Source organism: Candidatus Arsenophonus phytopathogenicus (genome assembly GCF_056113345.1).
Genome location: NZ_JBUIOB010000017.1, coordinates 1,837,090 through 1,952,432 on the forward strand (window position 1 = coordinate 1,837,090; position 115,343 = coordinate 1,952,432).

General features: G+C 40.7%; 116 protein-coding genes, 1 tRNA gene and 20 pseudogenes (1 of these 137 running past the window's edge). 94 read left to right on the forward strand and 43 right to left on the reverse strand.

Going from position 1 to position 115,343, the window contains the following annotated elements:
• From AC01GB_RS13420 to AC01GB_RS13450, 7 genes and pseudogenes are all read right to left on the reverse strand, one after another.
• Window positions 1-34: the 5' end (the start) of a hypothetical protein gene (locus tag AC01GB_RS13420; protein ID WP_474450395.1), read on the reverse strand. It extends 161 nt beyond the left edge of the window; 34 of the gene's 195 nt are visible here — the first part of the coding sequence; its start codon is at window positions 32-34; its stop codon lies beyond the left edge, outside the window.
• Window positions 35-109: 75 nt separating this feature from the next.
• Window positions 110-664, reverse strand: coding sequence for a DUF2815 family protein (locus AC01GB_RS13425; RefSeq protein WP_474452191.1), 555 nt, complete (start codon window positions 662-664; stop codon window positions 110-112).
• 15 nt (window positions 665-679) lie between these two features.
• Window positions 680-2,003 (reverse strand): annotated as a pseudogene (locus AC01GB_RS13430) (DUF2800 domain-containing protein).
• A complete protein-coding gene (locus AC01GB_RS13435) occupies window positions 1,975-2,877 on the reverse strand; it encodes a hypothetical protein (protein ID WP_474452192.1) in 903 nt (300 codons plus the stop codon). Before AC01GB_RS13435 ends, AC01GB_RS13430 begins: the two are co-directional and overlap by 29 nt.
• A gap of 12 nt (window positions 2,878-2,889) precedes the next feature.
• Window positions 2,890-3,024 (reverse strand): hypothetical protein, encoded by a 135-nt coding sequence (locus AC01GB_RS13440; protein ID WP_474452193.1) that lies wholly within the window; start codon window positions 3,022-3,024, stop codon window positions 2,890-2,892.
• Window positions 3,025-3,090: 66 nt separating this feature from the next.
• On the reverse strand, window positions 3,091-3,855 hold the full coding sequence (locus AC01GB_RS13445) for a BRO-N domain-containing protein (protein ID WP_474452194.1): 765 nt from the start codon (window positions 3,853-3,855) through the stop codon (window positions 3,091-3,093).
• A gap of 325 nt (window positions 3,856-4,180) precedes the next feature.
• A complete protein-coding gene (locus AC01GB_RS13450) occupies window positions 4,181-4,399 on the reverse strand; it encodes a hypothetical protein (protein ID WP_474452195.1) in 219 nt (72 codons plus the stop codon).
• A gap of 100 nt (window positions 4,400-4,499) precedes the next feature.
• Between AC01GB_RS13450 and AC01GB_RS13455 the strand changes: the two genes are divergently transcribed.
• The gene (locus tag AC01GB_RS13455; RefSeq protein WP_474452196.1) at window positions 4,500-4,934 is read left to right on the forward strand and encodes an ECs1072 family phage-associated protein; all 435 of its coding nucleotides are present in this window, start codon (window positions 4,500-4,502) and stop codon (window positions 4,932-4,934) included.
• 5 nt (window positions 4,935-4,939) lie between these two features.
• On the opposite strand, the gene AC01GB_RS13460 is transcribed toward AC01GB_RS13455, so the two are convergent.
• Together AC01GB_RS13460 and AC01GB_RS13465 are read right to left on the reverse strand one after the other, a co-directional pair.
• Window positions 4,940-5,110, reverse strand: a complete 171-nt coding sequence (locus AC01GB_RS13460) for a hypothetical protein (RefSeq protein WP_474452197.1) — start codon at window positions 5,108-5,110, stop codon at window positions 4,940-4,942.
• Between the two features lie 417 nt (window positions 5,111-5,527).
• The gene (locus tag AC01GB_RS13465) at window positions 5,528-5,980 is read right to left on the reverse strand and encodes a helix-turn-helix domain-containing protein (RefSeq protein ID WP_474452198.1); all 453 of its coding nucleotides are present in this window, start codon (window positions 5,978-5,980) and stop codon (window positions 5,528-5,530) included.
• A 102-nt stretch (window positions 5,981-6,082) separates the two neighbouring features.
• Between AC01GB_RS13465 and AC01GB_RS13470 the strand changes: the two genes are divergently transcribed.
• From AC01GB_RS13470 to AC01GB_RS13485, 4 genes are all read left to right on the forward strand, one after another.
• The gene (locus AC01GB_RS13470) at window positions 6,083-6,313 is read left to right on the forward strand and encodes a helix-turn-helix domain-containing protein (protein ID WP_474452199.1); all 231 of its coding nucleotides are present in this window, start codon (window positions 6,083-6,085) and stop codon (window positions 6,311-6,313) included.
• Between the two features lie 22 nt (window positions 6,314-6,335).
• Window positions 6,336-8,615 carry a virulence-associated E family protein gene (locus tag AC01GB_RS13475; RefSeq protein WP_474452200.1) on the forward strand — a complete coding sequence of 760 codons (2,280 nt, stop codon included), beginning with the start codon at window positions 6,336-6,338 and terminating at the stop codon, window positions 8,613-8,615.
• A gap of 190 nt (window positions 8,616-8,805) precedes the next feature.
• Window positions 8,806-9,237: an antiterminator Q family protein gene (locus AC01GB_RS13480; RefSeq protein ID WP_474452201.1), complete on the forward strand. Its 432-nt coding sequence runs from the start codon at window positions 8,806-8,808 to the stop codon at window positions 9,235-9,237.
• Between the two features lie 115 nt (window positions 9,238-9,352).
• Window positions 9,353-9,922 (forward strand): hypothetical protein, encoded by a 570-nt coding sequence (locus AC01GB_RS13485; protein ID WP_474452202.1) that lies wholly within the window; start codon window positions 9,353-9,355, stop codon window positions 9,920-9,922.
• Here AC01GB_RS13485 and AC01GB_RS13490 read toward each other — a convergent pair.
• Window positions 9,903-10,052 carry a hypothetical protein gene (locus tag AC01GB_RS13490; protein WP_474452203.1) on the reverse strand — a complete coding sequence of 50 codons (150 nt, stop codon included), beginning with the start codon at window positions 10,050-10,052 and terminating at the stop codon, window positions 9,903-9,905. The genes AC01GB_RS13485 and AC01GB_RS13490 overlap by 20 nt on opposite strands.
• A 226-nt stretch (window positions 10,053-10,278) precedes the next feature.
• Here AC01GB_RS13490 and ypfJ point away from each other — a divergent pair, with 226 nt between their 5' ends.
• The 41 genes and pseudogenes from ypfJ to kdsB all read left to right on the forward strand — a co-directional run bounded on the left by ypfJ (window position 10,279) and on the right by kdsB (window position 39,781).
• Window positions 10,279-11,214 carry a KPN_02809 family neutral zinc metallopeptidase gene (gene ypfJ / locus AC01GB_RS13495; protein ID WP_474452204.1) on the forward strand — a complete coding sequence of 312 codons (936 nt, stop codon included), beginning with the start codon at window positions 10,279-10,281 and terminating at the stop codon, window positions 11,212-11,214.
• Window positions 11,211-11,963, forward strand: a complete 753-nt coding sequence (locus tag AC01GB_RS13500; protein WP_474450299.1) for an endonuclease — start codon at window positions 11,211-11,213, stop codon at window positions 11,961-11,963. Before ypfJ ends, AC01GB_RS13500 begins: the two co-directional genes overlap by 4 nt.
• Complete coding sequence (locus AC01GB_RS13505) at window positions 11,963-12,340, forward strand: phage holin, lambda family (RefSeq protein ID WP_474450330.1); 378 nt, start codon at window positions 11,963-11,965, stop codon at window positions 12,338-12,340. Before AC01GB_RS13500 ends, AC01GB_RS13505 begins: the two co-directional genes overlap by 1 nt.
• A complete protein-coding gene (locus AC01GB_RS13510; protein WP_474452205.1) occupies window positions 12,306-12,731 on the forward strand; it encodes a lysozyme in 426 nt (141 codons plus the stop codon). The genes AC01GB_RS13505 and AC01GB_RS13510 overlap by 35 nt, the downstream gene beginning before the upstream one ends.
• The gene (locus tag AC01GB_RS13515; protein ID WP_474452206.1) at window positions 12,728-13,171 is read left to right on the forward strand and encodes a lysis protein; all 444 of its coding nucleotides are present in this window, start codon (window positions 12,728-12,730) and stop codon (window positions 13,169-13,171) included. The genes AC01GB_RS13510 and AC01GB_RS13515 overlap by 4 nt, the downstream gene beginning before the upstream one ends.
• 69 nt (window positions 13,172-13,240) lie before the next feature.
• Window positions 13,241-13,714, forward strand: a complete 474-nt coding sequence (locus AC01GB_RS13520; protein WP_474452207.1) for a DUF2280 domain-containing protein — start codon at window positions 13,241-13,243, stop codon at window positions 13,712-13,714.
• A gap of 163 nt (window positions 13,715-13,877) precedes the next feature.
• Complete coding sequence (locus tag AC01GB_RS13525) at window positions 13,878-15,500, forward strand: terminase large subunit (protein WP_474452208.1); 1,623 nt, start codon at window positions 13,878-13,880, stop codon at window positions 15,498-15,500.
• Window positions 15,497-16,891, forward strand: a complete 1,395-nt coding sequence (locus AC01GB_RS13530; protein WP_474452210.1) for a DUF1073 domain-containing protein — start codon at window positions 15,497-15,499, stop codon at window positions 16,889-16,891. The genes AC01GB_RS13525 and AC01GB_RS13530 overlap by 4 nt, the downstream gene beginning before the upstream one ends.
• Entirely contained in the window at window positions 16,881-17,558 is a 678-nt protein-coding gene (locus tag AC01GB_RS13535) for a phage head morphogenesis protein (protein WP_474452211.1), read from the forward strand. Before AC01GB_RS13530 ends, AC01GB_RS13535 begins: the two co-directional genes overlap by 11 nt.
• A 4-nt stretch (window positions 17,559-17,562) precedes the next feature.
• On the forward strand, window positions 17,563-18,774 hold the full coding sequence (locus tag AC01GB_RS13540; RefSeq protein ID WP_474452212.1) for a DUF2213 domain-containing protein: 1,212 nt from the start codon (window positions 17,563-17,565) through the stop codon (window positions 18,772-18,774).
• Window positions 18,775-18,779: 5 nt separating this feature from the next.
• Window positions 18,780-19,298 (forward strand): structural cement protein Gp24, encoded by a 519-nt coding sequence (locus AC01GB_RS13545; protein WP_474452213.1) that lies wholly within the window; start codon window positions 18,780-18,782, stop codon window positions 19,296-19,298.
• Window positions 19,299-19,307: 9 nt separating this feature from the next.
• Complete coding sequence (locus AC01GB_RS13550; protein WP_474452214.1) at window positions 19,308-20,249, forward strand: DUF2184 domain-containing protein; 942 nt, start codon at window positions 19,308-19,310, stop codon at window positions 20,247-20,249.
• A 47-nt stretch (window positions 20,250-20,296) separates the two neighbouring features.
• Entirely contained in the window at window positions 20,297-20,560 is a 264-nt protein-coding gene (locus tag AC01GB_RS13555; protein WP_474452215.1) for an STY1053 family phage-associated protein, read from the forward strand.
• Window positions 20,514-20,924: a DUF4054 domain-containing protein gene (locus tag AC01GB_RS13560; RefSeq protein ID WP_474452216.1), complete on the forward strand. Its 411-nt coding sequence runs from the start codon at window positions 20,514-20,516 to the stop codon at window positions 20,922-20,924. Before AC01GB_RS13555 ends, AC01GB_RS13560 begins: the two co-directional genes overlap by 47 nt.
• Entirely contained in the window at window positions 20,921-21,469 is a 549-nt protein-coding gene (locus AC01GB_RS13565; protein ID WP_474452217.1) for a hypothetical protein, read from the forward strand. The genes AC01GB_RS13560 and AC01GB_RS13565 overlap by 4 nt, the downstream gene beginning before the upstream one ends.
• A pseudogene (locus tag AC01GB_RS13570) lies at window positions 21,456-21,846 on the forward strand (head-tail adaptor). The gene AC01GB_RS13565 and the pseudogene AC01GB_RS13570 overlap by 14 nt, the downstream one beginning before the upstream one ends.
• Complete coding sequence (locus AC01GB_RS13575) at window positions 21,836-22,387, forward strand: phage neck terminator protein (protein ID WP_474452218.1); 552 nt, start codon at window positions 21,836-21,838, stop codon at window positions 22,385-22,387. The pseudogene AC01GB_RS13570 and the gene AC01GB_RS13575 overlap by 11 nt, the downstream one beginning before the upstream one ends.
• Window positions 22,387-23,865: a DUF3383 domain-containing protein gene (locus AC01GB_RS13580; protein ID WP_474452219.1), complete on the forward strand. Its 1,479-nt coding sequence runs from the start codon at window positions 22,387-22,389 to the stop codon at window positions 23,863-23,865. The genes AC01GB_RS13575 and AC01GB_RS13580 overlap by 1 nt, the downstream gene beginning before the upstream one ends.
• 9 nt (window positions 23,866-23,874) lie before the next feature.
• The gene (locus AC01GB_RS13585; RefSeq protein WP_474452220.1) at window positions 23,875-24,315 is read left to right on the forward strand and encodes a phage structural protein; all 441 of its coding nucleotides are present in this window, start codon (window positions 23,875-23,877) and stop codon (window positions 24,313-24,315) included.
• Window positions 24,315-24,725, forward strand: a complete 411-nt coding sequence (locus tag AC01GB_RS13590) for a phage tail assembly chaperone (RefSeq protein ID WP_474452221.1) — start codon at window positions 24,315-24,317, stop codon at window positions 24,723-24,725. The genes AC01GB_RS13585 and AC01GB_RS13590 overlap by 1 nt, the downstream gene beginning before the upstream one ends.
• Before the next feature lie 11 nt (window positions 24,726-24,736).
• Complete coding sequence (locus AC01GB_RS13595; protein WP_474452222.1) at window positions 24,737-24,910, forward strand: DUF6889 family protein; 174 nt, start codon at window positions 24,737-24,739, stop codon at window positions 24,908-24,910.
• Window positions 24,903-26,873 (forward strand): annotated as a pseudogene (locus tag AC01GB_RS13600) (lytic transglycosylase catalytic). The gene AC01GB_RS13595 and the pseudogene AC01GB_RS13600 overlap by 8 nt, the downstream one beginning before the upstream one ends.
• Window positions 26,873-27,433: pseudogene (locus AC01GB_RS13605) on the forward strand (phage baseplate protein); the annotation flags it as partial. The pseudogenes AC01GB_RS13600 and AC01GB_RS13605, both read left to right, overlap by 1 nt.
• A gap of 14 nt (window positions 27,434-27,447) precedes the next feature.
• The gene (locus tag AC01GB_RS13610; protein ID WP_474452223.1) at window positions 27,448-27,747 is read left to right on the forward strand and encodes a phage baseplate plug family protein; all 300 of its coding nucleotides are present in this window, start codon (window positions 27,448-27,450) and stop codon (window positions 27,745-27,747) included.
• Between the two features lie 118 nt (window positions 27,748-27,865).
• Entirely contained in the window at window positions 27,866-28,309 is a 444-nt protein-coding gene (locus tag AC01GB_RS13615) for a hypothetical protein (protein WP_474452224.1), read from the forward strand.
• Complete coding sequence (locus tag AC01GB_RS13620) at window positions 28,299-28,838, forward strand: hypothetical protein (protein WP_474452225.1); 540 nt, start codon at window positions 28,299-28,301, stop codon at window positions 28,836-28,838. Before AC01GB_RS13615 ends, AC01GB_RS13620 begins: the two co-directional genes overlap by 11 nt.
• Window positions 28,838-29,590 (forward strand): Gp138 family membrane-puncturing spike protein, encoded by a 753-nt coding sequence (locus AC01GB_RS13625; protein WP_474452413.1) that lies wholly within the window; start codon window positions 28,838-28,840, stop codon window positions 29,588-29,590. Before AC01GB_RS13620 ends, AC01GB_RS13625 begins: the two co-directional genes overlap by 1 nt.
• Entirely contained in the window at window positions 29,590-29,943 is a 354-nt protein-coding gene (locus AC01GB_RS13630) for a contractile injection system sheath initiator (protein WP_474452226.1), read from the forward strand. The genes AC01GB_RS13625 and AC01GB_RS13630 overlap by 1 nt, the downstream gene beginning before the upstream one ends.
• Window positions 29,943-31,133 carry a baseplate J/gp47 family protein gene (locus AC01GB_RS13635; RefSeq protein WP_474452227.1) on the forward strand — a complete coding sequence of 397 codons (1,191 nt, stop codon included), beginning with the start codon at window positions 29,943-29,945 and terminating at the stop codon, window positions 31,131-31,133. The genes AC01GB_RS13630 and AC01GB_RS13635 overlap by 1 nt, the downstream gene beginning before the upstream one ends.
• The gene (locus AC01GB_RS13640) at window positions 31,130-31,783 is read left to right on the forward strand and encodes a DUF2612 domain-containing protein (protein WP_474452228.1); all 654 of its coding nucleotides are present in this window, start codon (window positions 31,130-31,132) and stop codon (window positions 31,781-31,783) included. Before AC01GB_RS13635 ends, AC01GB_RS13640 begins: the two co-directional genes overlap by 4 nt.
• A 163-nt stretch (window positions 31,784-31,946) precedes the next feature.
• Window positions 31,947-33,077 carry a phage tail protein gene (locus AC01GB_RS13645; RefSeq protein WP_474452229.1) on the forward strand — a complete coding sequence of 377 codons (1,131 nt, stop codon included), beginning with the start codon at window positions 31,947-31,949 and terminating at the stop codon, window positions 33,075-33,077.
• Complete coding sequence (locus AC01GB_RS13650; protein ID WP_474452231.1) at window positions 33,077-33,697, forward strand: tail fiber assembly protein; 621 nt, start codon at window positions 33,077-33,079, stop codon at window positions 33,695-33,697. Before AC01GB_RS13645 ends, AC01GB_RS13650 begins: the two co-directional genes overlap by 1 nt.
• A 259-nt stretch (window positions 33,698-33,956) precedes the next feature.
• On the forward strand, window positions 33,957-34,172 hold the full coding sequence (locus AC01GB_RS13655; RefSeq protein WP_474452232.1) for a hypothetical protein: 216 nt from the start codon (window positions 33,957-33,959) through the stop codon (window positions 34,170-34,172).
• A 101-nt stretch (window positions 34,173-34,273) separates the two neighbouring features.
• Window positions 34,274-34,495: a ComEC/Rec2 family competence protein gene (locus AC01GB_RS13660; RefSeq protein WP_474452233.1), complete on the forward strand. Its 222-nt coding sequence runs from the start codon at window positions 34,274-34,276 to the stop codon at window positions 34,493-34,495.
• 58 nt (window positions 34,496-34,553) lie between these two features.
• Window positions 34,554-34,892, forward strand: coding sequence for an MBL fold metallo-hydrolase (locus tag AC01GB_RS13665; protein ID WP_474452234.1), 339 nt, complete (start codon window positions 34,554-34,556; stop codon window positions 34,890-34,892).
• 128 nt (window positions 34,893-35,020) lie between these two features.
• Window positions 35,021-35,332: a hypothetical protein gene (locus AC01GB_RS13670; protein WP_474452235.1), complete on the forward strand. Its 312-nt coding sequence runs from the start codon at window positions 35,021-35,023 to the stop codon at window positions 35,330-35,332.
• A gap of 55 nt (window positions 35,333-35,387) precedes the next feature.
• Window positions 35,388-37,136, forward strand: a complete 1,749-nt coding sequence (gene msbA, locus AC01GB_RS13675) for a lipid A ABC transporter ATP-binding protein/permease MsbA (protein ID WP_474452414.1) — start codon at window positions 35,388-35,390, stop codon at window positions 37,134-37,136.
• Entirely contained in the window at window positions 37,133-38,125 is a 993-nt protein-coding gene (gene lpxK, locus AC01GB_RS13680; protein WP_474452236.1) for a tetraacyldisaccharide 4'-kinase, read from the forward strand. Before msbA ends, lpxK begins: the two co-directional genes overlap by 4 nt.
• 376 nt (window positions 38,126-38,501) lie before the next feature.
• Entirely contained in the window at window positions 38,502-38,723 is a 222-nt protein-coding gene (locus AC01GB_RS13685) for a cold-shock protein (RefSeq protein ID WP_474452237.1), read from the forward strand.
• A gap of 127 nt (window positions 38,724-38,850) precedes the next feature.
• Window positions 38,851-39,030, forward strand: coding sequence for a Trm112 family protein (locus AC01GB_RS13690; RefSeq protein ID WP_474452238.1), 180 nt, complete (start codon window positions 38,851-38,853; stop codon window positions 39,028-39,030).
• A gap of 1 nt (window position 39,031) precedes the next feature.
• Window positions 39,032-39,781, forward strand: coding sequence for a 3-deoxy-manno-octulosonate cytidylyltransferase (kdsB, locus tag AC01GB_RS13695; RefSeq protein WP_474452239.1), 750 nt, complete (start codon window positions 39,032-39,034; stop codon window positions 39,779-39,781).
• A gap of 34 nt (window positions 39,782-39,815) precedes the next feature.
• Here the strand turns inward: kdsB and elyC are convergent, their stop codons facing one another.
• Window positions 39,816-40,625 (reverse strand): envelope biogenesis factor ElyC, encoded by an 810-nt coding sequence (gene elyC, locus AC01GB_RS13700; protein ID WP_474452240.1) that lies wholly within the window; start codon window positions 40,623-40,625, stop codon window positions 39,816-39,818.
• A 194-nt stretch (window positions 40,626-40,819) separates the two neighbouring features.
• Here elyC and cmoM point away from each other — a divergent pair.
• From cmoM to AC01GB_RS13730, 6 genes and pseudogenes are all read left to right on the forward strand, one after another.
• Window positions 40,820-41,592: pseudogene (cmoM, locus tag AC01GB_RS13705) on the forward strand (tRNA uridine 5-oxyacetic acid(34) methyltransferase CmoM).
• 11 nt (window positions 41,593-41,603) lie between these two features.
• A complete protein-coding gene (mukF, locus tag AC01GB_RS13710; RefSeq protein WP_474452241.1) occupies window positions 41,604-42,926 on the forward strand; it encodes a chromosome partition protein MukF in 1,323 nt (440 codons plus the stop codon).
• The gene (gene mukE, locus AC01GB_RS13715) at window positions 42,907-43,614 is read left to right on the forward strand and encodes a chromosome partition protein MukE (protein ID WP_032116338.1); all 708 of its coding nucleotides are present in this window, start codon (window positions 42,907-42,909) and stop codon (window positions 43,612-43,614) included. The genes mukF and mukE overlap by 20 nt, the downstream gene beginning before the upstream one ends.
• Before the next feature lie 2 nt (window positions 43,615-43,616).
• On the forward strand, window positions 43,617-48,065 hold the full coding sequence (gene mukB, locus AC01GB_RS13720) for a chromosome partition protein MukB (protein WP_474452242.1): 4,449 nt from the start codon (window positions 43,617-43,619) through the stop codon (window positions 48,063-48,065).
• 380 nt (window positions 48,066-48,445) lie between these two features.
• On the forward strand, window positions 48,446-48,913 hold the full coding sequence (locus AC01GB_RS13725; RefSeq protein ID WP_474452243.1) for a L,D-transpeptidase scaffold domain-containing protein: 468 nt from the start codon (window positions 48,446-48,448) through the stop codon (window positions 48,911-48,913).
• On the forward strand, window positions 48,867-49,370 hold the full coding sequence (locus tag AC01GB_RS13730; RefSeq protein WP_474452244.1) for a peptidoglycan-binding protein: 504 nt from the start codon (window positions 48,867-48,869) through the stop codon (window positions 49,368-49,370). Before AC01GB_RS13725 ends, AC01GB_RS13730 begins: the two co-directional genes overlap by 47 nt.
• A 111-nt stretch (window positions 49,371-49,481) precedes the next feature.
• On the opposite strand, the gene AC01GB_RS13735 is transcribed toward AC01GB_RS13730, so the two are convergent.
• From AC01GB_RS13735 to AC01GB_RS13795, 13 genes and pseudogenes are all read right to left on the reverse strand, one after another.
• Window positions 49,482-49,763: a tyrosine-type recombinase/integrase gene (locus tag AC01GB_RS13735; protein ID WP_474452245.1), complete on the reverse strand. Its 282-nt coding sequence runs from the start codon at window positions 49,761-49,763 to the stop codon at window positions 49,482-49,484.
• 27 nt (window positions 49,764-49,790) lie between these two features.
• On the reverse strand, window positions 49,791-50,477 hold the full coding sequence (locus AC01GB_RS13740) for a phage integrase Arm DNA-binding domain-containing protein (RefSeq protein ID WP_474452246.1): 687 nt from the start codon (window positions 50,475-50,477) through the stop codon (window positions 49,791-49,793).
• A 76-nt stretch (window positions 50,478-50,553) separates the two neighbouring features.
• Window positions 50,554-50,676: an excisionase gene (locus AC01GB_RS13745; RefSeq protein WP_474452247.1), complete on the reverse strand. Its 123-nt coding sequence runs from the start codon at window positions 50,674-50,676 to the stop codon at window positions 50,554-50,556.
• A gap of 16 nt (window positions 50,677-50,692) precedes the next feature.
• Window positions 50,693-51,304, reverse strand: a complete 612-nt coding sequence (locus AC01GB_RS13750) for an MT-A70 family methyltransferase (protein ID WP_474452248.1) — start codon at window positions 51,302-51,304, stop codon at window positions 50,693-50,695.
• A gap of 8 nt (window positions 51,305-51,312) precedes the next feature.
• Window positions 51,313-51,555 carry a hypothetical protein gene (locus AC01GB_RS13755; protein ID WP_474451167.1) on the reverse strand — a complete coding sequence of 81 codons (243 nt, stop codon included), beginning with the start codon at window positions 51,553-51,555 and terminating at the stop codon, window positions 51,313-51,315.
• 605 nt (window positions 51,556-52,160) lie between these two features.
• A pseudogene (locus AC01GB_RS13760) lies at window positions 52,161-52,544 on the reverse strand (KilA-N domain-containing protein); the annotation flags it as partial.
• An 85-nt stretch (window positions 52,545-52,629) separates the two neighbouring features.
• The gene (locus tag AC01GB_RS13765) at window positions 52,630-52,875 is read right to left on the reverse strand and encodes a hypothetical protein (RefSeq protein WP_474451166.1); all 246 of its coding nucleotides are present in this window, start codon (window positions 52,873-52,875) and stop codon (window positions 52,630-52,632) included.
• 26 nt (window positions 52,876-52,901) lie between these two features.
• Entirely contained in the window at window positions 52,902-53,186 is a 285-nt protein-coding gene (locus tag AC01GB_RS13770; protein WP_474452415.1) for a single-stranded DNA-binding protein, read from the reverse strand.
• On the reverse strand, window positions 53,146-53,343 hold the full coding sequence (locus tag AC01GB_RS13775; protein ID WP_474451165.1) for a single-stranded DNA-binding protein: 198 nt from the start codon (window positions 53,341-53,343) through the stop codon (window positions 53,146-53,148). The genes AC01GB_RS13770 and AC01GB_RS13775 overlap by 41 nt, the downstream gene beginning before the upstream one ends.
• Window positions 53,295-53,915 (reverse strand): lambda exonuclease family protein, encoded by a 621-nt coding sequence (locus AC01GB_RS13780; RefSeq protein ID WP_474452416.1) that lies wholly within the window; start codon window positions 53,913-53,915, stop codon window positions 53,295-53,297. The genes AC01GB_RS13775 and AC01GB_RS13780 overlap by 49 nt, the downstream gene beginning before the upstream one ends.
• Window positions 53,824-54,573 (reverse strand): Sak single strand annealing protein, encoded by a 750-nt coding sequence (locus AC01GB_RS13785; RefSeq protein ID WP_474452249.1) that lies wholly within the window; start codon window positions 54,571-54,573, stop codon window positions 53,824-53,826. The genes AC01GB_RS13780 and AC01GB_RS13785 overlap by 92 nt, the downstream gene beginning before the upstream one ends.
• Window positions 54,570-54,818: a hypothetical protein gene (locus AC01GB_RS13790; protein ID WP_474449779.1), complete on the reverse strand. Its 249-nt coding sequence runs from the start codon at window positions 54,816-54,818 to the stop codon at window positions 54,570-54,572. Before AC01GB_RS13790 ends, AC01GB_RS13785 begins: the two co-directional genes overlap by 4 nt.
• A 165-nt stretch (window positions 54,819-54,983) precedes the next feature.
• Window positions 54,984-55,481, reverse strand: coding sequence for an antA/AntB antirepressor family protein (locus tag AC01GB_RS13795; RefSeq protein WP_474452250.1), 498 nt, complete (start codon window positions 55,479-55,481; stop codon window positions 54,984-54,986).
• Window positions 55,482-55,566: 85 nt separating this feature from the next.
• Between AC01GB_RS13795 and AC01GB_RS13800 the strand changes: the two genes are divergently transcribed.
• Window positions 55,567-55,839 carry a CCDC90 family protein gene (locus AC01GB_RS13800; protein WP_474452251.1) on the forward strand — a complete coding sequence of 91 codons (273 nt, stop codon included), beginning with the start codon at window positions 55,567-55,569 and terminating at the stop codon, window positions 55,837-55,839.
• A gap of 154 nt (window positions 55,840-55,993) precedes the next feature.
• Here AC01GB_RS13800 and AC01GB_RS13805 read toward each other — a convergent pair whose 3' ends face one another.
• A complete protein-coding gene (locus AC01GB_RS13805; RefSeq protein WP_474452252.1) occupies window positions 55,994-56,251 on the reverse strand; it encodes a hypothetical protein in 258 nt (85 codons plus the stop codon).
• A 124-nt stretch (window positions 56,252-56,375) separates the two neighbouring features.
• On the opposite strand from AC01GB_RS13805, the gene AC01GB_RS13810 reads away from it, so the two are divergent.
• The 3 genes from AC01GB_RS13810 (at window position 56,376) to AC01GB_RS13820 (ending at window position 57,884) form a co-directional block, all read left to right on the forward strand.
• The gene (locus AC01GB_RS13810; protein ID WP_474452253.1) at window positions 56,376-56,924 is read left to right on the forward strand and encodes an ATP-dependent Clp protease proteolytic subunit; all 549 of its coding nucleotides are present in this window, start codon (window positions 56,376-56,378) and stop codon (window positions 56,922-56,924) included.
• A 389-nt stretch (window positions 56,925-57,313) separates the two neighbouring features.
• Complete coding sequence (locus tag AC01GB_RS13815) at window positions 57,314-57,628, forward strand: hypothetical protein (protein ID WP_474452423.1); 315 nt, start codon at window positions 57,314-57,316, stop codon at window positions 57,626-57,628.
• Window positions 57,576-57,884, forward strand: a complete 309-nt coding sequence (locus tag AC01GB_RS13820; RefSeq protein WP_474452254.1) for a super-infection exclusion protein B — start codon at window positions 57,576-57,578, stop codon at window positions 57,882-57,884. Before AC01GB_RS13815 ends, AC01GB_RS13820 begins: the two co-directional genes overlap by 53 nt.
• Here the strand turns inward: AC01GB_RS13820 and AC01GB_RS13825 are convergent.
• Together AC01GB_RS13825 and AC01GB_RS13830 are read right to left on the reverse strand one after the other, a co-directional pair.
• Complete coding sequence (locus tag AC01GB_RS13825; RefSeq protein WP_474452255.1) at window positions 57,847-58,191, reverse strand: transcriptional antitermination N peptide; 345 nt, start codon at window positions 58,189-58,191, stop codon at window positions 57,847-57,849. The two genes, AC01GB_RS13820 and AC01GB_RS13825, sit on opposite strands and share 38 nt — an antisense overlap.
• 479 nt (window positions 58,192-58,670) lie before the next feature.
• Window positions 58,671-59,069 carry a helix-turn-helix domain-containing protein gene (locus AC01GB_RS13830; RefSeq protein ID WP_474452256.1) on the reverse strand — a complete coding sequence of 133 codons (399 nt, stop codon included), beginning with the start codon at window positions 59,067-59,069 and terminating at the stop codon, window positions 58,671-58,673.
• A 104-nt stretch (window positions 59,070-59,173) separates the two neighbouring features.
• Between AC01GB_RS13830 and AC01GB_RS13835 the strand changes: the two genes are divergently transcribed.
• The 12 genes and pseudogenes from AC01GB_RS13835 to AC01GB_RS13890 all read left to right on the forward strand — a co-directional run bounded on the left by AC01GB_RS13835 (window position 59,174) and on the right by AC01GB_RS13890 (window position 68,319).
• Entirely contained in the window at window positions 59,174-59,386 is a 213-nt protein-coding gene (locus tag AC01GB_RS13835) for a transcriptional regulator (RefSeq protein WP_474452257.1), read from the forward strand.
• 110 nt (window positions 59,387-59,496) lie between these two features.
• A complete protein-coding gene (locus tag AC01GB_RS13840; RefSeq protein WP_474452258.1) occupies window positions 59,497-59,835 on the forward strand; it encodes a CII family transcriptional regulator in 339 nt (112 codons plus the stop codon).
• A gap of 284 nt (window positions 59,836-60,119) precedes the next feature.
• The gene (locus AC01GB_RS13845; protein ID WP_474452259.1) at window positions 60,120-60,860 is read left to right on the forward strand and encodes a replication protein; all 741 of its coding nucleotides are present in this window, start codon (window positions 60,120-60,122) and stop codon (window positions 60,858-60,860) included.
• Window positions 60,857-61,828 (forward strand): DUF1187 family protein, encoded by a 972-nt coding sequence (locus AC01GB_RS13850; protein ID WP_474452260.1) that lies wholly within the window; start codon window positions 60,857-60,859, stop codon window positions 61,826-61,828. The genes AC01GB_RS13845 and AC01GB_RS13850 overlap by 4 nt, the downstream gene beginning before the upstream one ends.
• A 300-nt stretch (window positions 61,829-62,128) precedes the next feature.
• The gene (locus tag AC01GB_RS13855) at window positions 62,129-62,788 is read left to right on the forward strand and encodes a metallophosphoesterase (RefSeq protein WP_474449712.1); all 660 of its coding nucleotides are present in this window, start codon (window positions 62,129-62,131) and stop codon (window positions 62,786-62,788) included.
• Window positions 62,789-62,864: 76 nt separating this feature from the next.
• The gene (locus tag AC01GB_RS13860; RefSeq protein ID WP_474452262.1) at window positions 62,865-63,221 is read left to right on the forward strand and encodes a RusA family crossover junction endodeoxyribonuclease; all 357 of its coding nucleotides are present in this window, start codon (window positions 62,865-62,867) and stop codon (window positions 63,219-63,221) included.
• Window positions 63,222-63,289: 68 nt separating this feature from the next.
• Entirely contained in the window at window positions 63,290-63,748 is a 459-nt protein-coding gene (locus tag AC01GB_RS13865) for an antiterminator Q family protein (RefSeq protein ID WP_474450290.1), read from the forward strand.
• A gap of 679 nt (window positions 63,749-64,427) precedes the next feature.
• Window positions 64,428-65,663: pseudogene (locus AC01GB_RS13870) on the forward strand (glycoside hydrolase family 68 protein).
• A 120-nt stretch (window positions 65,664-65,783) separates the two neighbouring features.
• A complete protein-coding gene (locus AC01GB_RS13875) occupies window positions 65,784-66,209 on the forward strand; it encodes a hypothetical protein (protein WP_474452263.1) in 426 nt (141 codons plus the stop codon).
• 81 nt (window positions 66,210-66,290) lie between these two features.
• A pseudogene (locus AC01GB_RS13880) lies at window positions 66,291-66,647 on the forward strand (C1 family peptidase); the annotation flags it as partial.
• A gap of 68 nt (window positions 66,648-66,715) precedes the next feature.
• Window positions 66,716-67,540: a lysis system i-spanin subunit Rz gene (locus AC01GB_RS13885; RefSeq protein WP_474452264.1), complete on the forward strand. Its 825-nt coding sequence runs from the start codon at window positions 66,716-66,718 to the stop codon at window positions 67,538-67,540.
• Between the two features lie 527 nt (window positions 67,541-68,067).
• A complete protein-coding gene (locus AC01GB_RS13890) occupies window positions 68,068-68,319 on the forward strand; it encodes a phage integrase central domain-containing protein (protein ID WP_474452417.1) in 252 nt (83 codons plus the stop codon).
• Here the strand turns inward: AC01GB_RS13890 and AC01GB_RS13895 are convergent.
• From AC01GB_RS13895 to AC01GB_RS13905, 3 genes and pseudogenes are all read right to left on the reverse strand, one after another.
• Window positions 68,235-68,681 (reverse strand): MT-A70 family methyltransferase, encoded by a 447-nt coding sequence (locus tag AC01GB_RS13895; protein ID WP_474451168.1) that lies wholly within the window; start codon window positions 68,679-68,681, stop codon window positions 68,235-68,237. The two genes, AC01GB_RS13890 and AC01GB_RS13895, sit on opposite strands and share 85 nt — an antisense overlap.
• Before the next feature lie 672 nt (window positions 68,682-69,353).
• Window positions 69,354-69,737, reverse strand: a pseudogene (locus tag AC01GB_RS13900) (KilA-N domain-containing protein); the annotation flags it as partial.
• Window positions 69,738-69,822: 85 nt separating this feature from the next.
• Entirely contained in the window at window positions 69,823-69,999 is a 177-nt protein-coding gene (locus tag AC01GB_RS13905) for a hypothetical protein (RefSeq protein ID WP_474452265.1), read from the reverse strand.
• Window positions 70,000-70,071: 72 nt separating this feature from the next.
• Here AC01GB_RS13905 and AC01GB_RS13910 point away from each other — a divergent pair, with 72 nt between their 5' ends.
• From AC01GB_RS13910 to AC01GB_RS13965, 11 genes and pseudogenes are all read left to right on the forward strand, one after another.
• Window positions 70,072-70,932: a phage tail tape measure protein gene (locus AC01GB_RS13910; RefSeq protein WP_474452418.1), complete on the forward strand. Its 861-nt coding sequence runs from the start codon at window positions 70,072-70,074 to the stop codon at window positions 70,930-70,932.
• 180 nt (window positions 70,933-71,112) lie between these two features.
• Window positions 71,113-71,454, forward strand: a complete 342-nt coding sequence (locus AC01GB_RS13915) for a phage tail protein (protein WP_474452267.1) — start codon at window positions 71,113-71,115, stop codon at window positions 71,452-71,454.
• Window positions 71,451-72,194, forward strand: coding sequence for a phage minor tail protein L (locus tag AC01GB_RS13920; protein ID WP_474452268.1), 744 nt, complete (start codon window positions 71,451-71,453; stop codon window positions 72,192-72,194). The genes AC01GB_RS13915 and AC01GB_RS13920 overlap by 4 nt, the downstream gene beginning before the upstream one ends.
• Complete coding sequence (locus AC01GB_RS13925) at window positions 72,191-72,904, forward strand: C40 family peptidase (RefSeq protein WP_474451927.1); 714 nt, start codon at window positions 72,191-72,193, stop codon at window positions 72,902-72,904. The genes AC01GB_RS13920 and AC01GB_RS13925 overlap by 4 nt, the downstream gene beginning before the upstream one ends.
• Window positions 72,901-73,485, forward strand: a complete 585-nt coding sequence (locus AC01GB_RS13930; protein ID WP_474452269.1) for a tail assembly protein — start codon at window positions 72,901-72,903, stop codon at window positions 73,483-73,485. The genes AC01GB_RS13925 and AC01GB_RS13930 overlap by 4 nt, the downstream gene beginning before the upstream one ends.
• A gap of 51 nt (window positions 73,486-73,536) precedes the next feature.
• A pseudogene (locus AC01GB_RS13935) lies at window positions 73,537-76,739 on the forward strand (TipJ family phage tail tip protein).
• Window positions 76,739-77,767, forward strand: a pseudogene (locus AC01GB_RS13940) (DUF6453 family protein). The pseudogenes AC01GB_RS13935 and AC01GB_RS13940 overlap by 1 nt, the downstream one beginning before the upstream one ends.
• Before the next feature lie 333 nt (window positions 77,768-78,100).
• A pseudogene (locus AC01GB_RS13950) lies at window positions 78,101-79,045 on the forward strand (phage tail fiber protein).
• A 323-nt stretch (window positions 79,046-79,368) separates the two neighbouring features.
• Window positions 79,369-80,154 (forward strand): annotated as a pseudogene (locus AC01GB_RS13955) (L,D-transpeptidase family protein); the annotation flags it as partial.
• A 390-nt stretch (window positions 80,155-80,544) separates the two neighbouring features.
• The gene (mepK, locus tag AC01GB_RS13960; protein ID WP_474452272.1) at window positions 80,545-81,093 is read left to right on the forward strand and encodes a peptidoglycan L,D-endopeptidase MepK; all 549 of its coding nucleotides are present in this window, start codon (window positions 80,545-80,547) and stop codon (window positions 81,091-81,093) included.
• A gap of 51 nt (window positions 81,094-81,144) precedes the next feature.
• A pseudogene (locus AC01GB_RS13965) lies at window positions 81,145-81,777 on the forward strand (MBL fold metallo-hydrolase).
• Window positions 81,778-81,878: 101 nt separating this feature from the next.
• Here AC01GB_RS13965 and AC01GB_RS13970 read toward each other — a convergent pair.
• The 4 genes from AC01GB_RS13970 to pncB form a co-directional block, all read right to left on the reverse strand.
• Window positions 81,879-83,069 (reverse strand): amino acid aminotransferase, encoded by a 1,191-nt coding sequence (locus AC01GB_RS13970; RefSeq protein WP_474452273.1) that lies wholly within the window; start codon window positions 83,067-83,069, stop codon window positions 81,879-81,881.
• Window positions 83,070-83,285: 216 nt separating this feature from the next.
• Entirely contained in the window at window positions 83,286-84,407 is a 1,122-nt protein-coding gene (locus tag AC01GB_RS13975) for a porin (protein ID WP_474452274.1), read from the reverse strand.
• A gap of 306 nt (window positions 84,408-84,713) precedes the next feature.
• On the reverse strand, window positions 84,714-86,114 hold the full coding sequence (gene asnS / locus AC01GB_RS13980; protein ID WP_474452276.1) for an asparagine--tRNA ligase: 1,401 nt from the start codon (window positions 86,112-86,114) through the stop codon (window positions 84,714-84,716).
• Window positions 86,115-86,306: 192 nt separating this feature from the next.
• A complete protein-coding gene (pncB, locus tag AC01GB_RS13985; RefSeq protein ID WP_474452277.1) occupies window positions 86,307-87,536 on the reverse strand; it encodes a nicotinate phosphoribosyltransferase in 1,230 nt (409 codons plus the stop codon).
• Window positions 87,537-87,873: 337 nt separating this feature from the next.
• Between pncB and pepN the strand changes: the two genes are divergently transcribed.
• The 3 genes from pepN to AC01GB_RS14000 all read left to right on the forward strand — a co-directional run bounded on the left by pepN (window position 87,874) and on the right by AC01GB_RS14000 (window position 92,588).
• On the forward strand, window positions 87,874-90,495 hold the full coding sequence (gene pepN / locus AC01GB_RS13990) for an aminopeptidase N (RefSeq protein WP_474452278.1): 2,622 nt from the start codon (window positions 87,874-87,876) through the stop codon (window positions 90,493-90,495).
• A gap of 304 nt (window positions 90,496-90,799) precedes the next feature.
• Complete coding sequence (pyrD, locus tag AC01GB_RS13995; RefSeq protein ID WP_474452279.1) at window positions 90,800-91,816, forward strand: quinone-dependent dihydroorotate dehydrogenase; 1,017 nt, start codon at window positions 90,800-90,802, stop codon at window positions 91,814-91,816.
• 223 nt (window positions 91,817-92,039) lie between these two features.
• Window positions 92,040-92,588 (forward strand): cell division protein ZapC, encoded by a 549-nt coding sequence (locus AC01GB_RS14000; RefSeq protein ID WP_474452281.1) that lies wholly within the window; start codon window positions 92,040-92,042, stop codon window positions 92,586-92,588.
• A gap of 18 nt (window positions 92,589-92,606) precedes the next feature.
• Here the strand turns inward: AC01GB_RS14000 and AC01GB_RS14005 are convergent.
• Window positions 92,607-93,686: pseudogene (locus AC01GB_RS14005) on the reverse strand (YcbX family protein).
• 102 nt (window positions 93,687-93,788) lie between these two features.
• Between AC01GB_RS14005 and rlmKL the strand changes: the two are divergent.
• From rlmKL to pqiC, 5 genes and pseudogenes are all read left to right on the forward strand, one after another.
• Window positions 93,789-95,906: a bifunctional 23S rRNA (guanine(2069)-N(7))-methyltransferase RlmK/23S rRNA (guanine(2445)-N(2))-methyltransferase RlmL gene (gene rlmKL, locus AC01GB_RS14010; protein ID WP_474452283.1), complete on the forward strand. Its 2,118-nt coding sequence runs from the start codon at window positions 93,789-93,791 to the stop codon at window positions 95,904-95,906.
• A 3-nt stretch (window positions 95,907-95,909) separates the two neighbouring features.
• Window positions 95,910-97,820, forward strand: a complete 1,911-nt coding sequence (locus tag AC01GB_RS14015; RefSeq protein WP_474452285.1) for an ABC transporter ATP-binding protein — start codon at window positions 95,910-95,912, stop codon at window positions 97,818-97,820.
• 33 nt (window positions 97,821-97,853) lie between these two features.
• A pseudogene (pqiA, locus tag AC01GB_RS14020) lies at window positions 97,854-99,145 on the forward strand (membrane integrity-associated transporter subunit PqiA).
• A pseudogene (locus tag AC01GB_RS14025) lies at window positions 99,138-100,329 on the forward strand (MlaD family protein). Before pqiA ends, AC01GB_RS14025 begins: the two co-directional pseudogenes overlap by 8 nt.
• A pseudogene (pqiC, locus tag AC01GB_RS14030) lies at window positions 100,326-100,880 on the forward strand (membrane integrity-associated transporter subunit PqiC). The pseudogenes AC01GB_RS14025 and pqiC overlap by 4 nt, the downstream one beginning before the upstream one ends.
• Before the next feature lie 70 nt (window positions 100,881-100,950).
• On the opposite strand, the gene fabA reads toward pqiC, so the two are convergent.
• On the reverse strand, window positions 100,951-101,469 hold the full coding sequence (gene fabA, locus AC01GB_RS14035; protein ID WP_474452287.1) for a bifunctional 3-hydroxydecanoyl-ACP dehydratase/trans-2-decenoyl-ACP isomerase: 519 nt from the start codon (window positions 101,467-101,469) through the stop codon (window positions 100,951-100,953).
• An 88-nt stretch (window positions 101,470-101,557) separates the two neighbouring features.
• Window positions 101,558-103,297, reverse strand: a complete 1,740-nt coding sequence (locus AC01GB_RS14040) for an AAA family ATPase (protein ID WP_474452288.1) — start codon at window positions 103,295-103,297, stop codon at window positions 101,558-101,560.
• Between the two features lie 652 nt (window positions 103,298-103,949).
• On the opposite strand from AC01GB_RS14040, the gene matP reads away from it, so the two are divergent.
• The gene (gene matP, locus AC01GB_RS14045; protein WP_474452289.1) at window positions 103,950-104,399 is read left to right on the forward strand and encodes a macrodomain Ter protein MatP; all 450 of its coding nucleotides are present in this window, start codon (window positions 103,950-103,952) and stop codon (window positions 104,397-104,399) included.
• Window positions 104,400-104,520: 121 nt separating this feature from the next.
• On the opposite strand, the gene ompA is transcribed toward matP, so the two are convergent.
• On the reverse strand, window positions 104,521-105,576 hold the full coding sequence (gene ompA, locus AC01GB_RS14050; protein ID WP_474452290.1) for a porin OmpA: 1,056 nt from the start codon (window positions 105,574-105,576) through the stop codon (window positions 104,521-104,523).
• A gap of 527 nt (window positions 105,577-106,103) precedes the next feature.
• Window positions 106,104-106,469: a SulA-like leucine-rich domain-containing protein gene (locus AC01GB_RS14055; protein WP_474452291.1), complete on the reverse strand. Its 366-nt coding sequence runs from the start codon at window positions 106,467-106,469 to the stop codon at window positions 106,104-106,106.
• 482 nt (window positions 106,470-106,951) lie between these two features.
• Here AC01GB_RS14055 and AC01GB_RS14060 point away from each other — a divergent pair, with 482 nt between their 5' ends.
• A complete protein-coding gene (locus AC01GB_RS14060) occupies window positions 106,952-107,191 on the forward strand; it encodes a hypothetical protein (RefSeq protein ID WP_474452292.1) in 240 nt (79 codons plus the stop codon).
• A 61-nt stretch (window positions 107,192-107,252) separates the two neighbouring features.
• On the forward strand, window positions 107,253-107,537 hold the full coding sequence (locus tag AC01GB_RS14065) for a TfoX/Sxy family protein (RefSeq protein WP_474452293.1): 285 nt from the start codon (window positions 107,253-107,255) through the stop codon (window positions 107,535-107,537).
• A 69-nt stretch (window positions 107,538-107,606) separates the two neighbouring features.
• Here the strand turns inward: AC01GB_RS14065 and yccS are convergent.
• Window positions 107,607-109,742 (reverse strand): annotated as a pseudogene (gene yccS / locus AC01GB_RS14070) (YccS family putative transporter).
• 136 nt (window positions 109,743-109,878) lie between these two features.
• Between yccS and helD the strand changes: the two are divergent.
• A complete protein-coding gene (gene helD / locus AC01GB_RS14075; RefSeq protein WP_474452294.1) occupies window positions 109,879-111,933 on the forward strand; it encodes a DNA helicase IV in 2,055 nt (684 codons plus the stop codon).
• An 85-nt stretch (window positions 111,934-112,018) separates the two neighbouring features.
• Here the strand turns inward: helD and AC01GB_RS14080 are convergent, their stop codons facing one another.
• Entirely contained in the window at window positions 112,019-112,480 is a 462-nt protein-coding gene (locus AC01GB_RS14080; protein ID WP_474452295.1) for a methylglyoxal synthase, read from the reverse strand.
• 158 nt (window positions 112,481-112,638) lie between these two features.
• On the opposite strand from AC01GB_RS14080, the pseudogene AC01GB_RS14085 reads away from it, so the two are divergent.
• Window positions 112,639-113,052, forward strand: a pseudogene (locus tag AC01GB_RS14085) (CoA-binding protein).
• Window positions 113,053-113,103: 51 nt separating this feature from the next.
• Here the strand turns inward: AC01GB_RS14085 and hspQ are convergent.
• Window positions 113,104-113,424 (reverse strand): heat shock protein HspQ, encoded by a 321-nt coding sequence (gene hspQ / locus AC01GB_RS14090; protein ID WP_180560911.1) that lies wholly within the window; start codon window positions 113,422-113,424, stop codon window positions 113,104-113,106.
• Between the two features lie 201 nt (window positions 113,425-113,625).
• Between hspQ and AC01GB_RS14095 the strand changes: the two genes are divergently transcribed.
• On the forward strand, window positions 113,626-113,913 hold the full coding sequence (locus tag AC01GB_RS14095; RefSeq protein WP_474452296.1) for an acylphosphatase: 288 nt from the start codon (window positions 113,626-113,628) through the stop codon (window positions 113,911-113,913).
• Between the two features lie 4 nt (window positions 113,914-113,917).
• On the opposite strand, the gene tusE is transcribed toward AC01GB_RS14095, so the two are convergent.
• Window positions 113,918-114,247, reverse strand: coding sequence for a sulfurtransferase TusE (tusE, locus tag AC01GB_RS14100; protein ID WP_474452297.1), 330 nt, complete (start codon window positions 114,245-114,247; stop codon window positions 113,918-113,920).
• 182 nt (window positions 114,248-114,429) lie between these two features.
• Between tusE and AC01GB_RS14105 the strand changes: the two genes are divergently transcribed.
• Window positions 114,430-114,517, forward strand: a tRNA-Ser gene (locus AC01GB_RS14105).
• Window positions 114,518-115,343 lie beyond the last annotated feature (826 nt).

Here is a 115,343-nt window from a genome sequence, read left to right on the forward strand (position 1 = left end):
GCGTAAGGACTTCAGTCATATTATCTAATTTCATGTTTAACTCTCCTTAATGAATTTAACGTGGTGCCTGATTATTTCACTACCTCAGGCGGCGGTAGTTCCCTGGTGTTTAACTTGCCAATAACTCTTCTTCCTCAGCCATGCTCAGGTCGTCAAATTCGTCAACGGAGGCTACACTTCCACCGCTAAACGCATCGCCATCCCGGAAAAACTGAACCCCTCTTAAGGAGGCTGAAACCCCTTTACCATTGTTGTCATAGGCGTAAAACTCAATGGTGGCGTTAACGTAACAGCCCGAATAGGGGCGTCCGTCCTGTGCGGTGAGTGGTGTGCGATTTACGTCAATGACTAGCGGCCGATCTTTGTTACTGGCGGTAATGTACATATTTCCGGCATAGCCGTCGTATTCCTTATTGTCCCCGTCGCGAAAGCAAAAACGGTTGTTGGAGTGGCAGATGCTGTTATAAATTTTTTCTACCTCTTTGGCTCCCCATTTTTCCTTAATGACGGCCTTAATCCCTGTTTTGATTTCCTCAATCAGGTCGGTACGATTTTTGGCGATTAGGAAAGTGGCGCGGTATTTGAAGGCGCCCTGACCACTGACTTGTGTAGGTTCAAACAACTCAGGAAAAGCCAGACGTACGTTGTTTAATTTAATTTTCATCACGTTACCTTTTAATTAGATGGATTTATCAGCGAGTGCCGCTTCGGTCACATCGTCGAAGTCGTTTAGGGGGGTATTAATAACAAGGGCAGGGCGAGGGTCAGATTCCGGTGCGATAACGGGTTTACTCGTCTGCTCGCTCAATAAGCGCTTCCAGTTTTGCCCAGCGACTCGGTTTGTCTTGTTTAAGTAGTTTCTCAGCCTGTCGTGGACTGATAATTTTTTTGTGGTAGATTTGCTCCTGCTTAATTTTGGCGTTTTTCAACAGCGTTTCGGCTTCACGTTCATCACCCCATGTGCGATTTCCCTGTTTGCCAGTCACCAGTTTAAAGCCCGGTACCGATTGCCCGCTATGTAATGCCTCAGCGACCCGATTTCGCAGGGCTTTGCAAAAACTCTCTATCAAATCGACATGCGGGTAGAGCGCTGCCATTTGCTCAGGGGTAAGTAACGTAATGCGTTTTGGCACATCGCTTAATTGAGGGGCTAAAGGCTGGGTTAAATCGACAAAATCACCTTTGACTTCATTATGGACAAACTGCGCCTGGGCAAAACACAATCCGCCTTTTGCTTTGCAGAACTGGCATTGCTTGATACCTGGTGAAAACGCATTATCCGGTAGGGCATCAAGCCCGTTGCGCTCAGCGAGGGTTGCCATCTCCATGGCTTTTTGCGCCCGCAATCTAGCCAGGTCACCAAAGTCTTTTAATTCGTCAACTGATAGCGCCCATTCAGACAGATGGTTAAGGCGGGGTTGATGGATAAAAAGCCGAACCGTGTTAAAATCATAAACAAGGTCAAACTGATGTAACGCCCCGAGCGCATAAAGCATGAGCTGCTCATTGTTCGGGGCATCCACTTTAACGCCTTTACCGTATTTCAGGTCATGGATTTGTAGCTCATCCTCACTGACAATAATCGCATCCGCGGTACCAAACGAATTCTCTACGCCAATGACCGCTGAAAAATCCACCCGTTCTTCAACCTGTAAGATTTTCCCGTCCGCAAGCCTCCAGACAGTATCAACATAGGTCTGGACGTGCTCAATCATCTCCTCATCCACTGGTGGCGAGTTGGCTTTCAACAAGGGATACGTGCCGATATAATCCTTTGCATCAAAGCCAGATGTTCGTCTACGCCCGTCACTAAACGGGTTTTGACGCATTGTTAAGATACTTTCCGCTAACGCATGCGCTGCGGTGCCTTCTTCCGCAAACGACGATGTTTTATTGGGTACGGTGGCTTCCACTGCGAGACTGGCGCTACATCTTATCCACCTATGCGCTGAGGAGGGGGCAAGTTTTGCATGCTCAGCCATCGCTACCCTCGGCATTATCATCAGCTAAAACGCGTTGGGCTTTCTCGATAAACTGAACCAGATTGTCATCAGTAACGTCACCCATCTTTTTAGCGTTAAATGAGGCGAGGATATCCAGCGCTTCATTACGATATCCGCCTTTGACCAGTTGAGTAATGCAGGCCGACGCCTCACTGCGAAGTGCCTTAAAATCAATCGGTTTGGCTTCTGCGGGGGTAGGCAATTCACGCAATAATGACAAGGCAAATTCACGACGTTCGGTAATGCCATGGAGATTATCCCAATTGGCCAGTATTTTTAGGCATATCGTAAAAATTTTAGCTTTGGGAAGAAATGTCACTTTAGGTAACCCGTTTACGGCGCAATAAAGTGCATCAATTTGCCCAGTGACGCTATCCGCTTTTTCAGATGCAAGCATTGCGCTGGCTTTAGCAACTTGCGTACTGTCAGGTTTAAGCGCTTTATCCCCAAACAGGACAGACAGGGCGACTACGTGACGCAAATCAAGCGATTCAATATCAACCGGTTCAATTGGTTTAACGGCTTTAGCGGGTTTCGTTTCTACCTTGGGGGCTTGAACCTTTTTCTCGGCAATAACGGGGGCTGGTTTATCTTCAGCTTTAATGGGGACTTCAATAACCGGTTCAGGCTCAATCGCTTCTTGAGGCTCAACCATAGCGGATGTCGTAACGGGTTGTGGCTTAACATCCGGTGCAAAAGGTTTCGGTTTGCTTGACCCTGTCGGTTCGTTTGGGTCACTCGGGTCATTTTCAGTATGTCCGACCAACTGACTGATTAACATTTTATGGGCTTCGGCCAGTTGATTGTGAGCGATAACCATTTGCGTGTGGTTTTCTGCCAGTCTTGCCAGCAGGGGCGTATTTTCGGTAAACATGGTGTAGAGGCCTCAACGGTATACAGTGACAGGGAATTGCTGATTAACATTGCGCTTTAGCGCTTCCAATTTTTGTAAATAGCGTAAACGCCGGACGTGGTTGTTCATCGGAAATCGCTCCGATGACAGGATTTTTACTTTTTGCATGTAGGAATCTCTCAATAATGAAATTGATAAACAAATAGCCCCTGTTTAAAGGGGCGTTAAGATTAATTAGTTACGTTGGAGGAAATGTGTTAGTCCAGCTTTATGCCAGTGGGAAAGGGCGCCATTTAGCATTAGCTGGTTATCGTTTGCAGCCTGAAATAGCAGGCTATCGATCTCTGAAATAACTTTATCGGCATTTTCACGTTTGCGGATAATTCGTTTAATCGCTGTTTTTTCTGCATCGGCTATCACATCTTGTAGATGGTCTGTCGCATGCCAGATACGTTCACATTCTGTAGCGATAGAAGGAACTAGCCGTACTTCCATTGGATAGGGTGAGGGAATGCCGGTCACTTCTCTTAATGCATACCAGATAGCATTATTCCATGCCTGTTTGAAACGAAAGTTTTGCGTCATGAGTGCAATGATACGAGCGAGATTTTGGGTATCTTTGTTGCTGAACTTTTCGTGCGCTTCCTGTTGGGGTTGGTATTTAGGGTTAGCTGTTTGGTTATCGAGAATATTCAGCACCCATTTTCTAAATTCTTTCGCTACTGGCGTATTGGCGAACATGGCGATTAGGTGTGCACCACGTAAGGAGAATATACGGGTCTTTTTGTGCTGTAACCCATTGATTTTACCGCTGACGGTCAAATTGACCGTCTGTGTCATACATGATGTAAATTCGTCTTTATTACGGTTAAATATTTTGGTAACAGAGTCAATTTGTTGATACTGCAAAGCTCTAGCAAGTTCAGTAGAAGTAAACCAAATTTGGTTTTTATGAGAAATAGTTTCAAGAGCAGTATTGCGGAAAACTAAAGTAGTCATAGTAATGATTTCCTTTGAATTTTAGGACAATCACCACCCTTGAGGCTAATCTTAGGCGGTGAACTGAACAGGGTTAGCCTTACCGGCGTCAAAGGAGGTCTCCGGCGAGCCTTTCGGCTCCCCCATCCAGCCCACCATTGATTCTTGATATGGTAGACTGACGCATAAAAAAACACGCTTACGGCGTGCTATGCGCCTTTGACTATTACCAGGAGGCTAATCCCGACACCTGATTTATCAGATGCAAATAAACTATAGCGCATGATTTCTTCTTTCGTCAATGGGTATTTAAACGATGGAATGGGTGTTTTATTTTCTTTACTGGCTAAAAAATGAAAGTGAAACACATTCCAACTACTATCGCCTCGGCGGTAGTTTTTGCGGCGTTAATAACGTCTTCTTTTTCTGCACCGTTTTTTACTAAATGTGTCACAACGTCTAAAACGGCTTGTTCAACGGTATTCATACAGTGATGAACAATTTCTTTATCAATTTCGTGCCCGTTAACCATCACGGTTTTTTTAACTGACTGTTCGTTATCCATGTTTGACCTCTTGATTTAACGTAATTTGTTCATTGCCTGCTTTTAACCACATCAGGCGAGGTGGTATTCTTATGGTTCGTCTAACCTATAAGGATTTACTATGAGTAACATGAATGATCTATGGAATGTGATTATGAAAAGAATACGTCATAATCATAACCTGAATGAACCACTTTACTATCCTGGAACCCGTGAAGATGTTTTTATAAAAATTTGTACAAATCGACTGTTTATTCTCGAAATAATTCTTCATGAGCACCGGAAGAGATACTCAACTATATTTCAGCCTTTAATTGGTAAAGAAGCGCTTCACCACATGATTTTTATCAAAACCCACTGGAAACCAGCAGAAATACGTAGCTTATCACTTGCTGATAGCTTATTTGTTATTGGTGAAGAACTCCAAATTGATAAATTGCCAGAAGAAGCAAAGTCATTTATCGAACAGGTTAGCATTCCTGAAAATTACATTACTGCTTATTCAATTTTAGAAGCGGACTGGGCTCCCAAGGAAAACTCAGTTTATCTGATTTAAAGAAATTAGTGCCACGTTCTAACATCAGATCTACCTCTCGATAGCCGCTTAGTCAAGGCGGCTCTTTCTCTTTTTAGATTGTTGTAATGCGCTAAGGCGGTTTTTTGCGTAGCCAGCCAATCCTCAAGCTCTTCACTGCTTAAGTTTGGGTTGAAAACATGGGGCGCTTTATTCATGAATTTATATCCTCGGCTTATCTGTCGTCACTCACCATAGGCCACTTCGCAAAATGACCTATAATTAGTGTTTTGCGTTTGCATTTCTTTCTCTGCCAGTGTTGCCCTTTCACGACCATTTTTATCAAATGGGGTTAATCTTCTCGCCAACCGGATCGCGTTTGACGATACATCGCATTTTATGCGCAGGGGTCTAAACAGAAAAATCTGTGCTGTTCCGACTTTCTAAATTGTTAAAGAGCGATAGTTTTATTTAATATTAGCTTTGCTGATTTATTTGTCAATAGTAAAGCTAATATTTTTGAGTAAAATAATGTTAATGGGGTAGTTAAAATTTTTTTATTTAAAGAGGGGGTAATAAAAAAGTCGGAATAAACCGACTTGATAATTAAATTTGTAAGCCTAAATAATTATGTGTCAACCTACTTTCAATCCTTTCGCCTTAGCAATTTCCTCAAATAAACGGTCATAATACCGTTTTTTTTCTTGAAGGGATTCATGAAGTGAAGTTTGTTCGCTTTCAGGTAATTGGTTTATAAGCTTCAATAAAGCTAATTCCCTGTTAGTGATTGGAATTTCTGGTTGTTGAGTAGGTGTGTTTGTGTCTGTTTCCCTTACATATTTGAGAAGTGATGATAACTCAGGTTTTATAGCTTCAGGTGAAACATGAAGGATCTTAGCGAATTTGATTATTGTATCTGTATTTAAAGGAACTTTTCCGTTTAAATACTGGCTAACAGCACCCTGAGTGTTAAAGCCAAGCTCTTCCGCCGCTTTTTCTTGAGTTAGAGAAAGCGCTTCTTTCTTTTCGTTCCATAGCTTTCTTAAACGCACCGCAGCTTGTTTATCTTCAGGAGTTATTCGTCTCATATATATATACCTTATTTGCGTTACTAATATTTTTCAAATAGTAACGCTATTGACTAATGTTATCAGCAATACTAATATTATTAGATTTTAGGAGGAGACAATATGACACTCAATGAATATCTTCTGCATAGGAAAATTAGTCAAACATCGTTTGCTACAATTGTTGGGGTATCACAAGGTTTTATCAGTCAAGTTATAGCGGGCAAATATAAACCTAAAGGATGTAAAGCCATTGAATGGTCACGAGCTACTGAATGGCTCGTAACGCCACACGAATTAAACAGTGACGATTACCCTAATTTAACGGATGGGCTTCCAAAAAATAATTCATAAAACCTTAAAGGCCAAATAACCCATGCAAATCAATTATTCCGTCGGGCGTAGTGTGAGTGATCAGCGCCCGAGGTCTGCTGTTGCTAGATCTTTTGCCGAGTATCAGCAGGCGATAAAAAAATTAACCAAGCATATTAATATTAGTCCAACCGATACAAAAACCATTTTCGACAAAAAGAAAAAAGCCCTTAATTATATCTGGGGCGCGATGAAAAATGCCAAAAAAGGGCGTAATGCGCTGAATGCGGGTAACCGCAGCGTGTTATGGCTTGACATGGATGGGTGTGCCCTGGATGCGTGGGACACGCTCACAGGCATTCTCCGTTTCTATCAATGTTTTGCTTATACCACAGCCAGTCATGAGCATCCTGTTGCGCAGGGTGAACAACGCTGGCGCATTGGTTTTTTGTTATCCCGTGAGGTGACTGCCTCCGAGTATGCACAACTAGGGCCACGCATTGAGCAGGAATTAATGGATTGTTTCGAATTGCTCAGCGATTTGGCGATCAAGTGGGATAACTCAGTCTATGAGCCTTCGCATATGATTTTCGCGCCGCATGAAGGGGCAAAGTATGAAAGTTTTGAAGGCACAGTGGTTGATGTGGATACGCTTTTAGCCTCCGATAATACGCCTGTTATTGAGCATATCGATGTGCCTAAGCCCGATAATGACGATTTAACCCGTCTGGTCGATTTGCAAAATATTAATCACCAGACGTTTGAAGATTTACGTTCCGCACTATGGTATCCGAAAATATTAAACCAGGCTGAAAACTACCCTTCATGGGTGGACATGGGTAATCGCCTCGCCTGGTTTAAAGACACTCACTTTGAAGATGAAGCTAAAAAGATGTGGCTTGCCTGGTCTTCTGCGGTGGATAACGGGAATATTGACAACGCAGAAGCCAAATGGTCAAAGCTGCGGGCGGATAGAACGAGCTACCAAGCGATATTCAGTTTAGCGCAAAAAGTAGGGTGGGTAAACCCCGGTGCACAACGGTTGAAAACGGCTGTTGCTAAGGTAGATGAGTTCGATGACCTGACGGATACCCCCGAGAATTCAAAATGGCCCACCTTTAAACGTAATAAAACCACAGGACAAATAGAAGCAACAATTGACAATGTCGCCAAAGCGGTCATGTGCCCTGATTTTGTCGGTGTTGAAATTCGGTTTGATTCTTTCCGTGACGAGATCATGTTTGCGCCTGTTGGCACTAAAGAGTGGCAAACCTTTACTGATGCTGATTATTCCCGATTGCGCATCACAATGGAAAAGCGGGGGTTTAAAGCGGTTGGACGTGAATTAATTCGGGATGTCGTATTACTGGCAGCGGATGAAAACCCCTTTGATTCAGCAATGGAATGGATAAAAAGCCTCGAATGGGACGGCATACCGCGTATCGAAAAGTTTTATCATACCCATTTTGGTACTGAAGATAGTGCTTATACGCGAGCGGTATCGCGCTATATGTGGACAGCCCTTGCGGGACGAGTATTAAAGCCAGGTATCAAAGCGGATATGGTACCGATCTTGGTGGGTGCGCAAGGTTCGGGAAAATCTTCAGGCGTGGCGGCGTTATCCCCTGATCCAGCTTTTTTTACTGAAATTTCCTTTGCTGAAAAAGATGATGATCTGGCGCGTAAAATGCGGGGTTGTCTGGTGGCAGAAATTAGCGAATTACGCGGACTTAATACTAAAGAACTGGAATCCATCAAGGCATTTGTCACGCGGACACATGAAAAGTGGATCCCCAAGTTTAAAGAATTCGCCACCCAATTTCCCAGACGCTCATTGAGTATTGGTACCACGAATGAAGATGAATTTTTAGGCGATAAAACTGGTAATCGGCGTTGGCTACCTGTTGAAGTTGGGAAAATGGATGTAGAAGGTATCAAAAAGGATGTGATTCAGCTTTGGGCAGAAGCGCGAGAACTATTTAACGAAACCGGTATTAAATTCCAAGAAGCGGAGCAATTGGCTAATCAGGTGCATGAAAAATATTTTATCAAAGATGCTTGGCAAGAAATTATTGAGCGTTGGTTAGATGAACCGGATTTAATGACAGGACAAAAACCACGGGCACGGCAATTTTTGCGTTCTGCAGATGTTTTGCGTGAAGCATTGAACATGGAACCAAAAAATATATCGCGCCGTGAACAAATGCGCATTGGCAATGTTTTACAAAATTGTGGGTATAAATCTGACCGTTTATTTATCGAAGGAAAACAACAGCGCGTTTTTATCAAGGTACTAGACAACCTCAGACAACCTCTAGACAACCTAAATACAGAGGTTGTCTAGTCGTAACATATTGAAAATAAAGGCTGTAGACAACCTAGACAACCTAGACAACCTTTTTTTTAATTAATATGCGCGCTAGTAATGTATGTCCTTAAAAAGTATTAGTAGAAATAGGTTGTCTAGTTTGTCTAGGTTGTCTAGCGAGGGATAAAGTAAAAATATTCCCGTTCACAACAGGAGCGAAAAGATCATGGGTAGAGACATCGAGAAAATACTTTTACACTGGGGCGGGTGGTGTGCGGGTGATCCGTATGCATCGTTGAGCGGGTTGCCGGTGGCATCGGGCTTTAATCGCGTTATGCCGTTTACAGGCGCAAATCGCTTGTCGTGCAGTGATGCGGACGGGCTGGTGATTGATGTGTGCGTCAGTCGCCTTAACACGGTGGGTATGGCGAGAGAGTTGAGTTACATTGAGGATTATTACATCAGGGGCGTATCCAAGCGTGCCATTGCGCGAAAGTTCAAAGTGCGTGACGGTGAAATCAGAGAAAGAATGCAAATTGCGGAAGGATTTGTTCTAGGATGCCTGGAAACCCTTGATATTCAATTAGATATAGACATATTGTACAAATATCGTACAATCGGTTATCAAACACTAGTGCGCGCGCAAAAGGTGTGCTAAAGTGCCCATAATGAGTTTTTGCGTCCAGCAGAAATTCAGGCTGATAATAAAAACCTCGATTGATTAAATTTTGCTCACCTCGCTTTTTGCGGGGTTTTTTGTTTATGAGGTGGAAATGAACAAACTTCCAAGTGACTATTTCCTTGATGTGGATGATGACCTGTTAGCATTTTTGGAAAAACAAGGTGAAGATTGTGCTAAAGAAATTTACAAGTCGAATACGGTTAATATTGAAAACGCATATAAATTGCTGAACATTTTGACAGTAGGCATCGGTTCCGCTTTCTTGCTCTTAACGCAAAAGCCGATTTTTGTGTATTTAACGATGGGTTTAGCTACCTTTTTGATGTGTTGGGTGATCTGTGCGGGGTATCTGGTCTTGTTCTGCTTACGGCCAAATATTAGAGGCGCTGTGTTTACTTCGCCAGACAGATTGTATACGAAACCTTACAAAGCCATTTGTGATACCGATTATAAAAATCTAGAAATCAAAGGGTTCAAAGAACAAAGAAAACCATTAAATCTTATACGGCGCTACAGGCTAATTGATTTGTGCGAAACAACTGATGAATTGATTGACATTAATATCAAAATTAGAAAACATTTAAATAGAGTAAGGATCGCAACAATCCTCACCCCAATATTATCAATGACAATATCTGCTATTACTTATTATTTTTTTTGACTCTTCCAGCAGAGTCGCCTAAGTTGACGCGTTTAGTGGCAAAGTCTTTAACGTTTTGTTCTAACTCAGGTTTTTTATCATTAGAAGGTTGGGCGTTGTTCCCATTTGATGATTGTTTTTGGTCTGACATGGTTTTCCTTACTTTAGTATTGTTTATTTGAAGATTGAACAATATCAAATGAGGATACGCGTTGCCAGTCGCTTAACTGGCTTTAATTCATCAGGTCGCCTTTTTCATTTACGCCACCGCAATACTCCCAAATTAACTAACTAAAACGAGTAAGGCGGCTGGCTACCGTTCTGTTTTTAAAGAGGTCGCTCAGGCGGCCTTTTTTATTGATTAAAAAGGAGCACACATGCACTGGAAAGAGAGACGGGAAAGTGAGCAGGTAGAAGACCGGCGGAATACCGCCGAAGCACAGGAAGAGTATACCAGTCTGGAAGAAGCCTTGAAGCGCCGGAAGAAAAAGGCAAAGAAAAAGAAAAGAAAACCGAAATATAAACCGCTGTTAGCAGAAGGTTTTGTGTTTTCCCGCTGGCGTTGGTGGGGGTGGGTGGTAGTTATCCTCCTGCTGTTACTGGGGGGCTATCGCTGGGCTTTTGCGGCATCTGAACAGGTGCCAGAAACGTTGCCTGTTAATCGTTTTGTAGATGAGGACGAAGCAGCCCGGTTTACTTCGGTGATACTGGCATCAACTGAAGATGCCTGGCGGAAGATTTTTGCTGAGGGAGGCGGTCATTACCGATTGCCGAAACTGGTGATATATCGGGGAGAGACAGAGACAGGCTGCGGCACGGGCTATACCCTGATAGGGCCCTTTTATTGCCCTGCTGACCGCACTATCTATATCGACCTGTCATTTTATGACGAGATGAAAAACAGACTGGGGGCAGACGGTAAATTTGCCTTTGGTTATGTGATAGCCCATGAAGTGGGGCATCATATCCAACACCTGCTGGGTGTCTTGAAAAAAGTAGACCTGGCACAGGCGAATATGTCAAGAAAATCGGCCAATAAGTTATCGGTAAAGCTGGAATTGCAGGCGGACTGCTACGCGGGGGTATGGGGGCATTTTGTGCAGCAGGAAGGCTGGCTGGAGATGGGCGATTTGGATGATGCGCTCAATGCGGCCAAAGCGATTGGGGATGACCGGCTACAGAGGGAAGGTCATGGACGGGTGGTTCCCGAGACGTTCACGCACGGGACATCGGCACAGCGTCATGACTGGTTTAAGCGGGGTTTTGATAGCGGTGACCCGAAACAATGTAATACCTTCAAGGAGATACGATGATTATCAGACAACATTGGGTAATCGGTATCCTGTGTTTGTTGAGTGTGTTAAGCACACCCGCTCAGGCGACTAAGCCGGTTAATACCCCGAAGAGTTTCAGTGAAGCGAAATGGGTTTCCCGTCAGGCCGTTTACCACGACCTCAATCAGGGTGCAGGTGGCACCCTCTATTGTGGCTGTGACTGGCAGTGGACAGGAAAAAACGGGGGTCGAATTGACCTTGAAAGTTGTGGTCAGGCGGTCAGACGGGAAGTTCACCGTCATCGTGCACAGCGGATTGAGTGGGAGCATATCGTGCCGGCGTCGGTATTCGGTCAGGCGTTTGGCTGTAAAGAAAAAGGCGGCCGAAAAGGCTGCCGTCAAGAAGACCCCGAATTTCGAAAAGCGGAAGGCGATTTGCACAATCTGGCACCGGAGTCAGGAGAAGTGAATAACGACCGCGGTAATATGCCCTATGGCGAAGCCGGGCAGGTCCCTTTTGTTTACGGGCAGTGTCAGAGCCGTCCGGATTTTAAACAGCGGGTTTTTGAGCCGCGTGATGACGTCAAGGGACTCGTCGCCCGGGTCTGGTTTTATATGTCAGACCGGTATGGTTTTGTGATACCCCCTGAGCAGCAAGCAATTTTAATGCAGTGGGACAGGCAATATCCCCCCGATGCGCGTGAACGCGAACGTGACCGGCGTATTGCGGCGATTACCGGTGTGCACAATCCGTTTGTGACGGGTGAAAAGGCATGGAAAAAACGATAATGGAAAAGTTCACTGGGGCATGGGAGAGCGTTTGCGCTTTCCTGGCGTCGATTAAAGAGCAGGGCGTGGGCGCAACGCTGGCGTTTCTGATGGCGTGGCTGCGCGGGCGATATCAGGAGAAGAAATGGCGCAAGACCCTGATTGATGCCACGATATGCGCGATTATTGCGTGGTTTGCGCGTGACCTGCTGGCACTTTTCGGGTTAAGTGCGGGTCTGGTCTATCTGGCCAGTGTCTTCATCGGTTACCTTGGCACTGATTTTCTGGGGGAGGCATTAACGGACTCACTGCCTTTTCGGGGGTTGAGGTTGTCGGTCAAAAAACCGGACACAAGGAAAAAAAATGACAACCAGCGACGCAGGGGTAAGTCGGATTAAACAGTTTGAGGGGTGTCGTCTGCGGGCTTATCGCTGTCCGGCCGGACGCTGGACGATTGGCTATGGGCATACGCAGGGGGTGACGGAACGGATGACGATTTCACCGTCACAGGCGGAACGCTTTTTAACCGATGACCTCGAGCAGACAGAGGACGTGATTAACCGGCGTGTGCGGGTCACGCTGACCCAACTCCAGTTTGATGCGCTGGTATCACTGGTCTTTAACATCGGTGAGGAAGCATTCGCGACCTCGACCCTGTTAACAAAACTCAATGCGGGCGATGTTGCGGGCGCGGCGAATGAATTTAACCGCTGGGTCTATGCGGACGGAAAAAAACTGACTGGACTGGTCAGACGGCGAGCGGCGGAACGGGAGAGGTTTTTGTCATGATGCGGGGAACAGTGATGGCGTTGCTGGTTGTGATAACGGTGCTGTCTGTTGGCCTGATGCATTATCGCGCAGAGTCCACCCTCTGGCAGATGAAAGCGGAGCATGCCCGGCAACAGGCGGAAAAAACCGAACATCATATACAGACCCAACGTATTCAGCTTGACCAGCTGGCCGAGATGGACAAAAAACATTATCAGGAATTAACGCATGCGAGACAGACGATTGAGGCACTCAGGCTTGATGTTGCTCGGGGTTTTAAGCGGTTGCGGGTCAATGCCACCTGCCCCAAAGAGTCCGGTGCCGCCGGCGTGGATGATGGCACCGCCCCCCGACTTACAGCAGACGCTGAACAGGCTTATTACACCTTACGAGAACAGATTGCTACGGTCACCGCCCAAACCTTAGGGCTTCAGGGTTACGTCAACACACAGTGTCATTGAATAGGTAAATGCGTTTTCGATTGAAATTAACCAGAATAAATTATATTAACTTAGTAGGAGGGGTAACCAATGGCGGCATTATCTCCAGAGGTTAAGGCCTTCATCGTGCAGTCGTTAGCCTGTTTCGATAGCCCAACTCAGGTGCTCAAACTGGTGAAACTGGAATTTGGATTAACGCTCACCGTACAACAGGTCTCTTCCTATGACCCCACAAAAGCGATTGGAAAAAGCCTTGGTAAAAAATGGGTTGATCTCTTTCACTTCACGCGAGAGCGATTCAAAAAAGAGATTAGTGATATTCCTATTGCCAATAAAGCGTATCGATTGCGTGTGTTAAACCGTATGGCGATACGAACAGAGTCGATGGATAATTTTTTACTCACGGCGCAAATGATAGAGCAAGCAGCTAAAGAATGTGGTGACGCGTACACCAATAAACAGAAAATAGAACATTCAGGAACTTCACATAATCAGGTTGAATTAATCACGCATGAGATGACTCCCGAACAGGCGGCAGAAGCTTATAAAAAATTGATGGGGTAAAGGGTTAAAACAGCTAACTTATTTTGTATAAGAATAATTTTTTATAAAAACATTAATTTAATATCAATATCTTATGTAAATTTAATCCTGTTTTATATTTTTTATGTACGCAGTTATGTGCGATATATTTTTTTGACTCGCTTTTTTCCGGACAAATTCCCTCATGCCCTTACCGTTCCCTTTTGACTTTAAAAAGCCGGATTATGTCCAGGTGTTTGAGTGGCGTGCTGAGCGATTAACGCGCCTTCGCGAGCAGCCGGAAAGTCTTAAACTATTAATCCGATTTTATAAGGATAATCCCGCGCAGTTTATTATTGACTGGGGTATGACAACAGACCCCCGTAACATTGATTACGGATTGCCGGTCACGATCCCGTTTTTGCTGTTTCCCAAACAGGAAGCCTGGATTGACTGGATAATGACCCGCTGGCGTGAACGTGAAAACGGCATTACCGAAAAGAGCCGCGAAATGGGCTTAAGCTGGACGTCAATTGCGCTAGCCTGTGCGCTATGCCTCTTCAACAAGGAAATGGTGATTGGCTTTGGTTCCCGCAAAGAAGAGTATGTTGACAGCACAGGGGATCCGAAAGCGCTATTTTGGAAAGCGCGTAAATTTGTGGAAACGTTACCCCAAGAGTTTAGGGCTGGCTGGGAAGCGAAAAAACACGCACCCTACATGCGGGTCAATTTCCCAAACACAGGCGCGATTATCAAAGGTGAAGCAGGGGACAATATCGGGCGTGGTGACCGGACGACACTTTATTTTGTCGATGAAGCCGCTTTTTTACCGCGTCCGTTACTGATTGATGCCGCCCTATCGCAAACGACCCGCTGCCGCATTGATTTGAGCTCGGTTAACGGTATGGCCAATCCGTTTGCTCAAAAACGTCATAGTGGCCATATTCCGGTGTTTACCTTTCACTGGCGAAGTGACCCGCGTAAAGATGATGAATGGTACGAAAAAGAGTGTCTGAAAATTGATAATCCGGTCATTGTGGCGCAAGAGCTGGATTTGAACTATCAGGCGTCGGTTGAAGGTGTCTTGATTCCGGCTGAATGGGTACAGGCAGCAATTGATGCCCACACGAAACTTGGCATTAACCCAACCGGTATCCGCCTGGGCGCCTTTGATGTGGCGGATGAGGGCAGAGACAAGAACGCTTTTTCTTGGCGTCACGGCTTTTTACTTGAAGGCATTGCGGAATGGTCGGGAAAAGGCAGTGATATTTTTGGCAGCGTTGAGCAGGTGTTCAATTTAGCCGACAAGTATCAGCTTGAAAGTTTTCGCTTTGATGAAGATGGATTAGGGGCAGGTGTGCGAGGGGATGCTAGAATTATCAATGACCAGCGCAGACAAAAAAGAGCCGTACGTATTGACGCCGTGCCGTTTCGCGGCAGTGGTGGCGTGTTTGATCCCGAGGAGGAGGCAGTCGCTGGATTTGACGGCCAGAATGCGCGATTAAACAAGGATTTTTTCGCCAATGCCAAAGCACAAAGTTGGTGGCATTTACGCAAACGCTTTCAAAATGTTTACCGAGCGGTAGTCGAAAAACAGCCATTCAAACCGGATGAACTGATTGCCATTAATAGTGCCATGCGACTCAAAGACAAACTGATTGTTGAGCTATCGCAGCCAACCTATTCCATTAACGCCGTGGGAAAAATCGTGATAGATAAACAACCGGATGGGACAAAATCACCCAATCTGGCGGATTCGGTGATGATTAATTTTGCGCCGATGAATACGGCACTTGAAATTTGGGCATTATTGGGTAGAAGCGCATGACAAAAAAGAAAAAATCACGTCAAAAAACGGTGGATGGGTATGAGAATTTTACCGCACGGGTCGGGATGCAAACCCCCAATCAACATGCGAATTCAACCTATCGCCCTGACTGGACAAGTCGAAACCGGTTATTACTCGAATATGCTTATCGCTCGTCATGGATAATTGGTGCCGCCGTGGATACCGTCGCCGATGATATGACCCGAAAAGGTGTTCGCATTACTTCACAAATGGAGTCGAGCGACAAAGGGGAAATCGAATCCTTATTTGACGAACTGGAAATCTGGGAAAGCCTGAATAATGCGATTAAGTGGTCACGACTTTACGGCGGCGCATTAGGGCTTATTATGATAGAAGGGCAAGCGCCTTTTACACCCTTACGCGTCGAGACGATAGGACAAGGTAAATTCAAAGGGATTTTACCGCTTGACCGTTGGCAGGTTAATCCTGATTTGAATCATCGTATCAAAACGTTAAGCAAGGACTTAGGGAAACCCGAATTCTACGACATCTTGACCGTTGAGAATGATATCCCCGCCTGGAAAGTGCATCATAGCCGCTTAATCCGTTTTGATGGAGTGACGCTCCCTTATCAGCAAGCCAAAACGGAGAACGAGTGGGGCATGTCGGTGATTGAACGTATTTTTGACCGGTTAACCGCCTTTGACAGCACCACAACCGGTATTGCGCAACTGGTATACAAAGCGCATTTACGCACTTTTAAAGTAGCGAAATTGCGTGAAATCATCGGCTTTGGCGGCGAGCAATACCAAGCACTGATGAAACACATGAACATGATACGTCAGTACCAGAGTAACGAAGGGATGACGCTGATGGACGCTGACGATACCTTTGAAACGCATAGCTATTCCTTTTCAGGATTGGATAGCGTACTGGCGCGCTTTGCTGAACAGATTAGCGGGGCTACAGGTATTCCACTGGTTCGTCTGTTTGGACAGTCGCCATCAGGCTTTAATACTGGCGATGCCGATTTAGCCAATTACTACGACAATATCGCCACGCAACAATCAAGGCGACTCAAACAACCGTTACGCAAGCTCTTTGAGATAGCGCATCAGTCGGCAGTAGGTAAACCCTTACCTGATGATTTTGCGTTTGCCTTTAATCCGCTGTGGCAAATGTCAGACATGGACAAGTCTACCGTCGCGGTTAACATGATTAATGCGCTCAATGCTGCGCAGGATGGCGGCATGCTGTCAGTGAAAGCGGCCATGTCGTCGCTACGGGATTTGTCCGATGTTATTAGTATTGGCAGTACCATCACCGATGAGGACATAGCGAATGCGGAAGAAGAAGCACCGCCAAGGCTCAGTGCTGTCCACGCACCAACGGTCAAAACGGGCGGAAACCCAATATCGAATGGGCCTTAGTCAAGTTGCCCGTGAAATCGGGGCTATCATCAATCAACGCTACGATGGCTCAAATGAGTCAGTGCTGGAGATTCAGCAGGCGCTGGATGATTACAGTGCACTCATCGATAGCTGGGCAAGGCGGGTAGCGACAAAATTTGTCGAAAAGGTATCACAGGATAATGCGACATTGTGGCAGCAAACTAGCCGTGAAATGAGCAAAGAACTCAAGCAGTTAATTGCCCAAACCCCCGTGGGGCATGTCATGCAATCCCTTGTCCATGAGCAAATCAGGTATATTAAATCGTTGCCGATTGACGCCGCTGATAGGGTTTATGATATCCAAAATAGAGCGATTGAAGCGGTAGTGAACGGCGAGCGGCCTGAACATTTTCTAGCGATGATAGCAAACTCCGGCAAAGTGACGGCATCCCGGGCAAAAATGCTAGCCCGAACCGAATTAGGCAGAGCAACGCAAGCACTAACGCAAGCCAGAGCGCTAGCGATAGGTTCAACTGGCTATATCTGGCGCACCGCCAATGATGGCGATGTAAGGCATTCCCACAAACAACTGGAAGGGCAATTTGTCAACTGGCATAACCCACCTACCCTGGACGGGTTGACAGGGCACGCGGGGGCATTACCCAATTGTCGTTGCTATTGTGAAGTCTCTTTTTCTGACAGATAACATCATGAAATATTTTTTTAAAACCCGTCTTGGTAACACCCGTTACCAAATGGCGGACGGCTCGCTACTGTGTAAAAACGTGCCGATTGCCCGAACAGGCACGCAGGTTTATTCCGCCCTGGATTTGCCGAATCTGACGCCTGACAATCGTGGACAAATTCTAGTTGAAAGAAGCGAAGATGAAGTCTTTCGTCCTGAAACGCTGGCCTCTTTTGAGGGCATGAGCGTCACACTTATGCATCCCGAAGATAGGGAAGGCAATCCTGTTTTCGTTGATACCGACAATTGGCGCGATTTGGCACAGGGGCATGTGCAAAATGTGAGGCGCGGAGAGGGTGAACAGGCGGATTTGGTGATAGCGGATTTGATCATCAAGGATACGTTAGCAATCGAGGAAATTAACAACGGCAACGACGAAGTCTCGTGTGGCTATGACGCGCAGTATGAACAGATTGCGCCTGGCATCGCACGTCAGTATGAAATCGTTGGTAATCATGTCGCTCTGGTACCTGAAGGCAGAGCGGGAATACGATGTGCAATTGGAGACAGTATGTCAAACAAAACACAAACCTGGTTCAAACGGCTGCTAAGTGCCCATCGCACGAAAGATGCTGTAGCCATGGAATCAGTCCTAAATAATGCGCCCGAAGCCCTTACGGAGGATGAAGGTACGGGTGAATTACCCAAGGCAATCAACATTAATATTAGCCCTCAACATCCGATGCCAGCCGAAAAACCCGAAGTCGTGACCAGTGATGAGGGGGTACCGGATTATATTCAGGCCATTTTGACCAGGTTAGATGCCCTTGAGGGTAAAACCGCTGATAGTGGCGATAAACCGGATGATAAAACAGCCGGTACGGTTGATGACGAGGAAAAAAACGAAAAGGCAGAAACCATTACCGGTGATGCGGCATATAAAGCAGAGTTGATTATGCCAGGGGTAGCCCTTTCAACACCGGTAAAACCGACAGCCTTTAAGCGTCAGGTGTTAGCCAATGCAGACCAAACTATTGTGCGCGCTATTGTTGGCGATGCGGAAATTAACCGATTACCCAAGCGCACGGTGGATATGGCGTTTAATGCGGTCGCAGAACTTTCGAAAAACCGCAATACCGCCAATACCCCCACTATCGATTCAATCCGAAAATCCGGCAATGTGATTGCAGATTTAAACAAGTCAAATGCCGAATTCTGGGCAACACGAGGGAAATAAAAAAAATGATGCAACCGTATTTATACCGGATGCCTGTTGGCATAGCCGGTGCAATCTCCCGTTACCGTGATTTAACTACCGAACCGGTGTTACTAAAATCTAAAGAGGGTTTTCCCGTCTATGGCCTGGCAGGGAAATATGACGGCGATTACTTTGTGCCGCTTAGTGAGGGTGATACCGCAGACGTCATCAAAGGCATTTATATTCGCCCTTATCCAACGACGCAGACGCAGGATTTTATCCGGCAGGTGGGCACTGAGAAGAACTTTACCGGCGATGCGCTAAAACGCGGCTATGTCTTGGTGAATGTTGGCGTGGATAGTCAACAGGTTAAAAAAGGTGCTAAGGTCTATGTGCGAGTGGCAGGAGCAACGGATAAAAGCCCGCTGGGCGCTATTTTGATTGCTGAAGAAAAAACGGGGTCAGGGGCGTCAGAAAAAATCAATACCGTAATATTGGCGAATGCTGAGTTTACCGGTCAGGGTGATGCTGACGGCAACGTTGAAATCTCGTACAAAATTTAAGGAATGACTATGTTAACATATGACCAACGCACGATTGACTCAACCGGTGCTTTTCTTATCGGTGAGCTTGAGCGTTTAGACCAGAGCATCAATTTACCTTTAGTGCAATATACCTATAGTCGTGATATTCAATTACGCGAAGATGTGTCAATTGCCGATGACATCTCAAGTTTCACCCGTACCGGATTTGCCGCCGCGGGGACAGGTGCTAACCCTAACGGCAAAAACTGGATAGGGAAGGATTCTACCGCCATTGCCGGCGTGAATATCGACATTCAAAAAGAAGGATTCCCTCTGCAACTTTGGGGGATGGAACTGGGCTGGACAGTCGTCGAACTTGAAGCAGCAAGACAAGTTGGCCGTCCGGTTGATTCCCAGAAACATGACGGCATGCGCCTAAAGTGGAATATGGATACGGACGAGCAAGTCTATGTTGGTGACACGGCAATGAATGTCAAAGGGTTGTTAAATCTTGATAATATCAAGACCAACAATGCCGCCAAATTGTGGAGCCAGTCAACAGCCGATGAAATTCGGGACAGCATTAACAAAATATTAAGCGATGCGTGGGTTGCCTCTGCCTATTCGATGGTTCCCACCGATTTACTTATTCCGCCTGAACAGTTTGCATTGCTATCCACTATCCTGGTATCCAGTGCGGGTAATCAGTCATTACTGACGTACTTAAAAACCAATACCATTGCCTATCATCAAAACGGTATTCCCCTGAATATCCGTGCAGTGAAATGGTTAAAAGGTCGTGGGGTAGGCAATAAAGATAGAATGGTGGCCTATACCAATGAAAAGCAGTACGTCCGCTTCCCAATGGTGCCACTACAAAGCATTCCCATTCAGTACCGCGGATTATATCAACTGACCACCTATTATGGTCGTCTGGGTGCCGTTGAGCCGGTTTATCGAGAAACACTTGCTTACTGCGATGGTATCTAAGCCTCATATTGGGGCTTCATTTTTGGAGTTTGATTATGAAAATTCAAGTGCATACGGCGTTTACGCTTACCCATGACTCCGGTGAGCGAACTGATTTTGATGTCGGTATCCATGAGGTCAGCAAAAGCACGGCAGAGCATTGGTTTACCAAGGCGCATAGTATTGTCCTTAATCCCGTAAAAGCGCAAACCAAAGAAACAGTGAATACCAAGAAAAAAGGGAAAGAAGAAATCAACCAGGAACCTGAAAATAAAGAGGGTATCGATGAGTCAACGGAACAAACACCTGCCAACGATACCGCAATTCCGTAATGATTTTCCGCAGTTTAACGATAAAATTAAATTTCCAGATGCGCAAATTCAGTTTCGCTTAAATTTAGCGGACAAATTCCTAAGCGAAAATGTCTCTGGGGGTGATGTCTTTCCTTATTGGGTAGGGTTATTTGTTGCCCATTATCTCACGCTTTATGCCGCTGATTCACGAGCTTTACAGGCGGGCGGTGTGGGTGGCTCAAGTTCAGGTGTAGCGACGTCAAAGTCAGTCGATAAAGTGAGTGTCAGTTATGACAACAGCATGACGCTAAACCCCAATGCCGGATTTTGGAATAACACCCGTTATGGCGCCGAGTTTTATCAGTGGGTACTGATGTTTGGCGCAGGAGGGAGACAATTGTGAAAAGTGGTGTCGCACTACGACTTGATAAAACAAGTCAGTTATTTGCTGCCTTACATCAGCTGACCAAGCAAGACGTACTGGTGGGGATTCCGGCTGAAAAGAGTGAACGCGAGGATATCCCTTTTAGCAATGCGGCGATTGGATATCTCAACGAATTTGGCTCACCGGCTAAAAACATTCCGGCAAGACCGCATTTAATACCGGGCATTCGTTCAGTTGAAACCAAAACTACCGCGGAATTCAAAATAGCCGCTAAAGCCATTCTGGATGGTCAGCCGGATAAAGCTGAGCAAGCGTTAAATCGGGCAGGGCAAATCGCTGCACAAGGCGTGCAAGCCGTCATTACCCAAAGCAATTTTATCCCGCTGGCTGACGGTACATTAGCTGCCCGAGCACGGCGAGGGCGCAAGGGGGCGGCACAAGAGCTGGAAAATCGAAAAGCCGGTTTACCGCCGGATAATACCAATGCCAGACCAATGATTGACACCGGTACTTATCGGCGTGCAATCACCTATGTAGTGAGAAAGAAAAATGCCAATCCTTGATGTGACCGATGTACTTTTTGATTCCGGATTTTTGCGATATCACGCTCACGTATACTCGACGGGAAATTTTGATTGATGATGAGGGCATCACCTCGACAAAAGAAAGTACTCACCCTTTTTCAGGCGTGGTGACCGTTGACAGCGCCCTTGAAGCGCAAATACGAACATCGGGTCAACTCGTCAGCGGACGAATATTGGTGATCACCACCACACGATTGATTGCCGGCGAAACGCATCATATTGGCGATATCGTTACCTATCAGGGGCGTCAATATCTGGTGAAGTCCGTCGATCCTTACACCGCTTACGGTGCGGGCTTTGTGCAGGCGCATTGTGAACTGATGCCGTTTGACGGAGGCATTTCCCATGAGCAATAACAGCAGTACAGAGGCGGGGTGGTTAACGCCCTTTGATGAGCCTTCGCTATACAATGAAGGCTTGAACCGGCGGTTGAGTCTTTGGGTTGGTGGCGTCTCGGGGTTGCCCGCAAAACACGTTTTACCGCGCTGGCAACGCGATCCGGCACCGTTGCCATCCCCTGATACCAACTGGTGTGCGTTTGGCCTCATCGATATCACCAGTGAGGCAAATCCCGCCTTGGTCAATCAAAGCGATGAATCAAACGAACTTTGGCAGTACGAAACGTTGACTTGTCTAGCTTCTTTCTACGGGAAAGACGGCATGGTTCACGCCGCCCGTTTTCGGGATGGCGTCACGCTCAGTCAAAACAACGCTGAACTGAATAAATTCAATCTCACGTTCGGCAGCCAAAGCCAGATCACCGCGTTTCCTGAGCTCATCAATAATCAGTGGGTGAACCGGTTTGATATGACCGTTCACCTGCGTCGCAAAGTGGTGCGTCGCTATCACGTTAAATCAGTGGCAGATGCCCACGTCACGTTTTTAGGAGACAACTAATGTCAACAGGTTTACCCATTTCAAGCGTGGTTAAGGTCACGCTTGAAATGTCACCGCGTGCCGCAAGTAGCCGCAATTTTGGTTCACTGCTGATTGTCGGTGATTCACCCGTTATCGACCCGCTTGAGCGATTACGGGCTTATTCCAGTATTGAGGAAGTCGCCAATGATTTTGGTACAACCGCACCCGAGTATCAGGCGGCTTCACTCTATCACCAGCAGTCGCCAAAACCGGTTGATTTATACGTGGGACGCTGGGTAAAAGCCGCTTCACCGGCATTATTGCGCGGTGGCATTTTGTCCGAAGATGAGGCCAAAATCCGCAATTTCACCACGATCACGGATGGTGCAATGGTTGTCAGCGTTAGTGGCAAGAATGTGAAATTGAACGGTATTGATTTTTCACAAGAAACCAATCTTAACGGGGTGGCAGCAAGAATTAGCGAAAAAATGAACACGTCTACGATGACGTGGAATAACAGTGATCACCGCTTTGTTGTCACCTCGAATACGGCGGGTCAAACAAGCGCAGTGGGTTTTGCTTCCGCACCGGAATCAGGCACTGACCTATCGGCGTTGTTGAAGTTGACACCGGACAGTCACGCAACCCCCGTTTCAGGTATGGACGGTGAAACTATCGTCGATGCGGTTTCAACGTTGGCGGATTTTTCGAGTGACTGGTATGGACTGGTGGTGACCGCTGCACTTTCTACCGATGAAGTCAAGGGTATCGCCAACTTTGTAGGCGCGGCCGGCAGTTCACGCGTTTTTGGTTACACCACTGCGGATACCGCCGTTCTTGATAGCACGAAAAATGATGATATTGCCTCCCAATTAAAACAGGCGAAATATCAACGGGTTTTCACCCAGTATTCGTCATCAACCCCCTATGCCGCAGCCTCGGCTTTTGGACGGGCGTTTTCAGTGAATTTCAATGGCAATCACACCACGATCACCCTCAAATTCAAACAGGAACCCGGTGTCACAGCGGAGACGTCGACTACCTCACAGGCGAATACGCTAGCAGCCAAAAACTGCAACGTGTTTGTCAACTACACTAATGACACTGCCATCATACAAGAAGGCGTGATGGCCAATGGTGATTTTTTTGATGAACGCCACGGCCTTGACTGGTTGCAAAATTTTGTGCAAACCAACCTGTACAATCTTTTGTATACCAGCACAACTAAAGTGCCCCAAACCGAACAAGGCAGTACCCAGCTTTTAACCAATGTTGAGCAATCCTTAGCACAGGCGGTCACTAATGGGTTGCTGGCGCCAGGTATATGGAACGGTGGCAATATTGGTCAATTAATAAGCGGGGATACACTCACCAAAGGCTACTACGTCTATATTCAACCGCTGGCGGAGCAGGCGCAATCCGAGCGCGAAAAACGCAAAGCGCCGCCGATTCAGGTAGCATGTAAGTTAGCGGGTGCCGTGCATTTCGCGGATGTACTAATCACCATTGTTCGCTAAGGAGAGAAAATGGCTACATACAGTTTTGTTGATGTTTCCGCTACGCTAACCGGCCCCGCGGGGGTGATAGATTTGGGCTCTGGCTCGGCGAACTCGGAAGAAGGAATAGTGGTGACAATGACCGAAGCCAAAAACACCATGACCATTGGTGCCGATGGGGAAGGGATGCACACACGACACGGGGGAAAGTCAGGTACGGTAACCGTAAGCCTCATTAAAGCCTCACCGGTTAACAAAAAACTGATGATCGCCTATAACGCGCAAAGCGTGTCATCGGCGCTTTGGGGGAATAATGTGATTGTGATACGTAATCCGGTATCTGGCGATATCATTACCGCGCGCAGTTGTGCGTTTCAAAAAATACCGGATTTGCAAAATGCAAAAGAGGCGAATGTCTTAGCATGGGTCTTTGACTGCATCAAGATCGACGCGTTATTAGGAGAATTCTAGTGGAGATTGAAATTAACGGTCATGAGTATCGCGCGATGAAACTGAGTGTCTTTGACCAGCTTAAGGTGACGCGAAAGTTATTGCCGGTGCTATCCGGTTTAACCGGCGAATTACAAAAGTTGCGACAAGGGGAAATGCCAATGGCAGCGGTGTTACCTGTTATGGCAAATTCAATCGCCCAAATGAGCGATGAAGACTGTAATGCGATTTTGCACCCTTGTTTAGCCATGGTTTCACGCAAAAACGCCAAAATATGGACGCCGATTTTTCGCCAGGGCGAATTGATGTTTGATGATATTGACTTAAAAACCATGCTTGAGATTGTCGCGCAGGTGATTGGGGACTCCCTCGGTAATTTTTTTCACGCACCCCAAGGCGACGAGACAGCCAGCCTCCCACCACAGGATTAACCCTGGATTCAATGCCGGATGGTAAGGACTTCTTACGCCTTCCTGTTAAGTATGGCTACATTGAATTTGACAAATTGAAAGATGGCTCAATCGATTTGGCAGATTTAGCCGAAATGAATGAGTGGATAGACATCGAACAGGATAACGAAGCGCGAATTGCGCGTTGGAGAAACCACCATGACTAATGCTGAAACGTTGCGAGATTTTCTCATCAGCCTCGGTTTTAAGGTTGATGACAGTGGCATGCGAAAATTTCAGTCCGTTGTTACGGGGGTGAGTGCCAATGTTATCAAAATGGGGGCGACTGTTGAAGGGGCAGCGCTTGCCGTCGTGGGATTTACCATACAAATTGCGGCCGGATTGGATAAAATGTACTGGGCGTCACAGCGTACCGGTGCCAGTGTCTCCGGCATAAAAGCATTCAGGGTATGCCGCCAGTCTCACCGGCAGTAGCGCAGAAGCCGCCAGGGGTTCACTTGAAAATCTTGGCGCGATTTTTAAGAAACAGTCCGGGAGCGGAGGGCTTTTTAAATCGCCTTGGGGTGCAGACCCGTGATGCGAATGGCAATTTGCAGGATATGAGCGCTATTTTCACCCGTGTAGGTAATAAACTGGCCTCCATGCCCTATTACCGCGCCAATCAATATGCTCAACTACTCGGCATTGATGAAAATACCTTGATGGCAATGCGCAGAGGCATTAATGCCTTTTCTGCGGATTACCAGCGGATGCTCAAGCAAACGAGATTTAACGCCGATCTTGCTGCCAAACAGTCAAACCAGTTTATGACCTCGATGAAAGGATTGACGGGGTTATTTGGCATTTTGCGCGATAAAATCGGATCTAATCTAGCGGGGGGATTGAGCAGAGAGATAGACAATCTCCAAAAAAGACTGCTGGATAATTTCCCGAAAATTGAGAGGGTATTAACCCGTATAATCAAAGGCATCATTCAGGCCGGTGGAATGGTGAGTGCGGGTTATCTGGCGAGTCAGTCAGGTGATAGGACAGGTTTTTGATTGGTGGCGCAATTTAGACGAAAAATCTAAAAAACTCATCACTACCTTCAGCGGATTGGCAGCGGCTATCTGGGTGCTCAATCGGGCTTTTTTTGCCTCGCCCATCGGGATTATCACCGGCCTGATTGCTGCTTTACTGTTACTTTGGGAAGACTACCAGACGTGGAAAGAAGGCGGAAAATCCTTTATCGACTGGTCAAAGTGGGAAGGTGAAATCAATCTGGCAAAAGCCGCATTCACCTGGTTAGGCGATAAACTGAATTCACTCGTTGACTTGGTGGGCGGTTGGAAAAATGCACTTGAGCTCGTTGCTGTCTTTATTGCGGGAAGGTGGTTAACCAAGGTATTGGGGGCTTTTGGTCAAATCAAAAAGTTGCCGATGCCACCGTGGATGGCTGGACTCAGCGCTTACATGCTGTATCTAGACCAAGACAAGAATAATATTAAAGCCAGCGCAAGCGCATCATGGGATTATAACACCCGTCAAGTCAAACGCGCGATTGGTGATAGTTTACGGTTTTTTGGCATTGATAATAGCTGGGCGAACCAAAATCAGGGTGGCAATATACCGGATAATATCGCCGATGTCCCGACGGGCGACATGCCACGGGGTATTCGTAACAACAATCCGGGTAATCTGAATTTTGTTGGACAACGCGGTGCAGTACGTGAATCACCTAACGGAAGATTCGCCAAATTCAATACCGCATTTGAGGGCTTACAAGCCCTTTCTTTACAGCTTAACCGCTACGCTGAAAGGGGCTTAAATACCGTTGAAAAAATTATTAGCACCTGGGCGCCTGCCAGTGAAAACAATACCCAGGCTTACATTGAAAAAATATCCGGCAAATTAGGGGTGTCCCCTGACACCGTGTTGAATCTGTCCAATCCGGCGGTCATGACATCGCTGATGTCTGGCATCGTTGAGCACGAAAATGGCAGACAGCCGTATAGCCAGGCAATGCTCTATCAAGCAGCGAATACGGGTATGCGAAATAATATTGACCAGAATATCACGATCAATGTTGAAGGCGCATTAGATCCCCACACTACTGCCAATGCGATTGCCGATAAACAAACGGGCGTCAACGCCAGACTGATTGGACAACTAACTCAGCGAGCCTACTGATGGACGTGCTTTCTACGCTTTTTTCACAACGATCACGCAAAATTGGTTTGCTGGTGCCGGATGTCATTGTCTCCGAAAAACATCACGATACGCTAGAAATCACGGAACATCCGGTTGAACTGGGCGCGGAAATAGCCGATCACGCTTTCAAACGTCCGGCGGAAGTGACCATGGAAGTGGGTTTTTCAAGTGGGGGATCGCTGCTGGATTTTTGGGACACGGCAAAAGTGGATATTCGCGCAGGGCTAAGCGCGCCGGAAATCTACCAGCATATTTTAGCGCTTCAGGCCAGCCGTCAGCCATTTGACGTCATAACCGGTAAGCGCAAATACCAGAATATGCTCATTCGTGCTATCGAGGTGACCACCGACAAACACACGGAAACCGTGTTGATGGCGATACTAACCTTGCGAGAGCTGAATATCACCCAAATCCAAACGGTTAATATCAAATCTACTGATGCAAAAAATATGCGAGAAGGTAATACAACCGGTGGTGTGAGCAATACGGGTATGAAAACGCCAAAAACCGTTGATAATCGCAGCCTTTTAGACCGAGGTTTAGGATTCCTGAAATGGAAATTAACGAAATACCGCTTACCCCCACCAACCAGCAATTTACGATTAAGCTATCCGATACCGTGTGGCAATTTCGCCTTATCTGGCGTGATAGCGCTGGCTGGGTGCTGGATATGCTCACGGTTGATAATCAACCGGTGATACAAGGTATTCCGCTAGTTGTGGGTGAAAATCTGCTTGCGCAATATAGCTACCTTATCACTGAAGGAAAACTTGTTTTGCTATCGGATGAGGAAAGCGACATAAACGAGACTACACTGGGCACAACTGTAAAATTGTACTGGATAACCGATTGAGGCCAAAAATGACAAAAGAAGAAATTACTGACTTTCAGTTTTTATCGCCAATATTAACGCAAAATAAATACGCCCATATTATTAATGCGCTGGCAGATAAATAAGTGAATCTATCGCCATGTCAAAAAACTGGATACGAAAATGCTCACTGATTATCTCTGATGAAAAAGGTGAAGGTATTGAGCTGTCGCAGTTTCGCGCCACCTTCAATATCACGTGGCCAGATACGCGTTACCCTCGTACGGGGGTGTTCAAAGTCTGGAATCTGAGAAAAGAAACCGTCAGTCAAATTCAGGCGAAGGAGTTTGTTAACATTCAGCTCATGGCAGGCTATCAGGATAATACGGGTCTGATATTTGCCGGTAAAATCCGCTATACCATTTCAGGCAGAGATAACCCCACCGATACTTTTGTCATTGTTCAGGCGATTGATTCGCACGAGGCGTATGACTACGCCACGCTCAATACCACCTTAAGTGCAGGGCATACACAGGCAGAGCAGCATAACACGTTACTCACAGGGCTTGCCCCTTTACGGGATTGTCAAAGGGGTGACGCCTGAGTTTGATAATACCCGCTTTCCACGGGGTAAAGTCTATTTTGGTATGGTTAGGGACGCTGCTGATAATCTGGCGGGGCAATGCCTTGCCTCATGGCAATATCTTAACGGCCAGCTCGTGATGGTGCCAGAAAACAAATACGTTCAGGAGGCAATTGTGCTTAATAGTGCAACCGGCTTGATTGGCTTGCCGCAACAAACGATTGAGGCGGGGGTGAATGTGCGTTGTTTGATTAACCCAAACATTCAAATCAATGGACTTATCCGTCTTGACCAGGCGTTAATCTATCGCACGATGTTACCCGGCAGTGATATTGCTACGGGGGATAGCAAGGTAAGCGAAAGCGATGACGGCAGCTTAAGGCAAACGAAAGGCACGGTCGCACAACCGGCCAGTCTTTCTACCGATGGCGATTATGTGGTGAAAAACATCACGTATACGGGCGATACGCGCGGCAAGCCGTGGTACATGGATTTGGTGTGTATTGCGAAAGGGTCAAATGATAGAATCGATATCAAGAAGGTGGGATGATGGCAATTTCCGTATCAGCGCGCACAGGTGACCAACAACAACTACTTAAAGTCTTCAGTCATGCGATTTCTTCACAACTTCGCGTCGGAATGCCTGGTATTGTGCAGTCATTCGATGCCCGCAAAGTCACTTGTGTTGTGCAGCCGGCGATTAGGGGAACCTTAATGGATAGCCAAGGACATGTGCAGTCGGTGAACTTACCGCTACTGGTTGACGTGCCCGTTGTGTTCCCGCGCGGTGGCGGTGTGACAATGACCTTCCCCATCAAAAGCGGTGATGAATGCCTGGTGGTCTTTGCGGATAGATGCATTGACTTCTGGTGGCAAAATGGCGGGATACAGGAAGCGATTGACCCAAGACAGCATGATTTATCGGATGCCTTCGCTTTTATCGGTCCACAATCGCAAGCGAAAACAATAAGCAACATCAATCAGAGTACCATGCAGTTAAGAAGTGATGATGGCGCCACGTATTTTGAATTAAATCCATCAACGCAAAAAATTAAAATTGTTGCCCCTGGGGGCTTTGAAATCGTGACACCCGAAGCGACTTTTTCTGAAAAAGTCACCATCAAAGGGTTATTGAGTTGGTTAGGTGGTATGGTGGGTTCGACGGCCTCCGGTGTGGCTGCAAAAATCATCGGTGCGATTGAATTTTTGGGCACATTGACCGCCAACGGCAAACGGATTGACGACACCCATACCCACAAAGGCGTCAAAGCCGGTGGGGACCATTCAGGCGAGGTGAATTGATGCGCTATCGACGGGAAACAAACAATAGCGACTACGGATTTGGTCAAGGGGACAACGCGTTTTTAACCAACAGCCCTGATGCCGTCGCCCTTGCGATTAAAACCCGCCTATCTCTCTGGCAGGGGCAATGGTTTTTAGACCGTGAAGAAGGGACCCCCTGGTTACAATCGGTATTAGGAAAGCCCTATCTTGATGCTTATGGGATTGCTATCAAAGAGCGAATACTGGATACACAAGGGGTGAGCACGATAACCGATTTTAGTGTTAGCCAAAATCCAATAACGCGGAAACTGACTATTAGCGCAAAAGTACAAACACACTACGGCGAAACTTCTTTTACCTACGAGGCATAATGTTCAATCTTGATACGTTAGGGTTGTCAGCGAAAGTGACTGACGACGGCATCAGTGCGCCGGATTATCAGACCATACTGATGCGATTAACCCACTTTTTTCATGAAATTTATGGGCAGGATGTGTATTTAGCGCCGGATAGCAAAGACGGCCAGATGATAGCCATTTATGCTTTAGCCATTCATGATGCCAATAATGCGCTCATTACTACCTATAACAGTTTTAGCCCTAATACGAGTAAAGGTGCCGCACTGTCTAATAATGTGGCGATTAATGGCATTTCACGCCAACTATCCGGCTATTCCAATGTGGATGTCGTACTAATCGGTCAGGTGGGTACGGTGATACAAAATGGCCGCGTGCGCGATAAGAACGGTAATCTGTGGCGCTTACCTAAAAATGTAACGCTGGGCACCCATGGCGAAGCGACGGTGACGGCGGTTTGTGGGGTTGCAGGGAGTGTTACGGCATTGGCAGGAGAAATTACCGAGATAGCCACACCCACGCGAGGATGGCAAACGGTGAACAATCCCAAACCCGCAACACAAGGCAGACCGATTGAAACGGATAATCAGTTACGGGAAAGGCAGCGAAAATCGGTCTCCCTCCCTTCCCGCACGGTACTAGAAGGCATACAGGGCGCGATTAGCCTTATATCGGGGGTGACGAGACAACGCGGTTTTGAAAATGACACTCGTGACACAGACAAAAACGGTATCCCTCCACATTCCATTGCGCTGATAGTCGATGGTGGCGATGTCAACACGATTGCCATCACTATTGCCCAAAAGAAAACACCCGGCGCGGGCACGTATGGTGATACCGCCGTGACAGTGAAAGACCTTTACGGCATGTCCCCCACAATTCGCTTTTCACGCCCCAAAACGGTTGATGTACACGTTGAAATCACCTTAACGGCGTTTTTGGGATTTACCACGTTGACAGGCGATAAAATCCGGCAGCGTGTCAGCGAATACATAAACCAACAACTGATTGGAGACAATCTGTATCTGACACGCCTGTATTCACCGGCAAATCTGCCTGGTGATGAAGAAGGGAAAACGTTTGATATCACGGCGCTAAAAATCGGGAGAACAGAAGCAGCGGTCAAAGAAGAAAATCTGATTGTGGCTTTCAAGGAAGCCGTCAGTTGTCGTGAGACTAACGTCAAACTGGTGGTGACCTCATGAGAGATTACGCCGAATACATCACCCCGCAACATCGTCAAGCGGAAAAGTTTACACAACATGTTGCGCTGATGACACGCGCGCTAAGTGATATTTCAGCCTTAGCTGAGCAGCTAAACCGTTTTTTCAGTATTGATCGGTCAACGGGTCACCAACTGGATGTCGTCGGCGAATGGATAGGCTTGTCGCGCTTCGTCAAAACGCCGATAACCGGCGTTTATTTTGCCCTGGATACGGAAGGGGTGGGCTTTGACCAGGGAAGCTGGAAACGACGCTTTGACTCGGACAGTGGTTTTACAGAGCTCGATGATGATACCTACCGCTCTATACTACGGGCCAAGATTCGTTCCAATCACTGGGACGGCACCTGCGAAATGCTGGCCGATATTTACCAGGGGGTAATCCCTAATGAGTCCGTGAAAATATTTTTCACCGACAATCAGGATATGTCGATGGAGGTGTATCTGACGGGCGGCGTTGTGCCGGAGGTGGTAAAGGCCGTTATCCGACAGGGCTATCTCAATATCAAGCCAGAAGGGGTGAAACTCAATGCCTACACCGGTTCCGAAGGGGATAACGGCATTTTTGGATTTGATGTCAACAATCGTTATATCGACGGCTTTGATGTCGGTAGTTGGTCAGTCAAATTATAGGAAATTAACATGTGTGAAAAACTCAAAGCGGTACTTTATGCCGCTGCAAGTGTGATGGATATTTGGCCAGCACGGGATTACTCCGAAGTGGTAGAAAAATTAAGGAATATTAATGGCAAAAAATGAAATTTTACCGTTTGGGATTGCGGACGGGGCTAACGTATTGCCGGCAGAGGAGTATGAAAAACTCACCGCACGCACTAACGGTTTTAATGCAGGGGTGGCACGTTCGCAGGAACTCAATACCGTCTGGCGGCAGGCATCGATGATAGCGCACGTGGTGGCGCAATTTATTGCGGAGACCAATAACAGTGATGTACTGGACGACGGCAACGTTGACAAACTGAAAGCCGGACTCATTAGTGCTTTATCGAAAAACGTTAATGATACCGTGCCAGCTGCCACAAAAACCGTGGCAGGGATAACGAAACTCAGTAGTGCGACGAATAGCGATGATGAAACGCAAGCCGCCACACCCAAAGCGGTCAAAGCCGCTTATGACTTGGCGAAAACGGTGAGTATTGATGAAATCAACAAGAAACTCGACAAAGCAAGCGTCCTGCAGACGACGGGGGATTCGACCGACAAAGTGCTGAGCCAAAAAGCCTGTGACGACAACTATGCCAAGAAAAATTCACCGGAAGTACTCAGAACCGGCAATATCGTTATCAAAAGTGGCAAAGACTACTCCGGCCTGATGATAGAAAGAAAAGATGGTGTTGTGTGCGCGCTTCAAACTTCTCCTAATAGTGCGTTTTTTGCCTATGGAAAAGGAATAATCAATATTCCATACAACGCGAATGGCACACTGGCATTAACCGCGGATGTTGACGCGATTAACAATTATCCGGTTGGCGCGCCGATTCCTTGGCCACACGCCACCGCACCGGATGGGTACTTTGTGTGCCGAGGTCAGACGTTCACGACAGTCGACTATCCCCAATTAGCCCTCGCTTACCCTTCTGGGATATTGCCGAATTTGTGCGGTGAATTTATTCGAGGTCTGGATTTAGACGGACACGCTGACCCAGATAGAAAAGTACTAAGCAATCAAGGGGACGCTATACGCAATATCACCGGACGTATTGGCTATGTGCGCCGCGGGTGGAATTGGTCTCCTGTTGCCGAGGACGGTGCCTTTAGAGTAGACACGTATTTCAACGCAAAATCCTCTGGCGGGGATAATGATGATTGGGGTGGTGTCGCTTCTTTTGATCCTTCTCGTGTTGTCCCCACCGCACACGAAAACCGACCACGAAATATCGCATTTTTATACATAGTGAGGGCTGCATAGTGAAATACAGTACAGAAATACCCAAAGCGGAAATCGATGAAAACGGTTTCGCTAAAAACCGAGGCTGGATAAAAACCTATATGTCGAGGCATGAACCGCCGTATGAATATTTTGGCGCGACAATGGAATTAGTGTACAAAGGGGTTAGTGTCAGCCAATATTCGTATATCGATGCGCCAGAGCTTCCCGATAATGACGACATTGCTGTTGTTCGCAGTGCTGACGGCACCCAGTGGCGATACGTGCCAGACCACCGCGGCAAGACGGTATACAATACCTTCAATCGTGCTTCCTATACCGTTGATTACCCCGGCGAGATAAAAACCGGCTTTACCTTGTTAGCACCCGCGACGAAATTCGATAAATGGGATGGCAAAAAATGGGTAACGGATACTCAGGCAATAAAAGCAGACCAAATCAACACCGCAAATCAAACAAAACACCAGTTAATCGACGAAGCGGAATCAAAAATCACCTTGCTTGACCGTAAAGTACGTTTAGGGATGGCGACCAATAGTGAAAAAACCGCGCTACGGGCCTGGGAAATGTACAGCGTGAAACTGAATGATATTGACACCACCACTGCGCCAGATATTGACTGGCCGAAAAAGCCAGAATAGACATAACAGCCCCATTCAAGGGGCATCCTATTACCAACGTTGGAGGAAGTTGTTAACTATTAGTTGTTGGTTGAGTGTAAGTGGTTTTTTTTGAAAGACTGCGGTTTTATTCTTTGCGTTATGGCAAAGATAGCACGTGAGGGGTAGAAAAATAATTTGTACATAAATGTGTATATAAAAATAATTTAAGATGAATTTATTATATTTAAATTATTGATTAATATGTTTTATACAACATAATATTTCATTTATTAAAAAAATGAAATTATTAAGTCAGCAAGAACAACGTCATTTAGCCATTATTGAAGATAGTTTAATTAATAGGGATAATAATATTCGAATAAAAGTAAGGTTGTTAATCAATAATAAAGAATCATTTCCGATATTGTATGCTTATCTTCAGTTTAAGCCTAATGCTCTGACCAAAAATAATTTTTTTGTGCCGGACAAAAACTCACTTTTTCTGGACGGTTAAAACCCGTTCATAGTTTATTAAATGAAGGTGGGTTTGATTTACAACGTTATGCCATAAGTCAACGCTTGCTAGGAACGTTTAAGGTTCAAAACTTTACTATATTGAATAAACACTGTTCTTTAAGGCAAAAGGTAATTGCAGCGTCGGTTAATGTTATCAGTAAATATCATAATCAGGCGGTGATTTATGCTTTAATGTTTGGGAAACGTGGATTATTAGAACCCGTATTAAGGCAACAATTGCAACGAACCGGTATTGCGTATTTGATGGCTATCTCAGGTTTAGATATTAGCATGGCTTATTATTTTATGTTGGCAGTTTAGTTGGTTTGTGTAGTATAAATTGCTGATAATAATGTTAATTTATTGGTCAATCACGACCATGAAACAAAGCGATTTGGTTCTTTGGCGATTGATTATGTTAGATGTGGGGCATGGATTAGCAATTATTATTGAGCGACAGGGAAAAGTGTTAATTTATGACACCGGTATTTCATGGAAGAAAAACAGTATTGCTAATAGTACTATTTTGCCTTATTTACGATATCATCGTTTAACACCTGAAGGCGTTATACTTAGTCATAATCATATCGATCACACTGGTGGGGTAGTGGGTTTATTATTAACCTATCCTGGATTAAAGATCAGAAGTCACTTTGATAAAAAATCATTTTCCATGCCATCGAGGTATTTATTGGCAATGGCAGAAATTACATTTTGAAGTATTATGGCCAATAGTTGATCAAAAAAAATCACATAATAATGAATCGTGTGTGATAAAAAAATAGTGATGGCTATCATTCGGTTATTTTATCTGGCGACATTGAAAAAACAGCGGAGAAAGAACTCGTGCGTCTAGCAATAGCAAATTTGCCGGCTAATTTATTACAAGTTCCTCATCATGGTAGTAATACTTCGTCGACGATGGCGTTTATTCAAGCAATTAAACCGCAATATGCACTTACTTCTGTTGCACGTTATAGCCGTTGGCGTTTACCTTCTGATAAAGTACGCCAACGATATGAGAATATAGGGGCAAATTGGCTGAGTACAGCGGAATCAGGGCAAATTATATCGCAGCTCTATTTTGATAAAATTGAAATAATGCGTTATAGACAGGAAGTTTATCCTCGCTGGTATCATCAGCAGTTTGGTATTTAGAAATTTCTCAAGTAAAATAAACGGCTTATTTTTATGGGTATTTAATAAGACAATGATAATGAATGATAAAGATCTTTCTACATGGCAAACATTTCGCCGACTATGGCCTATGATTTTGCCATTTAAACTGGGATTAAGTGTGGCTGCTGTTGCGTTAATTATTAACGCTGCCGGCGATGCATTCATGATCTCTTTATTAAAACCTTTGCTTGATGAAGGTTTCGGTAAAGCTGATAACAGCACACTAAAATGGTTATCCATTGCTATATTGGGGCTAATGCTGATAAGAGGGATATCGAGTTTTATCTCCAATTATTGTATTGTCTGGGTTTCTGGTAAAGTTGTAATGAATATGCGTAGGCGTTTGTTTGGTCATATGATGGGGATGCCGGTTTCTTTTTTTGATCAGCAGTCGACAGGAACTTTACTTTCTCGCATAACGTATGATTCTGAGCAAGTCGCTTCATCTTCCTCTAGCGCTTTAATCACTATTGTTCGAGAAAGCGCTTACATTATCGGTCTGTTTGGGCTGATGTTTTATTACAGTTGGCATCTTTCACTAATATTAATTGTTATTGCTCCTATTGTTGCGCTAACCATTCGCTCGGTTTCTAAACACTTTAGGAATATTAGTAAAAGTATGCAAACTGGCATGGGACAAGTAACTGCTAGTGCGGAACAGATGTTAAAAGGCCATAAGGAAGTTTTGATTTTTGGTGGACAAAAAGTTGAAACTGAGCGTTTTAGCAAAGTGAGTAATCATATGCGTCGGCAAACGATGAAAATGGTGACGGCATCTTCTATTTATGATCCTATTATCCAACTGATAGCCTCTCTAGCATTAGCATTCACGCTTTATATCGCGAGTTTTCCTGAAGTTATGCAAACATTGACAGCAGGCACTATCGGTGTGGTTTTTTCATCCATGTTTGCATTAATGCGCCCATTAAAGTCATTAACAAATGTTAATGCACAATTTCAAAGAGGTATGGCCGCATGCCAGACATTGTTTACCATTTTAGATATGGAGCAGGAAAAAGACGAGGGTAAGTTAACCTTAAAAAAAGCGAAAGGTGAAATAGAGTTTAAACATGTTACCTTTAAGTATGCAACAAAAGAGCATCCTGCATTACATGATATCTGTTTTAAAATACCGGCAGGGAAATCCATAGCCCTAGTCGGACGATCAGGTTCAGGAAAATCGACTATTGTGAATCTAATTACCCGCTTTTATGAGGTTAATGAAGGTCAAATACTGCTTGATTATCGTGATTTACGTGAATACACTTTAAGCTCTCTACGCAGTCAAGTCGCACTCGTTTCTCAGCATGTATATCTTTTTAACGATACTATTGCCAATAATATTGCTTACGCAACCGATGGTCGTTTCAGTCGAAAAGCGATCGAAAAAGCCGCTAAGATGGCTTATGCAATGGACTTTATTCAAAAACTGGATAATGGACTAGATACCGTTATTGGTGAAAATGGTGTAACGCTTTCTGGTGGGCAGCGGCAACGAATTGCGATTGCGCGTGCTTTATTACATAACTCATCTATATTAATTCTTGATGAAGCTACATCTGCACTTGATACTGAGTCAGAGAGAACGATTCAGGCAGCATTGGACGAATTACAGAAAAATCGGAGTTCGATTATTATTGCCCATCGTCTTTCGACAATAGAAAATGCAGATGAAATTTTAGTTATTCAGGATGGTAAAATTATTGAACGAGGTACCCATCAAACTCTACTTAAGTGCGATGGGGCATATGCTCAACTTTATAGCACGCAATTTAAACAATGATTCATAAAATATGGTTAGGTGGTTCGTGGCTATATCTTTTGCTACTACCGTTGTCGATATTATATGGCATGATTATTGGATTAAGACGCCTTGGCTATCATTTAGCAATTTTCTCTAGTTGGAAAGCGCCGATACCTATTATCGTTGTGGGTAATTTGACTGTCGGCGGTAATGGTAAAACGCCGGTTGTTATTTGGTTAGTTGAGCAGCTTTTATCACGGGGTTATCGTGTTGGTGTTGTATCCCGTGGATATGGCGGTAAAGCAACTTCTTATCCGCTATTAGTTAATGAAAGTATATCAATAAAAGAAACCGGCGATGAACCTGTGTTAATTTATCGACGAACTTCTGTGCCAGTTGCAGTTTCCCCTAAACGAGTAGACGCAGTTAAGATGCTACTAAAGCAACAAAAACTGGATGTTATTATTGCTGATGATGGTCTTCAGCATTACGCACTACAAAGGGATTTTGAGATCGTTGTTATCGACGGTATCCGTCGTTTTGGCAATGGTTGGTTGCTGCCTGCTGGTCCATTACGAGAATGTCAATATCGTTTGAATACCGTTAATGCTGTTATTACTAATGGTGGTATCGCTAAGTATGGGGAGATTGCCATGCAGTTAACAGGCGATATTGCTATCAATATGTTGACCGGTGAAAAACGCCCAGTCTGTGAGTTGGAGCAAGTTGTTGCCATTGCAGGAATTGGGCACCCAGCACGTTTTTTTTCAAGTCTTGAACAAAAAGGAGTGCCATTAATTGCAACACACGTTTTCGCTGATCACCAGAGTTATGAGTTTTCTAAACTAACAACCTTAGTGACTGAACATCAAACATTATTAATGACTGAAAAGGACGCAGTGAAATGTTTTCATTTTGCTCAATTAAATTGGTGGTATCTGCCAGTAAATGCTCAACTTGCACAGCCTGGTGCAGGAAAAACCCTTTCCGCCATTAGTGAATTGGTCAAGTCTGGTAAAAATGCTTGAAATAATAACATTATCATGTTAACTATAAGTGGAATCTAGTTAGGAATGTAGTGACTTCATTTCAATTATACCACGCCAGCTATTATTTCATTAATAAAAAATCCTTTAATTTTATTTAGTATCAAATCTGATTGATAAACTCTAGTAATGAATAATTTGGCATGTGTTATGTTGTTTGATGTTTAAACAAATCCTAAATATCACCAGACACTACTGAGTTGGTGTTTTTTTAATATAATAATACTACTCTGACATTAAGGGTATTTGGTGAAAGAAAACATGGGGTTTCTATCGAAAGCTTAATAAAAGAGTAGGGAGCACTAGGCACTAGGAGAAAATGAAATTTTGTCACCTAGTGAACAAAAGGAGTTTTATTATGAAATTACAATTACAAATGGGTCGCGTCAAATGGTTTGATGTAAAAGAAGGCTATGGATTTATCTCCCCAGTGAATGGCGGTCAAGATATCTATGTTAATCGTCGAGCTATTGCGAACACTAAAAATAAATGGCTTAAAGAAGGCCAGTGTGTTGAATTTTCAGTTACGCGTAACGCTTATGGCATTGCTGCCGCTGATGTTATCGCTTATGAATTTTAACCTAATGTTAGCTGCCAATTTGTCAGATTACTGACAAATACACATTAGAGCAGATATTAAAGTTAACGGTGATGCATGCTTATGCTATTCTGGTTTCATCTTAAATTACGTTTTTGATGAGGAATATATGGATCTCCGTCTACTTGATATCATTGTTTGTCCTATTTGTCATGGCAAACTAGTCTATGATAAACAAAATTTAGAGCTTATCTGTAAATTTGATCATCTTGCTTATCCTGTGCGTAATAACATACCGGTATTATTAAAAGAAGAAGCTCGTGAGTTGCCTTTAGATGAAGAAAAGTAACATGTTTACAGTTATTATTCCGGCGCGTTTTGCTTCTAATCGCTTACCGGGCAAGCCGTTAGCTGATATTCATGGCAAACCTATGATTATTAGAGTAATGGAAAAAGCGCTAATGTCAGATGCGACGCGAGTTATTGTGGCGACTGATCATCAGGCCGTATTTGATGTGGCGCAATCGGCCAATGGAGAGGTTTGCATGACCGACGTTGACCACCAATCAGGCACTGAAAGATTAGCGGAAGTTATTGAAAAATATAAATTCTCTGACGATGAAATTATTATCAATGTACAAGGTGACGAACCTTTAATCCCACCAGAAATAATTAATCAATTAGCTAGTAATCTGATGCTAAATAATGTCGGCATGGCAACATTAGCGGCACCGATAAATGATCCACAGGAAGTATTTGATCCGACTATTGTCAAAGTTGTGACGGATAAACAGAGCAATGCCTTATATTTTTCCAGAGCGGCTATTCCCTGGGAACGTGATCGCTTTGCCGTTAGCAAAATGGAAATTGGCCAGCATTTTTTGCGTCATATCGGTATTTATGCTTATCGTGCCGGTTTTATTCGTCGTTATATCCAATGGTCGATAAGTCCGTTAGAGACGATAGAAATGCTTGAGCAGCTACGTGTACTGTGGTACGGCGAAAAAATTCATGTAGCCCTGGCAGTTAAAACACCAGGACCTGGGGTTGATAATCAGCAGGATCTCGATGCTGTTCGGAAAGCATTTTTCCCTAGTTAAAATTATTCTGATGTCACCAATTATAAAAAGCTATCTATTCCACTACATTGGAACTGAGCATTAGAGGTTGGGTATTGTCAATTTTTATCGACTGCCATATTGAGCCAATAAATTCATACCAAGCGCGTTCTGAGTGGGAAAAAAAGTGAATCGATGGGAAAAATTTTTCCCAGGGTTGTAATGGTGAGGTAATAGCAAGTTGATTGGCGGGTGCTGTAATGGGATGCATATTTCTAGCTATAAAGAAACGTTCAGCGCGTGCCATATGGTTAGCTGAAGTCACCAATAGAAAAGGTTGCTGGCCAACGATTTTTTCTACTTCGAAGGCTTCTTCTTGGGTATCTCTGGGGGCGCTTAAGGTAATTATGGCTGTTTCTGGTACCCTTAACGATAGTGCGACTTTTGCTGCCACTTCAGCATTACTGATTAAATTGTTACCGCGCCCGCCAGTAAAAATTAATTTAGCCCTTGAATATTGAGAATAAAGGCGAATTCCTTCCGTCACTCTAGCCAGGCTATTATTAATAAGGTTAGCGCTTGGCGGCCAATCAGGGTTGTAAGTAAATCCTCCTCCAAGTACAACGATATATTGGATGTTTTCTTTTTTAGGGTGCAAAAGTTCATAGCGTTTGTTAAACACACCTTCTGACGATAGTAGTAATTTATCAGCGACAGGTTGTAGACTTAGTAACAAAATAGTTAACCAACTAAAAGAGACTAAACATTTGCCACTTTTTTGCCAATGAGTGAACCAAAGTAGTAATAATCCGATAAAGCTAATTAAAATAAGGAGAGGTAATGGCATTAAAAGCGCACTAATGTATTTTTTTAATGTAAACAGCATGTTTCAATCCTAGTTAATCAATTTATCGAGTATAGTATAATTTAATCATATAGATAATAGTTAATAAATTGTTAATATAGAAATCATTTTCAATGAAAATATTATTTTTTTATTAACAATATGTAGGTTGAATAGATATTTTTATCGTTAATGGCGATTAAGTTTTATAATAGTGGTTATCGGGGTATTTTTTCATGGTAGATCGCAATTTTGATGATATTGCAGATAAGTTTACACAAAATATTTATGGTACAACCAAGGGAAAAATACGCGAAGCTGTTATTTGGCAGGATCTTAACTCTTTGCTTGATTTATTACCCAATAAGCCGTTAAAAATATTAGACGCGGGTGGGGGGAGAAGGTTTTTTTGCAAGCAAGCTGCGATGGGGCATCAAGTTATTGCTTGTGACATTTCGGCAACAATGCTTGAACGCGCCAAATTATTGGCTAAAGAAAAAAATAAGCCATAACATGTAATTCATTCACTCTTCCGTTCAAAATATTACGCAATATTTAACAGAAATGGGAGCAGTTGATTTAGTATTGTTTCATGCAGTTATTGAATGGATCAGTGAACAAAAATCTGCAATAAAAACCCTAGCAGATATAATTAACCTAGGTGGCGCATTTTCTATCATGTTTTATAATGCGAATGGGTTGGTGATGAGAAATGCTGTATTAGGTAACTTCCATTTAGCGACACCTAATATTCAGCGACGCCGCAAACGTTTACTTACTCCTCTAAATCCGTTATTACCAGAAACAGTATATCAATGGCTTGCAGAATTTGATTTTAGAATAGTTGGTAAAACAGGTGTACGGGTTTTTTCATGATTATCTACAAAGCCGTCAGTTACAAAATAAAGATTTTCCGGCGTTGCTTGCTTTGGAGCAGCGTTATTGTCGACAACACCCCTATATTGATCTGGGGCGCTATATTCATGCTATGGCATGCAAGTCTATGTGAAAGGATGAATTATGGGTGAATTTTCTCAGACTGTTCCGGAATTGGTATCCTGGTCGCGGAAAAATGATTTTTCAATCTCATTACCTGCTGAGCGTCTGGCCTTTTTATTGACTGTTGCTGTTCTTAATAGTGAGCGGCTCGATGGCGAAATGAGTGAAGGTGAATTAATTGATGCTTTTCGTGAAGTCAGTAAAGGATTCGAGCAGACTGCAGAAACGGTTACTGCCAGAGCTAATAATGCCATTAATGATATGGTAAGGCAGAAATTATTTAATCGTTTTTCAAGTGAAATCATTGAAGGCAATGCAATTTACCGTTTAACGCCACTTGGTATAGGCATCAGTGATTATTACATTCGCCAGCGGGAATTTTCTTCCTTACGTTTATCTATGCAACTTTCGATAGTAGCTGGTGAATTAAGTCGAGCTGCGGATGCCGCAGAAGAAGGGGGAGATGAATTTCATTGGCATCGCCATGTCTTTGCGCCATTAAAATATTCGGTGGCAGAAATTTTTGACAGTATTGATATGTCACAGCGTGTGATGGATGAACAGCAAAATAGTGTAAAGGAAGACATCTCCGCATTACTCAGTCAGGATTGGCAGGCAGCGATTGCCAATTGTGAACAACTTTTAACGGAAACTTCCGGTACATTACGTGAATTACAAGATACGCTAGAAGCGGCTGGTGATAAATTACAGACTAATTTGTTACGTATCCAAGAGGCCAATATGAATGGAGGTGGTTCAGAATTGGTTGATAAGCTAGTATTTGATCTACAAAGTAAGCTTGATCGAATTATTAGCTGGGGGCAACAATCTATCGATCTCTGGATTGGCTATGATCGCAATGTGCACAAATTCATTCGTACTGCCATCGATATGGATAAAAATAGAATATTTTCGCAACGCCTGCGCCTCTCGGTGCAAAATTATTTTACCGATCCTTGGGTATTAACGGTAGCCAATGCCGAACGATTGTTTGATGTGCGTGATGAAGATCTGGTATTGAGTAATGAAGAAGTGACGGGTGAATTGCCAGCTGAACTGGAATATGAAGAATTTAATGAGATTAATGAACAACTGATTGAAATAATGGAGCAGGCATTGGCTGGTTATAAGAAAGATCAGCATCCATTGGATATTGGTTTGATATTACGTGACTACTTAACTAAATATCCACAGAAACGGCATTTTGATGTTGCGCGTATTATTGTCGATCAGGCAGTTAAGTTAGGTATAGCAGAAGCGGATTTCTCAGGTATCCATCCTGAATGGTTAGCGATTAATGATTACGGAGCCAAGGTACAGGCACATGTCATCGACAAATATTGAACAATTTATGCCAGTAAAGTTGGCACAAGCTTTAGTCAGCTCCCTTTTTCCTGAATTGGATAGCCAGCTTCGAGCTGGGCGTCATATTGGCATTGATGATCTGGATAATCATGCCTTTTTGATGGATTTTGAACAGGAATTAACGGCTTTTTATGCTCGCTATAATGTTGAGCTGATCCGTGCGCCAGAAGGTTTTTTCTATTTACGTCCACGTTCGACCACATTAATTCCTCGCTCAGTTTTATCTGAATTAGATATGATGGTTGGCAAAATTCTTTGTTATCTTTATTTAAGCCCGGAAAGACTTTCGAATCAGGGTATTTTTACTGCGCAGGAACTGTTTGAAGAACTATTGTCACTAGCGGATGAAAGTAAACTACTGAAGTTTGTCAATCAGCGCTCAACAGGGACGGATTTGGATAAACAAAAATTACAAGAAAAGCTTCGCACTTCGCTTAATCGCCTACGCCGATTAGGAATGGTTCATTTTTTACAAAATGACAGTCACCGTTTTATGATCACCGAATCTGTCTTTCGTTTTGGTGCTGATGTGCGTAGTGGTGATGATCCACAGCAAGCCCAATTACGGATGATCCGTGATGGTGAAGCTATGTCGTTAAAAGATAACTTATCGTTAACAGATAACGAAAATAATGATAATGACAAAGATGAAGCGGAGGATGAATAGCTATGTTAGAACGAGGCAAGTTTCGCTCACTCACGCTCATCAACTGGAACGGCTTTTTTGCCAGAACCTTTGATTTGGATGAGTTAGTAACGACGTTATCTGGTGGCAATGGTGCCGGCAAATCGACCACCATGGCAGCATTTATTACTGCTATGATCCCTGATTTAACCTTGTTGCATTTTCGTAATACCACCGAAGCGGGTGCAACCTCGGCATCGCGCGATAAAGGACTGCATGGAAAATTGCGCCCAGGGGTTTGTTATTCGATTTTGGACGTCATTAATTCTCGCCATCAGCGTATTTTAGTGGGGGTTCGCTTACAACAAATTGCGGGACGTGATAAAAAAGTTGATATAAAACCTTTCATAATCGAAAGGTTACCAACGGCAATTTTACCGACTCATATTTTGACTGAGCAAGTAGAAGAACGTCAAGCGCGGGTAATTAGTTTAAATGATTTAAAAGATCAAATGGATGCGATTGAAGGTGTACAGTTTAAACAATTTAATTCAATCGCTGATTACCACGCCCAGCTATTTGAGCTGGGTATTATTCCAAAACGATTGAGATCATCGAGTGACAGGAGCAAATTTTATCGCTTAATTGAAGCTTCTTTATACGGTGGAATTTCCAGCGCTATTACGCGTTCATTACGTGATTATCTGTTGCCGGAAAATAGTGGTGTTCGCAAAGCCTTTCAGGATATGGAAGCGGCTTTGCGTGAAAATAGGTTAACTCTTGAAGCGATCCGCGTCACTCAATCTGATCGTGACTTATTTAGACGTTTAATCAATGAAGCAACGGATTACGTTTCAGCTGATTATATGCGGCATGCTAATGAACGCCGGGTTCATCTAGATAGTGCACTTGCTGTTCGAGCGGAATTATTTGACGGCCGTAAACAACTGATAGCTGCCCAGACCCGTCATGTTGAAATGGTACGTGAACTGGATGAACAAAATGGTTCTTCATTAGATTTAGAAGTTGATTTTCAGGCAGCAAATGACCATCTGGGGTTAGTGCAAGCCGCGGTACGTCAGCAGGAAAAAATTGATCGCTATCAGACCGACATTGAAGAGATAACTTATCGTCTTGAAGAGCAGAGTGAAGTTGTTGAGCAAGCATTAGAGCAACAAAGAGAGCTTGAAGCCAAAGTTGAGGCGGCTGAATTAGAAGTTGATGAGATAAAAAGTCAACTGGCTGATTATCAGCAAGCGTTAGATGTTCAGCAAACGCGTGCAATTCAATATCAAAAAGCCCAGCAAGCGTTGGAACGGGCAAAGAAAATTTGCCAATTGCCTAAACTAACGCCAGATAATGTTGAGCAATTTTTAACTAGTTTTGAGCAAAAAGAGCAACAGAATACCGAAAAATTACTTGCTCTGGAGCAGAAAATCAGTGTTATTGATGCGGCGACTAACCAATTTGACCAAGCTTATAGCTTAGTTAACGATATCGGCGGTGAGGTAAAACGGGATAAGGCTTATCAAAAAGCACGTGAATTATTGCGCGACTGGGCTTCACAGCAACACCTTGCCCAATGCATTAAGCCGCTACAGATGCAATTAGCTGAACTGGAGCAAAAACTTAATAGTCAGCAAGATGCCCAACGCATTTTAGCCGAGTTTTGTCAATATTCTGAACAGCAATATCAGCCAGATGAGTTAACGACACTACTGGAAGAATTAGAAGCTCAGCAAGAGGAGCTGAGTATTTCTGTTAGTGAAAGTAGTGAGCATCGCATGTTAATGCGTCAAGAGCTTGAGCAGATCAAACAAAAAATTCAAACCCTAACCAAAAAAGCACCTACTTGGCTGGCAGCACAAGATGCCCTTAATCAATTAACTGTGCAGGCTAATGATAGTTTTAGCCATAGTCATGAAATTACCGAGCATCTACAGCAATTGTTGGAACAAGAACGTGAAATCACCGTTGAACGTGATGAAGCCGCCAGTCAAAAGCGTGAATTAGAGCAACAAATAGCTCATCTTAGTCAACCGAGCGGTGCTGACGATAACCGCTTACTTGGCCTAGCTGAACGGCTTGGTGGGGTTTTGTTATCTGAAATTTATGATGACGTTACTATTGATGATGCGCCTTATTTTTCAGCGCTCTATGGTCCAGCAAGACATGGTATTGTTATTCCTGAGCTAGCAAAAATTCACTCACAGCTTGGTGAATTGATAGCCGAATGTCCTGATGATGTCTATTTTATTGAAGGCGATCCGCAATCTTTTGATGATAGCGTGTTTAATGCAGAAGAATTTGACCAGGCAGTATTAGTGCGATCGTCAGAGCGTCAATGGCGTTTTTCTCGTTACCCTGAAGTGCCCCTATTTGGTCGAGCGGCACGTGAAAATCAGCTGGAGATGTTGAGTCAAGAGAGAGATACCTTAGCTGAGCGTTATGCGGCTCTCTCATTTGATATGCAGAAATTACAACGCGCTCATCATGCATTTAGTGGTTTTATTGGTAAACATCTGGCGGTGGTTTTTGACGCCGATCCAGAAGCTGAAATTCGTTCTTTAAATCAACGTAAAAATGAGCTTGAGCGCCAATTAGCTCAATTTGAAGCACAAACACAACAACAAAAACAGCAACATACTGCGACCAAAGAACGTTTGTCGAGTTTAAACCGATTGTTGCCAAAAGTTAATTTGCTAATGGATGAAACGCTAGTCTCTCGGATTGAAGAAATCCGTGAAGCATTGGCAGAGGCAGAAGAAGCGGGGCACTTTTTGCATAAGCATGCAAAATCGTTAGCAAAATTAGAGCCAATAGCTAACGTCCTACAAAGTGATCCTGAGCAGCATGAGCAATTACGTCATGAATATGAACAGGTCAAACAGTTGCAGCAACAATCTAAACAGCAGTCTTTTGCTTTAATTGAAGTTGCTCAACGTCGCGCTCATTTTAGTTATCACGACTCGACGGAGATGCTGTCAGAAAATACCGATTTAAATAATAAACTCCGCAAGCGTCTGGAGCAGGCTGAAAAAGAGCGTAGCCAGGCGCGTGAACAGCTAAGGCAACAACAAACTAAAACGGCGCAATTTAATCAACTATTAGCTTCACTGCGTAGCTCTTATGAGACTAAGCAGGATATGCTAAGAGAGTTAGAGGCTGAAATAAAAGCGATTGGCGTTCAAGCTGATAGCAATGCTGAAAAACGGGCATGTGAACGCCGAGACCAATTTTATGAAGCTGTAAATGCTAATCGCTCGCGCATTAACCAATTGGAAAAACAGATCGCATTTTGTCAAGCTGAAATGGACAATTGGCAGAAAAAATTACGTAAATTAGAGCGGGATTATTACCAACTTCGCGAGCAGGTGGTATCCGGTAAATCTGGTTGGTGTGCTGTAATGCATATGGTCAGAGAAAACGGTGTCGAGCGTCGTTTACATCGGCGTGAATTAGCTTATATGGATGGTGATAGTTTACGTTCGATGTCAGATAAAGCATTAGGTGCACTTAGACAAGCGGTAGCGGATAATGAACATTTACGCGATGTATTACGTGCCTCTGAAGATCTTAAACGACCAGAGCGCAAAGTAGCGTTCTTTATTGCGGTTTATCAACATTTACGTGAACGTATTCGACAAGACATTATTTGTACTGATGATCCGGTTGATGCCATTGAACAAATGGAAATTGAATTAGCGCGTTTGACAGAAGAACTGACGGCTCGTGAGCAAAAATTAGCCATTAGTGCGAAGAGTGTGGCAAATATTATCCGTAAAACGATCCATCGTGAACAAAATCGCATCCGTCTGCTTAACCAAGGTCTACAGTCCGTTGCTTTTGGACAGGTAAAAGGGGTTCGGCTTAATGTTAATATTCGACAAAGTCATGAATCACTACTTGATGTGTTATCAGAAGATCACGAACATCATCAGGATCTGTTTAAAAATAAAAGCCTGACATTCTCTGAAGCGATGGCAAAGCTTTATCAACGTTTAAACCCTCAGCTGGATATTGGCCAACGCCTGCCCCAAACAATTGGTGAAGAATTACTCGATTATCGTAATTATCTAGAACTGGATGTTGAAGTTAATCGTGGTTCGGATGGGTGGCTCAAAGCTGAAAGTGGTGCGCTGTCGACGGGAGAAGCAATTGGTATTGGCATGTCAATTTTGGTGATGGTGGTACAGAGTTGGGAAGAAGAATCACAACGATTACGAGGTAAAGATATTTTACCTTGTAGGTTCTTATTCCTGGATGAAGCAGCCCGATTGGATGCTAAATCGATTGCAACATTATTTGAACTTTGTGAACGATTAAAAATGCAATTAATTATTGCTGCGCCTGAAAATATCAGTCCGGAAAAAGGGACGACTTATAAGCTGGTACGTAAGGTATTTGGCCAACAGGAGCATGTTCATGTCGTTGGTTTGAAAGGTTTTGGACAAGAAGATAAACAGTTAAAAATATCTTCTGCTGTCACTTAATTTCAAGTAGTAAAAATTTATTTTTATATTTTAACAACCGCTATTTCATGATAGCGGTTTTTTTATTACAGGTATGTTTTAAAAGTAAATTAAGTATTGCAATTGAAAATAAAGTGATCGAAGATTATATTTTAAATAGTAGGTTAGTAATTTAACTTTTAATAAGTATTAAATCTAAAATTTATGGGATTTTATTTTAAATGAAAATTTACTTTATCAGTGCAGGTTATAAATTAATTTATAAATATGATTATTTTTAAATAAAAAATTATTTAAGTTTGTATCAAATAAATCACAACAGATTAGTTAATTTTAACCTTCTAAAGATAAATTTTTACTCTGGTATTAAAACAATAAAAATGAATTATAAAGGTGGTATTATGGCGAATAAACGAGTCAACACTCTGCGTGCTTCATTAATAGGCTGTGTAATATTGACAGTAACACCAGCGTGTGCACAGCTCGCGCAAATAAACACAACCACAAATATCCAAGTTCCTTTAACCAATTTGGTTGCTGAGCAGAAAAATGTAACTGCTGAAGAGATACAAAAAAGTCGTCAGCAGCTGCAAGGCTTCTTATCACCAGGTACTAATTTAGTGTATACCGACAGATTAGCTAAGCTCTATGCTGAAAATAATATGCAACCATTGTGGGATGATGAAACAGCGGTATTAGAATTTAAGCAGCAGTTAGCAGAATTAGCGTTGGCCGGTTTTCAGCCTCAGTTTGGTAAATGGTTATCCCTATTAGTAAAAAATAAACAACTCAATCAGATGGAACGAGATATTATTTTGTCAGATGCTATGTTGGGTTATTTATTATTTTATATGGAATGTAAAATTTAATGGTAAAGATTGGTTATATCAAAAAACGCCTTATCAACTTCGTGAACCGACGGTTGGTGCCGTTTCTCAGTGGCAAACTGCGGTTAATTCTAAACAATTAGCCAGTTGGTTCAAAACATTAGCCCCGCAACACGCCTCGTACTTACCGATGAGAACGAAGATGTTGGCTTATTTATCAGATCAACAAATATGGCCTAAAATAAATACGGCTAGTCTATTAAAGCCAGGCCAAGCAAGCAATGATCTGGTTTCATTAAGTGAAATTTTGACTCGCAATGGGTTGTTATCGCAGGATCCACTTACCGATCAAAATAGTCGTCGTTATGATGGATTATTAGTTGATGCGGTTAAACAATTTCAGCGAATGTATGGACTAGAACCGGATGGTATTATTGGTAACACAACATTAAAATGGTTAAATACTTCACCTACCGATCGGGTAGCTTCACTATTTTAAAATGTTTATATATCAAATAGATATTTTTTCATTATCACTATTATTCACTATTCAATGACTATAAATTTATCTCATTCCAACCATTATTCCTTTCATCTTGATATTTTTCTGTCATTTCAATTGATTTATGCCCAAGTAGTTTTTTGCAAAATCAGTCCCCATAGATTTAGTATATAATCTAGCTGATAAACTACGTATCTCATGAAAAGAGGGGGAGGTTCCTTCCCATACCAAATTTGTTTTATCTCTTGTTTTTGCAAACTGTACTGAAATTTTTGTAGTAGTAAGTTGTTTTCCATTTTTTGAAATAACAAATTGAGAATTTTTATTTATGTTCTTTAATACATCATCTAATTTCATATTTTCAATTTCGATATCAAGTGGGATAGCCACTTTGCTTTCTGTCTTTTGTTGAATAATTCAAAGTTTATTATTGTGTATATCTTCCCACTTCATTTTTGATATATCAGATATTCTTTGGCCAGTTATTAACGCTATTTTCATTGCATGTGATAACCAATAATCATCATAATTAATTGATTTTAAAATTGCATTGAAGTCTTCAATAGATAGTCTTGATCTCATAATTTTAATTCTCGGTGTTTTTGTTAATTCTGCTGGATTTGTTTGCACTAAACCAGCCTCTAATGCTTCTTTAAAACAATCAATCAATGATTTTCTTAATGCTTTTGCTGTGGTTATTTTGCCATCTTTAATGAATTCATGAATAAAATTGGCAATTATTTTTGTTGTTATATTTTGAATCGGCGCATCAATAAATCCTCTTCTGATCACACCAATTCTTTGTTTGTAATCCTTTAGTGTTTTCTCTCTTAATCCTCTTGTTTTCAATATTTCTTCATATCTATCTAAAAATTCATGAAAATAGACAGTTCCCTGTCCATCGATCCTTTCTGTTAGAGGTTTTACTTTCTCTGTATTGAGCAATAACTGATTCGCACTGATAGCCTCGTTAATTGCATAAGCTTTGTTTCTGCCTAAACCGTATTCCTTCCGTGTACGCGGGTCTCTATACGAATAATATCCATTTCTTTTGTACAGGTTAGGGGGCAAATCCCGATTTTTGATTTTCCTGATTCTGGTCATGACCTATCCTTTGTAATAACAGACTCTGATGGCTAATTTCTTTGATATTGTTGACTTTGACGGCGTATTCTTCCGACTAGGTACTCTCTACCGTCCTTGATGGGTGGGGCTGTATAAGTCCGTTTCTTGCCCAAATTCTGACGGTATCCATTCGGCGTGGCCTTTCCCTTCGAGCGTTCCATTCCGCTAAAGTAACCATGTTTATTTATCCTCATTCAAAAACTCACACTATTCTCAGGCACTTCATTGCCCCATAGATCCCATCCATGCACTTTGTCACGAGCAAAAAGTTCAATACGTTTCACATCACCGTAGAGCCTCTCTAATCGGTAATGGACTTCCTTGGGTTTTTGGCTATGTTCACCGAGACAGGCGTAGATAACTTGTTTGATGGATGCGTCCTTGCGTTCTAGTCCTTTCCCCTTGATGGGAATTAAACAGTCTTCTGAATTACTGCGAGTATAATTACCGCCATTCATGCGTGTTTCCGCATTGAGTAATGCCAGAAAATCATCAGCATCAGACAGCGCAGCTTTTTTGATAGCTTTGGATATCCGCTCTTTGGCTAACTTATTCAACTCGACCCAGGTAAATCCCTTCATGGTTTTGACTTTAAATCCCCATGCTTCGGCTAACCGGATAGCTTCCAGTGCAAAGTTCCCCGTGTACCACATGCAGAGTACGGAGTTATCATTAACGATGGTTTCTATCGGTAGTCGAGTGAGGGAGTAAAAGTCAGTGGTGTTGTAGTGATTGTGTGCTGCGCCGTTTGATGCTTTGTTTTGGTATTGCCAGGGTGGGTCTGGGAGTATCAGGTCATACTTCACTTCATCTCCTAAACATACCAGCTTTTACTTTTATGCAAGTCGTCTATTTTTTCTAATACAGTGATTTTCTTGCCGCCATTTCCGGTTAATGTTTTACTTTCTCCATCGGTATCAAATTGATATATCAACCTCTTGTTTGTTAATTTTTTCTCCTTCAATCTAATTATTTTCATCATCTCACCATGATAAATAACCTGTATACCAGCTTTTACATGATGTAACGTTGTTCGGTATTCATGGATATTATTCATAGGATTTCTCCGGTTATTGATTACATGAATGTAAATGTTGATTAAAACATTATTATTTATAAGGTTATTTGTGATAGCATTGTTTCCGTTGTGTGTTGGTTAACAGCAACATTTTCCCTGGTGTTGGCCAGCCTTGCGCTGGTCTTTTTTTGAGTGATTCAGAAACACCAAATAGCTGTCAATTTCTAGTGAATACGTTGGCTATTAGTAAATAACGATTTCAGATTGATGCCGTATACCTGTAGCCATGATTTAGCAGGCCATGACTTAACCTGACCATAACGAATATCCGGTACTTCGGTTGCTTCCACCTGGTTCTCACGACACCATCTGCGAAGTGGAGCAAACTTATATTCTTTCCCTGTGGCATTCTTTACGGCTGTGATGGTGGCATGTTTAACACTTTCTCCTAGTCGTTCGGTAAGTTCTCTATTTTTACGCGTAGCCACACTAAGTTTGCCCATTGCAGAAGCTTCACGAGTGCGACTGATTTGTGATTTTGTCCTAATTGCTTCATCACGCTCACTGCTTATTTTTTCCACTTGCTCGGTATAGCTAATCAGAATTTTTCGTAATTGTGAGGGGTTATCTAACCAGTCTGTTGTTGGGGTGACATGGGCTAATCTTCCTGTTTTGTAATCAAGGAAGGTTTGGTTAACCATTAACCTGAATCTTGGCGCAATCTATCCTGCATACTCAATGGCTAACAACTCATGAGCAAAAGTGCCTGGTGATGAACCACCATTAACGGCATTGACCACTTTATGAGCAGAGCCTGAATTAGGGCTTTGATTGTTTTTTAATAAGTTAGCTTCTAATTCTGCAATTAATTCTTTAGACTGAATCGTAGCAAGCCATTTGGAAGGACGTTTATGTTCACCTTCACCGCTGGCTTTATGTAACGCATTCAGGTTGAAACGACCTTCTGAGTCTGTCGTGATTTCTACGCCAGCAATGATAGGGTAATGTTCATTTATTAAATTTTGCATATAGCTATCCTTCAATATTAAAATTGATGAATGGGTATTAATTAAGTGGAATAGGTTAGCTGGGTAATGACCTCTTGTTCTGTAACTATTTCTTCAATGTGTCGAGGAATACCCCCAAATAGACGATAAGTGCAGGGACTATCATGATGCCAATAACCATTATCTCTTGCCCGCTTAAATGAATATTGCCTAATTCACCACGTTTAAACCTGATTTGTGGGTCAATGACGGCATCGGTATGTGCAATGTGACCAACTACCAATTCGAAGGCGAACGCTGCACTGATAAATACTAATGTTGTGATTAATAGTTTGATGATGCTAAGTTTCATTGCTTAACCTCCGGTATAATTAGCGTCTAGAAAGGTATGTCTTCGTCTTCAAAATCAGTTTGATGAATAGCGTTACTATTTGGATGGTTAGTGGTTGGCAGATTCGGTCTACTTTGACTTTCCTGCGGTTTTCTTTCTTTCCGGTTGCCCAATATTTCAACGTCATTGACTAAAAATTCGGGGGATATCCTTTGCTGACCGGATTTGTCTGTCCATTTATTTTCCTTGTAGGAGGCAGTGACACGAACAAATGTGCCTTTTTGTGCATAATTATTGATATATTCGGCTATTTTGCTTAAATGCCTTGCAATTTATCCATGTGGTCTCATCAATCCATTGGCCTCTGTCATCTTTCCTTGATTTACTGATAGCAAGAGAGAATACGGTGATGGGAATTTTATCCTGGGTATAGCGGACTTCTAATTTTCCGATGCGTCCGGTAAAGTGACACTGATTCTGGTTTGCCATGTTGCCTCCGCTTTTTGATTAATTTTGTTGATTTCTGATTTTAATTTTTCAATAAAAATTTGAACGGCCTGTTCAATCTTGTTAACTAAATCATCATCCTTGATAATTCGAATTTTGTAGTAAGCAAGGTTGGGGGGAAGTCTGTCATCATAGCTGACAAAATCGCACCAGTTTCTGCCTGTGCACATCATTTGGCCGTGCATTTGTAACAGGTATTCGTATTTAGGTTTTCCTGTAATAATGGTTTCAATGTGGGTAGTGGTGTTGGGGCATTTAATTTCGATAAGTCCATCATCATTAACCAGGCCATCAGGACTGGCGCCAAATAGCGCAATAGTCGGGTGGGGAATAAAGCCTACTTCGGTGACCGTGACATCAAACTCATTAAGGCAATATCGTGTTCTGGCTTGAGGCTCGAGGGCAATGCCTCGTTCAATCGCCTGACTGGTTTTAATTTCTTCTCGTCGTCCGGTCAGGGTTTCACAGACTAACAGCATGAGGTAGTTTCGTTGTGTTGTCCCCTTGCCTTTGGATAACACCTTGTGTAAATTGCTGGCGGTGACTTTCCCCAGTCTTGCCTGAAACCATTCGTCCGTTTTCTGCTTCATGATGAGCCTCATTTTTCATTGCAATATTGCGATAAATCGCCATTTTGTTTTCTTCGCCAATAATTCCTTTCTCTTCTAGTGTTAACTGTTGCCAATGGGTTTTCATCGACTCAACACCCCCTTTTGCTGCGGTTTTTAAATCACGAATTAATTGATTGTAACGAGCCTTTTGTTGCGCTTCTTCTTTCTGCATCACAACTTTTTCCTGTTCGGGTAAATCTTCACCGGCATAGATATAAAACCCTAATCCAAACATCGAAATGGCTTTAGTGAGGCAACGCATCAGCGCTTTGTTGATATCAACGGCGTTAGGGTTAGAAATCGCCTGATTCCGGTAATCCATAACGGGTAACCACATTTTGCGGGGAAATTCGTTATCACCCTGTTTAATGGTGAGGGTTAATGACACCATGGCACTGCCATCATCGTTATAGTTCATGGGTTCAATGACATAGTAAGATTCTGGGTAGTGTGCCATTAATACGCCCCACGCCCATGCCCATGAGAGATAAGAAAGTCCGTTTTTCTTTTCTATTTTTTCGTTAACATTAATGGCAGAAAGCGTTTCCCAAACTTGCTGTTGAAAACTTTTTTCTTTTTCGGTATGTTGTATTTCGCTCATAGATATTTCCTCTTAGGCGCTCGAATTGCTTTGTATCGATGAATGTGCTCATTTTTGAAATGGTCAAACAGCGCCTGCCAGATATCGTCAAAATCCTCATTACTGAGTTTTCTCATGACGGAGGAAGGTAGGCAGTCATAAACAGGCTGGACAAGTTCGCTGATTTCGTCGTCCAGTCTGTCTTCCCAATAAGCAATTTCTTGCTGTTGTTCGTACCCGTAATCTTGCATGGCGTAAGGGTTCATATCACTTCCTATCTTGCTAACAATAAAACGAGGCTTGCCAACGCGATGATTAGCAAGGTGGGGATGATTTTTATGGAATCTTTTTTAACGAAACTGTCACTATTTAAGACGTAGCGAAGCTCCTGCTGTTTAAGCTGGTTCATGTTTTTAACCCTTAATTGATATTCAGATGTGATTAATTTGTAGAATCCGGTCTTTATTCGTCCGTTTTCTTTGATTGATGCTTGAGTAGTGCCTGTGTTGCTCTGCCCATGCAATCGCGGATTCAGCAGAGTCAAGGAAATTAGGTAAGCGTAAAGTTGTTGGGTCATTAGATAATTTCGGCTGTAAAATCCGTCGTTCACATTCAATGAAATACTGTCTTGCCTGTTTCCCTTTCTCGTTGCGTTCAACCATTGAAAGTTCTTTCGCCATATCGAGGGAAATATGGTAGTCGCTCATCGGACGTTGGCGAGATTTTGCACTCCCCGATTTTGGGGAGCTCAAATTTTCTACAATTATGTAGTCCTGATTTTCAATAAATCCATATTGCTTTATTCTATCTTTTATCCATGTGGTAAAATCTTTACCGATTTCCAAAAACGCATGTAAATCACGCGCATTGACAGTCTGGATTAATTCACCATTGATGTTTTTTGTTTCGATGTTGATTAAATTTGACATAAGGATATCCCTCAAAGTTAATTGATGAAAGATTTTGCAGATTGAACCCTAAACCCGTTATACTTACCAAAAAGGAGGATTCGCTATGGGTCAGGTTGCATTTGATACACAAGAATTTGTTGAAACATTAGAGAATGCAGGTTTGCCAAAAGAGCAGGCGAAAGCAATTTCTATTGCTGTGCGCAAATCACATGAAGTTGCTGATGTAGCGACAAAAGCTGATATTGTTGAGGTAAATCGCAATATTGCTGCTGTCCGTAAAGACTTATCTGCTGAGATTGCTGATGTTCGTAAAGACTTATCTGCTGAGATTGCTCAGATAGATAAGCGACTCAGATTTTTCAGAAAAGCGTTTTGACAGACTGGAACAAAAATTTGATCGCCTGCAATGGTTTTTATTGGCGGGTATTCTTGGTTTACTGTTTAAAGAAATCATCCCTAAATTATGGGGCGGTTAACTTTGGTTATAGGTGTTAACTTTCCTGAGCACCTATAGTTGATTGGTTGCAGGTTCAAATCCTGCACAGTCCGCCAATTTCACGATATATCTTCATCAGCTTTCGATTCTCTTTTTTAAGACGATCGTTTTCTTTTGTTAAGCACTGTATAATTTCTTTGAAAGAGCGTGTTTCCCTGTCGTCATCCTTCCATATATCAATACTGCTTAAGTATATTGAGTCGCTTAAATCACGACTGCTATTAGTCACGTCAACCAGATTTCCCATATTTGGGTGCTTTGCCGTTATAATGCGTGGATTGTCCAGTTTCATGATTTATTCTCCTTTAAAATGATGCCCGTTCTTATATCCCGTTCAGGCTGCACGGTTCCTTGCTTTCCACAGTCAAGGAAAGTTGATATATTAATTATTCCACAGTCAAAAAAGGGAATGCTAGGTGATTCATACTATTCATTTTTTATGTCCAGTAATGCCAAATACTGTAAATCAATTGCAAGAAAGATGCTTCTCAGCAATAGCAAATGGAGCAACTCAAATAAATCTGCATATGTCTACTTCAGGTGGAGATATAACATCTGGATTTACCGGTTATAATTTTTTAAAAACATTACCTTTTCCAGTCACCACCTTCAATATTAGCAATATAGATTCTATTGCGAATGTGATTTTTTTGGCTGGTTCTCAACGTAATGCTAATAATCGTGCTAGATTTCTACTTCATCCTTTTCAGTGGGGACTAGGTGGTATTCAAACTGTTGATCACGAAAGAATGAGAGAATGGGTATCTAGTTTAGATCATGATTTAAAAAGATTTATTGATATTTTTAAAAGTGAAGCAGGTGATCACGATTGGAGAGAAATGATAAAATCATCAAAAATAATTAATCCAGCAGATGCATTAAGTTATGGAATAATTAATCATATCAATGATGCATCAGTACCCAATCCCAATGGCACCCCTACAATTTGGTGGGTTACTGGTTAAAGCGCGATTCTGGTTTTCACGAATACTCATGTTTGCATATTGACTGACAGTTAAATTATGATTTTCTAAGGCTACAAATGCGTTTCTAATTTTGTGGCCTAGAGTATTAATATCAATTTCGTTTAACGATAAATAGCGTTTGTAATTAATTTCTAACAGATTAGCTAAAACCTCACGTGCTTTGTCTTGTCATTTCTCACTTAATTCTTCAAATTTCATACTTCTTCCTAAATATTAATAAGCTTAAGGATGCATGCCGCATTCACACATCCTTAAATTGATTTGATTGCCTGCTTTTAACCACGTCAGGCGAGGTGGTTTCATCGTGCCCCAACGAATGAAATTATGTATAATTAATTCACCCCCACGAAATGAAAGAGTGACTTATTATGTTTGGATGGCTTGAGACTTTAGCTGTCAAAATTTTTGGTAAAGAACCTGCGGTGAAAATAATGTATTCAATAATTCTGTTCGTAGTCATGATTGTTATTATTCCTAAAGAGTTTAGGACTTATATTACAACAGAGGTTGAAATCTACTGGATATTTTATGTTGTTGTCTATGCATTCTCATTTGTTTTAATAGATGCTATCCAACGTTTTTTACCATACATTAAAGTGGTTATTCATAGTTTCCTGAACTCAAGAAATATTGCCCATAAAGCCAAAGAAAAAGATATTTTATATAAAAAATATCATTTCTGAATTAAACAAAAATGAAAAAGCAATTATTAGCTCTTTTCTGAAAGAAAAGACTCAAATTAAATATCTTGTTTCTTATGATATCGCGGTTTCATCACTGAGAATGAAGGGAATTATTTGTAAAAATAGTAATATGTATATGATAAATAATGAGAAAGTTATTATTGATCAATATATCATTAAGAATGATATTTTTAAATTATTGCAGGATAATTTTCAATCTAACTTCTCGCCGTCATTTCGCCAGAAAGCAGAATAGGGTGACGACTCTTCGTCTTCACTGAATACAAAGCCACTTTAGGTAAACAGCAATTATCAAATGAGTCATAAACTTTAGTAGGACGAATTGATATTGCTTTTTCTACACGATTCATTACCTTTCTTTTCAGAGAAAGGAGAGGGCGCTTAGTGTTTGGTGTTGTTTGTTGCTGAGAGGGTTTGGTTGGATTTAACGCTGCTTTCAATGCCATATTAAGTGCTTTGTTATATTGATAGGCTACCTGTTTAGCTCTTCTCCGCTCCTGTCTCCGACGGCGAGCATTATCATAACCATGCAAGTTACACATATTACCTCCTACAATGGGTTTTGGTGGTGTGTGCCGGAGGTATCCGGATTATATTTACAGTCATATTGGTAGTTCCCTGGTGTTGGTTTTAACTTAATGACTGTATTTTGGTTATTTCACACACCCCAAAACCGACTGTTTGGGTGTTTTATGGTTCGCTTTTTCAGCGAAAGGGTGTTAAAGAGCGGTATTGCTTAACTGTCGTCACTCGCCTTCATGTTCATACGCCTCCGGCTGGCTACTTGGCAACGTCTGGCTAGGCTTAAGATAACTCGTGGTATTGTCTGGCGTTTGCCTGTTGCAGTGAGTAAGGCTGTGTGCCTTTGATGAATTAAATTATTAACTCAAAAAAAGTGTTTATTAACACTTTAAATGTTTTTTTGTGAAGGGGTGATTTATTGACCGGGGAAATTATTCTAAGGGTGATGTGGCAGTAATTTTGTTGGGTGAGAAAATGTCATACTATTCTTACAGACAGCTTAGGCTATCTTTCCCTTCTGTGCTTTTAGCCAGCGTGCAACGGTTTTGTCCATAGTTTTTTTCTTATATCTCATTTCCTTGAGCATTTCTTCCTGATCTTCATCAGGAAAAGCACAGAATATACGAATTAATTCACGTTGCTTAGGGGTTATATTTATAGAGCTTACTTCTGTAATCTGATCTCCATCATCAGGTGGTAGCATGAACCAATATACAGGGTAACCAGTAATTTCAGAAAGCATATCGAGGTTTTCAGGATTCGGACCTACTTTTCCGGCTGCCCAACGCTGAACTGTTTGTTGTGAAACACCTAATTTACGCCCAAGTTCAGCCTGACCCCAGCCTTTTTCGCTTAAGAGTTTCTTAATTCTGTATGCCGTTACTTCAAGCGTCTTCATATTCATATCGAACATTATACTCAAAATGAGAGTACTTTTGCTAACACAAAAAAAGAGTATGATGCCGCATGTAACTAGAAGCCGTAATAGAAGAGATAGTAAAAATGAAAGTACCAACTCGTCTTTCTCAGAAAGAAATTGCTATTCGGTTGGGAACTAAACAGCAAAACGTTTCCCGCTGGCTTAATCACCGTGTTCCGGCAGAGCGAGTGATCTCCATATACCGATTAACAGGAATAACTCCCCATGAGCTACGCCCTGATATTTACCCAAACCCAACAGATGGTATCCCTGCTAATAAGCAAAATACTCTCTGAGTAACACCGCTCTTTAACAATCTGGCCTCCCTGAAATTGGGAGATTTATAAATTCCCAGCTCATCGGGAGGGATAACTATTATCTGAAACTGATGGAATTAATTATAGATATGGAAACCACAATTACACACAAATCAAATGCAAAAAACATTGAAGCCATAATACGCAATGGCATTCAGGCACATTCAGCAATAAGAATTGCTCAGGCTATTGGCGTAAATCCATCTCAAATCACGAGATGGCAGTCAGAGGATGGAATAATTCCGAAGATGGCAAAACTGCTTGATTGCATTGGCTACGATTCACCGAAGCAGGATTTAGTCATAACGAATATCTCAGGCGAAGAGATACGCAAGCTGATAGACATGCTAGAGCATTTGAGATTGCTAAAAAAAGAAGCTCCAGAGTTAAAAAACACTGGAGCTTGCAAATATCATATCGAACTTTGAGTTTAGTTAGTATTTCAAGGAGAAGGGAAACGGCAAATTTCCCTTTTTTCTTTCAATTTCAGCGAGGCCATTATGCCAGAAAAGCGCCGGTTTATCAATAAAAAGCATGAAGAAAGGTTATATCCAGATAGCTCAGGTGGGCTATGGGTTGCTGCATTAAAAAATAGAGTTTCGTACATCGATTTGCATCGGAGTTCAAGAAGATTCAAGGAGTTAAAAATGGCTGCAATAGTCACCCGTCTTGATGATTACAGAGTGAAAACGAAGTCAGGGAGAATGATACCGTGGCTGAGATTGAAAATGGGTATACCAGAATAGCGAATGGGCTTTATGAGGAGCTAATTAGCTCTGATTTAACAAGGAATCAGGCAAAGGTCGCTCATGCAGTTTGTAGAAAAACTTACGGATTTCATAAAGAGTTTGACCGTATTTCTGATAGTCAGTTATCAGAATTAACTAAATTGCCAAGACAAAAAGCAAACAAAGCAAAAAATGAATTAATTGCTATGAATGTTTTGATTAAATTAGATAATAAAATAGCGTTAAATAAAACAATTTCTGAATGGAAAGTTCAAGAGTGTCACCAAAATAGTGACAATTTAAGAAATGTCACCAAAAGCGTGACAGCGTTGTCACCAAAACAGGGACACACAAAAGAAACTATTACAAAAGAAAAAAGAAAATATATAACCCCTATAATCCCCTTAAAAAAATCTGAACCGAAGAAAGATAAATTTGATATTAGTCAGGAGCCGATCCCTCATTGGCTGAATAAATCTGTCTGGCAAGACTGGTTAGATTATCGCAAAGGTTTGAAAAAACCGATCAAGACACGCCAAACATTTAACGGACAAATTAAATTACTCACTGAATGCCATGAATTCGGTTACTCGCCGGAGGAGGTGCTGAACAGGTCGATCACTAATGGTTGGCAAGGACTATTCAAGCTAAATGGCAATCAGGTTAAAAAACACAGAATTCAAGATGTTGAAAAGCTAGATATTTTTATCTCGGAGGACTTTTGAAAACGCCACATTCAGTTTTGGAAAGATTCTTCCGACTCATGCCTGCTCATGTTGAGCCAACATTCAAAACCGCTGATGAGTTACTGGCATGGCATCGTGAGCAGGCTGAAATCGACGCCAGGCGGATCGCAGATGAAAATCGGATGACTCGATTGCAAAAAATCATGGGTAAATCAGGAATAAATCCACTGCATCAGCATTGCACATTCAAGAACTTTGATGCTAACACCCCGGAGCACAAGCAAGCCGTTTTTAAAGCAAAAAACTATGCTGAAAACTTCGGAAAATATTTTGGTGGTTTTGTTTTCAGTGGCAATCCTGGCACCGGAAAAAACCATCTCGCTGCGGCGATCGGTAATCAATTAATTCAAAAAGGGCACAGTATTTTGATTGTTACCCTGCCTGATTTGATGATGCAGGCCAGAGAAACTTACCAGAAGGATTCAATGCATACAGAATCTCAATTAATCAATGAACTGTGTCGCGTTGATCTGCTTGTCTTTGATGATGTTGGTGTTCAGCGTAATAACCTCAACGAAGGTTTAATTGTTTTTCAAATCATCGATCGAAGAGCAGCACACAAAAAACCAACAGGCATACTCACTAATTTATCTCAGCAAAAATTAGCAGAAATTCTGGGCGAAACAGTGATTGATCGTCTCAGGATGGGAAGCCCCATTGTAATTAATTTCAATTGGGAAAGCTATCGTAGAAAAATCAAATATGGAACTATGAAATACCAAATCGAAGCAACCATTGTTAAGGATGGTAGCGAACCTGTTCATTGGTATCGCTTTAGCGACAAAGCACTATCAGAAAAAGATTGCCTGAAAATGTTATCCCAGCCGTCCATGTTCAAAATGCAATTTAGCGATATAGGTCACTACTGGACAGTTGGCAATGGCAAGGCTGGAAAGCGTGGCAAATTGCCAAAAGTGTCAATAGAAAATTTCAAGTGCATAAAATGAGATAATAGGCAGGAGGCGCATCTGGAAGATAACTTACTCTTCCACAAATCAACGAAACAATCCGTCTGGCAAATCTTAAAAGCTGTTCTTGCAACAAAGCAACCGCATCAACTCATTTTAAGCCCTACAAGCAAACCAGAAGCCAGAGCGCGTCAGAACGCTCAGGAGGACATCAAAGCTTGATACGGGGGAATATGTCTTTATGCAAAAAGTGGAATGCTGGGCGATTGGCATCGGTTGTTTCGTGACAATACCGGAAAGCTCGGAGTATATGAAATTAAAAAAGTAGCAGGATAAATAATGACAACTTTAAACGATGCAGTTTATCAGCGAATCGATGGTGATCAATATCGTCACATTTATGCCGTAGGTGACTTGCATGGCTGCTATGCGTTACTAATGGAAAAAATACAACATTTTGATTTTGATGAAGAAAAAGATTTGATTATATCTGTTGGTGATTTAATAGATAGGGGTGATCAGAATGTTGAGTGTCTTGATCTATTAAATGAGAAATGGTTTAAGGCAGTTCGTGGTAATCATGAAGAAATGGCTATTAATGCATTGAAAACAGGCGATCTTGACGGTTGGATATATAACGGTGGCCAATGGTTTTTTATGCTTGATTATGAACAGGAAATATTAGCAAAGACATGTTTAAAATTAGCCGAAAAATTACCTCTCATTATTGAATTAAATGTTAATAACAAAAAAATAATCATTGCTCATGCTGACTATCCTGATGATGAATATGAATTTGGAAGGGATATTAATGAAATCGATGTTGTCTGGAGCAGGGATAGAATTAGCAAAAGGGAAAGTAGAGAAATTAAAGGCGCTGACCTTTTTATATTCGGGCATACTCCATTAATTAAAGGTTCTTGGCGTAGAAGCAATCAAGAATACATAGATACAGGGGCAGTATTTGGTAACGAACTGACATTAAAGAAAATAAAATGAATGCGTTATTAATAATATCTCTCGTTGTTTTCTGCATTATTTTTTGGTTATTAATCGCATTTGGAAACTTATAATATTGGAAAAATTTAAAATCACCGTTCCTTTCCCTCCTTCCGTAAATCACTACTGGTATCACGGAAAACACAAACACTTCATCACCGCAAAAGGGAGATTATACCGCCAGTCGGTAGTTGCAGAAATCCTGCATCAAAAGCTTTGTAAGCGATTATCGCAACGTTTAGGGGTTGAGATAGGGGTGTATCCACCTGACCGTCGTAAGCGAGATTTAGATAACCTGATGAAAGCACCGATTGATGCACTCTGTCATGGTGGGTTGATAATTGATGATGCTCAGATAGATGTGTTGCACGTTGAGCGAAAGGAAATCATTAAGGGCGGGAAACTGGTTATCACCATTTGGGAATTAGCGTAATCAAGAAACCAACATTCAACGCAGGGCATTGAGACCATGCCCCTATTCCTATTTTTGCCGGAGGACAGATGAAGGCGGTTAAGTCATTGGAATTAACTAAAGCACAGTATGACTGGGTAAATGGTTGGCTTGAGTTATGGGGGGCGTGGGTATGCTCAGGAGAACTCGACAAATGGCAATTCAATATCATCTGGCGATTTATGCAAAAGGCGAAAGGGGAAGTGATACCTTCGAGGCCAATGTGTAACGATGATGAAGGATTGCTCATTTCTCAAGTGGTTGATGCTGTTATGCGTATTGATGAGAAAGCCTACCAGATTCTATTAAGTTATTATGTTTACGGAAAGTCAAAATTAAGCATAGCCACCTATTATCACAAAATAGCAAAACCGAGAAGGATGATGACCAGGGCGGGGGGAAGGTGGAAAAGGCCATCACCTAGAACATGCAGAAGGGAGATTGATGATATTTTGAATGCTAGCTTGTATGTTGTTTATAAAATGCTGTCAAATGTCATGAAAAACTAAAATTTTGCAGCCAATATAGTTAATATCGCATAATTATTGCTTGACTTTAATGGACAAATGGCTAATAATTTTAGGTAAGCTGTTATAGTTACATAAAAATCATAGAACCTCGCATTTGCGGGGTTTTTTTGTTGAAACCATTGTGGAATTTATGTAATGCAAGCCGATTATTGACTGGTTCTTGTTCATCATTATGAACTAGGAGAAAATGCAATGCCTGTAAAAGAGCATTAAATCGAATTAAATATCTTGCCGAAAATCGTGGGTAATTAGTTGTTTTTACTTAATTTACTGAAGACTGAGAAAAAAGACCGTCTGAGTTTTCGTTAAGGTATTTGCAAAAAAGTCATTGTATTGGCTGCTGTCAGAGAGATGAAAAAGCAGGTTTAGTCGATAAGCTTCACCGATTGAGTCAGATAACGTGGTTAGAAATAAAAAGTACAGTTCGACATTAATTAGGTTGCGAAAAAATATAAAGGGAAGCGATAAAAGCGCCAATACACAGACATATCACGAGGATGTTAAATTCTGGCTTTTCGTTTACGTCACCGCAATACTCACAATCTCAATCTCATGAAAACGAGTAAGGAGCTAACATGAATCTCTGTTTATCAAGGTCGTTTAGGCGGTTTTTTTATGTTGGGAATAGTTATAATTTATAAATGTGTAATATTAAAAAATGGAAAAAGATAAAAAAATAAAATCTTCAGTTTGGAGTCGTGCTGAAGCATTAAAAATTAATAGTGATGATCCAACAACAACACAACCTTGTGTACCGTTAAATTTTATCAGATTAAATGATGATTTTGTATTTTGGGATACGTGGGCGTTACGTGATCTTGAGGGTAAGACGGTTTCTTTTAATGGCTGGCATGTTATTTTTCAACTGACAGCACCGTTGCGTTTTAGCAAAGTGGCTGAACCAATAGAATATTGGAATACTCGACATAATGAAGCTCGTATTAGTTTTAGTTATTCACGTGATGGTATCTCTTGGAAGTATGGAGGTTATTTATTTTCTAAATCGTTAACAACTTTAGAATGGGCGGGCTGTTGCTTATTAACATCAAAAAATAATATAGAAGTTTATTATACAGCTGTGGGTGATAATTCACAAATAGTTAAAACTCGTGGCAAAATTTATTGTGATGAGAATCAAGTATGGTTTGAGGGTTTTAATAAATTTACAGTTTTACTTGAAGCAGATGGTATTATTTATCAAAATAAATCGCAAAATATTTATTGGGCATTTCGTGATCCCTGGGTGTTTAGAGATTGAAAAAACGGGAAGAAATATATGCTGTTTGAGGGGAATGTACCTGGTAAGCGTGGGGAACACAAAATAGAAGAAGAAGAAGAAGGTTATTTGCCGCCAGGTTGTGGAGTACCAGGAGGTGCTAAATTCCAAACAGGTTGTGTTGGTATAGCTGAATGTGTTAATGAATATACTGATGAATGGATACTATTAACTCCTTTGTTGACTGCAGTCGGTGTTAATGATCAGACCGAGCGGCCTCATTTTGTGTTTAAAAATAATCTTTACTATCTGTTTACTATCAGCCACACATATACTTTTTCTGAAGGACTTTTGGGCCCTGATGGTTTATACGGTTTTGTTAGTCCCACATTAACTGGTCAGTATGTTCCACTAAATGCTTCAGGTTTGGTTTTAGGAAATCCATCTTCACAACCTTTTCAGACATACAGCCACTACGTTTCGCCGGACGGACTTGTTCAGTCATTTATTGATTCCATAGCTGTCCCAAAAAGTAATAATTTTCGTATTGGAGGCACTTTAGCGCCTACTGTTCGCATTGAATTGTCTGGTACAAACACATACTTGGTTGACATTCTGGATTTTGGTTATATTCCAGCGATGAAAAATCAAAAGTATCACCTTAATGACTTAAATTGACTTTAAAAGTAAATCATCAGAGTCGAGCTAAGTATTAGCGTGTTTTAATAGTAACAAGCTGAGGAATGTGAAGAGTGAACTGGTTGTTTCTTTGTTTTCGGTAAAGGAGAGGGACACCGCTTGCCATTCTATTTTTTAAGTGGTCGCTCAGGCAGCCTTTTTGTTTTTCTCAATAATGTAAAGGATATTATGATGCTCACGAAATTTTTCTGTGGTTGTCTTCCTGATTCAGTGGATATAAGGGATAAGGTTTATTCTCCTTATCCTGATATTTTATCCTCTTTGCCTGCACGGATCGATATTACACCAGATTTTCCGGCCTATAATCAGCTTCCAATAAATGCGTGTGGCCCAAGTGTTCTTGCGGCTGCTGTACAGTTTGAACGAAGAAGAAGCCATAAAACCCCTGATTTTATCCCATCCAGATTATTCATTCGTTACAATTCTCAGTTCATGAAATGTATGCGGAAGTATGACTTTGGGATACGTTTGCGCGATGGATTAAAATCACTTCATAAATTCGGGGTCTGTTCGGAAGAGAAGTAGCCTTATGATGCAGGTCAAGCTTATGAAAAGACGTTTCCCAAAAGTTCCCGGGCCAGGAGAAGACCTTCGAATGAATGCTATGAGGAGGCAAAGAAATATAGGATTACTGAGTATAAACAAATCATACACGATATTAATCAATTAAAAAGTTGTCTGGTGTCTGGATTTCCGTTCATGTTTCGTTTTGAAGTATACAGCAACTGGGTATTGCAATTCCCTTGGCCGGTGATTATACCGCTGCCTTCTGTAGAAGACAAAAAATTGGCCAGTCATGGCGCACTGTGTATAGGTTATGATGATGAAACAGGACTGTTTAAAATTCGTAATTCATGGGGTAGTGATGTGGGTGAAGACGGAAATTTCTATTTACCGTATAAGTATATGCTAAATAAAAAACTGGTTTCTGATTTCTGGGTAATTACTGGGGTTAAGAACTAAGGGTATTGGAAAGTATTAACGAAGGCAGTTTGTTGGACTGCTTTTTTATGGCTTAAAAAGGGGCACACATGCACTGGAAAGAGAGACGGGAAAGTGAGCAGGTAGAAGACCGGCGGAATACCGCCGAAGCACAGGAAGAGTATACCAGTCTGGAAGAAGCCTTGAAGCGCCGGAAGAAAAAGGCAAAGAAAAAGAAAAGAAAACTTAAATATAAACCGCTGTTAGCAGAAGGTTTTGTGTTTTCACACTGGCGTGGATGGGCCTGGCTGGCTGTTATCCTGGTGTTGTTACTGGGTGGCTATCGTTGGGCTTTTGCGGCATCTGAACAGGTGAGCGCGCCGTCATCGGTCAATCGTTTTGTGGATGAGAACGAGGCCGCTAAGTTCACCTCTGTCATTCTGGCATCAACTGAAGATGCCTGGCGGAAGATTTTTGCTGAGGGAGGCGGTCATTACCGATTGCCGAAACTGGTGATATATCGGGGAGAGACAGAGACAGGCTGCGGCACGGGCTATACCCTGATAGGGCCCTTTTATTGCCCTGCTGACCGCACTATCTATATCGACCTGTCATTTTATGACGAGATGAAAAACAGACTGGGGGCAGACGGTAAATTTGCCTTTGGTTATGTGATAGCCCATGAAGTGGGGCATCATATCCAACACCTGCGGGATGTCTTGAAAAAAGTAGACCTGGCACAGGCGAATATGTCAAGAAAATCGGCCAATAAGTTATCGGTAAAGCTGGAATTGCAGCATTATCAGAGGTTAACCGATGCGAAACAGACGATTGAGGCACTCAGGCTGGATGTTGTTCGGGGTTTTAAGCGGTTGCGGGTCAACGCCACCTGCCCCAAAGTGTCCGGCACCGCCTCCCCCCGCCCACGTTTATAATTATATGCAGACATCCTTAGTCAACTTAAGACAGATTTATATAAAATATGATTAATAAATAATTAGATAAAAAAAATTCAGACAATGAGAGTTAACTAAAGACAAGTTAAGCCACAATAAATGTGTCCATAATATATTATTTAATAAATTTGTTATTTTGAATGGACAGAGTGGAGCATTTTTGTGGGTATCTCAGATAGCTATCTAAAAAGAATGTTAGGAAAAAATCAAAGCCGAATAGTTGAAAAATCTGATAGAGACGGATTATGGGTTAGAGTATCAAAAAAAGGAACCGTTACATTTTTTTAGATATAGATACTTAGGAAAACAAGATAAAATAACTATTGGTAATTATCCTACTTTAACACTAAAAAAAAGCACGAGAAGATGTTGCTAAATGGCAGGTAATTTTAGCTAATGGTGATAATCCAAAGACAGTAAAAAACCTTATTATTAAAGAAAAAATTACTGAGTTAACTTTTGAAGAGTTATTTAGAAAGTGGTATTCAGTTATTTTTGAATCTAAAATAAGCGCACAATTAATTTTAAGATCTTTCGAGATACACGTTTTTCCTCATTTTGGTAAATATCCAATATCTGCAATAACTATTCATAATTGGATCAGTTTACTAGATAAATTATCTAAAAAATATTCAGAGATAACTAAACGTGTTTTATCTAATGCAAGAAAATGTTACTCGTGGGCTGAAAAAAGAAAGATGGTATCATGTAATCCCTTGATGGGAATTAAACAGTCTTCTGAATTACTGCGAGTATAATTACCGCCATTCATGCGTGTTTCCGCATTGAGTAATGCCAGAAAATCATCAGCATCAGACAGCGCAGCTTTTTTGATAGCTTTGGATATCCGCTCTTTGGCTAACTTATTCAACTCGACCCAGGTAAATCCCTTCATGGTTTTGACTTTAAATCCCCATGCTTCGGCTAACCGGATAGCTTCCAGTGCAAAGTTCCCCGTGTACCACATGCAGAGTACGGAGTTATCATTAACGATGGTTTCTATCGGTAGTCGAGTGAGGGAGTAAAAGTCAGTGGTGTTGTAGTGATTGTGTGCTGCGCCGTTTGATGCTTTGTTTTGGTATTGCCAGGGTGGGTCTGGGAGTATCAGGTCATACTTCACTTCATCTCCTAAACATACCAGCTTTTACATGATGTAACGTTGTTCGGTATTCATGGATATTATTCATAGGATTTCTCCGGTTATTGATTACATGAATGTAAATGTTGATTAAAACATTATTATTTATAAGGTTATTTGTGATAGCATTGTTTCCGTTGTGTGTTGGTTAACAGCAACATTTTCCCTGGTGTTGGCCAGCCTTGCGCTGGTCTTTTTTTGAGTGATTCAGAAACACCAAATAGCTGTCAATTTCTAGTGAATACGTTGGCTATTAGTAAATAACGATTTCAGATTGATGCCGTATACCTGTAGCCATGATTTAGCAGGCCATGACTTAACCTGACCATAACGAATATCCGGTACTTCGGTTGCTTCCACCTGGTTCTCACGACACCATCTGCGAAGTGGAGCAAACTTATATTCTTTCCCTGTGGCATTCTTTACGGCTGTGATGGTGGCATGTTTAACACTTTCTCCTAGTCGTTCGGTAAGTTCTCTATTTTTACGCGTAGCCACACTAAGTTTGCCCATTGCAGAAGCTTCACGAGTGCGACTGATTTGTGATTTTGTCCTAATTGCTTCATCACGCTCACTGCTTATTTTTTCCACTTGCTCGGTATAGCTAATCAGAATTTTTCGTAATTGTGAGGGGTTATCTAACCAGTCTGTTGTTGGGGTGACATGGGCTAATCTTCCTGTTTTGTAATCAAGGAAGGTTTGGTTAACCATTAACCTGAATCTTGGCGCAATCTATCCTGCATACTCAATGGCTAACAACTCATGAGCAAAAGTGCCTGGTGATGAACCACCATTAACGGCATTGACCACTTTATGAGCAGAGCCTGAATTAGGGCTTTGATTGTTTTTTAATAAGTTAGCTTCTAATTCTGCAATTAATTCTTTAGACTGAATCGTAGCAAGCCATTTGGAAGGACGTTTATGTTCACCTTCACCGCTGGCTTTATGTAACGCATTCAGGTTGAAACGACCTTCTGAGTCTGTCGTGATTTCTACGCCAGCAATGATAGGGTAATGTTCATTTATTAAATTTTGCATATAGCTATCCTTCAATATTAAAATTGATGAATGGGTATTAATTAAGTGGAATAGGTTAGCTGGGTAATGACCTCTTGTTCTGTAACTATTTCTTCAATGTGTCGAGGAATACCCCCAAATAGACGATAAGTGCAGGGACTATCATGATGCCAATAACCATTATCTCTTGCCCGCTTAAATGAATATTGCCTAATTCACCACGTTTAAACCTGATTTGTGGGTCAATGACGGCATCGGTATGTGCAATGTGACCAACTACCAATTCGAAGGCGAACGCTGCACTGATAAATACTAATGTTGTGATTAATAGTTTGATGATGCTAAGTTTTCGATTATTGAAAGCGTTGCGTCAAAACGTCAGCTGACAAACAATGAGCAAGCGCTTATTGCACAAAAAGAGTCAGTTTTAGCCTCGCAGCGTGAGCTAGCCATTCTTGGTGATAAAGCAGAAGCTGAAAAGCGATTGAATACTGAAAGGAATAAGCAGCAAAAACGGCTTGCTGAAATCGGAGCCAGAACTAAGGCAATGATGGAAAGTGGCGGATTGTCTGATAGACAATATCAACAAAAAATCGCACTGGAAAAAGCAGAAACATCGGAACAAAAAGAAGCATTAAAAAAACACTTTCAGCAAGAGGAATCGCTGAGAGGTAACTGGGAGAAAGGTGTTAAAAAAGGTTTCGCTGAATTTCAAGAGCAGGCTACAAACGCTTATGCCAATGTTGCCAATATTACCCAGTTTGCCTTTGAGGAAATGAGTCAATCACTGACTGATTTTTTGGTAACAGGTAAGGCTAATTTTGCTGATTTCACTAAATCATTACTTGAGATGATGATGAAGATAATGACGCAAATGGCGATGCTTCAGGCGATGAAAGCGGCTTTTGGTGGGCAAACAGGCGGAATTGGCGGGGCTGTGGCCAGTATTTTGGGTTTCTCCTCAGGCGGGTATGTGGGCAGTGGGGGTAAATATGACCCGAAAGGTATCGTTCATGGTGGGGAGTTTGTCTTTACTAAAGACGCTACCCAGCGACTAGGTATTGCTAACCTGTATCGCCTGATGGAGGGAAGTAAGCGAGGTTATGCGTCTGGTGGATATGTGGGCGCATCTTCAACGCCCATGTACGGTATGCAACCTGTAGCAAGCGGTGTTAATGTCAATTTAGGTGGCATTCATTGTTGGTGTAGGATATAAGTTTTAAGCTGTAGCTAAGCTGACAGTTACCTAACACGCCGTAAAGCCTCGTCGTTCAGGGCGAGGAGGATGTCAAGCTCCCTAAGTAGCTTTTTGTTTGCATTCATTTTAAGTAATAAATTAATCATCATATGATTTACAGGCCACTGCTCAGGTGGCCTTTTTTATGGAGTCAAGCCAATGGATGAATTTAGATGGCGAATCCAGATTCAAGACAGCCCAACGGGCGAGTTCAGGCATCGAATCAAAGAAGTGGAATTTGGGGATGGCTACAAACAGGTATCGGCCGATGGCATTCATCCCGAAACGCAATCCTGGCCATTTACCTATTTAGGCAAAAAAGCCGAAGTGATGCCTGTCTTTGATTTTATTCGCCAACACACTATAAAGTCTTTTATCTGGATGCCCCCGTTTGGTATTAAGGGAGTGTACCGGGTAAAAGCCGATTCAATCCGCATGACTCCGGTTGCGCGTGATGTCATGAAAATATCGGCCACGTTTGAGGAGGCTTTCTCGGCATGATAATCCATTCAGATGTACAAAAATTAGAACCCGGTGAAAAAGTCCAGTTAGTGGACGTTGACGGCAGTGCCTTTGGTGGTCCGGTTTTACGTTTTCATGCTTACAGTCTTCGTTACACCCCCGAAGAAATTGAAAAGGCAGAAGATAAATTAAAGCCGAAGCCTGTCTGGTGGCAAGGTAACGAATATGGCGCATGGCCTTATGAGATTTCAGGGCTGTCAAAAAGCGGTGAGGGCAGTCCAGCCAGACCGATATTAAAGGTGGGGAATATGGATAGTCTGATATCGTTACTCTGTTTACAGTTTGATGATATGGTTCAGGCGAAAGTAACCATTTATGAGACCTTTTCGCACTATCTGGATAGCAAAAATTTCCCTGATGGTAATCCCACCGCAAATCCGGATGAATGCTTTAAGCAGGTATTTTATGTTGACCGAAAAAGTCATGAGGAAGCGGGGGGAATTATTCAGTTTGAACTGGCTTGCCCGTTTGATTTACAAGGCGTTATGTTGCCAGTGCGTCAAATTCATCATCTCTGTTACTGGTGCATGCGGGGTTGGTATCGTTCAGGTAATGGATGTGCCTATAATGGTAAACGCTACTTTGATGAGAAAGGCAATCCGGTGGATGACCCCGCCCTGGATGTTTGTGGTGGGCTGATGAGCGATTGTAAAAAGCGATTTGGGGAAAATGCCCCATTAGATTTTGGCGGATTCCCTGCGGCTGGTTTGATACGATGATAACAAAAAGTCTTACTGAAGCAATATTCAGCCACGTTAAAAAGGCATTTCCGCAAGAAGCCTGTGGGGTCATTTGCCAAAAGAGTCGTGTGAAACGCTATTTTCCTTGTCGTAATCTTGCTGCAAATCCGACTGAACATTTCGCATTATCACCGGAAGATTATGCCAATGCGGAAGACTGGGGACTGCCTGTTGCTATCGTCCATTCTCATTGTGGCGACGGCGTGACAACACACCCAAGTGAAATAGATAATCTGCAATGCGATGTCAGTGAATTACCGTGGATAATTGTGTCGTGGCCCGAGGGGGATTTGCGTATTATTCAACCAAGGGGTGAGCGTGAATTAACGGGAAGAGCGTTTGTTTTGGGTTACGCTGATTGCTGGACCCTGATTGTTGATTATTTTCGGCAAGAACACGGTATCATATTGCATAATTATAGTGTCACTTATCCATGGTGGGAACAGGGTGAAAACCGTTATATGGAGAATTTCACCAAAGAAGGTTTCGTTGAAATTGATGATATGCCCAAAGTGGGTGATGTGGTTATTATACAGGTTCAGGCTGATGTCGCTAATCATGCAGGTGTTTTGCTGGATAACGGCATGCTGCTGCATCATTTGTACGGGCAATTAAGCCGTGTCACGCCCTACAGTGATTACTGGCGTGACCGAACCGTCAAGATTGTCAGAAGGAAAGAATGGGCATGAGTGAGCTAAAAACGGTTAGGCTATATGGAAAACTGGGCGCAAAATTTGGACGCGTCCATCAATTGGCGATTAGCTCCCCAAGAGAAGCCGTTAAAGCATTATGTGTGCTTTACTCAGGCTTTGAGCGTTATTTGGCTGATGCGCATTTGAAGGGAATTGAGTTTGCGGTCTTCAAGGGGAAAAGGAATATTGGCGAAGATGAATTTCACCTGAACACAAAAGAGGATATTCGAATAGCGCCGATAATTAAGGGCAGCAAACCAGGTGGCTTCTTTCAGACGATGTTAGGGGTGGCCATGATAGGCGCGACAATGATGTTAGGTCCTGCCGGCTTCATGGGCGGGGCATTAGCTATGGGTGGTGCTTCAATGGCATTAGGCGGTATAGCGCAAATGTTGTCACCGCAACCGCCTGGCGCTACCGTTCGTCAGGACGCCGATAATAAACCGTCTTATGCGTTTGGTGGTGCGGTGAATACGACTGCCCAGGGTAATCCAGTGCCGTTGCTATATACGCTTGATAGAAAAGAGATAGGTGGGGCCAGCATATCCGCAGGGATTTACACCGAAGACCAAAGATAGCATTAATGATGGACATTGAGTCGCTGAGGCGACTTTTTTTATGGGTGAAATATGACAAACCTTGTTTTTGGGGCAAAAGGTGGTGATGGCGGTGGGCATAAACCGGTAGAGTCACCCGATAGTTTGCTATCGGAATCAACCGCAAAATTACTCTTTGCTATTTCTGAAGGAGAAATTGCCGGTGGGTTAGATGCTACCCGTATTTTTCTGGATGGTACGCCTATTGGTAATGCTGATGGCAGTAAAAACCTTGAGGGCGTGACATGGGCGTTTCGTCCGGGCAGTGAGCAACAGGAATACATTAAAGGCATTCCTTCAGTTGACAATGAAATTAGCATTAGCAGGGAGTTAAAAGATGAACAGCCGTATATCAGGTCGGTAAATAATATCCAGCTATCAGCTATTCGGTTACGTTTCTCTGTACCACAACTTCTTGAACAACATGATAATGGCGATACCTCCGGTTACCGCATCGATTATGCCATTGACCTGTCAGCGGATGGGAGTGGCTACAAAGAAGTGTTGCGTGCTGCCTTTGATGGAAAAACAACCAGCGAATATCAGCGTACACACCGTGTTGATTTGCCTGCTGTCAAAACAGGCTGGCAATTGCGTGTTCGTCGTCTCACCCCTAACAAAAATACGGCGCGAATTGCCGATAAAGTGGTTGTTGCAGCCCTAACTGAGGTGATTGATGCAAAATTAAGATATCCTAATACCGCTTTATTGTTTATCACCTTTGATGCCCGGCAATTTAATAATCGCATCCCCAAAGTCAGCCTGCGCCCCAAAGGTGGTTTGTTGGTAAAAGTACCCTCAAACTATGACCCTGTAAACCGAACTTATTCGAACGTCTGGAATGGAACCTTCAAGCTGGCCGCAACGAACAATCCCGCCTGGATTTTTTATGACCTGGTTTTGAATAATCGGTATGGCTGTGGAGAGCGGATTACTAGCACACAAATCGATAAATGGGATTTATACCAGATAGCCCAGTATTGCGATGAAAACGTTCCTGACGGTCAAGGTGGTTCAGGTAAAGAACCTCGTTTTTTATGTGATATTTATATTCAGTCTCAGGAATCGGCTTATCAGCTATTGCGTGATATTGTGGGCATTTTTAGAGGCATGACTTTTTGGGCGGATAATTCTGTCAAAGCGGTGGCTGATATGCCCTCGGATGTCTTTCGGATTTTCACACAAGCGAACATCGTCGATGGGAAGTTGACATATTCAGGAGGTAGCCAGCAAAACCGTTATACACAGGTACTGGTTTCTTATTCGGATGCCGATAATCACAGTCATGATGCCATTGAGGCGGTCTCTGATAGCAAATTGCAGCGTCGTTATGGTGTGCGTAAAACGGATATTTCGGCGATTGGTTGCACTCGGCAATCAGAAGCAAACCGACGTGGACGCTGGATATTATTAACGAATGCTTATGACAGGACGATTACCTTTTCAACAGGGCTTGAAGTGCTATTCCAACGCCTGGACAGATTATCGGCGTGGCGGATGTAAATCTTGCAGGGCGAATTATTGGTGGCAGGGTTTCATCTGTTGATGAGAGAAAAATTACGCTCGACAGGAAAGCGGATATTAAATCGGGAGACAGACTTATCATTAATTTGCCGGAGGGGAAATCAGAAGCAAGAACAGTCCAGGCGGTTAACGACAAGATTATCACTGTAACAGCCCGTTATTCTCAACCCATTGAAAAAAATGCGGTTTGGACAGTAGATGCCAATAACTTGGCGATTCAGCTTTATCGCGTAATTAGCATTCAGGACAATGCCGATAATACATATACCATCACAGGGACTTTCCACAATCAAGATAAATATGAGCATATTGATTCGGGAGCCAGGATTGATAAAAGACCGATTACTGTCATCCCACCGGGTGTTCAATCACCCCCGAAAAACGTACATATCTCTGCTTATACCCAAATCAATCAAGGGATTGCCGTCACAACGTTAAGAGCTGACTGGGATGCCACAGACAATGCGATTGCCTATGAGGCACAATGGCGAAGAGGAAATAGTAACTGGGTGAGTATACCTCGAACGTCAACATCGAGTTTTGAAGTTCAAGGGATATATGCCGGACGTTATCAGGTGAGAGTCAGCGCCATAAACTCATCTGATATCTCATCGATCTGGGCGAATGCGCCTGAGACAGTGTTGAAAGGGAAAGAAGGTGAACTGCCCATACCTATTAATTTCCGAGCGTCCACGTTAGTCTTTGGTATTAAGCTGAATTGGGGATTTAGTGAAAACACGGAAGACACGTTAAAAACAGAGATTCAATATAGTCAAACCAATGATGGTGAAGGGCTTATGCTACTGGCTGATATTCCTTATCCGTCAAAGACTCATGAAATGTCAGGGTTGGCCGCAGGGGTGGTTTTTTATTTTCGTGCAAGACTGGTTGATAAATCGGGTAATCAGTCACCGTGGACAGAGTTTGTGCGGGGGGAATCAGAATTTGATGCCAGTAGTATCATTGATGAAATTGATAAAAAAATTAACGATACGGAAGCGATTAAGCAGTTAAAAAAAGGAATAGACAGCAGCACTGAAGCAATACTGGAAAACGCGAAGGGGCTTAACGGCAATACACAGTATTTCATGCGCCAAAACGGCAAGATGAAAGCCGAAATTGTCAGGGTTGACAATTATGTGGTAACCGAGACCAACGCCTTGGCCGAATCTATCCATCAGGTCAGGGCGACAGCAGATAAATCGTGGGCTGCTGCTCAAAACGCGTTACAAGCCAAATATGACATGAAAAAAGGCGAAGCTTCTGCAACCTGGACATCGTTAGTCAAGATTCATTACGACGGTGTGGATTATGACGCTGGCATGGTGATTGGTGGTGAACTTAAAAACGGTAAAGTCAGTACACAGATTGGCTTTAGCGCGCAGACTTTCATTGTCTACAATCCGGCTAATGGCAAGATGGAGCCGATGTTTGTTATCAAAAACGGTCAGGTATTTTTGCGCACAATATTTATTGACCAAGGAACGATTGAAGAATTATTAATCGGCTCGGTTATTCAGTCAAAAAATTATCAGGCCGGGAATGCCGGTTTCAAGATAGATGGTGAAACAGGTATCGCAGAATTCAATCGCTTAGTAATTAATAAAGACTTTAAAATCATGGGAGATGCCTCAAAAATTGTGTTAGATAACACAGGTCTTGCCGTTTATCCCACTTCTGGTGGCGTAATAAAGCTCGGCAGGAGGCCATAATGTCAGATTACGGTTTGTTTGTTGATTTAAATGATAGCTTTAAACCTGTTGAAATAACGGATAAAAGTCAAATACTGACAAAGCTTTTAAGTACAACAAATCATGATTTAGGAGAAAGAAACCACAGCTTTACAATACCCGAAGCAGAAAAATATAATTTGATAATCGTTCCTAAAGTTATATCCAGACTATATCAAATATCAAGAAGTTATGCAGTGCGTCAACTGAGACTTGAAAATATACGCATAGAAGGAAATCAATTAAAGTGTAACTGGGATCGTTGGGGTATCTACTGGTTTTGGGGTGGCCGAGGAGGAGGGGTTTCAGACCGAGGAACATTTTTGTCCGGTGAGTACGAAAATGTGTATAAAATAGATGTTTATGGCTATCCAAAACAAGCAACTAGCGGTGAATATGGATTATTTATTGGTGGTTTAGGTAATGCAGTAGAAATAACCCAGCAATCGAAGTTAGGATATTGTGTATTTAGAAAAAAAATAACGATTAGTGCCAAGGGTACTTATACTATTCCAAATATTGTTCCTAGTATTGATAAAAGTTTAGTTTTCATTCGTCCAACAAATCAAAATGCGGTTGTTTCTATTTCTAGAGACAATAAAGTTATTTATAGCAATGCACAAACCGATGTTTACGTACTGGTATTTACGACTGATTTTACACTAGTACCAGCAGATTAGGGTCTTAATATTTACAATCAAAAAGGAACAGTGAGTTACTCATCCAATTATTTACCTTTTCTGGTTGGTGCTAATATCACCCTGACTCAACAGGGTGTAACAGCCCCCTTTGCCAGGCCCATGTTACAAGCAAATGAATGCGCAGAAATGATAGATCGCGTTTATCAAAACTGGACATATTGCAAAGCGGGGGGTTATCGTTTTCAAGAAAATACAATAACTATTCAGCAGGGAAGAAACCTTGAATGGGTATTTGTAGATACTTCGGCAATTGATTATATCAGCTTCAGCACCCCATCATACGTTATTGACTTCGACCTTTATTTCTAGAGAAAAATCATGATATACAACACAGGCACAATGACAACCGTGTCAGGCTCTTCTATTGTCAAAGGCACAGACACAAAATGGAACAATAATAATCCCTTATTATCACCTGGCATGTTATTACTAATTAAAAACGGTGATGTGAATTATCCTTACATGATTAAAGCGGTTAACAGTAATACGGAATTAGTTCTTGCTGAAGAAGCAACATTTTCAGCAACAGATACCCCTTATACCATTAATCTCACTGAGCCAAATAATAATTCTGACGCTGCAAGAGCACTGGTTGCAGCGAATACTTACATCCTCTACTTTTTACAAAATATGGATACCTGGATGGGGGATAATGGTGTCGTTGAAATCACGTTGCCGAGTGGAAAGATAGTTAAATTAGAGTCGATTAAGGCATTGCAGGAATTAGTTGAAGGTAAAGCTGATGCTAAAACTGTTGGAGAAATAAGTGAAAAATTAGAAACAAAATTTGATAAACAAAGCGTTGTTCAGGAAGTGGGTAGCGCCCCTGACAAAGCGATGAGCCAAAAAGCATCTACTGATAGTTTTGCTAGGAAAGACTCGCAGGAAGTACTCAGAATAGGCAATATCGTTATCAAAAGTGGCAACGATTACTCCGCCCTGATGATAGAAAGAAAAGATGGTGTTGTGTGCGCGCTTCAAACTTCTACTGATAGCGCGTATTTTGCCTATGGAGAAGGTGGAAAAGGAATAATCTATATTCCATACAACGCGAATGGCACAATGATGGTAACAGGTGATTATATTGTTGATAGCAATGGCTTTGTCAAAAAAGCATCGCCCATTATCAAGATTTACGCTAATGGGAATTTTGAAACGAATGAGGAGTCAGAAGGTGCAACGGTTCATCGACTCGATACAGGAAAATATTTGGTTTCTGAGATATTGGGTTATAACGCAGACGGTGCTTGGGGCGTGAATGGGGGTATTTCAATACCTAAAGATATTAATGGGCTACAACTTATCTATATCAAAGATAACATTCTATCTAATGGTAGCATCGAGATTCAAACATTTCACCGACAGCACCCCCATTTGCCTAAAGACTTCTAAAACTGGCGGGTTAAAGAAATTATTGACGGCAAACCAGTTTATTATGCTGACGGTGAGCAAGTTGATATTCCCCCCTCGACATGGCTAGATGTGAGGGTAGAGATGCCAGATGATTTAATCTGGAATCAACAGCAAGCGCAAACAAACAGCCCAATCCAAGGGCATCATATTAGCGGCGTTGGAGGAAGTTGTTAACTATTAGTTGTTGTGGGTACAAGTGACTTTGTGAAAGTCAGTCCAAATAGGTGATTGACAATTTTCAATTGTGAGTAATTTCAGACATAAAAAAATTTCTTTATTGATAATATAATGGTTAGGGTGTTTTTAGAATTGAAAATGAGTGTGAATTTAGACTCAAATTTCAGTTAAAATTAGAATTCACTATAAGCCGTAAGTAATTGATTTATAGTGATTAAAATCGCTTGTTTTTACTTGTAAATGCGTATATTAAATAGGCTGTATTTTTATAATTAATTGATAAATAATTTTTTTATTTTTGTTAAGTAACTACCGATTGGGCAGGTTTATTGGCGATTAATATCCAACGCTTAAGAATTATTCCCAATGAAAGCGATTCTGGTATGTTAGTTAATATTCCGGCTTATACATTACATTTTTACTCAAATAATCAATTAATTATAGATTCTAAAGTGATTGTTGGGCGTCCTGATCGTAAAACCCCGATAATGAGTAGTGAACTTAATAGTGTTGTGATTAATCCACCCTGGAATGTTCCTGTTAGCATGGTTCGTAAAGATATCTTGCCTCAAGCCAGAAGAGATCCGGGTTATTTTGCTCGCCGAGGCTTTACGGTTTTATCCGGTAGAGAGCGTGATGCCTATCATATTGATTCTTAATCAATTAACTGGAATGGCCATCTCATCCTCATCCTTCCCTATCGTGTACGCCAGGCACCAGGGCCATCCAATGCCCTTGGCCGTTATAAATTCAACATGCCAAGCTCTGATGCAATTTACTTACATGATACCCCTAACCATAGTTTGTTTAATCGGCAAAATCGTTCAATTAGCTCCGGTTGTGTGCGAGTAAATAAGGCATCAGTGTTAGCATCAATTTTACTGGCGCGAGCTAGTTGGGATCAACAGCGTATTGACGGTGCGCTTCAGCTAGGTGACACACGTTATATTAATATTCCAGGCAGGATACTCATTTATCTTTATTACCAAACCGCCTGGGTTGATAACAAAAATGTTGCCGATTTTCGGGATGATATTTATGGCTATGACAATGTCATTTATGGGGCGATGAATTATTTAAATGAAATAAGAGCCACGCTTAACTAATGGATAAAAATGATATAAAAGGGGGCAAAAGCCTCTTTTATATTAAATTTCAATCACGTGTTATTTTCTAATTTATTTAGTATAGATGCATAAATATCGTTTTTAGCGATAAATTATGCTTTTTGCAAAATAACTGACTAAACTCAGGCGTTAATAAAATTTTGACTGATAATGGGGTTATTTTGTGCGCGATAAGAAGAAATATTGAACGATTTGATATAGTTATTGCAAAAATAGATTATAATAATGTTGTAATTAACATGTATTAAATGTGATATTATATAAAGTACATTTATGTTTTTTACATAATTATACAAAAGTAGTGGAATAAATTCGGTAGAATTATTGTACATGTTGGTTATTTTTTATTTTTATTTGAGTTAAGTGGCTATGGACAATATTGATCAAAATCGACGAAAATGGTTAGGTTATGGCGCGATAACATTGGGTTTTAGCTTATTACCTAGGTATGCCTTTGCGGCATTAACAACCCCGCGACCCAAAATTCTTCGCTTTGAAAATCTTCATACCGGTGAGTTTCTTAAGACTGAGTTTTTTGATGGTCGTCGTTATAATAACGCTGAATTGACCCGCTTGAATCACTTATTCCGTGATCATCGTAATAATAAAATTAAAATTATTGATCCGAAATTATTTGATCAGATTTATTTGTTGCAAGTATTAATGGGAACCAATAAACCTGTTCAGCTAGTTTCTGGCTATCGCTCAGTCGAAACCAATAATGCACTTCGACGTAAAAGTAGTGGGGTTGCTAAAAACAGCTATCATACCCATGGCCGAGCAATGGATTTTCATATCCAAGGGCTCGAACTTAACCATATTCGCAAAGCAGCATTAAAAATGCGAGAAGGCGGAGTAGGTTATTATCCTAATAGTAATTTTGTCCATATTGATACAGGACCGGTCAGACAATGGTAAGCTATTAGATTATTAAATAAATTTTTATTTAAATAATTGACTTACTACCATATGAAATTTGATATTATTCCTGTAACCGATTTTAAGCAGAATTGTACGCTAATTTGGGATGAAAAGAGGTTGGATGTCGTTATTGTTGATCCGGGTGGTGAAGTAGCAAAATTAATTGCAGAAATTACAAAGCGTTCATTAAATTTACAGTATATCTTATTAACCCATGGGCATTTTGATCATGTTGGTGGCTGTGCTTAGTTAGCAGCGCATTTCTCGGTGCCAACTTATGGTCCGCAAAAAGAAGATGAGTCTTTGATCAAGGGATTGGTAATTCAAAGCCAAATGTTTGGTGTTGTGCAATGCCCAGACTTTACGCCAGATCGCTACTTGCAAGAGGGTGATGAAATAACTTTTGCTAACATTAAACTGGCTGTTCTACATTGCCCAGGTCATACGCCTGGACATATTATCTTTGTTAATCATGCAGATAAACTAATTTCTATGGGAGATGTACTTTTCCAGGATGGCGTTGGCCGCACTGATTTCCCTAAAGGTGATCATGCAACATTAATCCACTCAATTAAAACAAAAATTTTACTCCTTGGTGATGATTATCAATTTATTCCTGGCCATGGGCCGATGTCTAATTTGGCGGCTGAACGGCAATTTAATCCCTTCTTACAAGGCTAGTTTTATTCTGTTATAACAATTTCGCCGTTAGGCTTTTAATAATAAAAATCGATTAGGATATTGGCCTAATCGGTAACTATCTGAATTAACAGTCTGTTTCTTTATAATACGTCAATGATAGCTTTGCACAAAGGAACCATATTCTCTAACGTTAAGCCAGCGACGTTAATACGACCTGAACTAATTGCATAGATAGCATATTTTTCACGTAGCTGAGTTACTTGTTCTTCATTAAGACCACTAAAAGAGAACATACCGTTTTGTTTACTAATAAAACTAAAATCTTGCTTAGCGCCTTTTTCTTGTAATGTATTCACAAATAGCTGTCGCATACGTTGGATGCGCTGCCGCATGGTTGTAAGCTCTTCGATCCACTCTTTCTTTAGTAATTCATCGGATAAAATCGTGGTAACAATGGCTGCACCGTGGGCTGGGGGATTAGAATAGTTTGCTCGGATAATCGATTTTATTTGACTAAACGCTCGCTCTGCTTGATCACTATTATTGGCAACAATTGTACAGGCACCAACTCGTTCATTATATAAGCCAAAATTTTTCGAGTAGGAACTGGCAATAATGATTTCAGGGTTTTTGTTGGTAAAAATACGTAAACCTTGGGCATCTTCGTCCAGGCCTTTAGCAAAACCTTGGTAGGCAAAATCAAAAACCGGTAATAAGTTTTTTTCAGCTACCAGAGTAGATAGAATTTCCCATTGTTCTGGTGTTGGGTCGATACCGGTCGGGTTATGACAGCAACCATGTAGCAATAATACATCACCTGGTTTTGCATCTTCTAAGCTACTTAACATGCCAGCAAAATCCAGATTATGCTTTTCAGCATCATAATAATTGTAATGACAGCACGTCAGGCCAGCCGCTTTAAATACATTCTGGTGATTTGGCCAGGTTGGTTGGCTGATCCAGACGCGTTGGGCAGAGGTTTGTTTAGCAATAAATTCAGCAGCAATACGCAATGCACCGGTGCCGCCTGGCGCCTGTGAAGTGCGGGCACGATTTTCGGCGATTATTGGATGGTTGTTGCCAAAGAGTAAGGTTTGAGTAACGGTGGCAAATTCGGCTATCCCGCTGATAGCAAGATAATTTTTAGTGACTTCGTTGTCTAACAGATATTTTTCTGCTTTTTTGACGGAAGAAAGAATGCGGGTTTTCCCTGACTCATCCTTGTAAACACCAATACCTAAATTGATTTTTTGTTTACGCGGATCAGCATTAAAACTCTCTGCTAAACCTAAAATAGGATCCGCAGGAGTAGCAATAATATTTTCCAACATATTTATAATTCCAATGATTCAATTGTGATTTGGTAATCGAGGGATCTCAGGTTAACGCGATGAAAATGATTTGCCAACACTCTGCGGTAAAAATAAGGCAAACTTGTGATATTAGATTCGGTTGATATTGTTTGGTTGGTAAAAAAAACAGCGCTAAAGCGCTGTTTTTTGAATTTACACTTTTACTTTTACTGTTAAATCACCGCTAAGCGATAATTAGAACTGGTAAACTAAACCTAAACCAACCAGGTTGTCTCTGCCAATACCATATTTATCAGCAAAGCCATTGTTGCCATTGATTAGGTTAATTTTGTAATCAACAACTGCGGTCAGGTTTTTGTTGAAATAGTAGAAAGCACCTAGAGAAACGTATTTCACTAAATCTTGCTTCTGCGAGTAGGCAGGATCAGTTAAATCTTTACCTTTAGACTGTACATAAGCAATAGATGGTTTCAGACCGATTTCGTCAAACAGATACTGACCAACCAATTCAAAGTTTTCAGTTTTGTTAGCGACGCGCTTCATGTCGTCATCGCCAACTGTTCTACCAAACCGAGTCATATTACGGGTTTCGCCGTACATGGCTGCCAGATACAGGTTATTGGCATCATATTTGATACCGGCGTTCCAGCCTTCTGCACTATTACCGCCAGCGCCACTTTTATCTTTATTAGCATCAGTCAGGCCACGATTAGATTTGGCATAACCGGCACCCAATGCAACGCCCCAGCCGATATCGTAGTTAGCCGCTAAACCGAAGCCATCACCGTTATTTTTCAGATAATCTGAACTACCTGATTTGTTGCTTTCTGTATTTTTGCCTTGATATTGTAGGGCGAAGTTCAAGCCATCGACCAGACCAAAGAAATCAGTACTACGGTAAGTTAACAGGTTACGGTTACGGCCAGTCAAGTAGTTGTCAGCCTGAGACATAGAGGCACCATAAAGAGGCAGAACGTCAGTCCAAGCGTTGACATCATACAGAACGCCATAGTTGCGACCATAGTCGAATGAACCAAAGTCAGCAATTTTCAAACCGGCATAAGCTAAACGGTTTGTATTTTCATTCTCAGTTTCACTTCTGTTGGTTTTAGTTTCCCATTCGAAACGACCAAAACCAGTTAGTTGATCAGAGATTTGAGTATCACCTTTTATACCAAGACGAACATGCGAATCATCACCTTCATCGCCACCACTGCTTTTGCCAAAGAAGTGACGAACGTCAACTTTACCGTATAGATCCAGCTTGTTGCCGTCTTTGTTATAGATTTCAGCTGCGTTTGCTGTACCAGCTAACAACGCCGGGATAACTATTGCAAGAATATTGCGCTTCATCATTATTATTACCCTCATTGGTGTTATTCGGACACCTGCCACTGCTAAAAATAAATTCCCAACCATTGGGAACTATCTTTAAGAGTTTAGTGTCGTCTCGTTTCTGCGTCCAGTGTTCCATTGGTAAATATTTTTATCTACCCTGAAAATGATACAAAAATACAATATTTATAACAAAAAGAAATAATATGTTTCAAAATATAAATAAAAGGGGACTTTTTGCTATTTATCATAATTAAAAATAAAAAAGCCAGCGATATACTGGTCAGTTATCATTATAATATTTATTCGTTTTTTAAGATTAAATATTTAAAAGCTTGCGTTACGTGGAGTACGAGGAAATGGAATAGTTTCACGAATATTTTGTACGCCAGTGACATAAGCGACCAGGCGTTCAAATCCGAGTCCAAATCCGGCGTGGGGCACGGTACCATAACGGCGCAGATCGCGATACCAGCTGTAATCTTGTTGGTTAAGTCCCATTTCTTCCATCCGGGCATCCAACTTATTCAGTCGCTCTTCACGCTGAGAACCACCAATAATTTCGCCAATACCTGGCGCTAATACATCCATGGCAGCAACAGTTTTATTGTCATCATTCAGACGCATATAAAAAGCTTTGATATCTTTTGGATAATTTTTGACCACCACGGGTGCTTTGAAATGTTGCTCAGCTAAATAACGTTCATGCTCAGAAGAGAGATCGATACCCCAAGCCACAGGGTTTTCGAAGGATTGACCCGACTGTTTTAACACTTTAATAGCATCGCTATAGTCAACTTGAGCAAAATCCGAAGCAACAAATTTTTCCAACCGGTTGATGACGTCTTTATCGATCCGTTCGGTAAAGAAGGTTAAGTCATCATGGCGTTTTTGCAAAACCGCTTTGAAGACATATTTTAACATTTTCTCGGCCAGGCTGGCGATATCGTCCAAGTTGGCAAAAGCGACTTCAGGCTCAACCATCCAGAATTCAGCCAAATGGCGGCTGGTGTTAGAGTTTTCTGCGCGAAACGTTGGGCCAAAGGTATAAATTTTGCTTAATGCACAGGCATAAGCTTCGCCATTTAGCTGACCGGATACGGTTAGAAATGCTTCCCGACCAAAAAAGTCTTTATCAAAATTAATATCCCCTTTTTCTGTACGCTGAATATTCTGTAAATCTAATGTTGAGACGCGGAACATTTCACCGGCACCTTCGGTATCAGAGGCGGTGATAATGGGGGTTGAGACCCAAAGATAGCCTTCTTCATGAAAGAAACGATGAATAGCTTGGGCTAGCGTATTGCGAACACGGGCAACCGCGCCGATAAGATTGGTGCGTGGACGCAGATGTGCCACTTCACGTAAATATTCGACACTATGACGCTTGGCAGCCATTGGATAGCTATCAGGATTTTCCACCATACCGACAACAACAACCTGAGTGGCAGATAATTCAAAATTTTGCCCTTGACCTTCTGATGACTTCACGATCCCGGTTACTTCAACCGAGCAACCGGTGGTCAGATGTAAAACTTCGGTTTCATAATTATCTAGTTCATTATTTACAATAGCCTGTAATGGATTAAAGCAGGAACCGTCATAGACGGCGAGGAACGAGAAACCGGCTTTTGAATCTCTCCTTGTACGTACCCAGCCACGAACGGTTACTTCTTCGCCTACCGCTACACGGCCTTGTAGTACTTCGACTACAGGCTCTATGTTCATAAAATACTCTCTTTTGATATTTAGTTGTTTAAAGTTGGTCCCGATTGGGGCAGGCCTTATGTTACTTGTCCTCGCGTAAGAAACAAGTAAAAATAGCAAGTTTAAAATGGGAATAACCAGATGAAAAGGCCTTTGTAATAAGAATTTAATTTATCCTGCTGCCACAATTGATAAAATAACTTGCCATAATAGTCAGTTAGGTTTGTGATCAATCCGCTTCATTGTACTTGGGATATCAAAAGCTTTCTTTAAGCGAACGATAAATTCATCGTCATCACAGATGGTTTTTCCTGGGCTATCAGACAATTTAGCGACGGGTTTACCATTACATTCAACCAATTTAATCACAATATTAAGCGGTTTAACCTGAGGGATATTGCAGGTTAAACGGGTTCCAATACCAAAAATAAGATTGATACGTTTATAAAAATGTTTATAAAGGATCAATGCTTTTTGTAGGTCAAGGTTATCTGAAAAAACCAGCGTTTTACTCATCGGATCGATAGCCAGCTTTTTATAATGACTAATCGCTTTTTCACCCCATTCTAACGGATCACCCGAGTCATGCCGTAATCCTTGATAACGATTGGCAAAGGTGATATCGAAGTCGCGCAGGAAAGCATTCATCGTAATACAGTCTGTTAGTGCAATGCCTAATTGATTGGGATACTCATCCAGCCAACTTTGGAGCGCTACGCGCTGGCTATTAGCGAGATCAGCACTAATTTGCTGGTGAGCTTGAAACCACTCATGGGCTTGGGTGCCAACAGGTTTAAGCTGGAGTTGTTGGGCCAGCTTATAATTACTTGTACCGGTAAAATAAGGGAAATGTTTTTTGAGCTCATTGACAATAGCATATTGCACCGCATGAGAAAAACGTCGGCGAGTACCAAAATCCATTAATTTGAAATTAGCTAAATCAATATTTTGTGTTTTTGCGTCTTGATAAAAATGCTTAATCAATTTATGTAACTGTTCAATGGCATCTTCGGTTGTTACATTGGGCGAGCGATCGCGGTGAACCAGTTCGCTGCTTAAGGCTAATAGAGGTACTTCCCAAAGAATAACCTCACGCCATAGACCACTAATTCTTAGCGCTAACTGATTTTCTTGCGTGGTATAAACATTAACCTGCGTGGGATTGAAGCGAAAATTCTTTAACCAATCGAGATAATCAGTTTTAAAAAAAGGCAGTCCACGCAGATAGCGGTATTCAGTTGGCGTTAATGCAATTTTTGCCATTAAATCTATTTGTTGGCGTACAGCCTGAGCATAGTTACCAAGTCGTTCATCACTACGGCAACAAAATTCTGCTACAACCGATACTTGGTTATAGTGATGAAAGACGGCTTGTTGCATATGCAGTTTATAAGCATCAGTATCTAGCAGTGATGTAATGATAGGTGGTGCATTTAAATTCATAATGCGTTAGCTATCCTCGCGGAAGCATTACTCTCGACTTAAAGATAAAATATGCCAGAGTATACCTGTTGATGTTAGTAAGAGTGAAGGCCGTTCCATATATATTTCTGGCGTAGTTATAAAAAATTCTAATCATCTATTTGATATTATCAAATTATTTTTATATCGGCAGAGTGTTTTGCAGAAATAAATAACATGTTAATAAAAGACCAAACGGATTGAATATTAATCATAGGTATGATTTATGATCAAAAGAAAAAGGTTTTAAGATATCATTATTGCCAAATAATTGACCATATTGAAACATAACAATAATTGATACAGGTAAAAATTTACTATGACGCAACAGCGACAAGAGAAATATCGTCAGGATTACCAGGCGCCTGATTACACCATTACCGATATTGAATTGGATTTTGTGCTTGATCCTGCAACCACCATTGTCACTGCCATTAGCCGAGTAAAACGATTAAATTCACAGGCTAATGTGTTGATACTCGATGGTGAGAACCTGATTTTGCACACTATTCATATTGATGATAAACCTTGGACAGCCTATCGTGAAGAGGCAGGAAAACTGATTATTGAATCAGTGCCTGATACTTTTGTTCTTAAGGTAGTTAATGAAATAAATCCGCTAAAAAATACTGCATTAGAAGGGCTTTATGTGTCAGCTGATGTTCTTTGCACTCAGTGTGAGGCAGAAGGTTTCCGTCATATTACCTATTATTTAGATAGGCCAGATGTATTAGCACGTTTTACAACTTGTATTACCGCTGAAAAATCGCGCTATCCTTATTTGCTCTCCAATGGTAATCAGATTAACAAAGGAGAAACAAACGATGGCCGTCATTGGGTAAAATGGCAAGATCCTTTCCCTAAGCCAAGTTATCTTTTCGCCCTGGTAGCAGGTGATTTTGATGTTCTTTATGATAATTATGTTAGCCAAAGTGGCCGCAATGTTACGTTAGCACTTTTTGTCGATAAGGGTAACCTTGATCGGGCTGACTGGGCAATGGTCTCTTTGAAAAATGCCATGCGTTGGGATGAAATACGTTTTGGTTACGAATATGATTTAGATATCTATATGATAGTGGCCGTTGATTTTTTTAATATGGGGGCGATGGAAAATAAAGGACTCAATATTTTTAATGCCAAATATGTGTTGGCCAAAACAGAAACGGCAACGGATAAGGATTATCTGAATATTGAAGCGGTGATTGGCCATGAATATTTTCATAATTGGACGGGTAATCGTATTACTTGCCGTGATTGGTTTCAATTAAGCCTGAAGGAAGGATTAACCGTTTTTCGCGATCAAGAGTTTAGTTCTGATTTGGGTTCTCGTTCGGTAAATCGGATTGAAAATGTCAGGCTGATGCGCGCGCATCAATTTGCAGAAGATGCCAGTCCGATGGCGCATCCTATTCGTCCAGAAAAAGTAATACAAATGAATAACTTATACACTTTTACCGTTTATGAAAAAGGGGCAGAAGTTATTCGGATGTTGCACACGCTATTAGGCGAAGAACAGTTTCAGGCGGGTATGAAACTCTATACCGCTCGCCATGATGGTAGTGCCGCAACCTGTGATGATTTCGCGCAAGCGATGCAAGATGCTTCTGATATTGATTTGACTCTTTTTCGTCGTTGGTATAGCCAATCGGGTACACCTTTAGTGACGGTCAGAGATGAATATTTAGCGGAAAAACAGCAATATTTATTGCATATTAGTCAAACCACAGCACCAACGGCAGATCAAGCAGAAAAATTACCATTACATATACCGCTAGATATTGAGCTGTATGATACGCAAGGTAATGTAATTCCATTACAGCATCATGGTCGTGCTGTGCATTCCGTGCTTAATATGGTTAAGGCTGAACAAACTTTTGTTTTTGATCAGGTTAATTCGCCGCCAATACCTTCATTACTGCGTAAATTTTCCGCGCCGGTGAAATTGGATTATTCATACACTGATGAGCAATTAGCATTATTGATGCAATATGCCAGTAATGATTTTGCTCGTTGGGATGCTGCGCAATCACTAATATCAATTTATATTAAAGAGAATGTCGTACGCCAACAGCAGCGGGAAGATTTAATATTACCGCAGCATATTATTGACGCATTCAAATCTGTTTTACTTGATGAAGCCTGTGATCCAGCTTTAAAAGCGCAACTATTTACTTTACCTTCAGAAAATGAAGTCGCTGAGTGGTCTGCTATCATCGATCCGATAGCTATCCATAATGTTATTAACTTTATTATCCAAAAATTTGCCACTGAAATGGCGGCTGAATTTGTTGCCGTTTATCATGCCAATAAAATGACCGAGTATCGAATCGATCATGGTGATATTGCCAAACGTTCTTTGCGAAATAGATGCTTATTTTATCTGGCTTTTGGTTATGATAAGCAACAAGCGGATAAGTATGTAACCGAGCAATATTATCAAGCTAATAATATGACTGACACGATGGCGGCCTTAAGTGCTGCGGTGGTGGCCCAATTACCGAGTTGTCAACAGCTGATGGCAGAGTTTGAACAGCGTTGGCGTCATGATGGTTTGATAATGGATAAATGGTTTATGCTGCAAGCTACCAGTCCAGCTAAAAATGTTTTGTCAACAGTACGTACTTTATTTACTCATCCGACATTTAGTATGGAGAATCCTAATCGAGTACGTGCCCTGATTGGAACTTTTGTTGCACAGAATCCGACAGCGTTTCATACTGAGGATGGTACTGGCTACCAGTTTTTAGTGGAAATGTTAATTATTTTAAATAGTAGCAATCCGCAGGTTGCTTCTCGTTTGATCGAGCCGTTGATTCGTCTAAGACGCTATGATGAAACACGTCAAAATCTAATGTATCAGGCGTTAACACAGTTAAAACAGTTAGATAATCTTTCCGCTGATCTATTTGAAAAAATTACTAACGCATTGAAAAATCAATAGAATTTTATTTTTCACTAGGTTACCAGCGTTTTCCTTCATAAAAACGATTACTTAAATAAGATATCCCTTCTTTTATAAGATTATCTGGGGGATATCTATCAGTTTGCTTTTACCTATTATTTTTAAAAACTTAAATGATAAAAAGCAGTGTCATATTAGACATATTTAAATTATCATGATCGTCTGTACATACCATTGAGATTTGCTGATAAATTTAGCAATAGACTGTTTTTCTAGAATAAAAAAAGCAAATGGTTTCTACGACTAAATAATTTACATTATCTATCAAAAAAAGGTACAGCCAATGTTTTATCCCCTTATCCGAAAGGCGCTATTTCGCTTAAATCCAGAGCAAGCTCATGAAATTACCTTCCGGCAGCTTAAATATATCATGCATTCGCCGCTTAAGTTTTTGATCCGGCAGTCGGTCAATTTTAAGCCAACGACTTGTATGGGATTGACATTTAAGAATCCATTGGGATTAGCGGCCGGTCTTGATAAAGATGGTGAATGTATTGATGCTTTTGGCGCGATGGGATTTGGTTTCGTAGAAATAGGGACGGTCACACCTCGGCCACAACCTGGTAATGAAAAACCTCGGCTGTTCCGCCTGGTTGAAGCTGAAGGGCTTATCAACCGCATGGGATTTAATAATCTAGGTGTTGATAACTTGGTTGAGAATGTTAAAAAAGCGAAGTACGACGGTATTATTGGTATTAACATTGGCAAAAATAAAGATACACCGATTGAACAGGGTAAAGACGATTATTTAATTTGCATGGAAAAAATTTATTCATATGCAGGTTATAGTTATATTGCTGTCAATATTTCTTCACCTAATACGCCAGATTTAAGATTGTTACAATATGGTGAAGCATTGGATGATTTATTGCAGTCAATTAAAAATAAACAACACTTATTAGCACAACAATACCAAAAGTATGTTCCTGTGGTGGTAAAAATTGCGCCTGATTTAACCGAAAAAGAGATTATCCAAATTAGCGATAGCTTAATTCGCCACCAGATTGATGGCGTTGTTGCCACAAATACAACTTTGGATCGGAATTTAGTGAAAGGATTAAGGTATTCAGAAGAAGCTGGTGGATTGAGTGGCCGACCTGTGCAATTGAAAAGCACTGAAATTGTGCGGTTATTGACCAAAGAGTTAAAAGGACAGTTGCCAATCATAGCTGCTGGTGGAATTGATTCTTTGGTTGCAGCAAGAGAAAAATTGGCAGCAGGGGCATCATTGTTACAAGTTTATTCTGGATTTATTTATCACGGCCCTAAATTAATTAAAAATATTGTTAATTATATTTAATGTTAATTTAGGATTATAAAAAATTGACTGCTTTTTTATATCATTAATATTTATTTTGTAATCTGATAATTTATTAAATTCAGGCTTTTCTTTGAATATCTTTACGTAAAAACTCGAAATTTTTTCTATTATCTCTATTATTTATTTTATAGAAGTATTTTTTAATTTTAATTAGTATGGATTTTAAGCTTGTAAATAGTGTGATCAGATTGAGGGGTGATAAATGAAAATAAAACCCAATAATCAGTGGCGCTGGTATTACGATGATGAACATGAAAGGATGATGTTAGATTTGGCTAATGGAATGTTATTTCGTTCATGTTTTCCAGCAAAAATGTTGGTGGCATCTGCTTATGGAGAAATGACTTTTAATATTGATGATGCGGGGTTATATCATTGTATTGAAGAACAGCTGAAAAAATTATCACTTTCTGATGAGCATAGTGCGGAATTAATTTTAAATGCATTAGTTGCTTTTCGTTTTTTAAAGCCGCAGATGCCTAGAAGCTGGTATTTTTTGCCAGTAAATTGCCACGATGATTTGGTGTTGGGGGATGTTGTTCAGGTTCATATTGAAAATAGTGGACAGAAAGCATTGTTTTTAGTGGCAGAAGCAGGAAAATATGCCAGCTTATGTTTATTAATTGAGCCTAGTTTAGTTTTGAAAGATCGGGTAATGAGATTTTGTGATCCGATTAAGATTATGAATAATCGCTTAATGATTTATCAACCACCAGCCAGTAGTTTAATATATGAAAGAGCTGTTTCATAAAAAAATAACCTGAATTAATCAATCTTCAAAGTTTATATAATAACTAAATTGTGCAGCATCTTTAAACCAACAGTAATATCCATCATTCATTGATGACGAATGATGGATAAGAATTAAGCTTAATAGTAATTTAATATTTGTTTTGGGAATGCAACTACAACTCAGAATCACGCCATCTTCTTTGATTGCTGTTTTTGTCAATGGGATCACTTCACCTGCTATTAGTTTCATTTTACAACAACCACAAATGTCCGCTCGGCAAGAATAGGGAATTTTTAAGCCATGCTTTTCCAATTGTTCCAAGATAACAATTTGGTTATTGGCTAAATATTCTGTGCCATTAACATCGATTAATAATGTGGTTTCTTTTTCTGGATTAATTATCTGAGGCTTAGTTGATTTTCCCGTTTTATATTGCTTAGGTTGTTTTTTAGTTAAAATTTTCACCGTATCGCCAACGCGGATCAGACCGCTATTTTTAGCGATCGCATTTTGGCCAAAATCAATTTCTCCATGCTCATCAGGCGGAAACTTTGTAGTGTTGTTAACGGTTCTCCAGTCGGGTGCTGTGAGCCATTATCAATATTTACTGTCGTCAAAATGCAGCGGCTACAAGGTTTAACAAACTCGAAAACAACCTCACCGATTTCTATTGTATGCCAGCTATCTTCAGCAAAATGAGAGAGGGATAGCTGGAAATTTTTTTTATTCGGCGGTTGGGTATTTTACCTAACCACCTTAATTGAACAGCAGAATTAAAATATTGCGACAGCCGTTGATTAATCTTTGCTGGTGCGGCAAACGCGGTAAAATGATTGCCCCACACTTCAGTTGGTAAGGATGGTTAATAAAGTCTTTATATAAAATAGTTGTTGTTTGCTTATCAGGTGCCTATATTTGAATGCCATTTTCAAGTATTATTGGCTTAAATAACAGCATTTGTGGATATTGCCGCGCAGTAATAAACCCACCTTGATCATTGGGAACCATAAAATAGCGATCGAAAACCAGGCCACTATTTTCTGCATAAGCTTGTGACAAACGAATGCCTTTCATTGATTTAACTGGATGGATATAAAGACGAGATAACCGGATCATTCTTAACTCCTGTTTAAGCGCGATAATTTTGCTAGTAACTTTATGATATGTGCGCAGGGTTAGCTATAATGTGCAGCAATTTTTTATTCAGGTGACAGCGATATGAGAGCTTTGTTTGCTACTACGGCATTTGGACTGGAAGAATTACTTAAAAGTGAACTGGAAGCATTAGGAGCAAAGTATTGTCATATTGCTCAAGGTGGCGTGCATTTTCAAGTTGACGAACGTGGCATGTATTTGAGTCTGTTATGGAGTCGTTTAGCATCGAGGATTTTATTATCCTTAGCTAGCTGCCAGGTTTTTAATGATATGGATCTCTACCTTGCAGCACAGACAATTGATTGGCCGGATTTGTTTACCGTTAATGATACTTTTGCCGTTTATTTTAATGGAACTAACCAAGTTATCCGCAATAGCCAATATGGGGCTTTACAGGTGAAAGACGCTATTGTGGATAGCTTTACGCGTAAAATCAATAAACGGCCCAACATTGCCAAACAGCAACCCGATATACGGGTTAATGTCCATTTATATAAAGATAACGCCACCATATCGTTGGATTTAAGCGGTGATCCGCTCCATATCCGTGGATATCGTAGTTTAGCAGGGCAAGCGCCTATCAAAGAGAATTTAGCGGCTGCCATTGTTTTACGCTCAGGTTGGCAGCCTGGTTTGCCAATGGTCGATCCGATGTGTGGTTCCGGCACATTATTAATTGAAGCTGCAATGATGGCCTGTGATCGTGCACCTGGTTTAACGCGTCAATTTTGGGGATTTCAATGCTGGTCGGGTTATAATCCAACGCTTTGGACTGCTGTAATTGCTGAAGCGGAAAAACGGTTTCAGACGGGGCTCCAGCAAGCGACTGCGCTTTTCTATGGCTTAGATATTGATCGCCACATTTTGGAAATAGCCAAGAAGAATGCTAAACAAGCCGGTGTTCACTCTTTAATAAATTTCCAACCGGGTGATGCGGCTAAATTGGAGAATCCATTTACATTTGCTCAACAGGGGTTTATCACTAGCAATCCACCCTATGGTGAGCGTTTGGAAAGTGAACCTGCTTTAATCGCGCTTTACAGTCTCTTAGGCCGAGTATTAAAAAATCAGTTTCCAGGCTGGCGTTTATCGCTATTTAGTGGTTCGCCAGAACTATTAGCCTGCTTAGGGCTGCGAGCCGAACGTGAGTTTAAAGCCAAAAATGGACCGTTAAATTGCATTCAGAAAAATTATCTGTTATCCGCTAAAACGGTTGGCAGCCATAGCATGGTTGGCGAAGATTTTGCTAACAGGCTGAAAAAAAATGAGAAAAAACTTAATAAATGGGCCAAACAACAAGGAATTGATTGTTATCGCATTTATGATGCTGACTTACCTGAATATAATGTTGCAGTTGATCGTTACGGCGAACATATTGTTATTCAAGAGTATGCGCCGCCCAAGAGTATAGATAGCCATAAAGCTAAACAACGTCTGTTTGATGTGATCAGTGTAACCATGCAGGTATTGGCATTAACTTCCCGCCAATTGGTGTTAAAAACACGCCAGCGCCAAGCCGGTAAGCAACAATATGAGAAATTATCCCAGCAGGGTAAGTTTTTATTAGTTCATGAGTATAATGCCCAATTATGGGTAAATTTAACCGATTATTTGGATACAGGATTATTTTTAGATCATCGTTTGGTGCGTAAAATGTTAGCGAATATGAGTAAAGGAAAAGATTTCTTGAATCTGTTTGCTTACACGGCGTTGGCATCGGTACATGCGGGTCTCGGTGGTGCTCGTTCAACCACCAGTGTTGATATGTCGCGCACTTATTTAGAATGGGCAGAAAAAAATTTACAGACCAATAAATTAACCGGTCAGCAGCATCGGCTGATTCAGGCTGATTGTTTAGCTTGGTTAGCGCAGACGACAGAAAAATTTGATTTGATTTTCATTGATCCACCCACTTTCTCCAATTCAAAACGAATGAATGCCACCTTTAATGTGCAACGTGATCATATCAACTTGATGATGCAGATTAAGCGCTTGCTGCGTCCCGGCGGTACAGTGGTATTTTCTAATAATAAGTGTGGTTTTAAAATGGATATGTCAGGCATTACTCAATTAGGATTAACTGCCAAGGAAATCACTCAGCAAACCATTTCACTTGATTTTACACGTAATCGCCAGATCCATAACTGCTGGTTGATTGGTCATGCAGATAAGGAAAAGTAATTTATGTCATTAATTAATATGTCAGCTGCTTATCTGGCTTTTAGTGATGCGCCGTTATTAGATAATACAGAGTTGCATATTGAAGATAATGAAAGGGTTTGTTTGGTTGGCCGTAATGGTGCCGGCAAATCAACCCTAATGCGCGTATTGACCAAAGAACAACCGCTTGATGATGGTCAGGTCGTTTATCAGCAGGATCTGCAGGTTGCTCGTTTACAGCAAGATCCACAGCGTAATATCTGTGGTACTGTTTTTGATTTTGTCGCTGAAGGTGCTAAAGAGCAGGCAAATTATATTAAATCTTTTCATAAAATAGCAAAAATGGTCGAACAAGATCCCAGTGAAAAGAATCTTAATAAGTTAGCTGAATTGCAGGAGGTATTAGATCGCGATAATTTGTGGTTACTCGATACACAAATTAATGATGTGACTAAGCAATTGCAGCTGCCAGCTGACAGTCCGTTATCTGCATTGTCCGGCGGTTGGTTACGCAAGGCTGCATTGGCGCGTGCTTTAGTCTGTGGGCCACGGGTTCTTTTTCTTGATGAACCGACCAACCATTTAGATATTGATACCATCTTATGGTTAGAAAATTTTCTAAAAGATTTTCAGGGTAGTATCGTGTTTATCTCCCATGATCGCTCTTTTATTCGCCATATGGCAACTCGCATCATTGATCTTGATCGGGGTAAATTAGCTTCCTGGCCGGGCGATTATGACGATTATCTGATCAATAAAGAAGAAGCATTACGGGTAGAAGAGCAGCAGAATGCTGAGTTTGATCGTAAATTGGCACAGGAAGAAGTTTGGATCCGCCAGGGAATAAAAGCCCGGCGTACTCGTAATGAAGGCAGAGTGAGAGCATTAAAATCCTTACGGCTAGCACGTTCTGAGCGACGCGAGGTAATGGGGACGGCGAAGATGCAGGTTTCCGATGCAAGTCGTTCAGGCAAGCTAGTGTTTGAGCTTGAAAATGTTAATTATCGCATTGGCAATAAAGTATTAATTGATAATTTTAGTGTACAAGTGCAACGTGGCGATAAAATAGCCCTAATCGGGCCTAATGGCTGCGGCAAGACAACATTGCTCAAGTTGATGTTAGGACAACTTGAAGCGGATAGCGGTAATATTTACCGCGGTACCAAACTTGAAATTGCTTATTTTGATCAACATAGAATGACGCTAAATCCGGATAAAACGGTGATGGATAATTTAGCTGAAGGTAAACAGGAAGTAATGGTTAACGGACAGCCGCGTCATGTGCTTGGTTATTTACAAGATTTCTTGTTTCATCCTAAACGGGCCATGACACCGGTGCGAGCCCTTTCAGGTGGAGAGAAAAATCGATTATTATTGGCACGTTTGTTTTTAAAACCCACTAATTTGTTGATCCTTGATGAACCGACTAATGATTTAGATATTGAAACACTTGAACTATTGGAAGAGTTCGTTGATAGTTATAAAGGAACAGTATTATTGGTTAGCCATGATCGTCAATTTGTTGATAATACCGTAACTGAGTGCTGGATGTTTGAAGATCATGGTAAAGTTGAGCGGTATGTGAGTGGTTTTTATGACGCCTCTTCGCAGCGTAGACAAAAAATTTCTTTATCGCATGCTACTGTTAGTAAAGCCAATATTGCGGCAGTGGAAACGGCTAAAGAGCAGCCAAAACGAAAAAATAATAAAATTAGTTATCATTTATTAAGAGAACTAGAACAATTACCGCTGCAGTTAGAAGCGTTAGAAGCTGAAATTGCCATCTTGCAATCTCAAGTTAGTGCGCCGGAGTTTTTTAATCAGCCCCATGGTGTTACTGAATCAGTATTAAAAGCGTTAGCTGAGAAAGAAGCAGAAATGGAAATGACATTTGAGCGTTGGCAAGAATTAGAATCACTCAAAGATAGCCAATAATTTGGCATTATGACTGTATAGAGGAGAGAAAAGTTGTGCTCTCATAATCATCTTAATGAAAGTTGTCATAATAAGATACTCTGCCCCAATGTGATTTATTGGTAGCATTACCGGTTTTAGAACAAGGCACTAAAGCCAGCTGTCCACGCTGTCATACTGTTTTATCTGCTAAGTGGAAGTATCCAGCTAATCAACCAACTGCAATTGCGATTAGCGCATTAGTGATGTTGCTTATTGCCTGTTTATTTCCTTATGTAAAAATGAGTGTCATGGGCATTGAACGTCAAATTTCATTGTTTAATATTGCTCATGCTATGTTTGATGTAAATTATGCTAGTCTTGGCTGGTTTTTTCTCCTTTTTGTCGTGGCAGTACCCGCTTTTTGTATGGTTGCCATTATTTTATTATGTCAACGAGTCAATCTCCCGCTTTGGTTAAAAAATAAATCTTGCCAGGACGTTATTTCAAATGAAAACCTGGTGCATGGTAGAAATTTTTCTAGCTGGTGTGCTGGTTAGTTTTGTAAAACTAATGGCCTATGGTGAAATTACTTTGGGTATCAGTTTTGTTCCTTATTGTTTTTTTTGTTTGTTGCAGGTCAGGGCATTTCAATGTTTAGATAGACATTGGTTATGGCAGCAAATAGGTGAAGTGCCAAAGCTTGAGATCCCGCTGCAAGAAGGCAAAAGTGGTATTAGTCAAAACGTCAGATCCTGTCATATTTGTATGGCCATTTTGCCATCTGAACGTAAATACTGTCCTCGTTGCCATACCAAAGGCTAGTTAGGCGACCTAATAGTTTACAAAACACCATGGCATTATTGCTCTCCTCAATAGTCCTTTATATTCCAGCAAACGTTTTGCCTGTTATGATCACCAATACATTAGGTAGTAGACTAGACTCTACTATTATGTCCGGTGTTATTTTGTTATGGGGCGATGGTTCGTATCCGGTCGTCATTATTATTTTTATTGCTAGCATTATGGTACCTAGCTTAAAAATAGTGGCAGTAGGCTGGTTATGTTTTGATGCTAAAGGTTATGGCAATCGGGATCCGGCGAGGATGCATTTTATTTATGAACTTGTTGAATGGGTTGGACGTTAGTCAATGATTGATGTTTTTGTGATTGCAGTATTATCGTCATTGGTGCAAATGGGACGATTAATGAGCGTTTCACCGGTGCTTGGGGTGATTTTATTTGCTGCTGTTGTAATTTTAACCATGTTTGCGGCAATGACTTTTGATCCGCGTTTAACTTGGGATCGCTGTAATGTTGTATCGCAGAGTAGAATTCGGTTAGAAAAGGAGTTACAAGGTGGCTAATAAAGATAACACTGACGCGCAAGCAAAGATCAGTAAACTAAAAAGCTGGTCACCGATTTGGATCATTCCAATTATCACCATCTTTATTGGTGCCTGGATCCTAATTTACCATTTTAGCCATTTAGGTCCTGAAGTGACATTGATTACTTATAATGCCGAAGGTGTTGAAGCGGGAAAAACCAAACTTAAAAGTCGTAGTGTTGATATGGGCTTGGTGGAAAAGTTTCCCTTGATAACAACTTTAAGCGTGTAATTATTAAAGCACGTTTAAATTATGGCATGAGGGAATAACCGGCTTAGGTACGCTATTTTCTGGCGTATTTATTGAAGTACAACCTGGCAATAGTGAACAGCATGTTGAGAAATTTGACTTATTGGGTTCGCCGCCATTAGTTTCACCTGATGCTAAAGGTATTCGAGTGATTTTGACTAGTGATCAGGCTGGTAGATTAAATACTGGCGCCCCAGTTGAATTTAGAGGAATTCGCTTAGGAACCGTGATGGAGGTTCCGTTTGATTCTGAGAAATTACGGCAAAAATTGGATAATGAATTCCGTATTCCGGTTTTAATTCATATTGAGCCTGGTCGTGTTAGCACCGATATTGATCTAGAAAAAGAGTTTGCCGCAGCATTAAGACAAGGATTAAGAGCAGCTTTAAAATCGGCTAACCTAATTACCAGAGCATTGTATGTCGATTTGGATTTCTATCCAGAAAAAGGCCAATGGAAAGGGTCATTAAAAGTTGCTGGTTACGATATTATTCCAACAGTCAGTGCTGGATTATCACAGATCCAACAAAAAGTTGTTGAGGCATTAGATAAAATCAATCGTCTGCCGATTGAACCTATGATAAGTCAAGCCACAAATACGCTAGCAGAAAGTCAAAAAACCATTCGTGAAGCACAGCGTACTTTATCTGAGTTGAATAAACTGATGACTAGCAAAGACTTTCAAAAGATCCCTGCTGATCTGCAACAGACTTTGCTTGAATTGAATCGGGTCATGTAAGGTTTGCAACCAGGATCACATGCCTATAATAGAATGATCGATAATATGCAGCGTCTTGATCAGGTGTTAAGAGATATGCAACCCGTTATCAAGACATTAAGTAATAAGAGTAATGCACTTGTTTTTGAAGCAAAATTGATCAAGGATCCAGAACCGAAGAAGGTGACAAAATAATGAGATATTTGGCATGGATTTTGTGTTTTTTACTTATCGGTTGTAGTAGTGGTATTGAAAAATCTTATTATCAATTACCAACAACGCCGAGCTTAGTGACTAAAAAAAGTGATTTACTAGCGCAAAAACAGCTTTGGGTACAGACAGTGCAATTGTCTGGAATATTGGCAGCTAATGGTATTACTTACCAAACTAGCGATGTTAATTATGTTAATGCAAACAATCATCTATGGGCAAGCCCGTTAGAACAGCAATTGATGTAAAATTTAGTCAATCAGTTATCAATAATGTTGCCTAATCGATTAGTATCGGCTCAACCACTGGAAAACAGACCTGATAGCCTTAATGTCTTTTTGACCGCTTTTCATGGCCGTTATGATGGTAAAGTGATTATCCAGGGAAACTGGATTTATAAAAGTGATAAAGGTATTATCAAGCGAGATTTTAGTCTGCTGTTTGATCAAGATGAAAATGGCTATTCGGCATTAGTTAGGACGTTAGCAAGAAGCTGGACTCAGGTTGGACAATCTATAGCGAGCCAATTATCTTGAATGTATAAAATATAACATATTTGCCCCTTCAGCTTGATAACAGAAGGGGTTTTCGACAAAAAATCTGGCTTTAAAAGCTACTTGTATCTTGAAATAAACCGACTTTCAAATCTTTTGCTGTGTAAATACACTTATCATCAACCAAGACTTCACCATCAGCTACACCCATAATCAATTTTCGATTAATAACACGTTTTAAATGGATATGGTAGGTTACTTTTTTTGCGGTTGGCAAAACTTGTCCAGTAAATTTGACCTCACCTACGCCCAGAGCCCGGCCTTTACCTTCACCACCGAGCCATCCCAGGTAGAAACCAACGAGTTGCCACATTGCATCTAAACCTAGACAACCAGGCATAACGGGATCATTAGTGAAGTGGCAACTAAAAAACCATAAATCAGGTTTGATATCAAATTCTGCTTCGATAAACCCTTTATCATAATTGCCGCCAGTTTCGGTCATTTTTGTGATGCGATCCATCATCAACATATTACCGGAAGGTAATGGCGGCCCATTTTCACCAAAAAGTTCACCTCTGCCGGAAGCATCCAAATCTTCTTTTTTATAGGAGTTGCGTTTATCAACCATATTACTAAATAGCCTTATTATTAATAATAAGGCTAAAGAATAGCTTACACTTGTAAGCTGAGCAACTCCGATCAGCTATTTTTTTAATTTAATTTAGCCACTTTAGCAGCCCCATGAATTTGGGTCTTTCTTGGTTATTAGCCTGAGTAATTCGTTCTTGTATTAAAGCTAACAGATGTAAGTTATTTGTATCATATTGTTGCTTATAGTAAGCATGTTTGGTTAAAATTGAAATGGCTTCAGAAACGTGTTCAACCGGCCAAATGTGAAATACGCCAGATTTGACTGCCGCAATAAGATCGGCTTTTAAGCATAAATGACGAATATTAGCCGCAGGAATGATAACGCCTTGCTGACCGGTTAATTCACGTTGGAAACAGACATTAAAAAAGCTTTCGATTTTTTGGTTAATACTACCAATCGGTTGTACATAACCGAATTGATCTACTGCACCGGTAACCGCAATTTGCTGATTGATAGGCTGAAGAGAAAGTGCACTAATTAATGCACAAAGTTCAGCTAATGATGCGCTATCACCATCAACTTCATTGTAAGACTGTTCAAATACGATTGAGGCAGAAAAGGGTTGTGGCTGTTCAAGCTTTAATTCGTAATTGAGATAGGCTTGCATAATCATCATGCCTTTAGCGTGAATATTACCGCCCAGCTCAACTTTACGTTCTACATCAGTAAGCTCACCATCACCGAAGTGAGCAACACAAGTAATACGTGATGGTTCAACGATAAGTTCTGGATGGCCTGGGTACTGCATAACCGATAATCCATTGATTTGGCCAATCATTTCACCTTCAATTTTAATAAAAACTTGTTGTTGCAGAATATCATCCAGATTGCATTTGGCTAGGTAGCCGTGTTGCCACTGGCGCTGTTGCATCGCTGTTTGGAACGATTTTGCAGTTAACTGGTTATCCTGTTGAAATTGATTTGCCTCAGCTAAACAACGAATGAGCCACATTCTATCTAGCGGTAGGATAGATTTGTCTTCCGTATATCGAATTGCTTGAGTAATGAAAGTTGGCCACGCATCAGTCGTTAAAGCAGGAAATTGGCAATCGGTAATAATTTGTTTAATAAATTGCATCCATAGCGATAATTGACCACTATGTTCAAAATTCAATTCAAATTCATATTCGCCATACGTAGCTTGAGAAAAAAGCTCAGGCTCTTTTGTTTTCAGTTCTTCAAGGCTAAAATGATCGCCGACCAAAATGAGCTTAATATCAAGTGGCATTGAATCAATTGGATAGGGTAAAAATTGATTATCATTGGCTGGAAGCCATTCAAACCGTTTTTGCATCACCATCTGTTTTAAGCGCTGCCACATTAATGGCTGCGCTAATAATGTACCAACAGAAAGTAATAATACTCCGCCATTGATTTTATGTAATAGTCCTGGCTCTAAGTGAACACTATTTTGATGTTGATGAACACTGCCAAATAATTGAGGCATTTCTATCCAATTACAGAAATAGACCGAATGACAGGGCGTAAATGATCCTTTAGTGCCTGCTTGCCAATGAAATCTTCCATTTGATTGTTGATAATCCCCAGTGATAGCTACTGAGGATGGATTAATATTTTTAATGCATTTTGCTAACTCAGATAAGTAGCTTTGGCATTCTAATGCTTTAATGACAGCAAAAGGAGAATAGGTTGGTGTTAATAAAAACCTTTCAAGACTATTATATAATCTAGGTTGAATGATGGCCAAAGTGGCATTATCTAGTTTATCAGCAGCAGCAAAAAGATTAAGATAAGGTTCATAATCAGGTGCTAAATTCTGCCATATTAATTCGTTACTAATCACGCTATTTTTCAACTTATAATTTAGATAAAAAGTTTATAAATTATCCTCAATATCCTGATTGTATGAAGTCAAGATAGAAGACATTTTAGAAGTACGCTATTGTTTTTAGAGAAACAGGTACATTTTACTATGAAAACAAGATATCCGTTTCCAGCATTATAAAATTTTTAGGATGAAATCATTATATTAACGTTTGTTTAAATTTATGCCACTATTAATTTTGTATATTTTAAATATAATTTTATTCATAAACTGTAGTAATAAGTGCAATAAAAAATGTAAAAGTCTAGTCAATGTAAATAATTTGGGACGGAACATTAGTAACTAATGGTTAATATCCAAGTAGTAAGTTAATGACAAACCAAGTAGTAAGCTAATGACAAAAACCACTAATACAGTAGATAGAATGTATTATTTCAATTTAGAACATAGTGAAGGTTACTAGCTATAAATGTGAATAATCATATTTTATCGCACTAATTATGATTTTTTGTCGATTGGCTTGTATAAATAGGAAAAATTATATTTTTTGCTAACATTTCAATATAGTGTGTTTTCTTACTAAGATTTTATTAAGTTGGTTAAAAAAACAAACGTTTTTATTTTTAAATGTTGTTATAATTATATAAGTTACGTTGTCACAGAGATGGTTATGAAATATCAACAGCTTGAAAATCTTGAATGTGGTTGGAAATGGGATTACTTGGTTAAAAAGTATCGCGATGGTGAGAATATCACTAAGTATATAGAAAAAAGCGCCGTTCAGGATGCGATTGAGCAATTGTTGAAATTAGAGAACACCCCAACAAAAGTGATAAACTGGATAAAAAATCATATCTCGCCAGATTTATCCAATCGAATGAAGCAAACAATTAGAGCCCGCAGAAAGCGACATTTTAATGCCGAGCATCAGTACTCATGTAAAAAATCTATCGATTTAGATTTTTTTGTCTGGCAAAGACTATCTATTTTAGCAAGAAAACAAGGCTGCACGCTCTCTGAAGCTATTGTGCATCTTATTGAAGATGCAGAGAGAAAAGACCAGTATGCAAACCAAATGTCGACATTTAAGCAGGATTTGCAAAATATACTGGGTGACTAGAGTAAAAAATAGGATCTAAATCTGGATTTTTTAACTATCTTAGCAATAAATTTTAAGCAAAAAAATAACCCTTTTTTAAAGGGTTATTTTATTTGTAAATAAATAATTTTTTAAACAGATACTACGGTTGCGGAGTTACTTCTGTAATACCTTGGATCTCGATTTCAACTCGACGATCTGGTGCTAAGCAATTAATTAATGCAGCGCGAGGTTTTACGTTATTACAAGTACTACCTGTTACTGGATTTTCTTCTCCGCGACCTTGTGAACTAATTGCGTTCGCTGGAATCCCTTTAGAAATCAGGTAGCCCATAACTTCATGTGCGCGTTTCTGAGATAAAGGTTGGTTGTAGGATGGTGAACCAATACGGTCAGTATAGCCAAGAACCATCACACGACCTTGAGTTGGGTCAAGATTCGTTAGTTCGCTATACAACTTATCAAGTTCTGCTTTACCTGCTGGCTTCAAGGTATGTTTATTGAACTCAAATAAAACGTCAGAACGTAAAGTAAAACGTTTGTTTTCGATTGGAGCTGGTGCTGGTGCTGGTGCTGGTACAATCACAGGCGCTGCGTCTTGATTGAATCGATATGCAACACCAACGCTCAACATCCCATTATCTGGACGAACGGATAGTGAATCTTTATCACCAATATGACTCACCCATTGATAATCTAAACGAGTTGCCCATTCAGGGGTAATAGCATATTCAAGCCCTAGCGCATAAACTGGAGAAACACCAGTGTCATGCTCTTTAAAGGGATCTTGACCAGGTACGTTTGCTTTTGCATCAGTCCGCCATACCATACCACCGAGACGACCATAAACATCTAATTCGTCTGTCAGTGGATAGCTTAGACGAGCGGTTAATTGAACACCCATCGATTTCAGGCTACCGTTTTTGGGCTGACCAGAATATCTCATTCTGCCAAACCAGTCATAACCTAATTCGAAACCGAGATATTGATTATGTTGGTAACCAACATAGGCACCAGCGCCTAGTTGATCGCGCTTAGTTTTACCACTGCCAACATTTTCATCGTAAGGATGAAAGCCGGTACCTTCAAAGTGTGACCAACCTAATTTAGCACCGGTATACCAGGTATTATCTTTGGGTGCCGCCTGAGCTGCAGTTGTGAAAGCTGCCACTGCTACTGCGATAGCTATCTTTTTCATTTTACGCCTCGTTATCATCCAATATAGGCATCAGCTTCTTGAGCTTTTTTATAAGCCGTATGGTTTAAAATGCTGGTTAAGTTATTATGCTCTACTATCTTCTTTATCTGCCTAAGGAATTATTCAAATAAAAAGTAGAATCAAAGCACTACTTTAACGTTGTAAAGTCTACAACGAACTTCAAAAGTTACAAGTAGAGGAAACATTAATCTCATTAACTTTTTAAAAGGCAATCGGTGAATTATAGATATAATTGTATAACTATATTGCCATGGTTAAAGAATTAGCCAAATGATTTATATTATTTTTTTTTGTTTTTGTCTATTGTTGTTTACAATTCATCAAATATATTAGGAATAATCCTAATCTAGGCTAGTGATAATAATTAGAATGAATTTTTAGCTAATTAGAATGTCCGCGGGCACAATTTATATTTTCAGGCTGCATAACAAAGCCAATACTGTTTCCTAGCTGTGCTGCATGCTCTAAATGTTGTAAACATGATGGTGATACAGTCGGTAACCAGCCTAAGACAATACAATACTACAATTACCGCTAGATAATGCTTTTATCATAGCAATAACGCTCATTTCTGGGTTTAGTGAATTTATTTGTACTGTTTTATTTAATGGTAGCTCTGAATTAATCAACCAATTACGGCTTAATTTTCGGTTAGGATTTAGCCATAATAGCCAACGAGATTCATCGCGAAGCCGGAGTAATAATGATGTCAGAAGTGCTTCAACCATAGGATTATTTTCATTATATACCCATTCATTAACTACGCCGTTTGAATATACTGGCGCATTTCTATAATTTGGTAATAGTAAATTTTGGACATTACTAGGTTGATTCTCTGTTTTTATTGGGTAATTCCATGTGTTGGTATTCATATTGACCTCAGCTTATTTCTGTACATATATACAGTAATTGTATATTCATATAATATCAAGCCGATTTTTACAAAGCGCTTCGCAAAAAATTAACTTTTCTGCTTAATTGAACATTTAATTGTTGCAGTTTGGATAGGATTGCGTATTTTTTATTCTGCCTGTTAAGTAGAATATTTTTATTAACTATTAATGATTTAAGTCGATATATGCGCCAGTTTATTTATTATAAATATTGAATATAAAGGGTAACTATTAAGTTATGTTTTGTAATTGGTAAGATATTTATTTAGCTATATTTAATTTAATATTAAACGATGCTTAAGGTTTTATTTGTCGCCTTTTGTATACACGGTTTTGCAATAATCAAGGAGGTTTTTAAAGTGGGTGAAATAACTTAATAAATTTTCTTACTATTTTAACTGATTAAAATATGGAGAAGTATAAAAATATTAGATTTGTGAGCGTTCACATGGAGAGTGGCAATGATGCTTTTATTTGATTCTCGTTTTTCTCGTTTGCAAAGCCTAATGGAAAATTATGGCCACATAAAGAAAAAACTGCATTTCGGGGGTTATTGTATTCTAGTCAATCATGTCATTATTGGGCAGGTATTGGATGGCGAGTTTTATTTGCTGAACTTCAATTTGAAGTGTCAGGATTGCAAAACTGATTTATACCAAGAAAGGCGTTCCTCTTATATTAAAGTATTTTTTTATCAATGAAATGCTTTGGAATGATAATTTACTTTTATGTTATTAAATTGATCTCGCTTATAAAGCGGCCGTGGAAGATTTATCTCAGAAACAGCATTCACATATCAGGATCAAAGACTTACCAAATATGAATATGTCGATAGAAAGGGCATTAGGTAAAGTAGGGATTAGCGATGTAGACTATTTAAAAATGTTAGGTGCTAAAGTTTGTTATTTAAAATTAAGGCAGAAGAAAGTCAATCTGAGTATTAAATTACTATTTGCATTAGCTGGGGCTATTGCAGGCTATCATATTTCAGTACTTCCTGAGTCAATAAAAATTGAATTAATTACTTGGTACAATAGCCTAACGTAAAGAAATACATCAAGAAAATGATTTTATGGCCAGTTTTATATTTAATAAAATGTACTAATTATAACTATTTTAGTCTGGTTCTTGTTGGTTAATAAAAACAATCAGAGAGGTGATTTCTGGCAACAGGTTAATTAATAATAATTGCTCAACAATGAGTTGTTCTTTGTTATTTTTCCTAATTGAATGGTTTGGAAGCTTTGAATCAATGGGTTGTCTAACTCTTTGACTGCTTGGTTATTTAATAAGGCAAAATTCAACGCCGACTCAATATAGGCGATTGTACTATCAAGAATAGATAAAATAGTTTGATTATTAAGTTGTTCGCGATGTGCTCCCAAGGCGGAAATATAACCCAACATGCTGTGATTAAGGCAGAGTAATCTAAAAATTTTTTCTGGAGAGATATTATTAGTTTTTATTCTGGCTAGCATATCGGATAGAATGGAAACTAGTTCTGCGTTATTAATTTGGGCATCGCGACGGGCAATACGATAATCGACACTGTTATTTCTACCTTGATGATATTGAAATAAAATAGTGGCAAGATAACGGCAATTACTGTTTAATGTTTGTTGCAGGACTTTAGGTAGTTGTCGAAATTTCCAATCAGGCCAAATATAATTTACTGCAATCCAAACAATGCTACAACCAATGATTGTATTAGTTACTCGGGGAAGAATAACGTTGAACCCTTCACCCAATAAGTTAAAACTAAGTAAAACCAGCAGAGTAATAAATAAGGTGGCTTGGGCATATTGACCATTGCGGAAGGTAAAGAAAAGAACGCCACTAATAATAATGAGTAAGAGTTGTCCTTCGATAGAGGGTATGAAATAGAGCAGTGGTAACCCAATTAGAATAGCGGCGATGGTTCCAATAATACGTAAGATTAAGCAATTCTTAGTTGCAATATAATTTGGTTGGTATACAAATAAACTTGTCAGTAATATCCAATAACCCTGTGGTAGATTAAAGCATTGAACAATAATATAACCGGTACACAATACTACTGACATTCTAATCGCATGGCGAAACAGTGTTGAATTAAGTGTTAAGTTATTGGTAAGTTTTAGCCAAAAGTCACTGATGTTAGACAATGAATTGTCAGAAAGTTGTGTTTCTGTCAATGATTGGCTATGTGCAGTTTCTGTTTGCTCAACAGCAATACTATTAAGTTGAGTATCTATCTCTTTAAGATTAACTAATAGGTTATAAAGTGCGTTTATTTGTTTGTTGTTGGAATATTGTTGTGTAAGGTGTTGCAATGAATTTTCCAGATTAAAATGCATATTTAAATTTTGCATTATGCTGATACCTTGTATGAGATAAAATGGAGTGAGCAATCGATTGGCATGCTTCAGCTTGCATTGATAATAATTTCTGGAATCGGAAAAGAATATCACTATGCGGAAAATCCTGATTTAAATTTTGATATTTAATGTGTGATGAACTTGCTCGCTCATGGATATCTTGAACAATAAAATAGTAATGTAGGCTATTGCTAGTCCCTGATTGGTTTTTATTATTTTTCAAGCGACTAAGCAGTATTACTTTCATTTGATTCATAGTATTGACCAGTTTGCTATTGGCCATCGCAAGAGCAAAGATCGATTGTTGATAATTTTCTTCAATCTCGGGGTTAAATAAATTGGCTTTATTAGCTAGGTAGATAGAAAGCTGTTGGTAACATTGGGCTAATTTATTATGTAAGGGCTGGATAGGAAGAAAAATATGTCTGATAAGTGTTAATAAATAGTACCAAATAGCCTCCATAAGTAACAGTATCGGTTGTTGATACCAAATTGTAAAAATAGCCGTTCCAAGCATGGTATAGATTGCGACCAGAAGTGCGCCAAAGGCGATTGTTCCATAGGGTAACCCGAGAACACCAAGAAATGTAAAGCTAAAAGTTGATAACGCTAAGCCAATAAAAAATAGCCACGGGTAGGGAAATAGTAGCTCAACAGTGACCGAGGCAATCAGAAATGATAATAGGGTGATGGCGATATTACGAAGCTTACCAATAAATCGATCATCAAGATCAGTTAATGCAGAGGCAATGACACCCAGTGTTAAAGGGATAGTTATTTTAAGTTGTTCACCTAAAATCCAAGGGAGTAATGTTGTTCCTGAGAGCGCAATTAGTATTTGGATATAATAAAGGATGTTGCTATTATAAAATACATGGCGAAAGCTAGAGAACATGGTAAGTACAATAACCCCTAATTTGTCAGCATACTGATTAATAGTATAAAAGCATCCATAATAGCCTATAAGGTTTAGCAAAGAGAAAAAACTTTTCCTGCCATCGCCTAACACATTTTAGCTAAGGTAGTGTGTAATGGAATTGAAATCGACACATGTAGGTCAGCGTTTCGCTCAACATCCTTATAATCGAGTTCGTCTATTGAATGCGGGTGTGGAAGTGAGTGGTGAAAAACATCAGTATCTCATTCCGTTTAATCAACTTGTTGATATACGGTGTAAACGAGGTATTGTTTGGGGAGAGCTTGAATTTGAATTACCAAGCAACCAGGTAGTTCGTTTACACGGTACCGAATGGAACGAAACACAACATTTTTTTCATTATCTTATTGATATATGGGAAAAATGGAGTCAAGAAATGAGTTCGATTTGCTCAGATGTTTTATCTGAACAAGTGCAAGAAATAGAGAAGTACTTAATCCAGGATAATTGGTTTACCCATGCGCAACTTACTCTGTTGCAAAATCAAATTAATAGCAGATTAAATGCCCTTCCAATGCCGCTTGTGCGTTTAAATGAATTCACAAGTTGCCGCCAAAATTATGCTGTTTGTCAGCATTGGCTCCATTTGAGCCATCAGGCACTATGTGACATTAATCAATATTGGGTCGCTCGCTTGCTTAAGCAGTACTCTGAATTTTTTCAGCAACTTACTATTGCTCCGTTAAACCAATCTCAAATCAATTGTGTGGTCAATGGTGAACAAAATATTTTAGTATTGGGCGGACCAGGTAGCGGTAAAACGTCTGTTTTGATAGCGAAAATGGGTTGGCTTTTACTCAGGCAACAGGCTATTGCTGAACAGATTTTATTACTTGCGTTTGATGAGAAAACAGCAAAAAAAATGAATGAATTGGTTCATACTGATTTAGGGCAGCCAGCATTTCAGGCAAAAACTTGTAATAGCTTAGTACTGCATATTATTCAAAGTTGCAGTAATAAAAATGTCGCTATTAGTGAATTAGAAATAAATGAACAAAAAAGACATAATTTTCTGATCAGTGAATGGCGAAAGCAGTGCCATGAGCGAAAAGCGCAGGCAAAAGGGTGGCGTGAGTATTTAACGCGAGAATTAGCTTGGAATATAGCTAGCGGTGAGTTTTGGCATGACAAGCAATTAGCAAAAAGATTAGTGGTTCGTTTAGATAATTGGCTTAATTTATTACGTATACATGGTGGCAGTCAGAAAACAATAAGTGAATTAGCAACGCCAGAAGAGAGCAAGCAACTGCAAATGGAGCTGCGATTAGTGGCACCCATTATTAAAAGATGGAAATCGATGCTAAAAGCCGAGGGGGCAGTTGATAGCTTAGGGCTGATACATCAGGTAATTAATTTATTACAGAAAGGAAAATTTATTAGCCCATGGAAATACATTCTAATTGATGAATTCCAAGATTTTTCGCCATTAGAAATGCAGTTACTGCAGTTATTACGAGAACAGAGTACACAAACTCACTTGTTTGCAGTTGGTGATGATGGGCAAGCAATTTATCGTTTTCCGCTAGCAAAATTAAATTTAATTGCTTCTTTTGAACATTATTTTGGTCAAGGAGTTTATTGTACACTTGATACTATTTATCGTTTTAATGATCACATAGCTAAAATTGCTAGCCAATTTATACAAATGGATCCTAAGCAGCAGATTAAACCATTAAAAAGTTTTGTTAAAGCAAATAAAAAATCAATAGTTTTATTACCAGAAGAGCAACTGGAAAGTCTGCTTAATAAAATGAGTGGTTATGTTACTGAAAAAGAGACGATTCTCATTTTATCACGTTATTTTTATTTGCAACCGGCTGTGATTAAAAAAGCTAATACCCGTTGGCCTAAATTAAATATTAATTTTATACCTATCCAAGCTGCGAAAGGGTGTCAGGCTGATTATGTTATCATCCTTGGATTAGACCATGGAATAAATGGTTTTCCTATATGTGAACCTGAGTCTGCAATAGAAAAAATATTATTATCAAAGTTTAATATTTTTCCCAACCTACAAGATAGACGTTTATTATACGTTGCTTTGACTAGAGCTAAAAAGCAAGTTTATTTATTGTATGATAAATTAACACCGTCTATTTTTGTTGAGCAATTAAAAAGATTAGGTGTATCGCAACAAAAAAGAGCATGACTGTTATTTATTATAATTTTTTTATTATTTAACTGGATTATTGCTATTGTTGTTAAAAATATATTTTAGCAATTATAACTTAACGTTATTTGTCAATTCGGGTTTTAAGGTATTTTTGATAATTGGGGATCTCAATTTCAGTTTCATGATCAAAAGCCGACGATGTGATAATGAAATCAGCACTAGCTATATTCGTGGCAACAGGAATGTTCCATACAGTAGCGAGTCGAAGCAGCGCTTTTACATCTGGATCATGTGGAACTGCATTTAATGGATCCCAAAAGAAGATCAAAATATCGATTTTTTGTTCGGCAATCATCGCGCCAAGTTGTTGATCTCCTCCCATTGGGCCACTGAGCATATTAATAATCTTTAATCCGGTATGTTGATGAATTAAGTTACCCGTTGTACCAGTGGCAAATAATTTGTGTGTTTTTAGCACAGAAATATGTTTTTGCACCCATGTTAGTAGTGATAATTTACGGAGATCATGGGCAACCAAAGCAATATTTTTATTTTTTTCCAATCTGCGAATAACGGATTCCATAAATTTCCTTACATTGATAGATATTTACTAGTTTAGCAACTAAAGCACTATGCCAATATTGATTGAGTTAACTCAACAAATTCTACAAGTGTAGTAGCACTTTATTGCGATTTATATCATAGTTTAGTAATTATTTTTTAAATTATGGAGTGTTATAAATGGATGATCAGAAATTGACAGATGTTTTAACTAAAGTAAAATTTATAGCATTAGTTGGCGCTAGTGATAAAGCTGACCGTCCAAGTTATAAGGTGATTAAATACCTTATAAATCAATGATATAATGTGATCCCCGTCAGTCCAAAACTGGCAGGCAAAGAATTACTCGGTCAAAAAGTTTATGCCCATTTAGTTGATATTCCATATCCAATTGATATGGTTGATGTTTTTATAAATTCAGCCGCTGCCTTTGAAGTTGCCGAACAGGCAATAGCAATTAATGCAAAAGTAATTTGGCTACAATTAGGTGTTATTAATCAAGAGGCTAAAAAGATGGCTGAGCGAGCAGGATTAGCGGTGGTGATGAACGCTTGCCCTAAAATAGAGATACTTCGCTTAGGCTTAGAGAAATAGATCAAGGAAGATGATAGACTAACCATCTCCATTGATTGTATTTAAAATTAGTTAATTACGTAATTGCGGGGCTCTAAGTTGAGTTTTAATTGATTCCGACAGCTCATCTAGCGATGACTGTTCTGGGTGCTCATCAGAAGTTTCATAAGTAATCTGGGCTTCAGCCAGATAAGTGTGAATAGGTTCACCATTATCATCTTCCATAACGACATGGTACCAGGGAGCTGAGCGTAGAGCTGCATTAGCTGCAATATCGTCATCCTGTGGTTTATCCAGAGAGTATTCGGCGTCAACATCGACGATTACTCCAAGATAACCCAGGAGTTTGTGCCTTACTTGTTGCCCAATACTAAATTTACTGGTAGTCATCATAGCTACCTCCTAGAAGCCTTGCATATTCTATAGGTAATGATATGTGGGTAATAATATAAATTTCAAGCAGGTCACTCTGTTACGCTAGTTTCTTAATAACTCTAATTCATGTAGATTAAAAACTCTATACTATGAGAGTATCTGTTGTTTACACAAAAAACAATATGTTGAAGTTATTATTTATTATAAGAGAGCACTAAAATGCGAAAGATAGGTAGAAATTACTATATATATGGGCGAGTTCAGGGTGTAGGGTTTCGTTATCATACCTTGCGTTGGGGCAAAGAACATGGACTATATGGTTATGTTTATAATCGTTATGATGGTAGTGTCAACATAAAAGCTTTCGGTACATTACAGCAAATTCAGCAGCTAGAGAATTGGCTAAAAGCTGGTGGGCCAGTGGGTGCTAAAATTGAATATTATAAAAGTGAAGAGTGCTATGTTGAAAAAGAGGTAGTAGATTTTCATATTCGACACTCGCTGTGATAACTCAAATACATTTTACTGGCTTAGGTAAACCTGCAAGTTTTGTTGCTTGTTTCGCTGGTCCTTTTGGAAAAAGGCGATAAAGATAGCGGCTATTACCAATAACCTCACCATATTTTTTAGCAATTGCCTTTACTAACATACGAATAGACGGCGAGGTATTGAATTCGAGATAAAATTCACGAATGAAGCGAATAATTTCCCAGTGTTGCTCCGTTAATGTAATATTCTCTTGTTTGGCTAGTAGATATACCATGGATTCACACCATTCTTGGCTATTTTTAAGGTAACCGTCGGCATCAGTGTTAATTTCACGACCTTCAAATATAAACATATGATATTTCTAAGCTTAAAAAAATGGATGGTTAATTTAACAAAATTGAACTCTTCACCCAAGTATATTAGTAAAATGCCGATAAATTAAGCGAATAATTACTTAATAGAATAAGTATATAGCGATTAAATTATATAAGGCTTTACAACTATTCAAGCTGTGTTTATAGTTCTTGGCATTGTGGAGGGGTGGCCGAGCGGCTGAAGGCAGCGGTCTTGAAAACCGCCGATGGGAAACCATCCGAGAGTTCGAATCTCTCCTCCTCCGCCATTTTCGTTTTAGTCGCGTCTTTTAAGCACAGACAAATCTTTATCAATCCAACAAATTAGTAAATTTCATTATGTACAATAGGTTATTGCAATCTTGCTACAATGTATTATATCGAATTGTTCACTGTTATTTTTATCCCATCAATCTATAAAGCTATTTGATATGGTTAGTAAGCTCATTTAGTCAAATTGATATTTACAGAAACCAGAATTAAATAGATAAGGCTAAACCAATAAGTCATTAATGAAGATTCAATGAGTCTCATTTTATGTAAAAGAATGTTTTATTATTCTTTTGAGGAAAAGTTTTGCATTAAATTTAATCTGACAGATATCATATAAATAATGGACAACTGTCAGTTTGTTTAAATTTAGTTAATAATTTTAACTTGTTTATATCGTAATTAAAATATTAACGATTTGACTTCGAGCAAAGAAAGCCAGTGGTATGAATAAAATTCCCATTATTAATTTATGGAATATTATTTTAATTATAATGGAAAAATTATTAATTAAAATAGTAAAGCTAATATAGTAATAATATAAATTTCTTTTGATCTAATAGTTGATTTTCCGTAATTTTTCATCTATTAGATCAGATTAAAAATAGTCTATTTTTAGAGAATAAAAAAACAGCAGGTTATTGAAATTTATTTTACAATTCTCTATTAGCAATCTTTTGTTCTTTATTAAGGAAAATTTATCCTTATCTGGCTTCGGGTATCCTGGCTCAGTATCATTACACCACTATTTACTTACCAAACGGCATTATTCCAGTATATTTGATTCATTTTGCAGTAATTAGACACATATTTTTTTTATCCATA

What these genes read in the sequence shown, in the direction of transcription:
- AC01GB_RS13425 (WP_474452191.1), bottom strand. Translation starts at nt 664, where the DNA reads ATGAAAATTAAATTAAACAACGTACGTCTGGCTTTTCCTGAGTTGTTT.
- AC01GB_RS13435 (WP_474452192.1), bottom strand. Translation starts at nt 2,877, where the DNA reads ATGTTTACCGAAAATACGCCCCTGCTGGCAAGACTGGCAGAAAACCAC.
- AC01GB_RS13440 (WP_474452193.1), bottom strand. Translation starts at nt 3,024, where the DNA reads ATGCAAAAAGTAAAAATCCTGTCATCGGAGCGATTTCCGATGAACAAC.
- AC01GB_RS13445 (WP_474452194.1), bottom strand. Translation starts at nt 3,855, where the DNA reads ATGACTACTTTAGTTTTCCGCAATACTGCTCTTGAAACTATTTCTCAT.
- AC01GB_RS13450 (WP_474452195.1), bottom strand. Translation starts at nt 4,399, where the DNA reads ATGGATAACGAACAGTCAGTTAAAAAAACCGTGATGGTTAACGGGCAC.
- AC01GB_RS13455 (WP_474452196.1), top strand. Translation starts at nt 4,500, where the DNA reads ATGAGTAACATGAATGATCTATGGAATGTGATTATGAAAAGAATACGT.
- AC01GB_RS13460 (WP_474452197.1), bottom strand. Translation starts at nt 5,110, where the DNA reads ATGAATAAAGCGCCCCATGTTTTCAACCCAAACTTAAGCAGTGAAGAG.
- AC01GB_RS13465 (WP_474452198.1), bottom strand. Translation starts at nt 5,980, where the DNA reads ATGAGACGAATAACTCCTGAAGATAAACAAGCTGCGGTGCGTTTAAGA.
- AC01GB_RS13470 (WP_474452199.1), top strand. Translation starts at nt 6,083, where the DNA reads ATGACACTCAATGAATATCTTCTGCATAGGAAAATTAGTCAAACATCG.
- AC01GB_RS13475 (WP_474452200.1), top strand. Translation starts at nt 6,336, where the DNA reads ATGCAAATCAATTATTCCGTCGGGCGTAGTGTGAGTGATCAGCGCCCG.
- AC01GB_RS13480 (WP_474452201.1), top strand. Translation starts at nt 8,806, where the DNA reads ATGGGTAGAGACATCGAGAAAATACTTTTACACTGGGGCGGGTGGTGT.
- AC01GB_RS13485 (WP_474452202.1), top strand. Translation starts at nt 9,353, where the DNA reads ATGAACAAACTTCCAAGTGACTATTTCCTTGATGTGGATGATGACCTG.
- AC01GB_RS13490 (WP_474452203.1), bottom strand. Translation starts at nt 10,052, where the DNA reads ATGTCAGACCAAAAACAATCATCAAATGGGAACAACGCCCAACCTTCT.
- ypfJ (WP_474452204.1), top strand. Translation starts at nt 10,279, where the DNA reads ATGCACTGGAAAGAGAGACGGGAAAGTGAGCAGGTAGAAGACCGGCGG.
- AC01GB_RS13500 (WP_474450299.1), top strand. Translation starts at nt 11,211, where the DNA reads ATGATTATCAGACAACATTGGGTAATCGGTATCCTGTGTTTGTTGAGT.
- AC01GB_RS13505 (WP_474450330.1), top strand. Translation starts at nt 11,963, where the DNA reads ATGGAAAAGTTCACTGGGGCATGGGAGAGCGTTTGCGCTTTCCTGGCG.
- AC01GB_RS13510 (WP_474452205.1), top strand. Translation starts at nt 12,306, where the DNA reads ATGACAACCAGCGACGCAGGGGTAAGTCGGATTAAACAGTTTGAGGGG.
- AC01GB_RS13515 (WP_474452206.1), top strand. Translation starts at nt 12,728, where the DNA reads ATGATGCGGGGAACAGTGATGGCGTTGCTGGTTGTGATAACGGTGCTG.
- AC01GB_RS13520 (WP_474452207.1), top strand. Translation starts at nt 13,241, where the DNA reads ATGGCGGCATTATCTCCAGAGGTTAAGGCCTTCATCGTGCAGTCGTTA.
- AC01GB_RS13525 (WP_474452208.1), top strand. Translation starts at nt 13,878, where the DNA reads ATGCCCTTACCGTTCCCTTTTGACTTTAAAAAGCCGGATTATGTCCAG.
- AC01GB_RS13530 (WP_474452210.1), top strand. Translation starts at nt 15,497, where the DNA reads ATGACAAAAAAGAAAAAATCACGTCAAAAAACGGTGGATGGGTATGAG.
- AC01GB_RS13535 (WP_474452211.1), top strand. Translation starts at nt 16,881, where the DNA reads ATGGGCCTTAGTCAAGTTGCCCGTGAAATCGGGGCTATCATCAATCAA.
- AC01GB_RS13540 (WP_474452212.1), top strand. Translation starts at nt 17,563, where the DNA reads ATGAAATATTTTTTTAAAACCCGTCTTGGTAACACCCGTTACCAAATG.
- AC01GB_RS13545 (WP_474452213.1), top strand. Translation starts at nt 18,780, where the DNA reads ATGATGCAACCGTATTTATACCGGATGCCTGTTGGCATAGCCGGTGCA.
- AC01GB_RS13550 (WP_474452214.1), top strand. Translation starts at nt 19,308, where the DNA reads ATGTTAACATATGACCAACGCACGATTGACTCAACCGGTGCTTTTCTT.
- AC01GB_RS13560 (WP_474452216.1), top strand. Translation starts at nt 20,514, where the DNA reads ATGAGTCAACGGAACAAACACCTGCCAACGATACCGCAATTCCGTAAT.
- AC01GB_RS13575 (WP_474452218.1), top strand. Translation starts at nt 21,836, where the DNA reads ATGAGCAATAACAGCAGTACAGAGGCGGGGTGGTTAACGCCCTTTGAT.
- AC01GB_RS13580 (WP_474452219.1), top strand. Translation starts at nt 22,387, where the DNA reads ATGTCAACAGGTTTACCCATTTCAAGCGTGGTTAAGGTCACGCTTGAA.
- AC01GB_RS13585 (WP_474452220.1), top strand. Translation starts at nt 23,875, where the DNA reads ATGGCTACATACAGTTTTGTTGATGTTTCCGCTACGCTAACCGGCCCC.
- AC01GB_RS13595 (WP_474452222.1), top strand. Translation starts at nt 24,737, where the DNA reads ATGCCGGATGGTAAGGACTTCTTACGCCTTCCTGTTAAGTATGGCTAC.
- AC01GB_RS13610 (WP_474452223.1), top strand. Translation starts at nt 27,448, where the DNA reads ATGGAAATTAACGAAATACCGCTTACCCCCACCAACCAGCAATTTACG.
- AC01GB_RS13615 (WP_474452224.1), top strand. Translation starts at nt 27,866, where the DNA reads ATGTCAAAAAACTGGATACGAAAATGCTCACTGATTATCTCTGATGAA.
- AC01GB_RS13625 (WP_474452413.1), top strand. Translation starts at nt 28,838, where the DNA reads ATGGCAATTTCCGTATCAGCGCGCACAGGTGACCAACAACAACTACTT.
- AC01GB_RS13630 (WP_474452226.1), top strand. Translation starts at nt 29,590, where the DNA reads ATGCGCTATCGACGGGAAACAAACAATAGCGACTACGGATTTGGTCAA.
- AC01GB_RS13635 (WP_474452227.1), top strand. Translation starts at nt 29,943, where the DNA reads ATGTTCAATCTTGATACGTTAGGGTTGTCAGCGAAAGTGACTGACGAC.
- AC01GB_RS13640 (WP_474452228.1), top strand. Translation starts at nt 31,130, where the DNA reads ATGAGAGATTACGCCGAATACATCACCCCGCAACATCGTCAAGCGGAA.
- AC01GB_RS13655 (WP_474452232.1), top strand. Translation starts at nt 33,957, where the DNA reads ATGAAATTATTAAGTCAGCAAGAACAACGTCATTTAGCCATTATTGAA.
- AC01GB_RS13665 (WP_474452234.1), top strand. Translation starts at nt 34,554, where the DNA reads ATGAAACAAAGCGATTTGGTTCTTTGGCGATTGATTATGTTAGATGTG.
- lpxK (WP_474452236.1), top strand. Translation starts at nt 37,133, where the DNA reads ATGATTCATAAAATATGGTTAGGTGGTTCGTGGCTATATCTTTTGCTA.
- AC01GB_RS13685 (WP_474452237.1), top strand. Translation starts at nt 38,502, where the DNA reads ATGAAATTACAATTACAAATGGGTCGCGTCAAATGGTTTGATGTAAAA.
- AC01GB_RS13690 (WP_474452238.1), top strand. Translation starts at nt 38,851, where the DNA reads ATGGATCTCCGTCTACTTGATATCATTGTTTGTCCTATTTGTCATGGC.
- kdsB (WP_474452239.1), top strand. Translation starts at nt 39,032, where the DNA reads ATGTTTACAGTTATTATTCCGGCGCGTTTTGCTTCTAATCGCTTACCG.
- elyC (WP_474452240.1), bottom strand. Translation starts at nt 40,625, where the DNA reads ATGCTGTTTACATTAAAAAAATACATTAGTGCGCTTTTAATGCCATTA.
- mukF (WP_474452241.1), top strand. Translation starts at nt 41,604, where the DNA reads ATGGGTGAATTTTCTCAGACTGTTCCGGAATTGGTATCCTGGTCGCGG.
- mukE (WP_032116338.1), top strand. Translation starts at nt 42,907, where the DNA reads ATGTCATCGACAAATATTGAACAATTTATGCCAGTAAAGTTGGCACAA.
- mukB (WP_474452242.1), top strand. Translation starts at nt 43,617, where the DNA reads ATGTTAGAACGAGGCAAGTTTCGCTCACTCACGCTCATCAACTGGAAC.
- AC01GB_RS13725 (WP_474452243.1), top strand. Translation starts at nt 48,446, where the DNA reads ATGGCGAATAAACGAGTCAACACTCTGCGTGCTTCATTAATAGGCTGT.
- AC01GB_RS13730 (WP_474452244.1), top strand. Translation starts at nt 48,867, where the DNA reads ATGCTATGTTGGGTTATTTATTATTTTATATGGAATGTAAAATTTAAT.
- AC01GB_RS13740 (WP_474452246.1), bottom strand. Translation starts at nt 50,477, where the DNA reads ATGACCAGAATCAGGAAAATCAAAAATCGGGATTTGCCCCCTAACCTG.
- AC01GB_RS13745 (WP_474452247.1), bottom strand. Translation starts at nt 50,676, where the DNA reads ATGGTTACTTTAGCGGAATGGAACGCTCGAAGGGAAAGGCCACGCCGA.
- AC01GB_RS13755 (WP_474451167.1), bottom strand. Translation starts at nt 51,555, where the DNA reads ATGAATAATATCCATGAATACCGAACAACGTTACATCATGTAAAAGCT.
- AC01GB_RS13765 (WP_474451166.1), bottom strand. Translation starts at nt 52,875, where the DNA reads ATGAAACTTAGCATCATCAAACTATTAATCACAACATTAGTATTTATC.
- AC01GB_RS13775 (WP_474451165.1), bottom strand. Translation starts at nt 53,343, where the DNA reads ATGGCAAACCAGAATCAGTGTCACTTTACCGGACGCATCGGAAAATTA.
- AC01GB_RS13785 (WP_474452249.1), bottom strand. Translation starts at nt 54,573, where the DNA reads ATGAGCGAAATACAACATACCGAAAAAGAAAAAAGTTTTCAACAGCAA.
- AC01GB_RS13790 (WP_474449779.1), bottom strand. Translation starts at nt 54,818, where the DNA reads ATGAACCCTTACGCCATGCAAGATTACGGGTACGAACAACAGCAAGAA.
- AC01GB_RS13795 (WP_474452250.1), bottom strand. Translation starts at nt 55,481, where the DNA reads ATGTCAAATTTAATCAACATCGAAACAAAAAACATCAATGGTGAATTA.
- AC01GB_RS13800 (WP_474452251.1), top strand. Translation starts at nt 55,567, where the DNA reads ATGGGTCAGGTTGCATTTGATACACAAGAATTTGTTGAAACATTAGAG.
- AC01GB_RS13805 (WP_474452252.1), bottom strand. Translation starts at nt 56,251, where the DNA reads ATGAAACTGGACAATCCACGCATTATAACGGCAAAGCACCCAAATATG.
- AC01GB_RS13815 (WP_474452423.1), top strand. Translation starts at nt 57,314, where the DNA reads ATGTTTGGATGGCTTGAGACTTTAGCTGTCAAAATTTTTGGTAAAGAA.
- AC01GB_RS13825 (WP_474452255.1), bottom strand. Translation starts at nt 58,191, where the DNA reads ATGTGTAACTTGCATGGTTATGATAATGCTCGCCGTCGGAGACAGGAG.
- AC01GB_RS13830 (WP_474452256.1), bottom strand. Translation starts at nt 59,069, where the DNA reads ATGAAGACGCTTGAAGTAACGGCATACAGAATTAAGAAACTCTTAAGC.
- AC01GB_RS13835 (WP_474452257.1), top strand. Translation starts at nt 59,174, where the DNA reads ATGAAAGTACCAACTCGTCTTTCTCAGAAAGAAATTGCTATTCGGTTG.
- AC01GB_RS13840 (WP_474452258.1), top strand. Translation starts at nt 59,497, where the DNA reads ATGGAAACCACAATTACACACAAATCAAATGCAAAAAACATTGAAGCC.
- AC01GB_RS13855 (WP_474449712.1), top strand. Translation starts at nt 62,129, where the DNA reads ATGACAACTTTAAACGATGCAGTTTATCAGCGAATCGATGGTGATCAA.
- AC01GB_RS13865 (WP_474450290.1), top strand. Translation starts at nt 63,290, where the DNA reads ATGAAGGCGGTTAAGTCATTGGAATTAACTAAAGCACAGTATGACTGG.
- AC01GB_RS13885 (WP_474452264.1), top strand. Translation starts at nt 66,716, where the DNA reads ATGCACTGGAAAGAGAGACGGGAAAGTGAGCAGGTAGAAGACCGGCGG.
- AC01GB_RS13915 (WP_474452267.1), top strand. Translation starts at nt 71,113, where the DNA reads ATGGATGAATTTAGATGGCGAATCCAGATTCAAGACAGCCCAACGGGC.
- AC01GB_RS13920 (WP_474452268.1), top strand. Translation starts at nt 71,451, where the DNA reads ATGATAATCCATTCAGATGTACAAAAATTAGAACCCGGTGAAAAAGTC.
- AC01GB_RS13925 (WP_474451927.1), top strand. Translation starts at nt 72,191, where the DNA reads ATGATAACAAAAAGTCTTACTGAAGCAATATTCAGCCACGTTAAAAAG.
- AC01GB_RS13930 (WP_474452269.1), top strand. Translation starts at nt 72,901, where the DNA reads ATGAGTGAGCTAAAAACGGTTAGGCTATATGGAAAACTGGGCGCAAAA.
- mepK (WP_474452272.1), top strand. Translation starts at nt 80,545, where the DNA reads ATGGACAATATTGATCAAAATCGACGAAAATGGTTAGGTTATGGCGCG.
- AC01GB_RS13970 (WP_474452273.1), bottom strand. Translation starts at nt 83,069, where the DNA reads ATGTTGGAAAATATTATTGCTACTCCTGCGGATCCTATTTTAGGTTTA.
- AC01GB_RS13975 (WP_474452274.1), bottom strand. Translation starts at nt 84,407, where the DNA reads ATGATGAAGCGCAATATTCTTGCAATAGTTATCCCGGCGTTGTTAGCT.
- asnS (WP_474452276.1), bottom strand. Translation starts at nt 86,114, where the DNA reads ATGAACATAGAGCCTGTAGTCGAAGTACTACAAGGCCGTGTAGCGGTA.
- pncB (WP_474452277.1), bottom strand. Translation starts at nt 87,536, where the DNA reads ATGAATTTAAATGCACCACCTATCATTACATCACTGCTAGATACTGAT.
- pepN (WP_474452278.1), top strand. Translation starts at nt 87,874, where the DNA reads ATGACGCAACAGCGACAAGAGAAATATCGTCAGGATTACCAGGCGCCT.
- pyrD (WP_474452279.1), top strand. Translation starts at nt 90,800, where the DNA reads ATGTTTTATCCCCTTATCCGAAAGGCGCTATTTCGCTTAAATCCAGAG.
- AC01GB_RS14000 (WP_474452281.1), top strand. Translation starts at nt 92,040, where the DNA reads ATGAAAATAAAACCCAATAATCAGTGGCGCTGGTATTACGATGATGAA.
- rlmKL (WP_474452283.1), top strand. Translation starts at nt 93,789, where the DNA reads ATGAGAGCTTTGTTTGCTACTACGGCATTTGGACTGGAAGAATTACTT.
- AC01GB_RS14015 (WP_474452285.1), top strand. Translation starts at nt 95,910, where the DNA reads ATGTCATTAATTAATATGTCAGCTGCTTATCTGGCTTTTAGTGATGCG.
- fabA (WP_474452287.1), bottom strand. Translation starts at nt 101,469, where the DNA reads ATGGTTGATAAACGCAACTCCTATAAAAAAGAAGATTTGGATGCTTCC.
- matP (WP_474452289.1), top strand. Translation starts at nt 103,950, where the DNA reads ATGAAATATCAACAGCTTGAAAATCTTGAATGTGGTTGGAAATGGGAT.
- ompA (WP_474452290.1), bottom strand. Translation starts at nt 105,576, where the DNA reads ATGAAAAAGATAGCTATCGCAGTAGCAGTGGCAGCTTTCACAACTGCA.
- AC01GB_RS14055 (WP_474452291.1), bottom strand. Translation starts at nt 106,469, where the DNA reads ATGAATACCAACACATGGAATTACCCAATAAAAACAGAGAATCAACCT.
- AC01GB_RS14060 (WP_474452292.1), top strand. Translation starts at nt 106,952, where the DNA reads ATGATGCTTTTATTTGATTCTCGTTTTTCTCGTTTGCAAAGCCTAATG.
- helD (WP_474452294.1), top strand. Translation starts at nt 109,879, where the DNA reads ATGGAATTGAAATCGACACATGTAGGTCAGCGTTTCGCTCAACATCCT.
- AC01GB_RS14080 (WP_474452295.1), bottom strand. Translation starts at nt 112,480, where the DNA reads ATGGAATCCGTTATTCGCAGATTGGAAAAAAATAAAAATATTGCTTTG.
- hspQ (WP_180560911.1), bottom strand. Translation starts at nt 113,424, where the DNA reads ATGATGACTACCAGTAAATTTAGTATTGGGCAACAAGTAAGGCACAAA.
- AC01GB_RS14095 (WP_474452296.1), top strand. Translation starts at nt 113,626, where the DNA reads ATGCGAAAGATAGGTAGAAATTACTATATATATGGGCGAGTTCAGGGT.
- tusE (WP_474452297.1), bottom strand. Translation starts at nt 114,247, where the DNA reads ATGTTTATATTTGAAGGTCGTGAAATTAACACTGATGCCGACGGTTAC.